A 92,602-nucleotide genomic window follows, 5' to 3' on the forward strand; every position below is an offset into this window, starting at 1 on the left:
ATCGCGCGCGCGACGATCGCGCACATGGTCGACGCCTTGGTCAGTGGGAGTCTCGGCAAGACAAAGTCGGTGGACCGATAATCTTGACGTCTACTTCGTCAGGAAGCATTGAGACGGGAAACGACTCCCACATCGACCATTTTGCGGGCCTAAAGGTGTGGGAGTAAAACTTTCCAAATACTTGAAGCTATTGAAAATCACAAAAATTCAAAATCCCCCGCCTTCACGGACATGCGAGTTCGAGTCTCGGCTTGGACACCAACCGCTTAAAGTGTTTTCTTCATGTAATGCGTGAACTGCGTGCCGCCGCCGTATCCGTTCGCGGATCGGCGCTCCGGTAAGATTCGGCGCGCTTTATTCGCCGTGGTCGGATCACCTGTCCATGACAAGCACGGTTCCATAGTTCGGCGCGCGCGCGATCGGGGCAGGCACCGCCCAGATCACCGGGTAGGGCGGGTTCGGAGGCACTGGCGCATCGAGATCTGTCAGCAGGATCAGAAGGGACGGCGCACAATCGCGGGCTGCTTCGAACACACACGCAAAATCTGTGCCGCCGCCCGTGCGCAGGTCGAGCCGTTTCAGCGCGTCGGGGTGATCCAGCACCGTGCGGCTGTGGATTTCCGTGTCGAAGCCTAGAAGCACAAGCTCGGCATCGCTGCGGCGCTGGATGCCGAGGACTTCGGCGGCGAAAAGCTCGAGCTGCATTTCTGTGACCGAACTGGACGTGTCGAGCGCGATCAGGATGCGGGGGCGTTTCCGGTCGCGCGCCATGCCGGGCTGAAAAGCGGCGTGCCGCGTCCCGGCCTGCCGCGCCAGCGCGTCCTGCGCGATCCAGCGCGCGGCGGGACGCTTGTGCGACAGGCGCGGTACGTCACTCACCGCCCGCAGCAGCAGACGGCGCAGGTGGCGTTCCCAAGGCAGGGTCGATTGCGGTAGATCTCCGAAGCGCAACAGGGCAGGTCCGATTCCAATCCCGGCAGAGCGGCCGAGGTCCAGAGCCTGATCGACGCGGTTCGACCAGAGATCGGCCTGGGTTTCGAACTGGCCTTGGCTGGTCACGTCGGGCGCGAAGCGGCGTTTGAGCATGTAGTCCTCGATCGCCGGGTTGACCTGCGACGGGTCGCCCTCCAGCGGCGCGGCGAGCGCGTGGTAGAGCCGGTCTGTGTCCCAATCGGACAAGATGTTGGGGGCCACGGTGTCGAGACCGGGCAGCAAGTCGATCAGCTCTTTCGCGCGCACAGCAGGGCGCGGCAAGGCGTGACCGCCCGCCAGAAGCGCCTCGTTGACAATGGCGTCGGCGGCCAGCGTGTAGAGCTTTGGCTTGAAGCTTCGCCCCAGACGTGTGGCCATCTCGGCCTGCCGGGCGCTGTGGCGCAGGGCCACGTGCAGCACGTGATGAGCGGTGAGACCGATCTGCTCGGCGGATGAAAGACGCGCGAAGGATGGCCCGTAAAGGATTGTATCGCCGTTGGTTTCCGTCTCTCCATCATGATCGCGATGGCTGCACCAGAGCGCCAAAGCCGCGATTGCCGGATCGACATCCGTCATCTGGGCAAGGGCGGCGCGCGCCCTGCGGCTGTGCTGACCCGACATTGGTTAAAGCGCCCCGGCCTCGGCCCGGGACTGTGCGTAGTCGGCATAGGCGGATGAGCTGCGAAACGCCTCTTGCAGGTCCTTGGCCAGCGCCTTGCGGATCAGCAATTCGAAGCCGAAGCTGGTCAATTCGCCCAGCGGCAGCGCCTGAACCTCGGGCGATTTCAGGCTGCGCAGGTCGGCCATCACCTCGATCACGTCGGTGATCGTATCCGCGTTGGTCTGGGCCACCAGCCCGTAGATCAGCCCGACCAGCCCATTGAGGGTCTCGGGGTAAAGATCGACCCGTTGCCCACGCGGGGTGGCCAGCATGTCCTCCACCGTGACCATTGCATCCAATTCGTCTGCCACCCGTGCGAAGTCGGCGGCGGGGGCCACGCCCACGGTGCCCGCGACCATCGTGTCGCGGATGCGCCGGTCGGACACGGCGTGCATGATCTGGCTGACCCGTTCCCAGGACCGCGGTGTGCAGGCGATCATGTCGCCTCGCCGCAGGCTGTCCTCGGTCGTGTCCAGCAGGTCGGGGCGCGCGCGCAGGAAGGCGGTGACGGCAGGGTGCAGCGCCTGATCGACCGCATAGCGTTCCAGCCAGTCCTTCGCGTTCGCGGTGACATGCAGATGCACCAGCCGGTCGGACAGCGCCGTGCCCATTTCGTAGGCCACCGCGCCATCTTCGACCGTGTTGCCGGCCGCCACGACAAACACGCTGTCGGGGAGGGAGTGCCGCCCGACGCGGCGTTCCTGCAAAAGGCCGTAGACCGTGGGTTGCAGATAGGGCGACGCGGCGGTGAGTTCGTCGAGAAACAGAACCGCGGGCGTGTCGGGACGATCCGGCAAATCCTCGGGGCGATACCACAGTGTTTTCTGGGTTTCGTGGTCGTAATAGGGCAGGCCGCGCAGGTCCTGCGGTTCGATGGTGGTCAGGCGGATGTCATAAAGCTCGGCCCCGATCTGGGTGGCAAGCGTTTGAACCAATTGGGTTTTGCCGACACCGGGTTTGCCGTGCAGCATCCAGGAGGTGGTCAGCGCGCCGCGCGATTGTGCGTCCCACGCCGCGCGCAGCACCTCGAGCGCGTCGCCTGCGGACACGGTCCGGGCGTTCACGCTCATGCCGGGGCCTCTTGTGGGGCGGGCGCGTCCAGCAGCGCCGCGAGCCGCGCATGGCCCGAGACGCCGCGCGCGTCGAAGGTGACGGCGCGCAGGTACACGTCCTCGCGCAGGTTGGCCGTGTGTAGCTGGCGTTCGGTAAAATCGGCGTCGAAAAGCTCGGCCTCGATCAAAGCCCGCTCATCGGCGGCAAGCGGCAGGATGCGAGGCTTTCCTTCGCTCGTCTGCACCGAGACCAGCGTCAACGGCGTGACATGGGCCAGCTCGGACTGTTCGACCACCAGCATCAGGTCGCCGCTGGTCTGACCGCGTTGCGCCGCAAGCCGGGTCAACACCCGGCGGGCGCGGTAGCTCAGCGTGTCGAGCACGCGCGCGGCGTCGTCCTCGGACATCAGCTTTTGCCGCTTTTCGGGCGATATCCGCAGCACTTTCATCTCGAAAAACCCGATGACGATGATCATTGCCACCGGCGCCTGCGAGATCGGCAGCGCCAGGTCGGTCCAGATGAACATGGCGGCGACGAACGGCGAGAGCGCGATGAAGTAGCGCAGCGGTTCGTTTTCCATGATCACCCGCGCGACGAGGCCAGCCCCGCCGCCTTTGGGAAGCAGCGCGATGCGGTGCAGCACCTTGCGCGGGACCGATCCGGTCTCGAGCGCCTTGGGGTTCCAGACCGTATCGGGCGACAGGATGAACACACTCATGATCGCCGAGGTAGCACCCGCGCGGCGCTCGGCAAAGCGCCGGGGTGCTTTTTGCGCAACCGGGCTTTCCATTGCCGCGCGGCGTGATAGCTCAGGGCCATGGTGTTGACTGTTCAAGACGTGACCAAGGCCTTTTCGGGCGCGGATGGCGATGTGCCGGTGCTGCGGGGTGTCTCTCTGTCGCTCGAGCGGGGTGAAACGCTGGCGCTGACCGGGGAGTCCGGGTCGGGCAAGAGCACGTTGCTGCATCTGATCGGTGGGCTCGACACAGTGGACAGTGGCGCGATCCAGGTGGCCGGGCGCGAGATCACCACCATGACGGATTCCGAACGTGCGGCGCTGCGGCGGTCGGATGTCGGGGTGATCTTTCAGCAATTCAACCTGATCCCGTCGCTGACGGTGGAGGCCAATATCGCGTTTCAGGCGCGGCTTGCGGGGACGTATGATTCAGATCACGCCACGCGTCTGGCTGGGGCCTTGGGGCTGACCGAGCATCTGTCGAAATATCCCGAAGCTTTGTCCGGCGGGCAACAGCAGCGCGTCGCCATCGCCCGAACCCTGACCGCGCAACCGAAGCTGGTTCTGGCGGACGAGCCGACGGGCAATCTCGATGAGGCGACCGCGTCCGAGGTGCTGAGCCAGATGCTGCGGCTGGTGCGTGATACCGGGGCGGCGCTGCTCATGGTGACGCACTCGCAGACCGTTGCCCGGCGGATGGAGAGGCATGTGCATCTGAGCCAGGGACACGTGGTGTGATCTGGACGATCCTGACAGCGCTTCTGTCGCACTGGCGGCGCAACGGGTTGCAGTTCTTCGCGCTCATCAGTGGTCTGGCGCTGGCCACTGCGCTGTGGTCCGGCGTGCAGGCCATCAACGCCGAGGCGCGGGCGAGCTATGACGCGGCGGCCGCCACGCTGGGCGAAGGACAGTTCGACCAATTGCTTCCCCGCGCGGGCGAGGTCATCGACCAGTCCGTCTATATCGCGTTGCGTCGCGCCGGGTGGCAGGTGTCGCCGGTGCTGGAAGGGCGGTTCGAGACCGAGACAGGCCGGGTGCGGATCGTCGGGCTTGATCCCTTGACCGCACCGGGCAGCATCGCGCCCGTGGGAATGCAGGAGGACGCGACGCTCGACGATTTCCTGACGCGCGGCGTGCTCTTTGCCGGACCCGACATGGCGGCGCGGTTGGACGGCGCGGTGACGCAACGAGTGGTGGTGGACCCATCGGTCGCGCCGGGGGTTGCGCTCACCGATATCGGCGTGGCCCAGACCCTGTTGGACGCGGAGGGACAGCTGAGCCGGTTGATCGTCGCGCCCCTGCAGCCGATGGGGATCCAACCTCTGGCGACCACTGCGCCCGATCTCGTACGGCAGGTGGCGCAGGATGCCGGGGCGGACCGTCTGACCGACAGTTTCCACCTGAACCTGACCGCTTTCGGCTTGCTCAGCTTCGCGGTGGGGATCTTCATCGTGCATGGCACCATCAGCCTCGCCTTCGAACAACGGCGGGGCATGGTGCGGACGATGCGGGCGCTCGGCGTGCCGCTGTCCAGCTTGATCTGGCTGATGATTGCGGAACTGGTGCTCTTCGCGCTGGTCGCGGGCGCAATCGGGGTCGCCCTGGGCTACGTGATCGCGGCGGTGCTGTTGCCGAATGTCGCGGCAACGCTGCAAGGGCTTTACGGCGCATCGGTGGCAGGCACGTTGCAGTTGCGCGCCGAGTGGTGGCTGTCGGGGATCGCGATAGCTGTCCTGGGCACCGGGCTGGCCGCATCGGGCGCGTTGTGGAAAATCGCCAAGATGCCTTTGCTTTCCAGCGCGCGGCCCCGTGCCTGGGCGGTGGCCTCTGGTGTCACCGCGTTGCGACTGGGGGCTGTCGCGGGCGTTTTGTTCGTGCTCGGATTGGGGATCGCGCTCTTCGGTGAGGGGCTGACCCTTGGCTTCGTGCTGCTGGCCTGTCTGCTGATCGGGGCGGCGCTAATCCTGCCGCTGCTCTTGCGCGGGGCCGTGACCTTGGCGGACCGTCAGGCCCACAGCGCGATGTGGCAATGGTTCTGGGCCGATACGCGCCAGCAAGTGCCGGGGATGAGCCTCGCGCTCATGGCGCTGTTGCTGGCGACGGCGACGAATGTGGGCGTGTCGACGATGGTGTCGAGCTTTCGTGTGACCTTTGTCGATTTCCTCGACCAGCGTCTTGCACCCGAGCTGTTCATCCGCATCGAGGACGCAGGCGAAAGCCCTGACCTTGAAGCCTTCCTCATCGCAAACGCGCGCGAGGTGCTGCCACTGTTGTCCGTGGAGACCGAGATCGCGGGCGTGCCGACCGACCTCTTCGGCGTTCGCGTCGGGCCGACCTACCGCGAGAACTGGCTGTTCCTCGCGGACACGCCGGATGTCTGGGATCGGGTAGAGGAGGGTGAGGCCACGGTGGTGAGCGAACAGCTTGCCCGCCGGGCGGGGCTGTGGACCGGTGATCCGGTGGTCATCGCACCCGACCTGACCCTGCCGATTGCCGCCATCGTCGCCGATTACGGCAACCCGCTGGGACAGGCGCTGATTTCGGAAGAGCTGTTTCGCGGCCTCTATCCCGATGTCGTGCCTCTGTCCTTTGGCGTGCGGACCAACGATCCTGCCCAGGTGCGAGCGCGGCTGACCGACGACTACGGTCTGCCCGAGGCCGCCATCACAGACCAGTCGCGGATCAAGGCGTTTTCGCTCGAGGTGTTCGAGCGCACCTTCACCGTGACCGGCGCGCTGAACGTGCTGACGCTGGCGGTCGCTGCCTTTGCCATCCTGATGAGCCTGCTGACGCTGGCGTCGATCCGCGTGCCGCAGCTTGCGCCCGCCTGGGCGCTTGGCCTGACGCGGCGTTCCCTTGGGCGGCTCGAGTTGCTGCGCGCTGTGGTTCTGGCGATGGTGACGACGGTGCTGGCGATCCCGCTGGGGCTGCTGCTGGCCTGGGTGCTTTTGTCCTACGTCAACGTGGAGGCGTTCGGGTGGAAGCTGCCCATGTACCTCTTCCCCGGCCACTACGCGCTGCTGACGCTTTTTGCGCTGATGGCGGCGGCACTGGCGGCGCTGTGGCCCGCGATCCGGCTGTCGCGCACGCCGCCATCCGAATTGCTCAAGGTGTTCGCCAATGATCGTTAGGGTTTTGCTGTTGATACTGTGGTTGCCGGTTCAGGCGACCGCACAGGGCTTTGCCGGGTTGGGAACCGAGGCTGAGGGCTTTTCCGTGCCCGCACCGGGCTACGCTTTCGACTTCCCGCAGGATCACGGCGCGCACCCGGATTTCCGCATCGAATGGTGGTATCTCACCGCGAACCTGACGGGACCGGACGGAACGCCCTACGGCGTGCAATGGACGCTCTTCCGGTCCGCGCTGGCCCCGGAGACGCGCGACGGCTGGTCTGATCCGCAGGTCTGGTTCGCCCACGCCGCCCTGACCACACCCGACCGGCATCTTGTAGCCGAACGCATCGCGCGCGGCGGGATCGGACAGGCGGGTGTGACCGTGACCCCGTTCGAGGCGTGGATCGACGATTGGCGTATGGCCGGGCCGTCCTTCGATAACCTGTCGCTGACGGCACGCGGCACGGGCTTTGCCTATGACCTCGACCTGCGTGCGACCGGGCCGCTGGTGTTTCACGGGCAGGACGGGTTCTCGGTCAAATCGGCGCAGGGGCAGGCCAGCTACTACTATTCGCAGCCCTTTTACGAGGTGGCAGGCACGCTGACCCTGCCGGAGGGCGACATCCCCGTGACCGGATCGGCCTGGCTTGACCGGGAATGGTCATCGCAGCCGCTGGCCGACACGCAATCGGGGTGGGACTGGTTTTCCCTGTCTTTCGACACGGGCGACAAGCTGATGGGGTTCCGCCTGCGCGAGGACGATGGTGGGGCCTTCACCTCGGCCACATGGATTGCGCCGGATGGCACCACCACGGCGTACCCGGACGGGGCCTTCGCGGCCCAGCCGGTGGATACGCATGAGGTCGCCGGGCGGAGCGTTCCGACAGAATGGGCGGTCCAACTGCCCGACAAGGGGATCGACGTGACCGTGCGGGCGCTAAACCCCGATGCGTGGATGTTGGTGTCGATCCCGTATTGGGAAGGGCCGGTCACGGTGACGGGCTCGCATGGCGGGCGGGGTTATCTGGAGATGACGGGATATGAGTGATCCGAACGACCTTGCCGCTTTCCTCGACCTTGGCTGGCAGTGCCTTACGCGCGGCGTGGCCGACCGACGTGCGGCGGCGCGGCACCCGAGTTTTGCAACCGTGTCGCCCGAGGGCCGACCAGAGGCGCGCACAGTCGTTCTGCGCGGGGCCAGTCGCAGCGCGGGTACGGTCGAAGTTCACACCGATGGCGGGTCCGACAAGATGGCGTCACTGCGCGCCAACCCCTTTGCGCAACTCATGATCTGGGACGAAAAAGCCAAACTCCAGATCCGGTTGTCCACATCCGTGGAAATCGCCCAGGGGGCCGAGGTGGCCGACAAGTGGCAAAAGGTGCCGGACGGCTCGCGGATGGCCTACGGCGCGTCGCCGACGCCCGGAACGCCAATCCCGCAGGCCCACGCCTATGACAAGCTTGCCCACCGTGACTGGTTCACGGTTCTGACCTGCCGAATCGAATCAGTGGAGCTGATGCAGCTGCTCGATTCGCACCGACGCGCTGTATTTCGGGCGGAAGATGGGTGGCTTGGACAGTGGGTGGTGCCGTAAGGGAAGCGAAAACCCGATTCGGTATACTTCTGTTCACAAAAATGCCGTTTTTTGACTTGTTTTGACGCCTGTCTTGAGTATTGTCACCGCTACCGACGAAAGTCGTAGCAGAAATACAGCCGATTGCGCCCGAATGAGGCAGCGATCGCACGAAATGGGACGGTTGGGGAGAGCCGTCCCATTTTTTTATCCGCAGTTTTATCCACAGATCATCGGGTCGGGTTGTTCGCCCGCCAGAGCGTCCAGGCGTCGGGTGTGTCGAGATCCGTCAGCGCGTGATCGCCCGGAAGGGCGACGCGGATCAGACGGGCCCGGTTTGCCTTCACGATCGACCGCGCACCTTCGTCCCCGGTCAGCGTCGCGAAATCCGGGATCAGGTCGGCGGGAAAGATCACAGGATGCCCGGGCGAGCCATCCGCGCCAGTGGCCTGAACCAGAAATTCGCCTGAGGCGTCGGTGAAGGCCTGCACCACGCTTTGCAGGTCGTCAGCGGTCAGGTCCGGCATATCCGCGGGCAGGATCAACAGACCGCCCGTACCGCCGGGTACGCCCTCCGCCGCGCGGCGCAGTGACGCGGACATGCCATTCGCTGCATCGAGGACCGGGATCAGCCGAAGCTCCAGTCCCTCCAATACCTGTGCGCGGGGATGGTCGAGAGCGGGCAGAGTGACGATCACGGTGTCACTGACCGCCAAGGCCCGCTCCGCCACGCCACGCAGCATCGCTTGGCCGTCCACCACCTCCAGCAGCTTGTCACGGTCGCCCATCCGGCGACTGGCTCCGGCGGCGGGAATCACGATGGTTAACTGCGTCATGCGACCAGTCTAGCCGCGCATCTGCGCCCCGTCAGCGTCGTAAAGCGGCTGCGTGATGAGCACGGCATCGCACATCTCGCCAAGGATCTCGATCTGCGCGGCCTGACCCTCAGAGGCATGGCTGCGCGGGATCAGGCCAAGCGCGATGGACTTGCCCGCATGGTGCGAATAGCCGCCCGAGGTGCAGAAGCCCTGCACGGTGCCGTCGATCCAGATCGGCTCGTAGCCGTGTACATCGGCGTCCTTGGCCGCCACCTCGAAGGCGCAAAGTACCCGGTCGGGCGGTGTCGCGCGTTCCGCCTCGGCGGCGGCGCGGCCGATGAAATCCACGTTCTTCGACCAGGCGATGAAGCGATCCATGCCCGTCTCTGCCGGGGTGTAATCGGGCGAAAACTCGTTGAGCCACGACCCGAAGAACTTGTCGAGCCTGAGCGACATCATCGCCCGCATCCCGAAGGGCCGCATCCCGTGATCCTGCCCGGCGGTCCAGAGCGTCTGCCAAAGCTGCCGCTGCGCGACGGGTTCGCAGTAGATCTCGTAGCCCAGACCACCCGTGTAGCTGACCCGCTGCACAAGGCAGGGCGTCATGCCGATGGTCATGGGACGCACGTCCATGAACTTCAGATCGGTCGCATCCCGCGTCACCGCGTCCAGGACCGCACGGGCGTTCGGCCCGGCGATCTGGAACCCGGTCAGCGCGTCCGACAGGTTGCGCACGGTCACGCCTTCGGCCGCGTTCCGTTCGAACCAGCGCATGTGATAGGCCTGCGCGCCGTAGCTCGCCGTCATGTGGAAATGTGTGTCCGACAGGCAAGAAAGGGTGAAATCCCCGATCAGACGTCCCCGTGGGGACAGCATCGGAGTCAAGGACATACGCCCCGGTTTCGGCACCCGGCCCGCCATGATCCGATCCAGCCAATCCCGCGCGTTCGGTCCCGTAACCTCGTACTTGCCGAAATTGTGGATCTCGTTGATGCCAACGGCCTCGCGCACGGACTTCACCTCGCGCGCGGTGGCGTCCCACGCATTCGAGCGGCGGAAGGAGGGCGTCTCGTATCGGGCCTCATCGCCCTCAGCAAAGTAGTTGACCACCTCAAGACCGTATTGCGCGCCCCAGACCGCGCCCATTCCGTCGAAGATGTCATACATCGGCGTCGTGCGGTTGGGCCGTGCGGCGGGCAATTCCTCGTTCGGGTAGCTGACGGAAAAGCGTTTCTGGTAGTTCTCGATCACCTTGGGCAGCGTGTAGCCGGGACTGATCCAGTCTCCGAAGCGCGCCACATCCATCGCCGACACGTCGCGTTCGCATTCCCCCTCGACCATCCACTGTGCGAGCATGAGGCCCACGCCGCCACCCTGGCTGAACCCCGCCATCACACCGCAGGCTGACCAATAGTTGCGCAAGCCCGGCACCGGCCCGACCAACGGATTGCCGTCTGGGGCAAAGGTGAACGGTCCGTGAATGACCGACTTGACTCCCGCCCGTTCCAGAACGGGGAAGCGTTTGTAGGCAAAGGCGATGCTGTCCTCGATCTTGTCGAAATCGTCAGGCAGAAGCTCATGGCCAAAGGTCCAGGGCGTGCCATTCACGGCCCAGGGCCGACAGGGCTGTTCGTAGAACCCGATGCAAAGCCCGCGCCCTTCCTGCCGCAGATAACTTTCCCCCGCTGGGTCCATCACATGCGGATGCTCGGTCGCGCGTTCGTAGATCTCGGGCGTCTCGTCTGTGACGATATACTGATGCTCCATCGGGTGCAGCGGCAGGTAGACGCCCGCCATCGCGCCCACCTCGCGCGCCCAGAGACCGCCTGCGTTGACCACGTGTTCGGCATGGATCGTGCCCTTGTCCGTCACGACGTTCCACGTGCCGTCCGGGCGCTGTGTGGTTTCCCGCACCATGACATGGGTCTCGATCGTGGCCCCGCCCATCCGCGCCGCCTTGGCATAGGCGTGGGTCGTGCCTGACGGGTCAAGGTGCCCGTCCAGAGGATCGTACAAAGCGCCCAGAATGCCGTCCAGATTGGTGATCGGCGCGATCCTGGCGATCTCTTCGGGTCCGACGATCTCGGTCTCCAGACCCATGTAGCGATGCTTGGCCCGCTCGGCGAGCAGCATGTCGAACCGGTCGCGGTTGTCGGCAAGGGTAATTCCGCCCACATGGTGCAGCCCGCAGGACATGCCCGTGATCTCTTCCAACTCCTTGTACAGCCGGATCGTATAGCCCTGTAGGGCGGCCATGTTGGTGTCGCCGTTGAGCGTGTGAAACCCGCCCGCCGCGTGCCAGGTGCTGCCAGAGGTCAGTTCCGACCTCTCCACCAGCATCACGTCCGACCAGCCCAGCTTGGTCAGGTGATAGAGCACCGACACGCCGACGACGCCGCCGCCGATGACACAGACCCGGGTGGTGGTTTTCATGGATGATCCCTCGCGTTTCTGGTTCGACAATGTGCAGGGCGGGTTTCAAGCGTCCTGCCCGAAAACGACACGGTGTGTCGGCCAAGGGCAACCCTGTTGCGGTGGCCCCGCGAAGGGTGGGGGAAGACCATCGGAGTGACTCGCATGAAAACCCACGCCCAGGCCGTCGTGATCGGCGGCGGTGTCATCGGCTGTTCGATTCTATACCATTTGGTAAAATTGGGCTGGGCCGACGTTGTCCTGCTGGAACGGGATGAACTTACCTCTGGAAGCACGTGGCACGCAGCGGCGAATATCCACGGCTTGCATGACAGCACCAATATCAGCCGATTGCAGCACTACACGATGGGTCTTTATAAAGAGTTGGAGGCCGAAACCGGTCAAAGCTGCGGCGTGTTCCAGCCCGGCTCGCTATACCTCGCCCAGACCGAAGCACGCGAACACCAGTTGCGCCTGCAAGCGGCCAAGGCGAAGCTGTATGGCATGAACTTCCACGAGGTTTCGCGCTCCGAAGCCGAGGCCCTGCACCCGCTGGTCAATTTCGACGGCATCCGCTGCATCATGTACGAACCGGACGGCGGCAACGTGGACCCTTCCGGCGTGACGGCGGCCTATGCTGCGGGTGCACGGACGCGGGGGGCGGAAATCCACCGCTTCACGCCGGTGACGGCGACCGAACAGCAGCCCGACGGCACCTGGATCGTGCGCACGCCCAAGGGCGACATCCGCACCGAGTGGGTGGTCAACGCCGCCGGTCTCTGGGGCCGCGAAGTCGCCGCGCTGGCGGGGATCACACTTCCGCTCCTGCCGACCGAACACCAGTATTTCGTGACCGAAACCATCCCCGAGATCGCCGCTCTGGACCGTCGCCTGCCGTCTGTCGCGGATCGGGACGGCGAATATTACCTGCGGCAAGAGGGCAAGGGCCTGCTGGTGGGCGCCTACGAGAAAGACGTCCGTTTCTGGGCCGAGGACGGCACGCCGCAGGGCTTCGGCCACGAGCTCTTCGCCGACGATCTGGAACGGATCGAGGACAACATGATGCGTGCCATCGACCGGGTGCCCGCCGTGGGCACCGCCGGGATCAAGCGGGTCATCAACGGCCCGATGATCTGGTCGCCCGACAGCAACGTGCTGCTGGGTCCGATCCCCGAAAAGCCCGGTTATTTCTGTTGCAATGGTATCATTCCGGGGTTCAGCCAGTCGGGCGGCATGGGCCTCATGGTGGCGCAATGGATCATCGACGGCGAGATGCAATACGACATGTTCGCCTGGGACGTGGCGCGGTTCGGCGATTGGGCAGATGCCAAATTCACCAAGGCACGGGTGGGCGACCAATACGCGCATCGCTTCAAGATCCACTTCCCCGGCGAGGAACGCGCCGCAGGTCGGCCCGTGCGCACGCGACCCATCTTTGAGCAGCAAAAGGACATGGGCGCGGTCTTCGGCCTGAACTACGGCTGGGAACACCCGCTTTACTTCTCCAAGGACGTGCCCGACAGCACGGGCTTCACGCGCCAGCCGTGGTGGGATGTGGTGGGCCAAGAGGCCCGCACCCTGCGCGACCGGGCAGGGATCATCGACATCTCGAACTTCGCCAAATACCGTGTCACGGGGCCGGGGGCCGAGGACTGGTTGAACGCTGTCTTCGCCAACCGGATGCCGCGCGAGGTGGGGCGGTCCTGCCTGACACCGCTGATCGGTAAACGCGGTGGGATCGCGGGCGATGCGACGGTGACACGGCTGGCCAAGGAAGACTTCTGGATCATCAGCTCCGGCATGGCGGAACGCTACCAGAAACGGTTCTATGACGCGGTGCCTTTGCCAGACGGCACGACATTCCAGTCGCTGACCACCTCGTGGTGTGGCTTCAATGTCGCTGGCCCGCAAAGCCGCGCGCTGTTGCAACGGCTGACCAACTCCTCGCTCGACACCGCCAACTGGCCCTTCATGCGCTCCGCGATGATCGACATTGCGGGCGTGCAGGCGATGGCGCTGCGGGTGTCGTTCACAGGTGATCTGGGCTGGGAACTGCACTGCCGGGACGAGGATCAGTCAAAGCTCTACACCGCGCTCGTCGAGGCAGGCAAAGAAGTCGGAGCGCTGCCCGTCGGAAGCCGCGCCCTGATGAGTCTGCGGCTCGAAAAAGGCTACGGGTCCTGGGGGCGCGAATACAGCCCCGAATACTGGCCGCAGGAATGCGGGCTCGACCGGCTGTGCCGCGGCGACAAGGACTACCTCAACCGCGATGCGGCACTGGCCAACATGGCGAAACCGCCGCGGGAGCGGATGGTTCTCCTGGCTTTGAATGCCGAGGACACCGACGCCTCCAACGCCGACGCGACCGGGGGTGAGCCGGTGTTCAGGGACGGCAAGGGCATCGGACGCGTCAGCTCGGGCGCCTATGGCTACCACGTGGAGCAATCGCTGGCGCTGGCGTTCCTCAAGGACGCAGCACCGGGCGATACGGTCGAGGTGATGGTGCTGGGCCGCCCGCACCGCGCGACGGTCCTTGACCGGCCACCCTTCGATCCAGACGGGACGCGCCTCCGCGCTTGAGGCTTCTTTGGGCGAAAAATATCTCGGGGTCCGGGGCAGCGCCCCGGGGGTTCCGTCAACGGAACCGCCAAAATGCGTCAACGCATTTTGGCTCGCCCGGGATCACTCGGGCGCCAGCGGCCGGATCTTGAGCGCGGTGATGCGGTTGTTGTCGCGGGCGACGACCTCGAAACGGAACCCGTGGAAGCTGAAGCACTGGCCGATAGTCGGGATCATCTGCGCCTCGTGAATGACCAGCCCCGCAACGGTGTTGGCTTCCTCGTCCGGCAGCGTCCAGTCGAGTTCGCGGTTGACGTCGCGGATCGTCATGGCTCCGTCGATCCAGTAATTGCCGTCTTCGTCCGCCTTGATCGGGTGATCTCCGTCGGGGTCGAATTCGTCGGTGATCTCGCCCACGATCTCTTCGAGGATATCCTCGAGCGTGATCAGTCCCTGAAGCGCGCCGTATTCATCCACCACCAGCGCGAAATGCGTGCGGCGGCGCAGGAACTGGCGCATCTGGTCGTCGAGCGATGTGCTTTCCGGGATGAAATACGGCTTCATCGCAACGTCGGCGAATTTGAAGCTGCTCATCGCGTCGGCCGGTTTGTCGCTTTCCTGCATGAACTGGTACATCGCGCGGAACAGGTCTTTCGCGTGGACCACGCCGATGATGTTCTCCGGATCGCCGCGGAAGACGGGCAGGCGGGTATGGTTCGATTCAAGGCATTGCTTGAGGATGTCCTGCGGATCGTTGTCGGCGTCGATCATCTCGATCCCGGAACGGTGCAGCATGATCTCTTCGACCGTGCGTTCGCTCAGGTCGAGCGCGCCGAGGATGCGGTCCCGGTCTTCCTTTTCGACCACGCCTTCGGAATGGCCCAGTTGCAGTGCGCCCGCGATTTCTTCGCGCACGGCAAGGATGTGGCTGTCGGGGTCGGTCTTGACACCGAAGACGCTGAGCACACCGCGCACCAGCATTCGCACCGCGCCCACGACGGGCGAGAATACCGTGATGACCAGTTGGATCACAGGCGACACCCGGCTGGCGGCGGTTTCGGCGTTGGTGATGGCGTAGGTCTTGGGCAGCACCTCGGCGAAGACGAGAACGAGCACCGTCATCACCAAGGTCGCCAAAGCCACACCGGATTCCCCGAAGGCCCGGGTGAAAAGCGCGGTGGCCAGCGATGTGGCCAGGATGTTGACGAGGTTGTTGCCCAGAAGGACCGACCCGATCAGGCGTTCGTTGTCCTCGGTAATCAAAAGCGCCCGGTCCGCGCCTTTCGATCCCCGGTCCGCCATCGAGCGCAGCTTGCCGCGCGAAGCCGCCGTGAGCGCGGTTTCCGATCCGCTGAAGAAGGCGGACAGAACCAGCAATCCGAGAATGGCGGCTGAGGTGATCCAGAAAGCGGCATCCGCCGCGGTCGATGCGGTGTCCATGAGGTCCAACGTTTTGAAATTCTGTGAGGGTTATGGGGTCATGGCCCCGCACGTTCAAGGGCCGTGGCTCAGTCCCGCGCCATCGGGTGGTGATCCAGCACCAGCTCTTTCAGGCGCTCTTCGAGAACATGGGTGTAAATTTCCGTGGTGGACACGTCGGCGTGCCCCAGAAAGGTCTGGATCGCGCGCAGGTCGGCGCCATTGGCCAGAAGATGCGTCGCGAAGGCGTGCCGCAACGTGTGGGGTGTCACCTTGGAGGGCGACACGCCGCCTTCGACCGCCAGATCCTTGATCAGCACATAGAAGGCGTGGCGGGTCAGATGGCCCGATTTGCCGCGCGACGGAAAGAGGAACGTCGATGCCGGTTTTCCGTCCGCGCGGGCCGCGTCTTCCATCGCCTCGCGCGTCTTGAGCCAGACCCGAAGGGCCGCGCGCGCCGGTGGGGATAGGGGCACCATCCGTTCCTTGCCGCCTTTGCCGCGGATCAGCAACATGCGCGGATCGCCCTTGGCCGACGACAACGGCAGCGAGACCAGTTCGCTCACCCGCATGCCCGTGGCGTAGAGCAATTGCATGAGGCAGGTGTTGCGTTCCTTGTCGGCCTGCGTGCGTCCATGCGCGGTCGCGGCATCGAGCAGGCGGTCCACCTCTTCGGTCGACAGGGTCTTGGGCAGGCGCTTGTCGCGTCCCGGGCCGCTGATCTGAACCGCCGGATTGTCGGCGCGGAAGCCTTCTTCGAAGCAGAACCTGTACAATTGCTTGATCGCCGACAACCGCCGCGCACGGGTGGATTTCGCCAGCCCCTGCGCGTCGCAATGGATCAGGTATGCTTCGACATCCGCTTTCTGCGCATCAGGGAGTGACGCGCCTTTGTCCGCAAGCCAATCGGTGAAATCGGCAAGATCACGGGCATAGGCCAGTTGCGTATTCGTCGCGGCCCCGCGTTCGGCGGCCTGCGCATCCAGAAAGGCGGCGATCCAGTGTCGGTCGCTCATCTGCGCGCGCCTTCCATGTCGAGGATCGCCAACTGCAACGCGGCGCGGCGGGCGGTGTCTTCGAGGCCGAAGGCCCGCAGCGCATGCAACGCCGCCGTCACGTCCCCGTCATTGCCGTTGGACCCGGATTCAAACCGCTGGATCGCCTGCAAAAGCGCCTCACCCAAGCGGTTTTGTCCCGGCAGACCGGCAAGATCCTCGGGTGCGCTGGCCGGGCCCGCCCATGCGGCGGCCAGAGCCTCGGAATGGGGCAGGTCCGGAGCGGGCCTGGTCGGACGTTGCCCAAGTGCTATGGCCGCGAGGAATGTCATTTCAGGATCGGTGCTTTCGGCCAAAGCGCGGGCCGCGTCTTCGTAGCTATCCGACAGCAGCCCGGCGATATCGGCGATTTCCTGTGCGCGGTCGGACAGGGGAAGGCCGCGCAGTTGCGCCGCGAAGAGATTGGAGAACGGCACCAACAGACCCGCACTGCGCATCTGCGGCCAGACCGTTTGCAGGGACGAGGAAATCGCCCCCGGATCACCCGTCGTCAGCGCGGTTTCGAACCGCTGCAAGGCTTCGACCCGATCCCAGATCCCACCCGAGGCGGCGCGCGTCTGTTCGGTATAGACGCCCAGAAGCTGGTTGCCGTCGAGCGCCCCGGCGCGGGCCAGACGTTCAGCGGCCTGCAATTGCGCGCGCCAGCCGGAATCGCCGGTCAGCTCCACCACGGCAAAGGGCAAGGGCAGAGGGGCGGTCGGCAAGGCTTCCCCGATGGCTTCGAACAGGCGGAATTGCAGCGGCGTCGGGCGAACCGGTGGGCGCAGCGGGGAGGTTGTCTCGGTGTATTCCGGATCGAGAAACCGCAGCAGGAGTTCGGTGTCGAGATCCGACAATTGCCCCAGCGTCGTGCCTGTCTGATAAACAGTCATGGCTCGCGGGAAATCTCCGCTGCGCGTCGCACACCAGATGCGGGTCGCCAGATCGGTGCTCAGGTTGGGGCGCGCGTCCAGCACCTGGCACAGCGCCTCGTCAGAGCCGGTCAGAAGCGCAAGATCGAAGGCCAACGCGAAAAGCTCGGGCGTCAGGTCTCCGGCCCGTTCCAGCAGCGCTTCGGCCGGGGCAACGAGACCGTGGTGATACAGAACCTCGATCCGTTTGGTCAGGAACGCTTCGCCCTGGTTGAGCGACGGTGTCTCGGCCTCGGCCAGGAGCAGCGTGTGCAGAAGCGAATCCAGCGCTGGCACCGACGGCCCGCGCAGCGCCATCTCGTCGAGCATGCCGATCAGGTCCGCCGTGCGGCTTCCCGTCCAGAGGGTCGCGGGCAGTCCGGTGATCGAACCTGGCAACAGGCCGACCCCGCCGACGGTCGGTGCATCCAGCGGCTGCACTTCTACGTTCGGCACCGTCGCGCTTTCGGCAACCGGGGTGTCCGGCGTGGGCACGGGCGTGCTGATGACCGGCGGCGCGTTGCGCTGAACGGCCAGCCAATCGATGGCGGACAGGGGTTGTTCCTGCGCCGCAAGCGGCAGCGCCATACAGGCGGAGATCAGGACGAACGGTTTAATCTGCATCCAGCGTCACAGGTTGTCTGACTTCCGTTTGCGGTGGCGAGAAATCAGCGCCGAAAAACGGCCCGACATAGGCATAGGCGATCAGCGCCAAAGCGCCGATGATAACCAGATAGATCAGCCATTTTACGATGCGCCCCATGAAGACCCTTGCCCTGCCTCGGTGATTTTTTCCAAGTTATAACTGGCCTTTTGCACAAGATCACGTCATTCAACCACCGTTGTCAAAAAATTGGCGGCACTTGGCCGAGATACAAGGGCTATGTCGAGGACAATGCAGGCAAGATTGAAAAAAACGGTGGTTCTGATCGGCATGATGGGCGCCGGGAAAACCGCTGTGGGCAAGGCCCTAGCCGCGATGTTGCACGCGCCGTTTCTTGATTCGGACGCCGAGATCGAAAAAGCCGCGAACATGACCATCCCCGAGATTTTCGAACGCGACGGAGAGCCGTTTTTCCGCGTGAAGGAACGCCAGGTGATCTCGCGCCTGCTCGAAAAAGAGCGCGGCGTGCTGTCCACTGGAGGCGGGGCCTACATGGCGCCCGAGAACCGCGAGATTATCTCGAAACACGGTGTTGCGGTCTGGCTGAATGCCGATCTCGGCCTGCTGTGGAGCCGTGTGAAACACAAGGACACGCGTCCGCTGCTGCGGGTGCCCGATCCGCTGGGCGCGTTGCGGCGGCTCTATGAAGAGCGCGTGCCGGTCTATGCCAAGGCGGATCTGAGCGTGAAGTCCGAACCCGGCCTGTCCATCGACGATATGGCATTGCGGGTGGTCGATGTTCTCAAGACACGGCCAGATGTGCTGGAGGTGCAGGAATGATCGAAACCGTCCACGTTCCCCTGGAGGGACGGGCCTACGATGTGCGTATCGGACCAGACCTTCTGACCCGCGCCGGGGCCGAGATCGCGCCGTTGCTGGCGCGCCCGCGGGTGGCGATCGTGACGGACGCGCATGTCGCCGGTCTTCACTTGCCCGCGTTGGAATCCGCGCTGGCGGCCGAAGGGATTTCGTCTGTCAGCCTGACCCTGCCGGCCGGGGAAGCGACCAAAGGCTGGCCGCAATTCGAGCGCACGGTGGAATGGCTGCTGGAGCAGAAGATCGAGCGCCGTGATGTCGTCATCGCCCTTGGCGGCGGTGTGATCGGAGACCTTGTGGGCTTCGCCGCCGCCGTGTTGCGGCGCGGTGTCCGCTTCGTTCAGATCCCGACCTCGCTTCTGGCGCAGGTGGACAGTTCGGTGGGCGGCAAGACCGGCATCAACGCACCGCAGGGCAAGAACCTGATTGGTGCGTTCCACCAACCCGCATTGGTTCTGGCGGATATTTCGGTTCTGAACTCCTTGCCGGTTCGCGATTTTCTCGCGGGCTACGGAGAGGTGGTCAAATACGGGCTGTTGGGCGATGCCGCCTTCTTTGACTGGCAGGACCAGAACGCCGACCGGATCACCGCTCGCGACCCCGACGCCTTGGCCCATGCCGTCAAACGCTCGGTCGAGATGAAAGCCGAGATCGTCGTGCGTGACGAGACCGAACAAGGCGACCGTGCGCTTCTGAACCTTGGTCACACCTTCTGTCACGCGCTCGAGGCGGCCACCGGGTATTCCGACCGGTTGCTGCACGGCGAAGGGGTGGCGATCGGCTGTGCCCTGGCGTTCGAGCTGTCGGCGCGGCTTGGCCTGTGTTCGCAGGAAGTCCCCAGCCGCGTGCGCGAGATGCTCAACCGCATGGGCATGAAGGTCACGCTCGCAGATATCGATGGAGACCTGCCCGATGCGCAGCGACTTCTGGACCTGATGGGGCAGGACAAAAAGGTCGTGGATGGGCAGTTGCGGTTCATCCTCGCGCGTGGGATCGGTGAGGCGTTCGTCACCTCTGACGTTCCCGTGGATGTCGTTCACGCTCTACTTCAGGATCAGCTTGCAGGGCGTTGATTTGACGCAATAATCTGCTACAGGTTAAAGCACGTTATCGCCGCCCACGTAGGATCATCACCTCTCCGATATTCTCGCGCGTGATATATCCCAGCACACGCCCGCCCGAATCCGTTGCCGCAACCGCCGGGGCGTCGGCCAAGGCGTCCAAGGCTTGCTCCAGCGGCGCCGATAGCGGAAGGCTCGGGATATCGGTGTCCATCGCCTCGGACACCGGTTTGGTGTTGTGCCCCTCGGCCATTGCCTTGAACAGTGCTTGCCGGGTCAGGAAGCCTTGGAGCCTGCCATCCGCGTCCAGCACCGGAAATTCGTGTTGCGTGGTGCGGATCAGGCTCTGGCCCGCGACATGCATCGGATCGGATGGCGTCAGGCTTTCGAACGACGTGATCACCGCATCGCGTACGACGAGGTCCTGCGCAGTGTCCCGCGTGGCGACATCGGTGGATTCGGCCTGCGCGGCCAAAAAGACGAACACCGCGATCAGCAGAAGGATCAGGTTTCCCGATGCAAGACCGGCGAAACCGAACAGAAACGCCGCGATCTGGCCCGCTGTCGCCGCGATCCGCGTGGCCCGGACACGGGGCAGATAAGCCGACAAGGCCGCGCGCAGGACACGGCCTCCATCCATCGGGAAGGCCGGGATCAGGTTGAACAGCGCGAGAAACAGATTGACCGCCGCAAGCCGACCAAGGAAGTCTGCCGTACTGCCCGGTTCGGCCAATGCGCCCATTTCGGTGGAGGCTCCGAACGCGATCAGCACGCCCCAGATCACCACGTTCACCGCCGGACCAGCCAGCGCCACGGCGATCTCTTGCGCAGGCTTTTCGGGCATCCGTTCCATCCGGGCCATGCCGCCGATGGGCAAAAGGGTGATATCCGGCGTGGGAATGCCATAGCGGCGCGCCATCAGCGCGTGACCGTATTCATGCGCGATCACGCAGGCGAACAGCGCGAGAATGAAGAGTGTGTTCGTCAACGCCGCCTGCGCGCCGCCCTCCGCATAGGCCGCCGCCGCCACCCAGGCCAGCAGCAGAAAAAAGGTGGCGTGAACGCGTAGTTCGGAGCCGAAGAGACGGCCCAGCGGAAATGACCAGGTCATGTGACCTCCATCCAGTCGCAAGTGGTTGCTGTATAGATAAGCAAAGTTGCGCGCGGTGCCACGGGTCCGCGACGATCAGCGCAATCGCACTGTTTCTTGCGCATTCTGGAATGGGCACGATACCGGTCCAAGGAGCCCGGCCCGAAACACGAAAACGGCGTCGCGAAGGACGCCGCAGAGGTCTCGAAACAGACGACCCTCAGAACGGGATTTCGTCGTCGATATCCCGGGCGGGCGCACGCGCCGGGCCACCACCGCCACCGCTGGAACCGCCGTAGTCGTTGCCGCCGCCGTAATCGCCACCGTAGTCGGTGCCGCTGCTGCCACCACCGCCATAGCCGCTGCCACCGCCGCCATCACGGCTGTCGAGCAGGGTCAGCTCTCCTTTGTAGGGGCGCAGCACGACCTCGGTCGAATACCGGTCCTGACCGGATTGGTCCTGCCACTTGCGCGTCTCGAGCTGGCCTTCGATATAAACCTTCGAGCCCTTTTTCAGATACTGTTCGGCAATTCTTGCCAGTGGTTCCGAAAAGATGGCCACGCTGTGCCATTCCGTCCGCTCCTTGCGTTCGCCTGTATTGCGGTCTTTCCAGTTCTCGGATGTGGCGATCCGCAAATTGCAGACCTTCCCGCCGTTCTGAAATGTCCGCACTTCCGGATCGCGGCCCAGATTGCCGACGATGATGACCTTGTTGACTGAACCGGCCATGGTTCCCCCGTTCTTTTTTCGAATCCCTGACGTGAAACGCCGTTTCGGTGACACTACACCAGTGCTTTGCCGGATTGCCAACGGCTAATGCCCAAGGGTGCTGAGGCGCATTCCATCAGCTTGTGGTTAACAATTCGTAGTCACCCAAGGCTGGTGTGACAGGAAAAACCGGACTATAACCTCTGAAAATCTCAACATGAGGTGTGAGCGTTCATGCGAACAACAGGTCGGAGATTTGTCGCGGTTCTGGGTGTCGTTGCCGCGATGAGTGCAGGGTCAGTGAGTGCCGAGGTGCTGTCCTCGAAAAGCCGCGTGGCGCTTTTTTCCAGCAAAACCAAGGTTCTGGATTCGCGAGCGGCGCAACAATACAAAAGCTCCGTACGATTGCAGCCGCCAAAGGTCGTTACCCCGACCAAGTGGGGCGATGCCGGCGCCGACGGCCCGGTTCCGAAATATCGCGGGCGCTACACGGGCGAATATGCCGGCATGGCGCGGGATGCGGCGCGCAGGCATGGAATTCCCGAAGACCTGTTCCTGCGGCTTGTCCAACAGGAATCGAATTTCAACCCGAACGCCCGCTCGCACAAGGGCGCAATCGGCTTGGCCCAGTTGATGCCCGGCACCGCGCAATACCTGCGGGTCAATCCAAACGATCCGGCACAGAACCTCGATGGTGGCGCGCGTTATCTCAAGGAACAGTTCCACAAATTCGGCCAGTGGCCCCTGGCGCTTGCCGCATATAATGCAGGGCCGGGCGCAGTGGAAAAGCACAAGGGCATCCCGCCGTTCCACGAAACCCGCAATTACGTCAAAAAGATCTGGGGTCGCTGAAGCGACCGTCTCCGCATAGGCGCGAGACTCTGTGGGGGCACGGTCGCGGTGCCTCGCGGCTTGCCTTTCGTCGTTGCCATATTTTTCGCAAGATTGAAGCGAACTTCGCTCGGATTTTGTCAAATCCGCGCCCAATTTTCCCCTCACGTGGTCCCATGAAATTGGGGAAGTGTACCGAGATCGTGCCGATGGGGCCCGCTATACGGGGCATGTCGACCGGTGTCAGGAGAATGGAGAGTAACATGTTTGATTTCATCAATCGCTTTCGCGGGGACGAAGACGGCGCAGTCACGGTCGACTGGGTGGTCCTTACCGCAGCGATCGTCGGTATGGCCGTACTGACTTATGGAGCGATGGCCGACAGCAATGAAGCCGTGGTGAACGCAACCGCAGAAACAGTTCTGACGGCGCGGGATTTTCTGACGAATTGATGGGAGACTGATCAGTGGGTTGAGGTCGGCGGATCTGCCGGTCTCACTTATCTATTCCCCAGCCAGTGTGAATTGTGCGCGCAATGACGCGCCTTGCATCCAGCGCCCCTTACTCCGCCGCAATCTGAATCACGGGCTCCATTGTCGCAAGCTGTTCATCTGTCAGGTGGCATTTGATTTGATGCCCCCCCGCCACGTCGCGCATCGGCGGAACCTCGGTTTCGCAGAGGTTGCCGGGCACTTCCGATTTCCAACGGCACCGCGTCTGGAACGGGCAGCCGGGTGGCGGGTTCATCGCCGACGGGATATCTCCTTCAAGAACGATACTCTTCTTCTTCACGCGCGTGTCCGCTATTGGCACCGCCGACAACAGCGCTTCGGTATAGGGGTGGTACGGCGGTGCAAAGACCTCTTCGGTCGTGCCCAACTCGACCACGTGGCCCAGATACATGACCATGACCCGATCCGAGAGATAGCGCACGATGCTCAGGTCATGGCTGATGAACAGAAGTGTGGTTTTCTGCTCGCGCTGGATCTCCATCAGCAGGTCGGTCACAGCCGCCTGCACCGACACGTCCAGTGCCGAGACAGGTTCATCCGCCACCACGATCCGGGCATTGCCCGCGAAGGCCCGCGCGATGCCGACGCGCTGTTTCTGCCCACCTGACAATTGTCGCGGCATCCGACCGGCGAATTCACGCGGCAGCTTCACCAAATCGAGCAGTTGCAGCATCCGTTCGCGCCGTTCGCTATCGCTGTTCCCGATGCCGAACACCTCGAGCGCACGGATGATCTGCCGACCCACGGTCATCGACGGGTTGAGCGTGTCGAACGGGTTCTGGAACACCATCTGGATATCCGCGATGGTCTGGGTGTCGCGCGCCTCAATCGGGGTGGCTTCGATATTGCGGTTGTCCAGCAGGATTTGACCGTCCGTCGCGGTCTCCAGCCCCATCAGAACCTTGGCGAAGGTGGATTTGCCGCAGCCGGATTCGCCCACGATGGCAAGCGTCTCGCTCTCGCGCGCCTCGAAACTCAGCGTTTCATTGGCCTTGACCACCTTGGTGTCGCCGCGCTTGCCGAAGAGCGCGTTGGCCGCCACCTCGTAGTATTTCTTGAGGTTCTCCATCTTGAGAACAACGCGCCCGGGCTCGGGCTTGTCGGTGGTCATGCCGCCTTCCATCGGGGCCTGCCAGTCGATCTCCTGAAACCGCAGGCAGCGCGTCGCGTGCCGTTCGTTGCCGGGCACGTCCTGCATGTAAATGTGGCCCGCATCGCAGCGCCCGGGCTGGAAGTAATCGCAGCGCGGCCCGAAATTGCAGCCCTGGGGGCGTTCGTGTGGCAACGGAAAGTTGCCCGGAATGGCGCGCAGGGGACGCGCGTTCTTGTCTGCGCCGGGCAGGGGGATCGACCGGAACAGCGCTTGTGTATAGGGGTGCTGCATCTCGTCGAACACGTCCTCGATCGACCCACGCTCCACCGCCTCGCCGGAATACATGACGCAAATCCGGTCGCAGGTCTCGAGCACGAGGCCGAGGTTGTGGCTGATGAACAGCATGGAGGTGCCGTATTTCTCACCCAGTTCCTTGACCAGTTCGACGACCGCCGCTTCCACCGTGACGTCCAATGCCGTGGTCGGCTCATCCAGAATGAGCAGCGACGGCTCTGCCATCAGGGCCATCGCGATGACGATGCGTTGCTGCTGGCCGCCCGAAAGCTGGTGTGGGTAGGCATCCAGAATACGCGCGGGATCGGGGAGCTTCACATCGGTGACGACCTGAAGCGCGCGCGCATAAGCCTCTTTCTCGGACGACCCGCGATGGATCATCGGCACTTCCATCAATTGCTTGCCGATCTTCATCGCCGGGTTCAAAGACGCCATCGGCTCCTGATAGATCATGGCGATCTCGGAGCCGCGAATCTTGCGCAGCTCTTCCTGGCTCATCTCGCCCAGATCGCGCCCCTTGAACTTGATCGACCCGCCGACGATGCGGCCGTTCTTGCCCAGATCCTGCATTACCCCCAACGCAACGGTGGACTTGCCACAGCCCGACTCGCCCACCAATCCGACAGCCTCTCCCGGCATCACCTTGACCGAGAAATCCATCACCGCCGGGATCTCCCGCAGCCGCGTGAAGAACGAGATCGAAAGCGTGTCGATCTCGAGGATCGGTCCGTCGTAGCTGTCTTTCATCCTGTCTCTCCCTGTCGGAGTTGGGGACGGATGTCCCTCTTCATCTTGCCAAACAAACTCCGGGGGTCCGGGGGCTGGCCCCCGGTCCCGCATGTCATCAATCGCGCAACGATTCCTCGCGCAGACCATCGGCCAGCAGGTTCAGCCCCAAGACCATGCTCAGAAGCGCGAAGGCCGGAACGATGGCGGGGTGTAGGTAGATCTGCAACAACCGGCGACCGTCATTGATCGTGGTGCCCCAGTCCGGGCTTTCCGGCGGCAGGCCAAGGCCGAAGAAGCCTAATGTGCCCAGGAGGATCGTCGTATACCCGATGCGCAGGCAGAAATCGACGATCAGCGGCCCGCGCGCGTTGGGCAGGATCTCCCACAGCATGATGTACCACGGTCGCTCGCCCCGCGTCTGCGCGGCGGCCACATAGTCGCGGGTCTTGATGTCCATCGCCAGCCCGCGCACGATCCGGAACACCGTCGGCGAATTGACGAAGACCACGGATACGAAGACAACGAGGATCCCGCCTTGCAGGTTGAACAGATCCACTCCGTCAGGCAGCACCGTGATCGCCGTTCCCGGCTGCGACACGAGCGACAGGTAAAGCCATCCCATGACCCCCAACACGATGATCAGCATCGGCGTGCGCACCTTCGGTTGGGTCCGGTAGCGCGAATTGAGCAGCACCGCGACGAAGATGATCGGGAAGATGAAGAGCACCATCGCCATGTAATTCGGAATACCCGTGTCCACGATTTCCGGCGTGACCAGCAGGTAGAAGAGCAGGATCACCGGGAAGGCGAGGATGAGATTGGCCAGAAAGCTCAGGAAGGTGTCCAGCTTGCCGCCGTAATATCCCGCAGGCAGGCCCAGCGTGATGCCGACCATGAAGGCAAACAGCGTGGCCAGGGGCGCGATCTGAACCACCACCCAGGCGCCCTTGACCATACGGCTGAACACGTCGCGGGCGAGGTTGTCTCCGCCGAAGAGATAATACGGATATTGACCGTCCTCCGCGCCCAGGATCGGCGTGCCCGGCGGCTTGTTCTTCATGCTCGACACCTGCGCCAGCGGGTCATGGGTGACGATCAGGTCGAAAGCTCCGAAGATGCCTGTGAAGACCCAGAACATGACAAGCGCGAAGCCCACCATGCCGATGGTCGAGTCGAACAGCTTGCCATACAGCCCCAGCCGCCGCTTGTAGACGACGGACACCGAGAACAGGATGACCAGTGCAATCCAGACAGGTGTGAACTGGATCAGAACGCGGGTGATGATGTCAAACCAGCTGAGCGGTTCCATGATGCTTATCCTTTCCGCTCAGGACACGCTGATGCGTGGGTTGAGGTAGACATACCCGATGTCGGATATGAGCTGCGTCACCAGCACGACGAAGACGGAGACGACCGACACACCCAGCAGAAGCTCGATGTCGTTGTTCCCTGCGGCCTGCACCAGCGTCCAGCCGAAGCCCTTGTAGTTGAAGAGCGTCTCGACGATCACGACCCCGTTCAAGAGCCACGGGAATTGCAGCATGATCACAGTGAAGGGCGCGATCAGGGCGTTGCGCAGGGCGTGTTTCATGACGATGTTTGGGAAACTCACGCCCTTGAGCCGGGCGGTGCGGATGTATTGCGCGGTCATGACCTCGGCCATCGACGCGCGGGTCATGCGGGCGATATAGCCCATGCCGTAAAGCGCGATGGTGATGACCGGCAGGGTGAAGTTTTCAAACGTGGCGTCCTCCATCGCGCTGGTGGCTGACCCGTTGAACCAGCGCAGTCCGAACGCGGTCGAGGCGAAAACGGCGATGAAGACCACGCCCGACACGTATTCCGGCGTCGCGGTCGTGATGATCGACACGGTGGAGAGCGACCGATCCGTGCGGCTTCCCTCGCGCATCCCGGCCAGGACGCCGATGATCAGCGCGCCGGGCACCATGACCATCATGACCCAGAACATCAGCTTGCCGGTCAGCCCAAGCCGCGTCGCGATGATGGAGCCGACATTGTCCTGAAACACCGTCGATTGACCCCAGTCGCCCTGAAGTACGCCGCAAAAGCTTCGCCCGTCCTCGGGAATGGTGCCATCTTCAAGAACTCCGTTGCAGCGCGACCGGGTGGTGCCGTCCCGCCCTTCGATCACCCAACCGGGGGCGACGCCCAGCCATTGGGCATATTTCAGGGGCAGGGGCTGCGAATAGCCGCGGTCTTGCAGAAAGCTCGCCACCTGTTCGTCCGTCATCCGGACGTTGCCCTGGTTCTTGGCCAGTTTTTCAAGGTTGGGCGACAGGTTCGTCAGCCAGAAGACGATGAATGTCAGGCACAGCGCGGTGAGAAGCATCGTCCCGATACGCCGGAGCAGGAACAGAGCCATGTCGGGTGGGTCTCCCTCGTCATGTCCGCGCAAGGGCGCGCAGAGCGTGGAGTCGCGTCAGGCCTCCGCCCCCGTGCAAATACAGGGGGCGGAGCCGCTTTCGCAAATCAGGCCGCGAAGCCGAACTTGTAGAGATGGAACTCGTGCGACGGGTGTTTCTCTGCGTTCACCACGTTGCCGTTGTGGTGATTGTAGAGCGACCGCCAGAACGGTTGGATCATCACGCCATCGTCGCGCAGGGTCTGTTCCACCTTGGCCATCACCTCGCGCCGGGCATCGGCATCGGCGATGGACAGCGCGTCGGCCATCAGTGCGTCGAACTCGGGGTTCGCATAGGCGCTTTCGTTCCAGGCCTCGCCCGACCGATAGGCCAGCGACAGAACCTGCACCTCGAGCGGGCGGTGGTTCCACGTGGTCGCGCTGAACGGGAACTTGGTCCAGTCGTTCCAGAAGGTCGATCCGGGCAGAACCGTGTGCTTGATGTTGACACCCGCATCCGCGATCTGCGCGCGGACCGATGCGCCGGTGTTGCGTTCCCAATCGTCGTCCAGCGTGATCAGCTCGTGCTCGTAATCCGCGAACTCGGTCTCGTCGAGCATCGCCTTGCCGGCCGCCGGATCGAAGGGGGCCGGGCCGATATCGGCATAGGCCGGGTGGATCGGACAGACATGGTGGTTCTCGGCCACCTGGCCGCGCCCGTTATAGCCCAGCTCGAGGCAGACATTGTTGTCGACCATCATCGCCAGCGCCTTGCGCACGTTACGGTCGGCATAGGGCACGCGGCCATCGACTTCGGTCTGCTGGTTGAAACGGTGCACCAGCGTCGCCGCCGTGACGGTTTCGGTCTTGGCCCAGCCGATCGCATCCAGGATGTCGATGAAGTCACCGACCGATTCATAGAGCAGGTCGACCTCACCCGACTCAGCCGCTGCCAGCCAAGAAGCCGGGTCGGTGCCGTAGTCGATGAATTCGATCCGGTCGAGATACGGCCCGCCGAACACCTCGGTGCCCCACCACGTGTGGTCGGTCGCGCGTTCGATCACCGCCTTGACGCCGACTTCGATGGACACGGGGCGGAACGGGCCAGTGCCGATGCCGTGCTCGTACACATCGCCGCCGTCATAGCTGGAATGCACGATCGCCGCCGGGTAGTCCGACATATTCGCGATGATCGCGATGTCGGGGGCCGACAGGTTCAGACGCACGGTCAGATCGTCCACCACCTCGATGGCACCGTCGCGAACCTGTCCGGTGTTGGTGTCGATCAGGCCACCCATGCGGGCGGACATCGAATTGCCCTCCATCGCGGAATCGCACCAGCCGGTGATGTTGCGCGCCACGTCCTCGGCGGTGAAGGCGTCGCCATTGTTCCAGGTCACACCGGGACGCACGTTGAGCGTGTAGGTCTTGGCGTCGTCGCTGACCTCCCAGCTTTCCAGCAGCATGCCGCGGAACGATCCGTCGCGCTGGTATTCGACGAGGTATTCAAGAAAGCCGCGCGACTGGTTTCCGATTTCCGACCAGTCATACGCGCGAGGGTCTTTCATCGCCTTCACAAGCGTTTGAATGCGAAGCGTGCCGCCATCCTGGATGTTGGCCGTCTGCGCCAAAGCGGGTTGGGGCAGGCCGATCATGCCATAGGCGGCAGCGGCCGTCAGACCCAGTCCGGTGGTCCGTGTCAGGAATTCGCGACGGTCCATGAGACCGGCTTTGTATTCCTCGGCATAGAGCGTGGCCGCCGGATGCTGTCTGGGTTGCGGAGTGGTGTGCGTCATCTGTTTCTCCCTGTGACACGTTTGTATTCGCGCTTTTTATGCGGTCGCCGAATGTCGATCGCGGGGCGCGTATTGTTCTTGATCGTATAGCGCCTGATCGCCGCGCTACCGTCAATCGTCAGACTAGACCTTTTGAGGTCAGATTGCGACACTTACCATGTCTCAAAGCGACACTGACATGCAACCGCTTGAAGATGATCGCTTGTGATTTTCACAGTGCCCTTGCGTCAAGCTGTGTCCAGCGTCGCATCCGCGCCCGAAACCAGGTGCGCTGGCGTTTGGCGAATTGCCGTGTCAGGATCACCGCGCGCGTCCGTGCTTGGTCGAGCGTCATCGTCCCGTCGAGCACCGCCATCAACTCCGCCGCCCCGATGGCCTTGGCCGAAGGCAGGTTGGGCGACCAGCCGTCGCGATTGGCACGGGCTTCGTCCAACGCACCCAACTCCAGCATCTTGTCGAACCGTGTTTCGATCCGAGGGGTCAGCCAGTCCTTGTCCGCGTTGATGACAAAGGCCGCCGTTCGAGACAGCGGCAGGAGCGGCGGATCGGTGTCGTCCTGCCAAAGAGCAAGCCCTTTGCCGGTGGTCTGAAGCACCTCCCACGCGCGTTGCACCCGCATCGGGTTCGCGGTGTCGATGCGCTCGCGCGTTGCGGCATCGAGTTCCGCAGTCAGGGCGTCATGCCCGTCTTCCGCGATCCGCGCCATCGCGATTTGGCGAATGGCGTCCGGCGTTGCAGGAATATCGGCGAGCCCTTCCGTGAGCGCCGTGAAATACAGCCCCGTTCCACCGACAATGATCGGCCGCGTATCGCCCGTCAGCAGAGGAGACACATCGCGCAGCCAATCGCCCACCGAATAGGGCACGTGCCCCGCGACATGCCCGTAGAGCGCGTGGGGCGCGCGCGCTTCGTCTTCTTGCGATGAACGGGCGGTCAAAACGCGCCAATCCGAATAGACCTGGATCGCATCGGCATTGATCACCACACCGCCTTGCGTCTCAGCAATGCGCAGCGCCAGTTCGGATTTGCCACTGGCCGTAGGCCCCGCGATCAGAACGGGCGTTTGCGGATCGAGCGTTGCGATCTGATCTGAAATGCCGCCTGCCACGCCTGATCTGTCCTCATCCCTGCCGTCATATGTTTCGGCATGTTTTGTGTGGGGCGTGACTTCGCCTTGCCCCGGTGACGGTTTTCCTACACTTTGCGCGCAACTTTAGACCCTCGTTCGAACGGAGCGCAATATGGCGGACAGCAATACCCCCCATCCGAAATACAAACGCGTGATGCTCAAGATATCGGGCGAGGCGCTGATGGGCGATCAAGGGTTCGGTCTGCACCCGCCAACCGTGCAGCGCATCGCGCAGGAGGTTCGTTCGGTGCATGACCTCGGCGTCGAGATTTGCATGGTCATCGGTGGCGGCAACGTGTTTCGCGGCCTCCAAGGCAGCGCGCAGGGGATGGAACGGACAACCGCCGATTACATGGGGATGCTCGCCACGGTGATGAACGCGCTGGCCATGCAATCCGCGCTGGAAGAGCAGGGGGTTTTCACCCGCGTGATCTCGGCCATCCGCATGGACGAGGTGGCCGAGCCCTATATACGCCGTCGCGCTGTTCGCCACCTCGAGAAAAAGCGCGTCTGCGTCTTTGCGGGTGGCACCGGCAACCCCTATTTCACCACCGACACCGCCGCAGCCCTTCGCGCCAATGAAATGAACTGTGAAGCGATTTTCATGGGCAAAAATGGCGTCGACGGGATTTACGACAAGGATCCCAAGACCAATCCCGACGCCAAGCGCTACGATGCCGTTACCTATGACGAGGTGCTGCAAAAGAACCTCAAGGTCATGGACGCCTCGGCCATCGCGCTAGCGCGCGACAACAACCTGCCGATCATCGTCTTCCCGCTGGACGAACCGGGTGGGTTCCGCGGCATCCTCGCTGGCAAAGGCACCTACACCAAGGTGCATGGCAACAGCGCAAAGTCAGGGTCGGGCGAGGCCGCCTGACCAATCCGTCACAGAACGCTGACCGCAGGTGCAGTTGTGGCGCAAGACGCTATACTTTCGCCCAACTGTCGCCTAGAAACGCAATTAAATCAGAAAAAATCGCTCTTGAGGGCCACATGGCAGACGACTTCATTCTCGACACCGATGATCTTACGCGCCGCATGGACGGCGCCATGGCGAACCTGCGAACGGAATTCGCGTCCCTGCGCACCGGACGGGCCAGCGCCTCGATGCTGGAGCCGGTGATGGTGGACGCCTACGGAAGCCTGACCCCGATCAACCAGGTCGGCACCGTCAACGTACCCGAGCCGCGCATGGTCACCGTCAACGTCTGGGACAAGGGGCTTGTGGGGAAGGTCGAGAAGGCCATCCGCGAAAGCGGTCTGGGCATCAATCCGCAGCTCAACGGCACCATCATTATGCTTCCCATTCCGGAGCTGAACGAGGAACGCCGCCGCGAGCTGGGCAAGGTCGCCGGACAATATGCCGAACACGCCCGCGTGTCGGTGCGCAACATCCGCCGCGACGGCATGGATCAGATCAAGAAAGCCAAGGCCGACGGCCTGTCCGAAGACGACCAGAAGTTCTGGGAGAACGAGGTTCAGGAACTGACGGACGGTTACATCAAGAAAATCGACGCCGCTTTGGAGACGAAGCAGGAAGAGATCATGCAGGTCTGACGACCCAGCAGGAAGGACGCCGTCACAATGGCCAAACCACAGCCCAAAGCGAAAGACGATGGACCGCGCCATGTCGCCATCATCATGGATGGCAATGGCCGCTGGGCCACGCAGCGTGGGCGGCCCCGCCTGTTCGGACACCAGGCCGGTGCGCGCCGCGTGCGCGAAATTGTCGAGGCCTGCCCGGATCTGGGTGTGGACTACCTGACGGTGTTTGCCTTCTCGACCGAGAATTGGAAGCGGACCCAGTCCGAAGTGGCGGGTCTCATGAACCTCTTTCGGCGCTACATTACCCGCGAGGCCAAGGCGCTCAAGGTGAATGACGTCTGCGTCCGCTTCATCGGGGATCGCGTCAGGCTCGACAAGAAGCTCGTGTCGATGATGGACGAACTTGAGGCGCTGACGGCGCATTGCCAGACCGTCAACCTGACCATCGCGATCAATTATGGTGGCCGGGACGAGGTCGCGCGCGCGACCAAGCGCTTGGCGCGGGACGTGGCCGCGGGCAAGCTTGATCCTGAGGCGGTGGATGAAGAAACGCTGCCAAAGTATTTGGATACATGCGTTTTACCTGATCCTGATCTTGTGATACGGACCAGCGGGGAAGCCCGCATCTCGAACTTCCTGCTGTGGCAATCGGCCTACGCGGAGTACGAGTTCATCGACACGCTCTGGCCGGATTTCACCGCTGCGGAGTTCCGCGATGTGGTTGGGGGCTTTGGCACCCGTGACCGCCGGTTCGGAGCCGTGATGGCATGACCTCCGGTAGGTGGGACGACCTTGCTCCGCGGCTGTCTTCAGCCGTGGCCATGGTGGGCATCGGCGCGCTGGGTGTCTGGCTCGGCGGGCTGTGGTTTCACGGGCTGATCGCCATCATCGTCGGGCTCATGGTGTGGGAACTGGTGACCATGCTCGACACGGATCGGTCGAAATCGCCCCTGATCCTGGGCGCGGTGGCGGCGATTGTCTCCATGGTCGCTGTCGAAATTCCCGCCTCTTTCGCCCTGCCGCTGTTGATGACGCCCTCGATGCTGGGTCTGAGCCGGATGGAGCGCGGCGGCGTGACCTATGCGGTCTTCACCGCGCTGATCCTGATGGCCGGTTACGGTCTCATGACATTGCGCGACGATTTCGGCCTGACTTGGATGGTCTGGCTCTTGCTGGTGGTGGTCGTCACCGACATCGCCGGGTATTTCGCAGGCCGTCTGATCGGCGGACCCAAACTTTGGCCGCGCGTGAGCCCCAAGAAGACATGGTCGGGCACGGTCGCCGGGTGGGCCGCTTCGGCGGTGGTGGCGATCCTTTTTGCGGGCTCGACCCGCGCGGGCTTCGGCCTGATCGGGGTCAGCATCGCCGTCAGCATGGCCAGCCAGATCGGGGATATCGCCGAAAGCGCGATCAAGCGGCGGGCAGGGGTGAAAGACAGCTCGCGGCTGATCCCGGGGCATGGCGGGCTTCTCGACCGCTTTGACGGCATGCTTGGCGCGGCGCTCTTCATCGTCATCGCAGGGCAACTCGTCGGATTTCCACCGGGGACGCAATGAGGCGCATTTCGGTTTTCGGTGCCACCGGGTCCATCGGCCAGAACACGCTCGACCTGATCGGCCGCAACCCCGACGCCTACAAGGTGGTGGCGCTCACCGGCGAGCGGAACATCCAGAAATTGGCCGCCGATGCCATCCGCTTCAACGCCGAGATCGCGGTCACGGCCGACCCGACACGGCTGGAAGAGCTGCGCGCGGCCCTGGGAAACAGCGGGATCGAGGCCGCCGCCGGGGCAGAGGCCCTGGTCGAAGCCGCAAGCCGACCTGCCGATTGGGTCATGTCCGCAATCGTCGGCTCAGCCGGTCTGGCGCCCGGTTTGAAAGCGCTGGAACAGGGCGCGAGCCTTGCTCTTGCGAACAAGGAAAGCATGGTCTGCGCCGGGCCGCTGATGCTGTCCACAGCCAAAGCCCACGGTGCGCAGATCCTGCCTGTGGACAGCGAACACTCGGCCGTGTTTCAGGCCCTGATCGGCGAAGACCTGAGCGCGGTGGAGCGTGTGATAATCACCGCATCGGGCGGCGCGTTTCGCGATTGGCCGCTCGAGGATCTGGTAAGGGCAACGCCCGAGCAGGCCGCGCAGCATCCCAATTGGGACATGGGTCAACGCATCACGATCGACAGTGCCTCAATGTTTAACAAGGCACTTGAGCTCATTGAAACCAAAGAGTTTTTCGGATTGTCAGCTGACAAAATCGAGGCCGTGGTCCATCCCGAGTCGATGATTCATGCTCTCGTGGGCTTTAGCGACGGTGCCCTGATGGCGCATGTGGGTCCGGCGGATATGCGGCATGCCATCGGTTTTGCCCTGCATTATCCCGACCGCAAGGCGCTGCCGGTCGAACGGCTCGATTTGGTCAAGCTGGGGCAGCTCACGTTCCGACACGCCGACGAAACCCGCTGGCCCGCACTGCGATTGGCGCGCGAGGTCATGGCCCTGGGTGGATTGTCGGGGGCCGTGTTCAATGCCGCAAAGGAACGCGCGCTGGACGGGTTCATCGCGAAACGCATTGGCTTTCAACAGCTTGCCGTCGTTGTCGAAGAGGCGCTGTCCAGAGTTTCGGCCCAACCGGGTCATATTGATGCCGCCATTACCCTTGATAACGTGATGAATGCAGACCATCTGGCACGCATACGGGCCGACGAAATCATAACCGAAATAGAGGGTTGAGCTTTGGATATTGCAGCGTTGCTGCCGCAGTTTGGTAGTGTGATTTGGACCCTTCTCGCCTTTGTTATCGCCTTGTCGATCATCGTGGCGATCCATGAATACGGCCATTACATCGTCGGGCGCTGGTCCGGGATCGACGCGGATGTGTTCTCGCTCGGCTTCGGTCCGGTGCTGTTCTCGCGCGTCGACAAGCGCGGGACCAAATGGCAATTCGCGCTTCTGCCGCTGGGCGGCTACGTCAAGTTCAAGGGCGACAGCAACGCGTCCGGTGGCAAGGACGAAGAGGCGATGTCAACCCTGTCCGAAAGCGAACGACGGCGCACGATGAACGGCGCGCCGCTTTGGGCGCGCGCGGCCACGGTCGCTGCGGGTCCGATCTTCAACTTCGCCCTGTCCATCCTGATCTTCACCGGCGTCTTCATGCTGCGCGGCGAGGTCACGGAACCGGTCAAGGTCGGTGAATTGCGGGCCGTTCCTGCACAGAACGAGCTTCAGGTCGGAGACGTTCTCATCGCTATCGAAGGCACCGATCTTCCCCCGTTCAGCGAATCCGACAGCTTCCAGTCGTTCCTCGACGATCTTCCCGAGCAAGAGCATCTTGACTACACCGTTCTGCGGGACGGGCAGGAAGTGGTGGTGCAGGGTCCATACGTCTATCCCCCGGTTGCCACGCAGATCATCCCGCGTTCCGCCGCGGATGACGCGGGCTTCCGCGCGGGCGACATCATCACCACCGTGAATGGCACGACGATCTACGCCTTCGACCAATTGCGTGAGGCGGTCGAAGGATCGGAAGGGGCGACTCTGGGCTTTCAGGTCTGGCGGGACGGCGAGATTCGCGATCTCGAAATGACCCCCCGTCGCACGGACGAGCCGCAGCCTGACGGCACGTTCCAGACGAATTACCGGATCGGGCTCGTCGGAGGCATGTTCTTCGAACCCGCGACCGAAACGACCGGCCCGATCAGCGCCTTCGTGTCCGGTATCCAGCAAACCGGACGCATCATCGACGGGTCGCTGTCCGGCTTGTGGTACATGATCACCGGGGCCATCAGCACGTGCAATCTGTCTGGCCCAATCGGGATTGCCGAGACCTCGGGGTCGATGGCATCGCAAGGCACGGCAAGCTTCATCTGGTTCATCGCTGTCCTGAGCACCGCCGTCGGTCTGCTCAACCTCTTCCCGATCCCGGTGCTGGATGGCGGACACCTGGTGTTCCACGCCTACGAGGCGGTGACGGGCAAGCCGCCCAGCGACAAGGCGCTGCGGGTTCTCATGGCCGTGGGTCTGACAATGCTTCTGTCGTTGATGCTGTTCGCGCTGTCGAACGACCTCTTCTGCCCGTAAGCGGCCCGCGAAAATGGGGTCGATTTCACAGAATCGTCCCATTTCCCGCCCGATTGCTGACACATTTCCCCGCCATTTCCTCGGTTGGAACAATGTATCCGAGGTGTGACATGCAAACGATTCAAGACGGCTACAAGTCGTTCAGCCTGCTGATCTCCATCAACTGGGATCGGTTTCTTTACGTGTTTGCGATCATTGCCTCTCTGTTTCTCGGGGCCTTTCTCGGCACGCTCATGATTGAGGCGATGACACACCCCGTCGGCTATTGAGCATTTGCGCGTCTGCGCTTTTGACAAGCCAAGGCAATCTGGGTACTCACGTCCGTAAAAGGATGACTGAGTAGGTTGCCAACAATGACACATAAAACAGGCGGGCAGGTGACGCGACGAGCAGCGCGGACACCCTCATTTCGTCCACTTCTTATTGCTGCTTCCGTTGCCCTGAGTGTCGGCTTCGTCGTATCGCCCGATATGGCGGAGGCGCAGGACTTCCGCTTCAACGCGATTTCCGTCGAAGGAAACCAGCGCATCGAGGCTGGCACAATCGCCAGTTTCCTTGGCGTGGCGCGCGGTGAAACCGTCTCGGCGGCCGAACTGAACGATGGTTATCAGCGGGTTCTCGCCTCCGGTCTGTTCGAAAGTGTTGAGATCGAACCACGCGGCAACACGCTCGTGGTGCGCGTCGTGGAATACCCGACGATCAACCGCATCACTTTCGAGGGCAATTCCCGCGTCGATGACGACCTGCTCAGCTCGATCGTGCAATCGGAATCGCGCCGCGTGTTCAGCCCGTCGACCGCAGAAGCGGACGCGGCCCGCATCACCGAAGCCTATTCCCAGCAGGGCCGCATCGCTGCCCGCGTTCAACCCAAGGTCATCCGCCGCTCCGACAACCGCGTTGATCTGGTGTTCGAGGTGTTCGAAGGCGGCGTGTCGGAAGTGGAACGCATCGGCTTTGCCGGCAACCAGGTGTTCAGCGACAGCCGTCTGCGCCGCGTTCTCGAAACCAAGCAGGCGGGTATCTTCCGGGCGCTGGTCCAGTCGGACACGTTCATTGAGGATCGCATCGAATTCGACCGGCAGGTCCTGCGCGATTTCTACCAGTCGCGCGGCTATGTCGATTTCCGCACCACCGGCGTCAATGCCGAGCTGAGCGAGGAACGCGACGCCTATTTCATCACCTTCAATGTAGAAGAGGGGCAGCAGTTCACCTTCGGCGAAGTGACGGCGACCTCCGATCTGGCCGAGGTGGATCCGGATGTGTTCCAGAGAGCCATCCGTCTGCGCCCAGGACGCGTTTACTCGCCGACCGCCGTTGAAACGGAAATCGCCCGGCTGGAGCGTCTGGCGATCCGCGAGGGTCTCAACTTCGTTCGCGTCGAGCCGCGTGTCACCCGCAACGACCGCAATCTGACGCTGGACGTGGAATTCCTGCTGACCAGAGGCGAGCGCATTTTCGTCGAACGCATCGACATCGAGGGCAACACCACCACACTTGATCGGGTTGTCCGCCGTCAATTCCGCGTGGTCGAAGGCGATCCGTTCAACCCCCGCGAAATCCGCGAAAGCGCCGAACGCGTGCGCGCGCTTGGCTTCTTCGGCGATGCGCAGGTCGAAGCGCGCGAGGGATCGACCCCGCAGCAGGTCATCATCGATGTCGATGTCGAGGAACAGCCCACCGGCTCTCTCAGCTTCGGCGGGTCGTATTCGACCAGCAGCGGCTTCGGCGCGGCGATCACGTTCCGCGAACGCAACTTCCTCGGTCGCGGTCAGCAACTTGCACTTGGCGTGACCAGTGGCACGGATTCGGCGAATTACAATTTCAGCTTCACCGAACCGGCGTTCCTCGGACGGGATGTCGCCTTCAATTTCAGCCTGAATTATCTTGAGACCGATAATGACAACGCGGAATACGACACCGCGATCGGCAACTTCTCGACCGGGTTCACCTTCCCGGTTTCCGAGAACGGGCGACTCGCGCTGCGCTACGGTGCGCGGTACTCCGAAATCACCGATCTCGCCGAAGAGGTCGGATCGCTCATCACCGCCGAAGCGGCCCGCGGAGAGATCTGGGACAGCTTTGTCGGCTATCGCTACAGCTACGACACGCGGCGCACGGGGCTGAACCCCAACGCCGGTGTTCTGTTCGAATTCGGCCAGGATTTCGGCGGACTGGGTGGCGACAGCACCTATATCGAAAGCACGCTGCGCGCGGTGGCGCAGACCAAGGTTTATAATGACGAGGTGACACTGCGCGCCACGCTTCAGGCCGGTGCCTTGAGCTATTCGGAAGGCGCGTCGCGCGTGACGGATCGCTTTGCGCTTGGCTCCAATCTGATGCGCGGCTTCGAAGGCGGTGGCATCGGTCCGCGTGAAGTGGGGCCGGGCGACGTCAACGACGCGTTGGGCGGCAACTACTTTGCCGTTGCGCGCTTCGAGGCGGAATTCCCGCTGCCCTTGCCCGAGGAATACGGCATCTCGGGTGGCGTATTCTACGACGTCGGCAGCCTCTGGGGGTTGGAAGAGACCAACGACAACGTGCTCTACGAAGACTTCTCGGCCCGTCAGGTGGTGGGTGTCTCGGTCTTTTGGACAACGCCCCTCGGACCGCTGCGCTTCAACTTCAGCGAAGCCCTGAGCAAGGAAGAGTTCGACGAAGAACAGACCTTCGATCTGACCATCTCCACGCAGTTCTAAATGGTTTCAGTCTTCCGCACATGGACAGGAGCGCTCTTCGGAGCGCTTCTTTGCGTCTCACCGGTCTCGGCCCAGCAGGATGGCGGCCTGTCAAATGTCGGCGTCGTGCAAAGCCTGATCCTGACGGTCGCGCCCGAAGCGCTTTATGCCCAAAGCGATTTCGGCCAGCGGATCGCGCGCGAGATCGAGGAAGAGAGCCTTGAGATCGCCGCAGAGAACCGCCGGATCGAGGCGGAGCTGACCGACGAGGAACGCGAACTGACCGAATTGCGCGACACGCTTGACCCGACGGAGTTCCGTGCCCGCGCCGAGGCGTTCGACGAGAAGGTTCAGCGCCTGCGTCGCGAGCAGGACGAAAAGGCCCGTGCTGTGGGACAACGTAATGAAGAGGCGCGGCGTGCCTTGCTCACCGCAGCTCAGCCGATCCTGTTGCAACTCATGGAAGAAAGCGGCGCCGTCGCGGTTCTGGACCGCCGGGTGGTTCTTCTGAGCGTCGATTCCGTCGACATCACCGAACAGGCGATCGGTCGGGTCAACGCGGAATTCGGCGAAGGGGCAGCGATCCTGCCCTTGCGCCCCTGAAACCTTGCCCCCCGGCATCGGGATTGCTACTCACAGCGCACCAAATTCAAAAGGACGCCCCATGAGCGACACGCTTCTTCGCGCCGATATTCAGCTGATTCAGCGCATCCTGCCGCACCGCTATCCGTTTCTTCTTGTGGACCGGGTCGAAGAGATCGACGGCACGCAATCCGCGCTTGGCATCAAGAACGTCACGATGAACGAGCCGCATTTTCAGGGGCATTTCCCGGGCACGCCGATCATGCCGGGCGTCACCATCATCGAAGCGATGGCACAGACGGCGGCGGTGATGGTGGGCACTGCGCTGGACCTCGCGGACAAGGACATGCTGATCTATTTCATGGCCATCGACAAATGCAAATTCCGTCGCAAGGTGATCCCCGGCGACCAGCTCGAGATGCGGCTGACGACGCTGCGCGGCAAGCCGGGCGGCAAGGTCTGGAAATTCGGCGGCGTCGCCACGGTCGATGGCGAGATGGCGGCAGAGTGCGAATTCTCGGCCATGATGGACCTGCCCGCGTGACGGCACGGATCCATCCCAGCGCGGTCATCGAGGACGGCGCGCAGATCGGCGCGGGTTGCGAGATCGGACCGTTTTGCCATGTCGGCCCCGAAGTGGTGCTGGCCGACAATGTGGTTCTGAAAAGCCATGTGGTCGTGACCGGCCAGACCTCCATCGGCGCAGGAACCGAGGTGTTTCCCTTCGCCGTGATCGGAGAAATCCCGCAGGACCTCAAGTTCGACGGCGAAAAGACCAGCCTCATCATCGGCGCCCGCAACCGCATCCGCGAACACGTCACGATGAACACCGGCACAGCAGGCGGGGGCGGTGTGACGCGCGTGGGGGACGACAACCTGTTCATGGCGGGCTGTCACGTCGCGCATGACGTGCAGATCGGCAACCGGGTGATCGTGGTCAACAGCGCGGCGCTTGCGGGCCATTGTGTTCTCGAAGACGACGTGATCGTCGGCGGGCTTTCGGGCGTGCATCAATTCGTGCGGATCGGACGGGGCGCCATCATCGGCGCGGTCACGATGGTGACGAATGACGTCATTCCTTACGGCCTCGTGCAGGCAGATCGCGGGCGACTGGATGGGCTGAACCTCGTCGGTCTCAAGCGCAAGGGTGTCAGCCGCGCAGACATCACCGCCCTGCGCGCCGCGTTCCAGATGTTGGCACAGGGCGAAGGGGCGTTTCAGGATCGCGCGCGGCGGCTCGGTGAGGAGACCGACAGCGACTACGTGCACCACATCGTCGACTTCATTCTGGGGGACACCGACCGGTCCTTCCTGACACCGGGCTGAGCGATGACGCTCGCGCTGATCTGCGGTCAGGGCCGGTTGCCACGCATCGTGGCCAAAGCCCAGGACCAACGACCACTGGTTTGCGTGTTGAATGGCTTTGAGCCCGACGGCTTGGCCGCCGACCTGACCTTTCACCTCGAAACGCTCGGCACGTTGATGGACACGCTGAAGGCGCGCGGGGTGACGCAGGTCTGTCTGTGCGGCGCGATCCGGCGTCCGCCGATTGACCCGGCCCGTCTGGACGCGAAGACCGCGCCGATGGTGCCCCGGCTGCAAACCGCGCTGACCTCGGGCGACGACGGCGCGTTGCGCATCGTGATGGATCTTTTCGAGGAAGCGGGCCTTCGCATCGCCGCCGTAGATGATCTGGTGCCGGACCTGTTGCCCGCCGAAGGTGTGCTGACGCTCAAATCCTACATACCGCAGAACACGGTCGAAGCGCGGCTTGGCGAACGCACTGTTGCAGCGATGGGCGCGCGGGATGCGGGGCAGGCCTGCGTCGTGCGCGGTGACACGGTTCTGGCGCGCGAAGACGCGGCGGGCACGGACGCGATGCTGACCCGGCTGGCACGGGACCGCACCGCTGGCGGGGGTGATTTCCTGAGCAATCCGATCAACACGGCCAGCGATATGTTCGGTGGTCTCTTGGGCGACGCGACGGACTGGCTGACCGGTGGGTCCTCCGTGTCGGATGGGGGCATCCTCTTTAAAGCGCCCAAACCCGGCCAGGACCGGCGCGCAGACCTTCCGGTGATCGGGGCCGGCACACCGGATGCGGTTGCGGCGGCGGGGTTGTCGGGCATCGTGATCGAAGCGGGCGGTGTGATGGTTCTCGACCGGGCGAAAACCGTTGCGCGTTGCGACACGCTGGGCCTGTTCCTCTGGGTTCGGGAAAAGGGCGCCTGATGCGGGTTTTTGTTGTCGCGGGAGAGGCATCGGGCGACAAGCTGGGCGCGGCGCTGATGGCGGGGTTGCGCAAGCATGCGCCGGAGGTGACGTTCGAGGGCATTGGCGGCGACCGAATGCTCTCTGAAGGTCTCAACAGCCTGTTCCCGATGGACGAAATCTCGATCATGGGGATCACCGAGATCCTGTCGCAATACCGATCCCTCAAGGCGCGCATTCGCCAGACCGCCGACGCCGTGATCGCGGCGGAACCGGATGTGCTCGTCACCATCGACCTGCCGGAATTTGGCCTGCGGGTGGCCAAGCTGGTCAAGGAACGCAGCGACGTCCGAACGGTGCATTACGTGGCCCCGACGGTTTGGGCCTGGCGACCGGGGCGCGCGAAGAGGATGGCGCGGCACATCGATCAGGTGCTGGCCCTGCTGCCGTTCGAGCCGCCCTATATGGAAGCCGCAGGCATGCGCTGCGATTTCGTCGGGCACCCGGTCGTGACAGACCCGGTCGCGACCGAGGCCGAGACCGCGCAGTTCCGTCAGTCCATGGGGATCGGCGCCGCGCCGCTGGCCTTGATCCTGCCGGGATCGCGCCGCAGTGAGGTGTCGCGCCTGTTGCCGATCTTCGCGGACGTGATGTCCCGCCTGCACGCGGCCCGGCCCGATCTGGCCTTCGTCCTGCCCGCCGCGCCCAACGTGGCCGGGATAGTGGCAGAGGCGATAGAAACCTGGCCGGTCAAACCGCATGTGATTAACCCGGTCAGTGATGGCATGAGCGTCAAACAGGAGGCTTTCGCTGCGGCCGATGTCGCGGTGGCGGCGTCGGGCACGGTGTCACTGGAACTGGCGGCAGCGCAGACGCCGATGGTGATCGCCTATGACATGAACTGGCTCTCGCGTCAGATCATCGGGCGGATGCTGCGGGTGGACACGGTCACGCTGGTCAACCTCGTGTCCGACACCCGCGTAGTGCCGGAATTTATCGGGGCGAAGTGCCAACCTGGCCCGATTGCCGACGCGGTGCTGGCGATCTTGAAGTCCCCCGACGCGCAACGCGCGGCGATGGCGCTGACGATGGACCGGCTGGGGCAGGGCGGGTTGCCCCCCGGAGAACGCGCGGCGCTGGCGGTGCTCGACGGCCTCAATCAAAACGGGGGCTGAGTCCCGCGACCCAGCCCCCGTATCATCAATCCGTGTAACTTCGCGTTACTGTTGCGGCTGTTCCAGCGCCGTGATCTCGTCATAGGCTGCGGTGAAACCCGACAGCGACATCGTCACGGTGACGCGCTGATCCGGCGCCAGGGCCGGAACGATCGTCACATTGGCCGCGGCACCGCGCCGGAACGCAGCCACGTCTTCGGCGGTAAAGCCGACGCGGGCATAACAGCCAACGGCGGTGCAGAAGGAAAAGTCATAGCGCTTGGCTTGACCGGAATCGACACGTACGTTCAGCTTTTCGGTGAGCAGCGTCTCGAGCGGAACAACGAAGGTACCACCCGCCGCGACCTGTCCACCATTGTTGAGGCGGAAGATGCTGACCTCGGCCACGTTGCCGCCGTTCTGGTCTTTCAACAGTTGGTACATCTGGCAAGGCTCGGGGCCTTCCTCGACGCGCAGACACTGAACCGCCCAGTCACCGTGGGTTGCCTTGACATAGGTGTTGTCATTGGAGGCCGCATCGTTCACCGGCTCGCCGGTATCGAGAACCGACAGGTCCTCGCTGCTCGACGGTGCGTCTTCGGCGGGGGTCTCCGCCGCGGGGGCCTCCTCGGCAGGGGCATTCGCTGCCGGAGCCTCTTCGTTGGTGGTATTCTCTTGCGCCATCGAAAAGCCTGCCAGGGTGAGGCTTGCGATCGTGGTCAGAAGAAAGAGCGGTTTGGTCATAAAGTCTACTCCGAAGCATCGGTCACGTTTGAGCGTGCGTTATCATGGAGAGCGCAGAGTGTCAGGCCCAATCGCAAAGAGGTGACTGCCCGTACGGCGGATTCTTGCAGCTTAAACCGACGGGTGTTTCAACCTCGAAAGTTCGCGTGATGCGTGAATGCCATCTTGCATGTGCCTGAAAGTAAAAGGGAAGCCGCAGTGGTGCGTCTTCCCTTTCGTGCTCCCTGTCGGACCGGCCGACTATTATTGCGGTGACGCTACGAAATGAAATCCACAGCGTCAACAGGCAAAATTCAAACGTGAATTCACAAAAAAGGGCCGCGCCTCGCAGCGCGGCCAGTCCAACAGGGAGGATTGCCCGAACTGCAAGAGGATCAAAACGGTTCGGGCAAAAAACATACTGGCGGCAAAAGGTTAAGATTGTATGTTCGGAGCCTGAATGCAGGGTTGAGGGGATGCTCATGGAAAATGGTGTTTTTGTCGGCGGCGGAGGCGAGGGCTACGGCACCAAACAGTGGTTGCGCCTGGATTACGCCAACCGGCACGGTCTTGTCGCCGGCGCCACCGGTACCGGGAAAACCGTGACACTCCAGATCCTCGCCGAAGGGTTTTCGGCCCACGGTGTTCCGGTCTTCATGGCTGATGTGAAAGGCGATCTGTCCGGGCTGTCGAAACCCGGCAGCGCCGACTTCAAACTGCATCAGCCCTTCACCGACCGCGCCGCCACCATCGGGTTCGACGATTACACCTATTCCGCCTTTCCGGTGACGTTCTGGGATCTCTTCGGCGATCAAGGGCATCCGATCCGCACCACGGTCGCGGAAATGGGTCCGCTTCTCATCTCGCGCCTGCTCGAGCTTTCAGAGGCGCAGGAAGGCATCCTGAACATCGCGTTCCGCGTGGCGGACGAAGAAGGTCTTCCGCTTCTGGACCTCAAGGACCTGCAATCCATGCTGGTCTGGCTGGGGGAAAACCGGGACAGCGTATCGCTCCGCTACGGCAATATCGCGGTGCAATCCGTGGGCGCGATCCAGCGGCGGTTGCTGGTACTGGAAAACCAGGGCGGCGCCGATTTCTTCGGTGAGCCTGCGCTGGAGCTGCGGGATTTGATGCGCACCGACGCGAACGGGCAGGGCCAGATCAACATCCTGGCCGCCGACAAGCTGATGGGGTCGCCACGGCTTTACGCGACCTTCCTGCTGTGGCTTCTGTCCGAGCTGTTCGAGGAACTGCCGGAGGTGGGGGATCCGGACAAGCCCAAGCTGGTCTTCTTCTTCGATGAGGCGCACCTGCTTTTCGACGACGCGCCCAAGGCGCTGGTGGACAAGGTCGAACAGGTGGCGCGCCTCATCCGGTCAAAGGGTGTCGGCGTCTACTTCATCACCCAGAACCCAGATGACATTCCCGAGGACATCCTCGGCCAGCAGGGCAACCGCGTGCAGCATGCGCTGCGCGCCTTCACCGCTCGCGACCGCAAGGCGCTGCGCATGGCGGCCGAGACGTACCGCGAGAACCCGGCCTTCGACACCGAACAAGCGATCCGGGAAGTGGGTGTGGGTGAGGCCGTGACCTCGCTGCTCGAACGCAAGGGGATCCCCGGCATGGTTGAACGCACCCTGATCCGGCCCCCGTCCTCGCAGCTTGGCCCCATTACCCCCGCCGAACGCGGCGGCATCATGGGCGCGAGCGATCTGGGCGACAAATACGCGACCAAGCTCGACCGGAAATCGGCGTTCGAGATCCTGGCCCACCGCACGCAAGAGGCCGCCGAAGCCGCGGAACAGGCCGAGCGCAAGGAAGCCGATCTCGACGCGGCGATGCGCGAATACATCGCCGGGCGACGCTACACCGGCACGCGCGTCGGACGGTCCACGTCGCAACCGACCCGGAGCCGCCGAAGCAGCCGTAAGGACGAAAGTTTCGGCGAGGCGATTGCCAATGTCGTCGTGAAGGAACTCAAGGGCACGACGGGGCGGCGCATCGTGCGTGGCATTCTGGGCGGGCTCTTCAAAGCCCGCTAGCACTGGTTCTTTGCCGGACCCCGGGCTAAGTGAAAGGCGCACGTCAAGACGAAGGCCAATCCATGCCCACCGATACCAGAACCGATGCCGACATCGCCGCGGACGAACGCCGTTCGGGCCTGCGCACCATCCGTAAGGTCGGGCCGTATCTCTGGCCGGCCGACAAGCCGTGGGTCAAACGGCGCGTGGTTATCGCGCTGGTCTGTCTCGTCACCGCGAAAATCGTCAACGTGCTTGCGCCGCTTCTGTTCGGCCGTGCGGTCGATGCGCTGAGCGGTGAAGTGTCCGATCTCATGCTGGGCGGCATCGGCTTGACGCTGGCCTATGGCATGGCGCGCCTGATGAATGTCGGGTTTCAGCAATTGCGCGATGGCGTCTTTGCCAAGGTCGGGCAACGCGCGCTGCGCACGCTGGCGCTCGAGACCTTCACACATATCCACCGCCTGTCGATGCGCTACCACATCACGCGCAAGACCGGCGGGCTGAGCCGGATCATCGAACGCGGGGTGAAAGGCGTCGACTTCCTGTTGCGCTTCATGCTGTTCAGCGTCGGGCCGCTGATCCTCGAACTGGCGCTGGTGATGGGCTTCCTGTGGTTCCTCCTCGATGTGCGCTACATGGGTGTCGTCATGGTGACCATCGTGATCTACGTCTGGTTCACTTTCAAGGTCACCGAATGGCGGGTCCGCCTGCGGCGCGAGATGAACGCACAGGACACGGACGCGAACCAGAAGGCGATCGACAGCCTGCTCAACTTCGAAACCGTCAAGTATTTCGGCGCCGAGACCCGCGAGGCGGATCGCTACGACACCTCCATGCGCGCCTACGAAGGGGCTGCGGTCAAGACCGCGACCTCGCTTGCTTTTCTCAACTTTGGCCAAAGCCTCATCATCACCGCCGGGCTGGTCACGGTCATGGTTATGGCGGCGCTTGGGGTGCAGAACGGCACCCTGACCGTGGGCGATTTCGTCATGGTCAACGCCTACATGATCCAGATCACCATGCCGCTCAACTTCCTCGGTACGGTCTATCGCGAGATCCGCCAGGCGCTTGTCGATATGGGCGAGATGTTTGATCTGCTGGAACAGCCGCAGGAGGTGTCGGACAAGCCCAATGCGCCTGACTTACATGTCACGCAAGGCGCGGTGCGGTTCGACGATGTGAAATTCGGGTACGATCCGAAACGGCCCATTCTGAAGGGCGTGTCACTCGAAGTGGGGGCGGGGCAGAACGTGGCGCTTGTCGGGCCCTCGGGATCGGGGAAGTCCACCATCGGGCGTTTGCTCTTCCGGTTCTACGATGTCAGCGGCGGGTCGGTGAAGATTGACGGTCAGGACGTGCGCGACGTCACGCAGGACAGCCTGCACGACGCGATCGGCGTGGTGCCGCAGGACACCGTCCTGTTCAACGACACCATCCGCTACAACATCGCCTATGGGCGCGCCGATGCCAGCGAGGACGAGATCATCGCCGCAGCGCGGGCCGCCCAGATCCACGACTTCATCTTGTCGCTACCCGAAGGTTATGACACGATGGTGGGCGAACGCGGTCTGAAGCTGTCGGGCGGTGAGAAACAGCGCGTCGGCATCGCGCGGACACTTCTCAAGAACCCGCCGATCCTCATTCTCGACGAGGCGACCTCGGCGCTGGACTCCGAAACCGAGTCCTCCATTCAAGGGGCGCTGAAGCTCGCTGGTGAAGGCCGCACGGTCATTACCATCGCGCACCGGCTGTCGACCATCGCCGATGCCGACCGGATCGTCGTGCTGGAAAACGGGCGGGTCGTCGAAGAGGGCACGCATGACAGTCTGCTGGCGCGGCAGGGCCGTTACGCGGCCCTCTGGAACCGGCAGATGCAGGAAGAGGAAGCCGCCTGATCCGCGTCACCCGAGGGGGTTATTCGGCAGCCTGTATCGGGGGATTGGGGTCGTTGGCCCGACTTTGCCGAAGACGCAAGATGTTCTTCAGGTCTTCCAGCTTAGGTGCGCTGGAGAGACCGTCTTCGTACTCGGTATTCGGCACATCCTCATCGTCCCAAAGGATCGTCGGCGATTTGATTTTCTTCGCCGCGCGCTGCAATGCCCAATCACGGCCCGCACGGCTGGCCTTGCCGCCCCCCAGGCGCGCAAGCAACCGGAAGAACCACAGCGCGTAGGTGGTGAACCAGACCCGTGCGGCCAGCATCGACGGTGTGAAGACCAGCGTCAGCACCGTCGCGATGCCCAGCCCGAAGACCACCGCGGTCGCCAGTTGCTTCCACCAGAGCGCGGTCGGGCTGTCGATGGAATACCCCCCGCCGTAGAAGTCGAGGCTAAGCCCGAACATCATCGGCGCAAGGCCCGCCATGGTGGTGATCGTGGTCAGCAGGACCGGGCGGATGCGATCCTCGGCGGTGCGCACGATGGCTTCGATCCGCGGCATGTAGCGCGCGTATTCCTGGTAGGTGTCGATCAGAACGATGTTGTTGTTCACGACGATCCCCGCCAGGGCGACGATCCCCGTTCCCGTCATGATGATGCTGAAGGTCTGATCCATGACCAGCATCCCGATCAGCACGCCGGTCGTGGAAAGAACCACCGCCAGAAGCACGAGAACCGCGTTGTAGAAGCTGTTGAACTGCGCCAGCAGGATGATGAACATCAGCCCGAGCGCGGCCATGAAGGCGCTGCTCAGGAAGGCTTGGCTTTCAGCCTGTTCTTCCTGATCCCCGGTCCATTCCCAGTCCACACCGGGAAGCGGATCGGTCTCAAGCCATGTTGTGAGTTCGGCGATACGTTCGTTGGCATTGACCGGAACGATCCGCGCGCCGTCCTCAAGCGCTTGGGTGACACTGGCTTCTGTCGAAGCGCTAGGATCAAGGAGATCATAACGCGTCCCATTCGGGCCTTCGATGGCACCGCCGTCGCGCTCTTTCAGGACTGTTAGGGTTGCCGGGCCGCCACCCCCGTCCACAACCACCTTCGACAGTCCGGGCAGCACATCCGCCTTCACGTCGAAATAGCGTTTCTGATCGACGCGGTTGATCTCGGCCAGTTTCGCCACCGGCGTGCGGGTGATGAAGTTGGAGAGCGGCACCAGCCCGTCCTCGGTTCGCACCCGCAGCGTGTCGAGCGTGGACAGGAACCGTTCCTCTTCGGGCAGACGCACACGGATCTCGATCTCTTCGTCCGAACTGTCCACCCGCATCGTGTCAAGGAGGATGCCGCGCGTGACAAGCTGCACCATTGCGCCGACCACAGCGACATTGGCGCCGTAGCGGCCGGCTTTTTCGACATCAACGTCGATTTGCCAGTCGATGCCGGGCAGGGGCAACGTGTCCTCGATCAGGGTTAGACCGGGTGTCGATTCAAACTTTTCGCGGGCCTGCATGGTGGAGGCTACCAGCGTGTCCCAATCCTCGGCCTTGAGCCTCAGATGCACGGGCTTGCCATTCGCCGGGCCCATATTCTGGGACAGGATCTCGATTTGGACACCGGGAATGGCCTGAAGCTGTTCCGTCAATTCTTCGAGCACGATATCGCCATCGAGATCGGGACGATCCGCGCGGTCTTCCCACGGAATGGTCTCGAGCTGGACCTGGCCGATGGTGTCTTTTGGCACGGCAGACCCACTCGAATCGGTATTCAGGCCGCCTTCGCCCGCAAAGGAAAACGCATTTTTGATGCCGGGATGGGCCAGAACGATCTGTTCGGCGCGCCGCACCAGCGCGTCTTTCTCCTCTAGGCTGAGATTGCCGCGGGCGCGCACGTAGACGATGGCCTGTTCGGGCTCGGATTCGACAAAGAATTCCACGCCATTGTTGTTCTGGCCGAAATAGGTGAACACGCTGAATACGAACGCCAGCACCGCGATCCCGGCAACGATCGGCATGATGGGGTTGCCGGCGATAAACTTGATGAAATGGCCGAACACCGTCCGGCGGCGACGCCCTTCGATCTTGGTGCGTTTCCACTTGATCGACGCGGCATCCAGCACGATGGAGGCCAGCACCGATCCGATGAGAAACAGAACCACGCCCGGAAGATGCGCGAGAGCGCCGTCTGAGATTGGCGGAAACAGGAATCCGGGATCGAGCAGCATCAGCGCCCCAAGGAACAGCATGCCCAGAACCACCGGCACCATCACTGCGCGCACGATCCATGACGTACGGGCGCGCAATCCCTGCGAGGCGCGGTCCAGCATGCGCGAAAAGCGCCCGGTCACTCCGCCCATGACCGGCAGGTAGATCAGCGCCACCACGAGGGATGCCGACAACACGAAGATCAGCGTGACCGGCAACATCCCCATGAATTCCCCCGGCACACCGGGCCAGAAGAGCATCGGAAGGAAGGCGCAAAGTGTCGTTGCGGTAGAGCTGACCACCGGCCAGAACATCCGCTTGGCTGCCTCGACATAGGCGTGCATCGGGCCTGAGCCTTCGCTGATCCGCTTGTCGGCGTATTCGACCACGACGATGGCGCCGTCGACCAGCATCCCCACCGCGAGGATGAGACCGAACATCACGATGTTCGAGATGCTCACCCCCATGATCGTGAGAAACACGAAGCAAAGCAGGAACGAGGTCGGGATCGCGAACCCCACAAGCAGCGCCGCCCGCAGGCCAAGCGCGGCAAGTACCACGATCATCACTAGTGCCACCGCCGTCAGAACAGAGCCCTCGAGCTGCCGCACCATGCTGTTCACGATACGGGATTGGTCGTTGGACGTGCCCACCGTGACCGCCGCCTGCAATTCCGGCGGCCAGTTTGCTTCGGCGGCGGCGACCTCGGCCTTCACGGCATCCGCCGTGTCGATCAGGTTGAAGCCCTTGCGCTTGACCACCTGCAAGGCCAGCGTTTTCTCGCCATTGAACCGCGCCGTGCCTTCGCGATCCTCGAAGGTCAGGTTGATCGTCGCCAGATCGCCCAGCGTGACAACGCGGTCGCCGTTCACCTTGACGGGCAGGTCATAGACATCGCGCTGGTCGTCGAAACTCGACGGGATCTTGACCGCGAAACTTCCCTGATCGCTACGCACTTCGCCCGCCGCGATCAGCTGGTTGTTGTTCTGGACCACATTGATCAACTCGCTTGCCGTGACGTTGTAGCTTTCGAGCTTGAGTGGATCGATCACCACCTCCAGCATTTCGTCGCGATTTCCCGCAATCCCGGCCTCAAGAACGGAATCAAGACCCTCCAGCCGGTCCTGCAAATCCTTCGCCACCCGCGCCATGGTGCGTTCGGGCACCGGGCCGGTCAGGTTCACGATGACGATGGGAAATTCGGAGAAGTTGATCTCGTTAATCGAATACTGCTCGGCCCCGTCGGGAAACTTGGCCTGCGCCTTGTTCATCGCGTCGCGCACATCGGCCATGACCCGCGTTTTGTCCCAGCCAAACTCGAACTCCAGCGCGACACCCGCATACCCCTCGGCCGCGGTGCCCGATATGGTCTTGAGCCCGTCAAGATCGGCAAGCTCGGTCTCCATCGGCTTGACCAGAAGCGTCTCGCTGTCCGCCGCCGAGATGCCGGGAAACACGGTCGAAACGAAGAGTGCCGGGATTTCGATGTCCGGCTCGCCTTCCTTGGGCAGTTGATCGTAGGCGAAGTAACCGATGGTCAGGGACAGCGCGATGAAGGCCAACACCATGCGCGCACGTTCGGCGGCCCAATCGACGATCCCGGTCATTGGATGACCTCTTCAAAACTGGGGGCAACGGTCACGCCATCGGTGACGAATTCCTGCCCGACGGTGATCACGTCGACCTGATCGGGCAGGCCGGTGACATAAACGCCCTCGGGCGCATCGCGCAAAACCTCGACCGGCATGAAGAGGGCGGCGCTGTTCTCGTCGATCGTCCGCACGCCCAAGGTACCTTCGTCGTTCAGCGTCAGCGAGGATGCGGCCAGCACATGCGCCATGACGCCCCGGGACTGGATCAGGATCTCGGCTGTTTGCCCATCGCGAATGGCGAGGTCCGGATTCGGCACGGTCAGTTCCACCCGGAAGGTTCGGGTCGTCGGATCGGCGGACCGGGACAGAAAGCTCACACGCGCCTGAAGGTCCGGGCCTTCGTTCAACCGCGCCCCGGCCATCGCGCCGACCTCGACACGGCTGACCGCATTTTCGGGCACGAAGCCCACCACCTTGATCGGATCGAGCTGGATCACCGTGGCGCAGAGACCACCCGGTTGCAAAAGACTGCCCAGTTCGGCGGTGTCGGTCTCAAGAACGCCCGAGAAAGGCGCCGTGATCTGCAAGCGGTCGAGTTCGGTCTGGGCGCGGATGACGGCGGCCTCGGCGGATTCGATGCTGGCCTGCAAGCCATCCAAACCCGCCTCTGCCGCCTTGACCCCGGCTTCTGCCGTGCTGATCGCGGCCTGCGCGCTTTGCACCGCGGCTTCGGTATTTGCGACCCGCGTCTGGCTGGCAAAGCCACCTTGGCTCAGCCGATCGGCGGCGACAGCATTGATGCGCGCCTCCTCCAGCTGCGCCCGCGCCTCGGCCAATCGCGCCTCTGCCTCGGGGATACGCGCCTCAACCTCTGGCTGGCGTGCACGGGCCTCGGCCAGACGGGCCTGCGCCTCGGCCAGGCTGGATTGGCGTGTGCCCGGATCGATGGAACACAAAAGCTGACCTTCCTGAACGAACGCCCCCTTGCGCAAAGGCGGCGAGATGATCTTGCCGCTGACCTCGGCGACAACGGATACGTCCCGCGCCGCTTCGGTTTCGCCGCGCAGTCGCACCTGGGTGTCGATCTCGGTCGCCACCGACCGTTTCGCCATGACGCGCACGACGCCATCGGCGACGGCCTGCTCCGCCTCAACAGGTTCGGCCTCGGGGGCGGCGGCGACGGGCTCAGAGACGTCCTCGCGCGGGCTCAGGTCATAGACCAGCGCAAAAAAGCGCTCGCGTTCGATGACCAGGCCGAAAAGGACAGCCGCAACCAGACTGGCCGTGATCAGGGGGACTATACGCATCGGACGGACCTTGTGCCTGCTTTTTATCGTTCTGCGGGTACTGACCGCGTGGCGTGGTGGTGCGTTATTCGATCTCGCCACACGTCAAAAGACATATTAAAATTACCCTTTCCAGATTAGAGTTGACGTGCAGTCTTTTCAAGTTGAACGGAACAGTTCACCTGTCCGACAGAAATTGGTGTGACGTTGCTCGCACAGTATTTCAGCATCCGTGTTGCACGATGCGGGTAACGTTTTTGATTTCACACGCTCAAAACCCCGGCTTGGCACCTGCGCCGCAGCGCGGTATGAGGGGCGAAATTCACGCGCGTTCGGCAAGAAACGCACGTCAAAGGGGGCCTACCGGTGAGCGACACAGACAGTTTCATCAACGAAGTGACCGAAGAGGTCCGTCGCGACCGGCTTTTCGGGTTGATGCGCCGCTATGGCTGGATTGCGGTTCTGTTGGTGCTTTTGCTCGTGGGCGGCACCGCCTATCGCGAATACAGCCGCGCGACCGAAGCAGCGCGCGCGCAAGCCTTCGGCGACGCGATCCTTGCCGCGCTTGAAAACGACGCAGCGGCCGACCGCGTGGCGGCACTCGACCAGATCGACGCACCTACCGCCGAAGGTGCCGCAGTGCTCGACATGCTGATCGCTGCCGAAGAGGCGCTTGACGGCAACGGCGAAGCCGCGTCGCAACGTCTGAACGCGACGGCGACCAACGGCGATCTGCCCGAGATTTACCGCCAGATCGCGAGCTTCAAAGCGCTCACGCGCCCCGAAACACCACTGAGCGCGGATGAACGCCGTGTCGCGTTCGAAGCGATGGCCAGCCCGGGCGCGCCGTTGCGCCTTCTGGCGGAAGAGCAACTGGCGCTTCTGGACATCGAGGCCGGAAACACCGAGGCCGCATTGACGCGGCTCACCGCACTTCTGGCGGACTCTGAACTGACAGCAGGCTTGCGCCGACGCGCTTCTCAGTTGATTGTGGCGCTGGGGGGCGAGATCGAGGCGTCCTGATCGGTAGGCTCATAAGAGCCGCGACGCGACAAAAAGACGAGGGCAGGGCAGTGCAAGCAAAGTTTATCCTGGCAAGCGTGGTGGCAACCGGCCTTCTGGCGGCCTGCACGGAACGCGAGGTCATCCTGCCGGGCGAACGGCTCGGCGTGCGGGAAATCCTGCAAGAGAACGACGCGGGTACCTCCGCGGTCTCTGCCAACGTCACCGCGCCGGCAAACCTTCCCGCGACGGTCAATAACGCCTCCTGGGCGCAAAGCCATGTCAGCCCATCCTCCCGCGTTGCCAATGCCGCGCTGTCCGCGAACCTGACGCCGATCTGGTCCACGTCGATCGGGCAGGGCGACCGGCGCCGCGCGCGGATCATCACCGATCCGGTCGTGGCCGACGGGCGCATTTTCACCATCGACAGCGCCGGACGGGTCTCTGCCACCTCCACGAATGGGGCCGCGCTTTGGTCCTATAGCTTGGTGCCGCTGCGCGATGACGCGTCGCAAGCGCTGGCGGGTGGTCTGGCCTATGACAACGGGCGGCTTTACGTGACCTCCGGCTTTGGCACGCTGTCGGCCATCGACGCGGCAACCGGTCGGGAAATCTGGACGCAAAAACTTCAGGCCACCGCAACGGGCGCGCCCACCGTTTATGGCGGGCTGGTCTATGTCGTCGCCGGGGACAGCACCGCCTGGGCGATCGAGGCGTACGACGGCCGTGTTCGCTGGCAGTCCGACGGGCTGGGCGACATCGGCAACGTCGCCGGCGCCGCGCCTCCCGCCGTGGATGACACCCATGTGGTGTTCTCGTTCGGCAGTGGCGCCGTGCAAGGCGCGTTCCGCCAGGGTGGTCTGCGGCTCTGGAGCGTGGACATCGTGGGCGCGCGCAAGGGATTTGCCATCGCATTGGTCGATGACATCACCGGTTACCCGGTGATCGCGGGCAACACGGTCTATGCGGGCAATCATTCAGGACGCGTCGTGGCGCTCAACATCAATTCCGGCGAACGCCTCTGGACGGCACAGCACGGCGCGCTCGACCCGGTCTGGCCGGCGGGCAACTCGGTCTATTTCGTCTCCGACCTCAACGAACTGATCCGTCTCGACGCCACCGATGGCTCGCAAATCTGGGCGGTGGACCTGCCGGGCTACGAACCCGTACGCCGTCCGCAGCGACGCCGCGATTCGGCCTACACCAATCACGGGCCGATCCTCGCGGGCGGGCGTCTGATCGTGGCGTCCTCGGACGGGCTGATCCGGTCCTTCGATCCGGCCTCTGGCGACCTGATCGGCCAGACCGAGATCCGGGGCGGTGCCACAACGCGCCCGGTGGTGGCGAATGGCACGCTCTATGTCGTGTCGACCAACGGTGTGCTGCACGCCTATCGCTGACCCCTTTCACAGGCGCGGGAAATAGGCTAGGCGGGCGGCTCGAATTCAATCGAAGCCCAAACCGGAGCCCTGCGCGCCCATGTCCTTCACCCTTGCCATCGTCGGTCGACCCAATGTCGGCAAGTCGACCCTGTTCAACCGACTGGTCGGCAAACGGCTTGCCTTGGTCGATGACCAGCCGGGCGTGACGCGCGACCTGCGCGAAGGCGCGGCCAAGCTGGGCGATCTGCGCTTCACCGTGATCGACACCGCCGGTCTGGAAGAGGCAACCGACGAAAGCCTGCCGGGCCGGATGCGCAAGCTGACCGAACGCGCGGTGGACATGGCCGACATCTGTCTTTTCCTGATCGACGCGCGCGTGGGTGTCACCCCCGCCGACGAGGTGCTGGCCGAGATCCTGCGAAAACGCTCCGCCCACGTGATCCTTGGTGCCAACAAGGCCGAAGGCAACGCAGCCGAGGCCGGTGTGCTCGAAGCTTACGGGCTTGGTCTTGGCGAACCGCTGCGCATCTCCGCCGAACATGGCGAAGGGATGCCGGATCTCTATGGCGTGCTTCAACCGCTCGCCGATGCGTTCAAGGAACGCGCCGACGCGGACGCACCCGAGACCGAGGTCGATGTGGGCGAAGACGATCCCGACGCACCGCGCGCGATCACCAAGGCCAAGCCGCTGCAAATCGCCGTGGTGGGGCGGCCCAACGCGGGCAAGTCCACCCTGATCAACAAGATCCTCGGCGAGGACCGTCTACTGACCGGGCCAGAAGCGGGGATCACCCGTGACGCCATCTCTGTCCAGACGGAATGGGACGGCGTGCATATGCGCATCTTCGACACGGCGGGGATGCGCAAGAAGGCTAAGGTGCAGGAAAAGCTGGAAAAGCTGTCTGTATCCGATGGCCTGCGCGCGGTGAAATTCGCCGAGGTGGTCGTTGTCCTGCTCGACGCTGCCATTCCGTTCGAAAGTCAGGATTTGCGCATCGCGGATCTGGCCGAACGCGAGGGCCGTGCAGTTGTGATCGCGGTCAACAAGTGGGACATGGAAGACGACAAGCAGGACAAGTTGAAGATGCTGAAAGAGGAGTTCGAACGCCTCTTGCCGCAGCTTCGCGGTGCGCCGCTTGTCACCGTATCCGCCAAGACCGGACGCGGGCTGGACCGCCTGCAAGCGGCTATCGTCAAGGCGCATGACGTCTGGAATCGTCGCGTGACCACGGCGCAGTTGAACCGCTGGCTGGGTGGCATGGTCGAACAACACCCGCCCCCCGCGCCGCAGGGCAAGCGGATCAAGCTGCGCTATATGACCCAAGCGAAAACCCGCCCGCCGGGCTTTGTCGTCATGTGCTCGCATCCCGACAAGATGCCCGAAAGCTACAAGCGCTATCTCGTGAACGGCTTGCGGGACGATTTCGACATGCCCGGAACGCCGATCCGCCTGACGCTGCGCGGGCAGGGTGACAAGAACCCCTACAAGGGACGCCGCGAACGCAACGCGGGCGCGCTTAAAAAGCACCTCGGCAAGAACCGCGGCTGAGCGTCGTTTGGCCCGCCCTGCGTTTTTCGCGTGACAATCCGGGCCGCGCCTTGCTTAACTCCCGACCCCAAGCGGAGGTCGGGATATGTGCTGGAGTGAAACAGCCTCGGTCGGAATGGTGGCCATCGGCGGGGCGGCCACGGCGATCACCTATATGCGCGGCGATCCCAAGGCGATCTGGCTCACGATGGGCTATTTCACCGTCATGGAAGGGCTACAGGCGCTTGGCTACAGTTTTGTGGATCAATGCGGGTTGCCCGAGAACCGCGTCATCACGCAACTCTCTTATCTGCACATCGCGTTTCAGCCGCTGTTCATCAACGCCTTTGCGATGGCCATCGCGCCCGAGCCCGTATCCGTTCGCACGCAGCGATGGGTCTACGGGCTGAGCGCGCTGGCAACGGCCATCATGCTTTTCCGTCTCGTGCCGATCGAGGCGCTTGGCGCGTGCCGGCCCGGCGATATCCTGTGCGGCGCGGCGTGGTGCCTGGTTTCCGGCGAGTGGCATATCGGGTGGCAGGTGCCGCTGAACGATCTGTGGCGGAGCCTCGGGCTGCCGGTGCAATTCCCGCCCTACATGCTGACTGTTTTTGTCCTGCCCTTGGTCTACGGCGCATGGCGCTTCGTGGCGTTTCACGCGGTGGCGGGACCGCTGGTCGCCCGGTGGCTCACCGACAATCCCAACGAAATGCCCGCCATCTGGTGCCTGTTCTCCATCGGGATCCTGCTCATCGCGCTGAGCCCGTTTGTCCGGGTCAGACTATTCAAAGCGCATCAACCGGTCACGGCCTGACCCGACCCCACTCAAAAGCACCGCACCGCAGAGCCGTTCTGTGCCCGCCCGGATGTGCCGCGTTCAAGAGGGGCGGCGGAGATGGATGGATGACGCCGGGAAAAATTCCCCAGTAGCATCCGCCGCGCCGCTTGGACCGTCAGAAAAGGACGTGCGGCGGGGCCGTTCAGCGAGCCGTCATCGCGCCGACATGCGAAAACCTCGTGCAGATCGGATCGCTCTTCCGGGGTCAACGACTGAACGACCATCGGCCCAAGGTAAAGCGACTCCGATCGCAGACCGTTGGCGCGGATCACGTGGTGCCGATCCAGCGCGAAATGGACCCATGTGATCGCCCGCTTGCCCCGCATCTGCCGGATGCCCGGCAACCCCGTCAGCGCCTTGGCCGGAACGAAACATTCACGGTCGAACCGGGTTTCGAGTTGACCATGCCCGCCGACAAGGATGCGGTGCTGGGGCGACACGATCAGATCCCGCCCGGGCAACCCGGGGCCAAGCGCGTCGGTTCCGATCAGAATGGGTTTGTTTGCAGTCGCGACCCCATCCAGCGCGTGATGGCTGGATCTGATCCACCTGATGGCACAGGGGCCCGCATCCTGCGTGTCGACCAGATCGCCAATGGTCAGATCGGCGACCCGGGATGGCCCCGATGGCGTGTCTATTCTCGTGTCCGGCGCGTAGCAAACGAACTGGGTCTGCTCGATATTTTTGGCAGTATGTGCGTTGTCTTGAGCGTAAAGCGTGTCATACCCGCTTCCGCCGTCGAGGTTGTTCACCGACGGGCGGACGCCCAGTCTGATCGTGTCATTGCCATCGCTTGTCTTGACCGCATTGGCGACCAGATCATCCCCGAACGTGACGCTGTCATTCCCTGCCTTGGTGTCCATGTCGTGGAGTTTGGCGCGATCTCCGAAGACGATCGTGTCGTTGCCCGCACCCGCGTCGATATTCTTGAAGGTCGCGTCATCGCCGACCGTGACCGTGTCGGCGCTACCGCCCAGCTTCCAGTCCTTGTCGGTAAAGAACCCGTCGCCCAAAGTGATGGTGTTCGGACCATTCGTCGATCCGTCCATCTGCCCGAAGGAGACGTTGTCGCCCGCAGTCAGGGTCAGCGCATCGCTTGCTGTCGCATCGAGCTTGATGCCGGACAGATCAGCGTTGTCCGCAATGCCGACGTGCGCCGTCAGATCGGCTCCGACCTTGATGTCGAAAGTGTTGCTGTTCGAACCTGCGACCTGGATGTCGAACGTCGTAGGACCGGGACCTGCAGAGGCGAAGGTGATGTTGGCGTCTGCGGATGGATCGATGATGAAGATATCGCCATCATTTACCGTGATCGATTGGCCCGCGTGCAGTTCGTTCGGGCCGAGAGGAACCTGATCCTTCGAAACGATGATGTAGGTCGTCATTGTTGGCCCGATGTCTACCTGATTGCCCGGTGACATTATCGGGGGCGGGTTAATCAGCTGTGATCAGACAAACGGATTTTCCGGACACTTTTACTGGTCCACTCCAGTTCACGTTGGAAGCTCAGGCTGTCGGCGACGGCTCCGTAATATCGTCACCGCGCCCGGACAAAAAGATCCCCAAACCGTTCAAGCCCTCGACCTTTTCGGAAAACGCTCGGACCACGATGAGGATCGGAACCGCGATGAACATGCCCACCGCCGACCACGCCCATCCCCAAAACGCGACGGCCACGAAGACTGCAACGGGGTTCAGTTTCAGGCTGCGTCCGACGGCAAAGGGTGTCACGAATTGCGCTTCTATGCTGGTCAGGCTGAAATACACGAGTGCAGGAACAACGGCCGCACCGACGGTATCGAAGGTGACGATACCGATCGCGAACGAGATCAGAACACCGGCAATGGCGCCCAAAAAAGGGATGAAGTTCAAGGCAAATGCCATGGCGCCGAAAAGCACAGGATTGGGCATTCCCAGGACCCAGAACGCAAGACCCACTGCGAGGCCGAGACCGGCATTGATGGTTGTGATCGTCAGGAAATAACGGCTGATCTTGCGCTCTATATCGTACACGATTCCGATTGCGCGCCGTTTGTCACGGAACGTCGGATTCACGGCCACGATCTTCTCGTAGAACATATCGCCCGACGCGATCAGGAAGAACAACATCACCAGTGTCAGCAGAAGTTGCGCGATCACGTATGGCACGGTGATCGCAGCCTGGGTCAGAAGCCCCGGTCCAGTATCGACCTTGAGCTGTGGGGTCTGATCGCCAGCGTCCGCCAATTCTTCGACCTTGTCGCTGGCCTCGGACACCTGATTTACCAGATCGCTGATTCCGCGAAGCTTGACCTCCACGTCGCGCATGATGCTGGGCGCGTTTTCCGCGTAGTTCTGCAACGGTCCGGAAAGACCGCCGATGGCCGCACCGCACACCGCAAGAAGGCCGATGACGATGACGGCGGCGGAAACTCCGTCCGGCACACGCCGCCGCTCACACCAGCGACGCACCGGTGAGAATGTCAGCGACAGCAGAAACGCCAAAACGAGCGGCATCAGGAAGCTTCGGGCGAGAACGATGATTACGCCCACCGCAATGACGAACAGGCCTTTCGTGCTCCAATGCGGACCTTTGGGTGCGATTTCGGACATTTCGGACATATGGCGTTCCTATTTATTGTAACGCGTCGGTGTTCAGACACATTCAGGTACGCATCGAAATACGATGTCTACCAGAAGCGTAACGCTGCCCGAGCCGTTCTGGACCCATTCGGTGCAAAATTTCCGGGCGTCTATTGACGCAACGCGTGGCCAGAACGAAAAACGGCGCACCCGAAGGCGCGCCGCTGTCTTTGACTGTCTGGCTGTATCAGTTCGCCGCCAGTTCCTTGGGCAGACGGAAGGTCCAGAGTGTCCCGCCTTGGTTCAGGTAGTTGACCTTCTTGGCCACTTCACCACCCCAGAGCGGAACCGCACCGCCCCAGCCAGAGATGACCGAGACATATTGCTCGCCGTCCTGGTCCCAGGTGATCGGCTGTCCAACGATGCCCGAGCCGGTCTGGAAGGACCAGAGCACTTCACCGGTCTCATCGTCGAGGGCCAGGAACTTGCCTTCGGGCGTGCCGAAGAACACCAGCCCGCCGGCTGTTGTCATGACACCGGACCAAAGCGGGGCTTCGTTCTTGTATTCCCACTTCCATTCACCGGTATCCGGATCGATCGCCTTGAGCGAGCCGATATGGTCCTCGTAGTTCGGCTTGATGGTGAAGCCGGACCCCAGATAAGCCGCGCCTTTCTTGTAGGTGATCGGCTCGTTCCAGATGTCCATGCCCCATTCGTTGGAGGGCACGTAGAAGTTGCCGGTCCGCTGCGAGAACGCCATCGGCATCCAGTTCTTGCCCCCGAGGAAGCCGGGGGAGGAGAACACGACCTCGCCCTTCTTGCCGTCGGCCGAGGCCGTAGGATCGCCGGGGCGGTTGTCCTCGACAAAGATCGGGCGGCCATCATCGCCGATATCGCTGGCCCAGGAGATGTCCTTGACGAACGGGTAGGCGTCGACAAACGCACCGTCCTCGCGGTTCAGGACGTAGAAGAACCCGTTCCGGTCGGCGGTGGCATAACGCATGTTGCCTTCACGGTCGGTATAGGCGACGACCTCGTTCACACCATCATAGTCCCAGCCTTCACGCGGCGTGGTCTGGTAATGCCACTTGATCTCGCCCGTCGCCGGGTCGATGCCCAGACGGCTGGCGGCATAGAGGTTGTCGCCGGTATTGCCGTCGGTCGGCTCTCCCGCGCCGCGCAGGTGGCTGTTCCACGGGGCAGGGTTGCCCGTTCCGAAGACGAGCGTATCGGTATCGGCGTCGTAGGACCCGCCCAGCCACGTCGCACCGCCGCCGGTCTTCCACATATCGCCCGGCCAGGTCGCGTTCAGCGTGCCGGTCATGGTGCTCTCTTCGCCATTGAGCATGCCCATATGGCCTTCGATCACCGGACGCTCCCAGACCAGATCGCCGTTTTCGACATTGCGCGCCTGCACCGATCCGACGATGCCGAATTCGCCACCCGAATTGCCGGTGATGACCAGATCGCCGACAACCAGCGGTGCCGCCGTGTAGGAGTATCCGGCCTTGTAATCGTTGATCTGATCCCGCCAGACCACGTCGCCGGTCTTGGCATCGAGCGCCACGATCCGCGCGTCCAGAGTGCCGAAGATCACCTTGTCACCGGCAAGAGCCGCGCCACGGTTGATCACGTCACAGCAGGGCAGGATACCTTCGGGCAGACGCGCGTCGTACTGCCAAAGCTCTTCGCCGGTGTTCACGTCGATCGCATAAAGGCGCGAGTAGGAGCCGGTGATGTACATGATGCCATCGTAAACCAGCGGCTGCGTTTCCTGCCCACGCTGCTTTTCGCCACCAAGGCTGAACGCCCAGGCCGGGACAAGGTTCTTGACGTTGTCCTTGTTCAGCGCGTCGAGCGGCGAATACCGCTGCAAATGCCGACCCATCCCGTTGGTGACGACCTGGTTGGTCATCGTCTGGTCATTGGCCAGCATTTCCTCGGTCACACCCTGCGCGAATGCGCCGGTGGCGGCGAGCATGCTGGCTGTGACGGCGGCAACAAATCTGTTCATCCGTATTCCTCCCGTGAACTTCAGTTGCAAAAATCCAGATGCACACCGGCGCAAATGGACGATTGTCGGGCAGTATAGGGATTATGAAAAGCTGTTGTACGCGACTTGGGTCGTAAGACCTTTGCAAGGTTGACAGGTGGTTGCAGCCGTCGTTTTGCAGCGTGATTCGGAAGAAAGGAAGTCGCACGAATTCACCATCGGACAATCTCTGCTGGCTTGCCCGGAAGGTCCGGCGTTCGCCTGAAATGGACCCGCTGCGATGGGTAGATTGGAAAAAAGAATCAGCTTGGAGAAGGAATCTTTTCGCCAATTGCGCTGCCTCACACCAGAAAAATTAGGGCTTGGGGATAGTCGACGATCAGCGATGCAATCTAAGATAGACGTTCAGCAATCAAAGATTGTATTGTGGCGCAAATTTGACTTTTTCCTTTGAAAATAGGCCGCTGAGGGAGTATTTGTAGTTGAAATACCCAAAGTTTTGGCATGGCTGGGTAGTATTTTTGTTTTTATGTGTCTGCGAACATCGCAGGAGGGGATTAACCATGAAGTCATCAATTCAGAGTTTTGCAGTTGCCACCTTTTTATCTGTTTTCGGTGGTTTTGGCGCCAACGCAGCAACGATTACCTTAAATATTGTAGACATCCCCGAGACGACTCTGTTCGGACAACTAAGCTATACGGGGAACATTGGTGACATACTTGGGTTCTATTCCGATGGTCTCACGGTTCCGCCGGCATCCGCGCCTTTGAGCACGTCCAAGGCGGAAAGATATGACACGCCGCCGGGGTCTGGCAATGCAGGTATGGAAACTTTAGTCCAGTCGCTTACGGGTTTGGCCGTGGTCAATTTGGGCGGTACGGAATTGCCAATATCGAACAGCAGCGCGACTGTGGCCGCCAACACGTACTTCACGACTAAATTCGGACAATCTGTGGCAGTTTTCTGGAACACCAGTGATTTGGACATTCTGGTAACCTTTGACGATTCAAATAACACTTGCTCCGGTCAGAAGGGCAATTCCAACCAATGTGGTACCATCAGCCACTTTAAAGCCATTTCTGATGGCACCGGCGGCGGCGGCGGCGGCACCGGGCCGATGCTACCGGTTCCTCTTCCGGCGGGTCTGCCTCTGATCCTGTCCGGTTTGGGTGTGTTCGGGTTCTTGAGACTGCGGTCCCGCAAATCCGCTTGATCCCGCTTTGCGGCCTCCCCTTAATTTAAATTGAAATGTGGCGCGTCTGACGAAGGCGCGCCACAAAACTGCTCTATTCCATACGTAATGATCTCCGCGAACCGTGGAAAATTACGCGCTGGAGATGAGCAATGGGCAACCGAAATCCGCTACCCGGACGTTCCAAGAATAAAGTAGTCGAGGTGTTGCCCGAAGGGTTTGATCTTGCCTATGTTGAAGAGTTTTTTGCGACCGGAAAACCGTCGAAACTCGCGCGAGAGATGGTGCTGCCGAACGCGTCCCAAGATGAAGAACCTGCCGCGCCGGTCCACGCGCAACGTGGCGAAGACGGACTGAACCACGCAAACGCGATGACCGACGTCGATCTGAATTTGCATGCCCAACCGCTAAGGGCGCAAAGCGATCCGGAAGAAACACTACCTGATATCGGCGGAGCCGGTGCCAAGCCTGTGGGGACCGGCAAAAAAACCACCGACGACGCAGACGGTTCAGGTGCAAAGCCCGCGGGTCGCGGCAAAACAAGTACCGATGGTGGTGATAGCGGGGGACCCGGGAAAGGTGGCGGTCGCAACAAGACGAAAACCGAACCTGTAGATGAAACCGATACCACCGGTGGCGATGCAACCAACACCGATGGCGGTTCGAATACGGGAGGAACGGATACTGGCGGCTCGGCCGACACCGGAGACTCGTCAGATACACCCGACCCGCAGCCGTCGCCGGTTCTGGCCGACTTTGTCAGCGGTCTGGATACTCCTGACGGTTTCAATGTCTCGGTCTCCTTTGACGGAGCATGGACCGACAGCATGATTCAACAGTTCGTTCAGGGCGTGGAGATGATCAGCGACATCATCATTGGCGATTTGCCCGACGTCAACGGCATCGACGATATCCACATCACGGCATCTCTGACGTCGATCGACGGTTCGGGCGGATACTGGGGCTGGGGCGGTACGACGGCAAGCCGAGCCGAGTCATTGCTGCCGTCCTCGGGCTACATCAAGCTGGATGAAGCCGATATCGGAGCAATGGAAAGCTACGACCTTATTGATGATTTCGTCTTCCACGAAATCTTACACGCTCTAGGTTTCGGCACATCCTGGAACGCTATGGGGCTTGTCGACACGATCGACGGAAGCCTCCGTTTCATCGGAGAAAACGCGATCAAAGCCTATAATGATGTCTATTCCGCTATTGCTTCCAACGATCCGCTGTCTGCCTACGGCGTACCGGTGGAGATGGACGGTGGAAGCGGGACCGCAGGTGTTCATTGGGACGACGCGACGTTTGGCAAGGAAGTTATGACCGGGCAGTTGGATTTTTCCAACAACGTCTCAGACATGACAATCGCGGCGCTTCAGGACATGGGTTACGAGACCGTCTACAGCGACTACTATACGTTAGTGTAACTTGTGGGCTGAAATTCTGCGGGAAACATGAGCAGGTGTCGCCCACAGACCAGCTCGAAACCTGTCCGTTTGCTGTCTTGCGCGCCCGAAACGCCAAGGTTTGATCATACAGACCATTATCTTCGACCCAGCACACGAACGGACTCCCCCATCGGCAGGGTGAACACCCGTGTAACGAAGGCACAATCGCTGCATGAAAGGAACCCGGGGCGTTGCCGATGCGTTGACTCGTCGCGTTTACCCGACCGAATGAATAGGAGCCCCGTGACGACCGTTCAGATCATCGCAGCCGCAATTCTTTTGCCCTTCACGTTTGCCTTCATCTACGCAGGCATCCACGAATACCGCCGGTACAAATCCGAAGGTCGCGCGAGCTATGGGCTCGTTTACAACGAAGAGACCGGAACCACCCATGTCACCGGGATCGGCGACGATGAGGATCCCTACGATCCGGACGACTTCGACCCGAGCGATTATAACTCAGCGACAAGCGAAGATGACGAGAACGACGACAAGAAATGACGGCGGAGTGTTCGCCAGGTCAATGCTATTGAAGTGTGTCCCGCCACTTTGCGTCACCGGCTGACCGTCGGTGTCGCTCGCTCGACGCGTTCGACCCATACCGCTCGAACGCGCCCGCTGTCTTGATCAGTCCGAAATCGCCGAATTGTCCTGCGTGGTGATTGACACGAGATAGGCGAGGATGAAATCCTGCACAGTCCGGTCCTCGATACCCACATGGCGCATCTTGGTGCCGGGCATGAAGCCGTCATTGTCCTCCATCCAGGCCCGCAGCGCCGCGGGCGTCCAGACAATGCCCGACGCCTCCAAAGCAATCGAATAGTCGTAATCCGGATAGGTCCCGGCACCGCGCCCGACGATGTTCTCGAGCGGCGGTCCGTATGACGCATCCGTCGGTTCAACCGCGTGGCAGCGGCGGCACTCGGCCTCGAACAGCGCCTTTCCCGCGTCGATCTTGATCTGCTCGAAGGTGGTCTCGCTGGCAATGGCGGGCAGGGCGCAAAGGCTGGTGGCGGCAATCAGGGCAAGGCGGTGCATGGGGTGGTCTCCTTCAAAGGTTGTCGACACCGTAAAAACCCGCAGACCCTGCCAGTATGATCCACATCAAGCTATTCGACCTTGGCCCACATCCTTTGGTCGTATTTCCGCACGAAACGCCGCTGTTACTGTGTGTGCAATCATTCTGGGAGGACATGATGAGCTTTTTCTCCACACTCCGTGCGACCTCTGCGGCATTTGTGCTTTGCGCAGGTGCGGCCCTCGCCGAAACACCCGTTCTCAAGGCTGCCGTTCTCGAATTCGGCACCGTGAACTGGGAACTCGACAGCATCAAGCACAATGGCTTCGACACCGCCAACGGGTTCGAGCTTGAGGTGCAGGGCGTCGCCGGAAGCTCTGCCGCGCAGGTCGCGTTTCAGGGCGGCGAAACCGACGTGATCGTGTCCGACTGGCTCTGGGTCGCGCGCCAGCGCGCCGAGGGCAAGGATTACATTTTCATCCCCTATTCCAAGGCCGTGGGCGCGCTTCTGGTCCCCGAGGGCAGCACCGCCACATCGCTGGCCGACCTTAGGGGCGGCAAGATCGGCATTGCGGGCGGGCCGCTCGACAAAAGCTGGCTGATCCTGCGGGCCTACGCCGAAAAGATGCACGGCTTGGATCTCGTGACCGAGACCGAACAGGTCTTTGGCGCGCCGCCGCTGATCTTCAAGACCGGCCTTCAGGGCGAGTTGGACGGTGCCATCAACTTCTGGCATTTCCTCGCCAAGATGGAGGCGGGCGGCATGACACCCCTCATCACCGTGGACGAAGCCGCGCGCGAGTTGGGTCTGGACCCTGAAACGCCGCTTCTCGGGTACGTCCTGCGCGGAGACATGCTGCGCGACCATCCGGAACTGGTCGAAGGTTTGGCCGACGCCAGCCGCGCCGCGAAAGATCTGCTGGCCAGCGACGACGCCGAATGGGACCGCCTGCGCCCGCGCATGAACGCCAACACCGACGCCGAATTTGAGGCACTCAAGGCCGGGTATCGCGCGGGCATTCCCGCAGACGCCCCAGTGAACGAAGAGGCCGCGGCCCGCATGTTGGCTCTGATGGCCGAGCTGGGCGGAGAGAAGCTCATCGGTGCGGCGACCACCTTGCCCGAAGGCGTCTTCGTCCAACCCGGAAGCTGATGCGGTGTCCGCTGCTCCGACCCTCAAACTGGTGAGCAATCGCGACACCGTCAAACCGGCGGAGGCCCCTCCGCCGGTCCTCAGCGTCACGCTCACCGGCATGTCCTTCGGCGACAAACCCGTGCTCGGCCCCATCGACCTTGCCTTGGCCCCACGCGAGACCGTGGCGATCACCGGCCCGTCCGGTGTGGGCAAGACAACGCTCATGCGCATCATCGCCGGGCTTGAGCCGCGCTACGACGGCCATATCCGCCGCCCCGAGAAGCTGGCGATGGTGTTTCAGGAACCCACGCTCATGCGCTGGCGCACCGTCGCCGACAACCTCGCGATCACGCTGGGCCTGACGCCAGCCCAGATCGACATCGCGCTGGAAGAGGTCGGCCTCGCCGGTCGCGGCGACGCCTTCCCGGATCAACTGTCCCTCGGCCAACAACGCCGCCTGTCGCTGGCCCGCGCCTTCGCCGGTAAACCGGATATGCTGCTGATGGACGAACCCTTCGTCAGCCTCGACGCGGAGTTGTCGGACGAAATGATGACCCTCTTCGAACGCCTGCGCGACACCCACGGCGTCGCCACGCTCCTCGTCACCCACGCGATCCCCGAGGCGGAACGGCTGGCCACGCGTATCCTGCACCTATCAGGAACGCCTGCGCAGTTGCAGCCGCGCGGCTCCTAGAACAGCGGCGCATACTTCCAATTGTCCGCATCCGGCGTGACCTCGTCGAGATTATAACCCGCACCCTGCAACCGCTTGGCCACCGGCAAGCCGTCGGCCGCCGCCTCATCCACGAATTGTCGTCCCAACGCCTCGTCCTGGGCGATGCCATGCCCGCGCATCAGGTTCAGACCGTGGTTGAACTTGCCCACCGGATCGCCCAGCTCCGCCGCCTGCCGATCCCACCCCGCGCTGGCCTCGGGGTCGTACTCTCCGCCCAGCCCATTGTTGTCCAAATGGCTCATCCAGGTCATCGCGCCGGTATAGCCAGCCTCGGCGCAGTTCTTGAACAGTGCCCGCGCCGCCGCGTGATCGCCCGACTTGGTCAGCATGTAGCCCGTGGAACAGAGCACCATGTCCGTCTCGCCCTCGGCCGCGCGGTCCAGCATGGATTGCCACGTCATCTCGTCGGGATTCAGGGTGCCGCCCGGATCGTCGTCAGGTTCGGCCCACAGGCCGGAGGTCGTCAGCGCCAGCGCGCAACTCAGCGGGGTCAGGATCTGTCTCATGCCCCATACCTAGCGCAAAACCGGCGCGAGGTCTCCCGGGCTATGGTCGTAGATCACCCCTTGCGCGTCATCATCCCGCGCGCGGGGTCATAGCCCCAGACCGCCAGCGCCATGAACACCGCCGTGGCCAGCGCTGTCCACACAAGCGCCATCGCGTTCATCTCCACGTAAAGCGCGAACCGGATCAACTCGACCGAATGTGTGAACGGATTGACGGCGCAGATGTCGTGCAACAGCTCGGAACTTTCCGCCATTTTCCACAGCGGGTAGAGCGCCGAGGACAGGAAAAACATCGGGAAGATCACGAAATTCATCACCCCCGCGAAGTTCTCCAACTGCTTGATGAAACTCGACAGCGCCAACCCCAACGCCCCCAGCATCAACCCGGCCAGCAAAAGCGCGGGCAGGGCGGCCAGATACCCCCAGCCGGGCAAGGTGATGTCGAAGAGCCACGCCACCAGCAGGAAGGTGTAGACCTGCAAGATCGAGATGATCGTGCTGCCCAGAAGCTTGCTGAACAAGAGCCACGCCCGCGACAGGGGCGCGGTCAGCAAAAGCCGCATCGACCCCATCTCGCGGTCGTAGACAAGGCTCAGGGACGACTGCATCCCGTTGAACAGCAGGATCATCCCGCACAGCCCCGGCACGATATAGGTCTCGTAGGTGATATAGGTCTGGTAGGGCGGGCTGATCGACAGGCCAAGCGCCGCGCGGAACCCGGCGGCGAAGACCAGCAGCCAGACCAGTGGTCGGACCAGCGCCGCGATGAACCGCTCGCGCTGATGCACGAAACGCAACGCCTCGCGGATCACGATGGCCCGCATGGCGACCAAGGCATGCCGCGTGCCGCTCATGCCTCCGCCCCGGTCATCTGCGCGAAATACGCGGGCAGGGGGGAATCTCCCCGCAACGCGCCGCACAGCCCATCCGCCAGAACGCGCCCCCGGTGCAGCAGGATCACCTGGTCACCGTCCCCCACCTCGTCGGTCAGATGCGTCGCCCAAAGCACCGTCACCCCGGTGTCGCTGCACAGATCGTGGATATGTCGTGTCAAACCCGCCCGCGTGGTCGCATCCAGACCCACCGTGGGCTCGTCCAGCAAAAGCACCTTGGGATCGTGCAACAGCGCCCGCGCGATCTCGGTCCGCCTTCGGTGCCCGCCGTTCAGACCGCGCGCCTTTTCCCCGGCACGCTCGGCCATCCCCAAACGGTCGAGCGCCGCGTCGATCCGCCAGTCGGCATCGCGCCGCGCGAGCCCGTGCAGCGCCGCGAAATAGCGCAGGTTCTGCCGCACCGTCAGATCAAGATCGAGCGTCAACTGTTGAAACACGACACCCAGATCCGCCATCGCCGCCAAGGGTGCTGTGCGCAAATCATGCCCCGCAATGGTGATCGACCCACCCTGCGTCACGAAGAGCCGCGTGAGCAGGGAAAAGAGTGTCGATTTTCCCGCCCCGTTCGGCCCCAGAAGCGCCGCGAACTGCCCGCGCCCCACCGTGAAGGACACGTCCTCGAGCGCGGTCTTGGCACCATAGGAAAAACCGAGCTGTTTCACCGAAAGGCTCATGCGCACCAGACCCCGGCTTCTTTGGGCGAAAAATACCTCGGGGGAGCGCCGCAGGCGCGGGGGCAGAGCCCCCGATTTTGCGTCGCCGCAAAATCCACGATGCGTCGACGCATCGTGCCCCCGTCACGTACCACGGCGCGTCATTCGATGGTGATCTCCAACCGCTGCGTTTCACCGGTCGATCCCGGCACCCGCAGGAAATAGCTGCCCGGCTTGATCGCCACGAAGCCGATCTCCATCACGCCCGCATCGTCGAACTCGATGGAATTCAACCCCAGAGGCCTGATTTCGAGGTCGTTCACAATGATCTCGTCGATCCAGATGGCGCGAAAGAATTCTGAGCCTTCCAGCGCAAGCTCTGCCGATCCGTCGCCTTCGATCTCGAATTCGTAATAGGTGCCCGAGGTCAAAACCCAAGGGGCTTCCGACAGCGGCATCCCCGAACTCAGCGTAATCGGTGGCAGATCGGCCTTGTTGGCCGAGGACAGGATGCCCGCGCGGCCCCAATCCTCGCGTGGGGCGCCGTCTGCCAAGGCAAGCGCGGGAAGAAGCGTGGCCGCGGCGAACGCCAGCAATGCTGGTTTCATGGTCGTCTCCTTGCTGTCAGTGGACTCAGTCAGTGGGTCGGAACGCCGCGCCCCAGGGGAAGCGGCCGACCTTGATGCTCTTGATCGGCTTGCGGCTGGCCACGTCGATCACGGTCACGTCGCCCGACACCCCGTTGGTGGTGAAAAGCTGCGTCCGGTCGCGGTTGAAATCCATGTGCCAGACCCGGCGGCCGACCAGGATGTACTCCTCGACCTCGTAGGTTTCGGCATTGACCACGGCCACGTGGTTCGATGGCCCCAAAGCGACAAAGGCGTGGGTGTAACCGGTGGTGAATTCGAACCCCACGGGCTGCACCCGGTCGGGGTGGATATTGGCGACCTCGAAGTCGATCTTGGCTTTCTCGGTCTGGGTCGCCACGTCGAACACCGTGATCGTGCCCCCGATCTCGGAACTCACCCAAAGCTCGGTGCCGTCCTTGACGAATTCCGCGTGACGGGGGCGCGAATCGACCAGCGTGTTGGCGAACAGTTCCTGTGTTTCGGTGTCGATCCAATGCGCCATGCTCGTGGTTTCCGACGTGGTGATGGCGATCTTGCCGTCGGGGCTGACCGCCATGCCTTCGGGTTCGATGCCGACGTCGATCTGCGCCACGACAGTGCGCGTTTCGGTGTCCACCACGGTGGTGATCGCATCGTCCTCGTTGGCGATGTAGAGATGCCGGTTGTCGGGATGCAGCACGAATTGCTCGGGGTCTTCGCCCGAGGGCAGATCGTGCAGGATCTCGCCCGTGTCGGGATCCATCACCTGCACCGCGTCGCTGTCCGACGCGCAGATATAGACGACAGAGAAATCCTTGGAAAATGTGATCCCGCGCGGACGTTCGCCGGTGTCGATGGTGCGCACGACCTCGAGCGTTTCGATGTCGATCACGCTGATCGTGTCGTCCTTTTCGTTTGTCACCCAGATCTCGTCCGCCCATGCGGCAGAGCACATCAGCGCGGCGGTCAGCGTGGTGAGGATCGGCAGTTTCATCGGTGTCGGTCCTTTTGGTTGGTGTCGGATCGGGGGCCAGCCCCCGAACCCCCGGAGTTTATCCGGCAAGATGAAGGGGCAGGTCAGTTCTCGAAGGCGGTGCAATCGCTTTCGGGTTGATCGAGACCAAGCGTGTCCAGTTCGGTGCGCTGGTGCAGGAAACCTTCGAGCGGGGCTTGCGCCACGAGCGCGCGTTCGTGGACCAGCGGGATCGGTTGACGCAACTGGCCGTTCCAGCTGCGGAAGGTCAGGGGGCGGCCCTTGAAGCCTGCCAGTTCGAACGCGTCCGACAGCATGTAGTCGCGCAGTGTCTCGGCATCCGCGGCGCCGGTGCGTGTGACCGCTTCTCCGATCGCGCGCACGGCCGCCCAGGCGGCGTAATCGCGGTCCTGCATCGGACGGTTTGCCAGCTCCTCGAAGCGGGATTGCAGTTGCGCGGCGCCCCAGGCCTCGACCACGCGGTGCCATGTGACGGGGCGCAAGCCTTCGGATCCCGCCACCGGGCGCGGGCGCCAGGTGTTAAACGAGATGTAGCGCGCGAAGTCGTCGGCGGCATCGGCCACCAGAAGCACGTCGTAATCGCCGAGGTCCTGTGTGAACAGCGGCACCTCTTGCGACGCGTTGCGGCGCATGTCGGCGTCGAAGGCCCAGGTCTTGCGCGCGCCGAAATCCAAACCGAACTTGCGCGCCGACGTCTCGAGCGTGTTGGCCCAGGCCTGATCCTCGGGCCGGTCGCCCGCGATCAGCGCGATCTCGTCCCAGCGGCGGGTCACGAAGAACTGCATGAGCGCATCCGCCTTCATTGCGTAGGAGGGCAGGGTGTGCAGCACACGGGCGCGGCATTGCGCGCTGCGCAAGGCCATATCGGCGGCACCCGCATTGAAGAGAAGCGCCTCCGCCGCCTCGGGAAGATCGGCGGCGGCCAGCACCTGCGCCAAGGGCGCGTCCAGCACCAGCAAGCCGGTCTCGGCCAAGGCGGCGCGCGTGACTTCCGCGAAATCCTGATCCTCGGCCACCTCGGTGACGGTCAGGCTGTAGCTTTGCCCCAGAAAGCGCCCGGTCGTGATGTTGTCCTCGAGCCCCAACTCGGCGCCCCTGAGGCCCAGATCCTCGGGGATCGGATCGAGATTGGACAGGGTCGGGGGCGCCGGCACGATCTGCTTGAGGTAGTGGATATTCACCGCCACCTCGGCCCCCGCGCCGGACGCGGACCCCAAGACAAGGGCGCAGAACATGACCCGCACAAGGCGCAGCAATCGCAGCATCTGAAATCCTCCCTCAGCGACAGTAGACCGGCGGTAAAATCCGCCGAAATACGACCATTGTCTCGGGGCCGATCGCCCGGAATCGCCCCATCGCGCCACGAAAGTCCAATACCCGCCCCGCCACCGCGCCGGTACACATCCACCAAAGACACAGGATTGTGCCTGAGGAGGACCCCATGACCGCTACACCGTTCAAATCCGCCTGTGCCGCTTTGGCACTGACCGCCGCCGCCACGCTTGTGCAGGCCCATGGTGATGTCGCCCCGCAAGCCGTCGACACCGCCGGGCTGCCGGAAACCGGCGACGAGTGGCTCACGGAAAACCCCTACCGCGCGGAAGAGGTAGGTGAAGAGGTCTGGGCGCTGGCCGTCACTGTCGGCGCGTCGGGATACAACCAAAACTGCGCGCGCTGCCACGGTCTCGAGGTTATCTCGGGCGGGCTCGCCCCGGATCTGCGCTTTCTCGAGGCCGAGGAATACGGCGACGAATGGTATGTCGAGCGCTTCCGCGACGGCTATACCCAGAACGGCATCACCAAGATGCCCGCTTTCGGCGAATTGCTGGGCCAGGACGCCGCCTGGGCGATCCGCACCTATATCGAAACCCGACCCGACGACGCGTCGATGGAAGAAGCGTCCGACGAGTTGAAGACGCTGCGCGACGAGATCGCGGGCTATGCCGAGGACCCGTCCAACGCCGATGCCGACGCGCTCAAGACCCGCCTGTCCGAAATCGCGGCGGGGATCGAAACGCTGTCCGGGGCGCCCGTGGCCGACAGTGCCGCCTACCGCGCCGCCATCCTGATCGACGGCACGCAGGAGGCCTATGCCCGCGCCGCCGAAGCCTTGACGATCGGTCTGTCTGCGGCACACTGACGGCATGACACCGATGGTGCGCGCAACTTTCACCGCGATTTTGCTGGCCGTGGCCTCTCCGGCTCTGGCCAGCGATCCCTGCGCCGATTGGGTGCCGCAGCCCAAGCCGCAGAACGCCGACCGCGACATTGTCGGCCAGGACATCGACCAGATCATCGACCGGGGCTACATCACCTTCGCGGTCTACGAAGATTATCCGCCCTATAGCTGGGAAGAGGCCGGTCAGCCGCGCGGCATCGACATCGACATCGGCCACATCATCGCCGAGGATCTTGGCGTGGAGCCGCGTTTCAATTTCGTCACCGCCGGTGAAAACCTCGATGCCGATCTGCGCAACAATGTCTGGAAGGGCCCGATCATCGGCGGCGCAGTGTCGAACGTCATGCTGCGCGTGCCCTATGACAGTGCGTTCAACTGCCGGGTCGAACAGGTGGTCTTTACAGGCCAGTACATGACCGAAAGCATCGCGATCGCCTATGCGCAGGACGCCTATCCCGACGGCGGCCCGGTCCCGGCCTATTTCCGCTTCGACACTGTGGCGGTGGAGAATGACTCGATCGCCGATTTCTACCTGACCAGCTTTGCCGGGGGGCAGCTTTCGCAAGGGATCCGCCGCTATCCATCGATGCAGGACGCGATGGAGGCCCTGTCCAAGGGCGAGGTGATGGCCGCGATGGGACCGCTGGCGCAGCTGGAATTCGGCGCGGGCGAGGGCATCGCGATCCACCAGCCGCCGCTGCCCGGTTTTGCCAAATCGAAATGGACGCTCGGCACGGGCAGCCATTTCGCCTATCGTGGGCTGAGCTACTCGGTAGACGATGCCATTTTCGCCGCCCTGTCCGACGGACGGATCACGGCGATCTTCGAAAGCTATGGGCTGACCCATCAGCCCCCGGAAAGATAGCTTTCGCACCCATGTTAAGCCATTGGTCTTATATGCCCCCGGGGTTCGACCCCCTAGGCTGACCACCAAGGAAGGATCACACCGATGCACATGACCGATTCCCGCACGATTGCCGCCAGCCCTGAGGAGGTCTGGAACGCGATCCTCGATCCCGAAGTGCTCAAGCAATGCGTGCCCGGCTGCACCGAGATGAGCGGCAATGCCGAGGACGGCTTTGAAGCCACCGTGGTGCAGAAGGTCGGCCCGGTGAAGGCGACCTTCAAGGGCACCGTCGTTCTGTCGGACATGGTTCCGGGGCAATCGCTGACCCTGACCGGCGAAGGCAAGGGCGGCGCCGCGGGCTTTGCCAAGGGCGGCGCGGATGTGAAACTCAACGCCGTCGAGGGCGGGACCGAGCTTCACTACGATGTTGACGCCAAGGTCGGCGGCAAGCTGGCGCAGCTGGGCAGCCGCATCATCGACGGCTTCGCCAAGAAGATGGCCGACCAGTTCTTCAGCAATTTCCAGTCCGCTGTCGAAGGGCCGCAGGACGCGGACGCAGACACCGCTGACACCGCCGCTGATCCGGCCGAGGCAGACGCGGAAGGTGGGGAAAAGAAAAAGGGCTGGTTCAAGAAACTCGTTTCTTGATCGCCGCAAGTTTCTGAAACACAAAAGATATCGAATATCGACGGGAGGAGTTTGATGACAAAGGTTACAATGACGGTGAACGGGAAATCCGTCTCCGGAGAGGTAAAGGGCAACACGCTCTTGACCGATTTCTTGCGCACCGACCTGCGCCTCACGGGAACCCATGTCGGCTGCGATACGTCGCAATGCGGCGCCTGCGTCGTGCATGTGAACGGCGAGGCGGTCAAAGCCTGCACCATGTTTGCCGCCGAAGCCGACGGAACCGAGGTCACGACCATCGAAGGCATGGCCAATGCGGACGGGTCGCTCAACGTAATCCAGCAGGCGTTCCAGGAATATCACGGGCTTCAGTGCGGCTTCTGCACACCGGGCATGGTGATGTCGGCGGCAGCCTTGCTCAAGGAAAACCCCAAACCGTCCGAAGCGGAAGTTCGGGATTACCTCGAAGGCAACATCTGCCGCTGCACCGGCTACCACAACATCGTGCGCGCCATTCTGGCGGCATCCGGTCAGGATGTCCCCGCGGTCGCGGCTGAATAAGACAGAAACGTAGGGTGTGTGCGCGCACACACCGCTCTTAGGGAGGAATTCGACTATGCCGAAGGATCATGGCATTGGCGCAAGCCCGAAGCGGCGTGAAGACGTCCGCTTTCTGACAGGCGCCGGCAATTATACCGACGACATCAACGTACACGGTCAGGCTTATGTGCACTTCCTGCGTTCGGACGTGGCGCATGGCAAGATCAACAAGATCGACACCAGCACCGCCGAAGGCATGCCGGGTGTCGTGCGCATCTTCACCGGGGCCGATTTCGAAGGTGTCGGCGGTCTGCCCTGCGGTTGGCAGGTGACGGACAAGAACGGCGAAGTCATGAAGGAACCGGCCCACCCGGTTCTGGCTCAGGGCAAGGTGCGCCATGTCGGCGATCCGATCGCCGCCGTTGTCGCCGACAGTCTCGAAGAGGCCCGCACCGCCGCCGAAGCCATCGAGCTTGATATCGAAGAACTGCCCGCCGTCGTGGATATGGGCAAAGCGCTCGAAGCGGGCGCCACCAAGGTCCACGACGACCTGTCCGACAACCTCTGCTATGACTGGCAATTCGGCACGGACACCGAAACCACCGACGCCGCCTTCGCCAAGGCCGCGCATGTGACGACGCTGGAACTGGTCAACAACCGTCTCGTTGCTAACCCGATGGAGCCACGCGTCGCCGTGGGGGATTACTCCCGTGCAGGGGACGACTACACGCTCTACACCACGAGCCAGAACCCACACGTCATCCGCCTCTTGATGGGCGCGTTCGTGCTGGGTATCCCCGAACACAAACTGCGCGTCGTGGCGCCCGATGTGGGCGGCGGCTTCGGCACCAAGATCTTCCACTACGCGGAAGAGGCGTTCTGCACCTTCGCCGCCAAGGCCTGCAATCGCCCGGTCAAGTGGACCTCCACCCGTTCCGAGGCGTTCATGTCCGACGCGCATGGCCGTGACCACGTGACCAAGATCGAACTCGCTCTGGACAAGGACAACAACTTCCTCGCGGTCCGCACCGACACCAAGGCGAATATGGGCGCGTATCTCAGCACCTTCTCGTCCTCGGTGCCGACTTGGCTGCACGGCACGCTGATGGCGGGCAACTACAAGACGCCCGCGGTCCAGGTGAACGTGAAGGCCGTCTTCACCAACACCGTTCCGGTGGACGCATACCGTGGCGCAGGCCGCCCCGAAGCGACGTTCCAGCTTGAACGCGTGATCGACAAGGCCGCGCGTGAACTGGGTGTCGACCCGATCGCGCTGCGCCGCCAGAACTTCATCACGCAATTCCCCTACGCCACGCCCGTCGCCGTCGAATACGACACCGGCGATTACGAAGCGACGATGGCCAAGATGGAAGAGCTGATGGACATTCCCGGCTTCGCCGCCCGTCGCGCCGAGTCCGAGAAGAACGGCAAGCTGCGCGGTCTCGGCGTCAACTGCTTCATCGAAGCCTGCGGCATTGCGCCCTCGAACCTCGTCGGCCAACTCGGCGCGCGCGCAGGTCTCTATGACGCCGCCACCGTCCGGGTAAACGCCACCGGCTCCATCTCGGTGATGGTCGGCGCGCACAGCCACGGGCAGGGGCACGAAACCGTGTTCCCGCAGGTCGTGGCCGAAATGCTCGGCATCGACGAGAGCATGATCGACATCGTCCACGGCGACACGTCGAAGATCCCCTTCGGTATGGGCACCTACGGCTCGCGCTCCTTGGCGGTCTGCGGATCGGCAATGGTCCGCGCGACCGAGAAGATCATCAACAAAGCCAAGAAGATCGCCGGCCACCTTCTCGAAGCGTCCGACAGCGATATCGAGCTCAAGGACGGCCAGTTCACCGTCGCAGGCACCGACAAATCGGTCGCCTGGGGCGATGTCACACTGGCCGCCTATGTGCCGCACAACTACCCGCTCGAAGACATCGAACCGGGACTTGAGGAAACCGCCTTCTACGATCCGGCGAACTTCACCTACCCGGCAGGCGCCTATGCCTGCGAGGTCGAACTGGACCCCGAAACCGGCAAGGTCACGATCGAAAAATTCGTGAGCGCGGACGATTTCGGCAACGTGGTCAACCCGATGATCGTGGAAGGCCAGGTGCATGGCGGCATCGCCCAGGGCATCGGCCAGGCGCTTCTCGAAAACTGCGCCTATGACGAAAACGGCCAGCTGCTGAGCGCGTCCTACATGGATTACGCCATGCCGCGCGCCGACGACCTGCCGCACATGGCGAACTACGTGGTGGACCATTCCTGCCAGACCCCGTGCACGCACAACCCGTTGGGCGTGAAAGGCTGCGGCGAGGCCGGGGCCATCGGCTCACCGCCCACGGTGGTGAACGCGGTGATCGACGCGCTGCACTCTGGCGGTCACACCCACGTCTCCCATATCGACATGCCCGTCACGCCGTCGCGCGTCTGGGCTGCCATGAACAGCCAATAAGGAGGGCTGAATATGTATAGCTTTGACATTCAACGGCCCACATCCGTGGCGGACGCGGTCGCGGCATTGGGAACGGACGAGGCACTGCCCCTGGGCGGCGGCCAGACCCTGATCCCGACGCTCAAGCAACGTCTCTCGGCACCCTCGGTGCTGGTCAGCTTGTCCGGCATCGCCGAGATCAAGGGCGTCTGCACCGGCGATGACGGCGCGCTCTGCATCGGCGGCGGCACCACCCATGCCACCGTGGCGCGCGAGGCGACAGGCTACCCGGCACTGGCCGAACTTGCGGGCAATATCGGCGATCCGGCGGTCCGCAATCGCGGCACCATCGGCGGCAGCCTGGCCAACAACGATCCGTCGGCCTGTTACCCGGCCGCGGCGCTGGCTTCGGGCGCGACCATCGTGACCAACACGCGTGAGATCGCAGCGGATGACTACTTCCAGGGCATGTTCGAAACCGCTCTGAACGAGGGAGAGATCATCACCGAGGTCCGCTTCCCGGTGCCCGAAAAGGGCGCCTACATGAAGTTCGAACAGCCCGCTTCGCGCTTCGCTCTGGTCGGCGTGTTTGTTGCCAAATACGCCGATGGCGTGCGGGTGGCCGTCACCGGTGCGTCGGAAGAGGGCGTGTTCCGCTGGACCGAGGCTGAAAAGGCGCTGTCGTCGAACTTCGCACCCGAGGCCGTGGACGGCCTGTCGGTGTCGGGCGACGGCATGATCTCGGACCTGCACGGCTCGGGCGCCTACCGCGCGCATCTCGTGGGCGTGATGACCAAACGCGCGGTAGCCGCCGCGCACTGAGCGTCGTTTACTGAAAAACCAAAGCCCCGGTCCCTAGACCGGGGCTTTTGCGATCCGGCGCACGATGCGTCACCACTTCGTCCTCGACGCGTCACCGCGTCCCGAAGTTTCCGTCAACGGAAACTCTTGCCGCTCTGCCCAATATCCCGAGATTTTTGAAACCGAAGACGATCAGATCGTCTGGATATCCCCATCCGCATCCACGACCGTGATGCGGCGCAACCCGGCGCGGACCTTCATCTGCTTAAGCGCTTTGTGATCCATGAACACCGCCGCGGTCGACAGGGCATCCGCCATCGTGGCTGACGCCGCCTCGACACTCACGGTCGACCAAAGCGGTGTCTGCCCACCGGGGCCCAGGATATGCGCCTTGTCGCCCAGCATCAGCGCGGTCGGGCTGGACGTGGCGATGGCCATGTCGCGAAGCTGACGCGTGCCCAGATGACCGTGGGCGGGGTCCTCAAGCCCCAGCGTAAACGGACCGCCAAGCGCGCCCTGTTCGCCGATATCGACCAGCGCGGTCTCCACCCCGTGCCGCCGCAGCAAAAGCCGCATCACATCTGTGGCGAAGCCCTGCGCGATGCCGTTGAAGGTCAGCGCCTGACCGCTCTGCAATTCGATCATCCGATCCGAATATCGGACGCGCTCCCACCCGACGGTGGCGCGCGCGGCGTCGATATCGCGTCCGCGCGCCATCGCCTCCCACACCGGTTGGATCGTCGGATCGAACAGGCCGTCGCTCATCTGATGCGCGTCATCCGCACGGACCATCAGGCTGCGCATCAGCACTTTCGGGTCGCGCAGCCGCCCCATCATGTTCAGCCGCGCCAGCTCGGATGTCGGGCGGAACAGGCTGAACGCCTCTTCGACATTCACCAAAAGCCGCGGCACATCGGCCAACGCGCGCTGGGTGACCTCGCGCGGCCCGTGCAACGTGACCGAAACATCCGCTCCCAGCGCGCGGCCCGACCAGGTGTCCGCCTGCGCAAGGGCAGGGGTGCAGGCAAAGGCGGCGGCAAGGGTGATGAAGCGACGTCGTTTCATTCGGCAGGCACCGTGTTCGGATGGCCCAGATCGCGGGGCGCCCTGCGGCCCGCACGTTCCTTGAGGATCAGCGGCACGCATTGGTCCGCGTCGTCATGGATCGTGACGCAGTCAAGGCATTGGAAACATTCGGAGTACTGAATTTTCCCGGTTTTTGAGATTGCTCCATACTCACACTTTACCCGGCACAATTGACATGGCGACCCGCATTCAAGGCGTCGCGGAATCCAGTTGCGCAGGCGCAACAGCCCACCGATGGCCATGAGAGCGCCCAACGGGCAGAGGTACCGGCAGAACCCCTTGAACACGACCATGCCCAGCACCAGCCACAGCGCGGCATAGGCGACATAGTACCATTCGCGCACGAAATAGACGGTAATCGCGGTCTTGAACGGTTCGATCTCGGCCGCCTTGTCCATGTAGGACGGGGCAAAGATCGTGACGGCCACCAACCCGGCAAGCGCCACGTATTTCAGCGATTTCAGCCGCGCGTCCCAGCGCGCGCTCGGTTCGATCCTGGGCAGGCGCAGCAGGCGCCCCAAGTGATGCGCGAATTCCTGCAACGCGCCGAACGGGCACAGCCAGCCGCAAAAGAGACCACGCCCCCAAAGCACGAAGCCCAGGATCACCACCGCCCAGATCAGCAACGAAAACGGATCGTAGAGCAGGAACGCAAACGAGCCTCCCGCCATCGCCGTCTGAAGCGCCGCCAGAGGTGTCACGATGGACAACTGCCCCTGTCCCCACCAGCCGATAAAGCCCAGCACCACCGCGAGGACGCCCAACCGCACCGGCGTAAACGCGGCCAGACCCGCCAATCGGCTTTGCGCGCCCAAAAGCACCGCCACCAGCACCGTCAGGAACACCGCCAGCACGATCAGGTCCGTCTGTCGGTTCAGGATCGCCTCTTTCCACGGCGGCAGCTTTTCCACCACCGCCGGGCGGGCAAAGAACCTCTCATCCGTCACATGCGTCGCGGCCAGCTGCACCGATCCGATCTCGGGCTGGAACATCCCGTGTTCGCGCACCGCCTCCACGGTCATGGTCCACTCCCGCGTCGGATCGAAGCCCAGCCGCCGGTCGGTGCGCAGGATCATCGCGACCCCGTCATGCAGCGCGTCCGGCACCGCGTCCGACAGCTCCACGAAAAGATCCGCATCCCGCAGCGCCACCGGAAACCCGTCCTGTTCCGCGCCGATCCAGTCGGGCGAGGTGTTGCGCACGAACTCCTCCGACACCAACCCATGCCGCGCCGTTTCGATCACAAGAATCGGCTCGTCAAAGGTCGAGATCGACATGAACCGGTCCAACTCCTCCAGCGTGTCCGCGTCCAGCAGCACCCGTGCAATCGACTTCGGCCCCACATCCGCGATCCACAGGTCAAGGAACACGCCCTCGGGGTCGTCCAGCGCCTCGGGGTCGTCATCGTCCCACACCGTCCCCTCGAACAGCGCCTGCACCTCGGCATTGCTCGCCACCCGACGCGTCACCAACCCCTGCGTCACCAGATCGTCCCAGGTCAGCACCTCGACATACTCGGGGTCCGGATAGGCCGGCGGCCCCGACGCGATGCCCTGCATCTTCTCGCGCGCCACCTGCAACGCCGCCGCCAGCACCGACTCGTGCGCGATCCGCACCGAGGCCGTGGCCTTCGTCACCCCGTCCAGATAGACCAATCCGCCACCCCCGGACGATCCGCCATAAGGCGTGCCCACCACCAGCGAGTCGCTGATCGAATGGCCGCGATACTGCTCGAAGAACGCGTGGAACGGCGCCTGTCCCAACCCGCTGACAAAGATCGGCTCGTTGTGGTTCAGCAGCTGCACATCCAGGAACCGCCCGTCGAGATCCAAGACAACAAGCACATTGACCGGCGCGCCGGAAAAGCCGGGCAGGGGGGCCATCGGCTCGGTCTGGAACACGTAGCCCGCATGCGCCCCGCCCGAATTCAAGAGCTCGTACACCCCGTTATCCGAGATCAACGTCCCAAGGCTCATCGGCGCATAGATCCGCGCCGCGATCTCCTCTTCGGACAAGACCTCCGCCTGCGCGAACAGCGCACTCAGACACCACAGCAACGCGGCGAATATCGCTCGAAGGCCTCCCATGGGCGCGACCATAAAACCGCGCCCCGCGCCGCTATATTGGACCTTCGTCCAAGAGCCATCCCGCCATGCCGTCCCCTATGCTGCCGCCATGCGCGCACCTGTCCACGTCACCCTGATCTCGCTGGCCCTGCTGGTCCTCGCCTGGACACTGGGGGCCTGGGCGATGCAGGACCCCGACATCCTGCCCACGCCCCTCGCGGTCTGGCAGGTGATCGCGGCGGAATCGGCCAGCGGAGACCTCTGGTACCACATGGCCAACACCCTGCGCCGCGTCGCCCTTGCCTTTGCGCTCGCCATGAGCGTCGGCTGCGCGCTCGGCCTCGCCATGGGCCGGTCCGAGCGACTCAACATGTGGCTCGACCCGTGGGTGACGGTGTTCCTGAACCTGCCCGCGCTGGTGATCATTGTGCTCTGCTACCTCTGGATCGGCCTGAACGAGGTCGCCGCCATCATCGCCGTCGCCCTCAACAAGACCGCCATGGTCACCGTCACGATCCGAGAGGGCGTCCGCACGCTCGACCGCGGCGTCGCCGACATGGCGCAGGTCTACCGGCTGAGCCCCATGACCCGCCTGCGCCACGTCATCTGGCCCCAGCTTGGGCCTTTTGTGGCCACCAGCACCCGCAACGGGCTGGCCGTGATCTGGAAAATCGTGCTGGTGGTCGAGTTCCTCGGCCGCTCCAACGGCGTCGGCTTCCAGATCCATTTGTATTTTCAGCTCTTCGACACCGCCACCGTCATGGCCTACGCGCTGGCCTTCACGGGCGTGATGCTGAGCATCGAGTACGGTCTGGTACAGCGGTGGGAGAGGGGGGCGACTGCGTGGCGTCGGGTATGATATGGGCGGTGCGTTAAATCATGCACCGTACAACCGAATAACACCGTAGGGTGCGTGCTCGCACGCACCAATACCAAATCAAATTTCTCGGAAGAGCGAGTTATCCGAAGTGACGTTCACGGTACTCCTTGCACACACCGTCAATGCCGGGGAACAACGATCCGTATGAAATCCCCATCAATCCAAGTTGCTTTAAGGCCTTCGGTTTGTCGGATGGATCCAAGTCGAAAACACGAAGATATCGCGTTCCTCGTTCATTTTCTCGAAATTTGATGTAAGTTTCAATGTCATCCAAGTTTGTGATTGTTCCGATCGACTGCTGTGGCAGGGCGCGAGGATTGCCGATTGCATAGGGTTCAAGGATAGAGAAGTGAGGGCGGCAGAAGATGATGTTATTGAGTTGGTTGTAGTTGTGCCTCCAGCTTTTTGCGTCGAACATGAAAATCCTTACTGGTCCTCTTTCTCGGCCTTGGTCGCTTAGCGATGAATAAGCAAAAAATGCCGCTATGTATGGTGAGTAGGACCAATCCAGCAGCGGTGTCGGGTAACCATGGTGCTGGAGCAAATGCATGAAAGCGCCGTTGTGCTCAGGAACCTGAGGATCGAAAAGTTGGTTAGTAGCACCAACACTCGCGTGTCGCACCCTCGGAACATCTTCATCCCAATATCGGAAAAGGTCCTTACGACGAGTTCTGTGGAAAGACGTTCGGAGTCGCCAAGGTTTCGATTGCCCACGAAAAATGTAACGGTACGGAGCAAGGGATAGATCACTTACCAAATTTTGAAATTCAGTCCACCCAAGAGTGCCTTCATCAGGCAAGTACTCAGATTTTGAGTTGGCTCGGCTTTTTTGAAGCAAGAGGTTTCCGCTTGTTTCAATGTCCGTTTCCCAAGATCCAACCAGCGATGATGCCTCGACTTTTAGGCGCAGATCCAGTTTTTGGGGAAATTCGCCCTCAACCTCCGTTAACGACATGACCTGTGGATAGCGTGGATTGATGGGCACGGGACGAAGGTTCAAATTCACTGAATTGGCGTTTGGTGTGAAATCAACCTGAGCGGCACAGCTTGGAATGCTGTCATCATTGTCAAACGCGTAGGCTGATCCCAAGAGATGATCGTCTTCGAGGTCCAAATCGAGAAGCGCCAGACCGGAATTTGTTCCACTGTATTGACCGAGCCATTGACCTTCGAACCGCTTAACAAACTCTTTTGACATGAAGAGGCCCTCATATATTGGAACATTTTGAGCAAGCTAATCTACTTGGCACCACATACGGTAGGAGGCGTCGGTGCGTCTATCAACTTGTTTCCTAGGAGTTGGAGTTGCGAAAACTCGAAAACGCCCAATCCTCCGCCCTGTCCACCAGACCGTGCTTCACTGGATTGAGCCAACAATACCGAACATGCGCGGCAAAGTCCGCCTCATCACGAATGTGATGTTCCCAATATCGACGTTGCCATACGCCGCGTTCTTGCCGTTTGACATGACTCCCGCGAACCTGTCCCAGCGGAACCTCGCGCGAGAATCTGGACTTGATGAGCCGCCATCGTGTTGAATAGTCAGTATCGCCTTGGGGCAACCGCCATATACAATGCATGTGATCGGGCAAGACGACCCACGCGCCTATCTCGAAAGGCCTTTCGGCCCTTGTGACGCGAACCGCTTGCCGCAAGAGATCGATCTCTCGAACAAGCAAATCGCTGCGCCGATCAGCCAGAGCAACGGTGAAAAAGATCGGGACGCCGGAAAGTTTGGGGCGACGATAGCTGGACATGCCGCACAGTCGGCGGGATTGGTTAAAATGCCGTGAAAATGGTGCGTGAAATCACGCACCCTACGTCGCTGCACCATCCCCCCATGACCTCCCCCCAAACCCATGCTACACCGCCCTCCAAACCACCACCAAAGGGCACTCCCATGGCCAAGACCCCAACCGGCAAGACCCCAGACGGCAAGAACACCTCCGGGCGCGGGCAGCGTGACCTCAAGGTCAAGGTCAAGTCCGCCCGGGGCCGCAAGCTGTCCTCGACCCGTTGGCTCCAGCGGCAGTTGAACGACCCGTACGTCAAGCGCGCCCATGCCGAAGGCTACCGGGGCCGCGCCGCCTACAAGATTCTCGAGCTTGACGAAAAATACCGCTTCCTCGTCCCCGGCGCCCGCGTTGTCGATCTTGGCTGCGCACCCGGCGGCTGGTGCCAGGTCGCCGTCAAGCGGGTGAACGCCCTGGCCGAGCGACCCGGCAAAAAGGTGGGCACCGTGTTGGGCATCGACCTGCAAGAGGTCGAACCCATCGCAGGCGCCGAGATTTACCAGCTCGATTTTCTGGAGGATGATGCCGACGAAAAGGTAAAGGAATGGTTGGGCGGCCGCGCGGATGTGGTGATGTCGGACATGGCGGCCGCCAGTTCCGGCCACAAACAGACCGACCACCTGCGCATCATCCACCTCTGCGAGACCGCCGCCTATTTCGCCTTCGACGTTCTCGAAGAGGGCGGCACCTTCGTCGCCAAGGTCCTCGCCGGCGGGGCAGAGGGCGAGTTGCAGAAGCTCCTCAAGCAGCGCTTCACCAAGGTCGTGAACGTCAAACCCCCGGCCTCCAGATCCGACAGTTCCGAGAAATTCGTCGTCGCGACCGGCTTCAAGGGCTGACCGTACGGAGCAACCGTACGATTGGGGGTCTACCGTACGGATGACTTGTAAGGTTGGGCCGTACGAAGCGAACGGATCGCTCGTTCCCGCAGCGCCATCGCCACATCCGCCCGCAGCGTGTCCGCCACCTCTCCGGCGTCCTTCAACAACGCCTGCACGTCGCTTTGCCGATGCAATTCGAACAACCGATGCAGGCGCGCAGGCCCCGCCCCAAGATCAGGATAATGTCGCATAAAGCCTCCCCAGGCGGTCTGACACAAAAGCCTTTTATCCCAGTAATACGGCCGTTTTATGCCCGTCAGAGGGCGTTTTCCCCGTGTCCGGAAACGTCGCCAAGGGTCGCAAAAGTCATTGCACTCAAACCGTTTGGCACCCAGTCTGCTGGAAAACGCAGGGGGACAAACATGCCACTCACCATGACCCAGGAGGTCTTCATCACCTGCGCCGTAACCGGCTCGGGCGGAACCCAGGACCGAAGCCCCCACGTCCCCAGATCCCCCAAGGAGATCGCCGACAGCGCCATCGCCACCGCCAAGGCAGGCGCGGCCATCGTGCATTGCCACGTGCGGGACCCGGAGACAGGCGCGCCGTCGCGAAAAATCGAATATTATCGGGAGGTTACGGACAGAATCCGCGACGCCGAAGTGGACGTGGTTCTGAACCTGACCGCAGGCATGGGCGGCGATATCACCTTCGGATCGCCCGAAAAACCGCTGCCCGTGAACCCCGAAGGCACCGATATGGTCGGTGCTCAGGAACGGGTGGCCCACATCGCCGAATGCCTGCCCGAGATCTGCACGCTCGACTGCGGCACGATGAACTTCGCCGAAGCCGATTACGTCATGACCAACACCCCCGGCATGCTCCGCGCCATGGGCCGGATGATGACCGACCTCGGCGTGAAGCCCGAGATCGAGGCTTTCGACACCGGCCACCTCTGGTTCGCCAAGGAGTTGGTGAAAGAGGGCATTCTCGACGATCCCGCTTTGGTGCAGCTCTGCATGGGCGTCCCCTGGGGCGCGCCAAACGATCTCAATACCTTCATGGCCATGGTGAACAACGTGCCCGACCACTGGACCTTCAGCGCGTTCTCACTCGGCCGCAACCAGATGGCCTACGCCGCCGCCGCCGTGCTGGCAGGCGGTCACGTGCGGGTTGGCCTCGAGGACAATCTCTGGCTCGAGAAAGGCGTTCTGGCCACCAACGCGCAGCTGGTCGAACGGGCGGTCGGCATTGTGGAACGCATGGGGGCCAGCGTGATGGGGCCGCAGGCGGTGCGCGACAAGCTTGGCCTGACCAAGCGCGCGCCGAGGGGCTGAGACATGGCGGTGATCCTTTGCTACGGAGACAGCAACACCCACGGCACCAAACCCCTCACGCAATTGGGCGCGTTCGAGCGGCATGATCCCGGCGATCGCTGGCCCGATGTCATGGCGGCGGCGTTGGGGCCGGACCACATTGTCCTTTCGGAAGGCTTGCCGGGACGAACGACCGTTCATGACGATCCGGTCGAAGGCGGGATGCGCAACGGCCTGACCGTGCTGCCCGCGATCCTGCACAGCCACGCGCCGATCGACCTGATGATCCTGATGCTCGGGACCAATGACCTCAAGAACCGGTTTTCGGTGACGGCGTTCGAGATTGCCCGGTCGCTGGAGCGGTTGATCCTTGCCACGCGGGCCGAGGGCGTTGTGCCGGACATCCTGTTGGTCGCACCGGTCCCGGTCCGGGAGGCGGGGGTTCTGGCGGACGTCTTCGCGGGCGCAGAGACGCGTCAGGAAGGGCTGTCAGAGCAAATCGCTGCGGCGGCCGCGCGGCAGGGCTGTGGCTTTGCAAATGCCGGCGCGGTGGTCGAGGTCTCTGACGTGGACGGTGTCCATTGGGAGGCGGCGGCGCATCACGCGTTCGGATCGGTTCTGGCCCGTGCGGTGCAGGAGCGTTTGGCATGACCGGGACTGCGGCGATCGTTGGCGGCGGCGTGATCGGCGGCGGCTGGGCCGCGCGGTTTGCACTTATGGGGTGGGAGGTAAGTGTCTTCGACCCGGACCCCGAGGCCGAACGCAAGATCGGCGAAGTGATGTCCAACGCGGCGCGGGTCCTGCCGATGCTTTACGAGGCCCCGATGCACGCGCGCGGCGCGATCACCCTCGTCGGATCGTTGGACGAGGCCGTGACCGGGGCAGACTGGGTGCAGGAAAGCGTGCCGGAACGGCTCGACGTCAAGCACAAGGTGATCGCGCAAATCCAGGCGGCCTGTCCCGAACGCGCGGTGTTGGCTTCGTCCACCTCGGGGTTCAAGCCGTCCGAATTGCAGCAGGGCGCCGCGCGCCCCGGCCAGATCGTCGTCGCGCATCCGTTCAACCCGGTTTACCTTCTTCCCTTGGTAGAACTGGTGCCAAGTGCCGCGACAGACGACTCAATTATCACGCGCGCCAAGGAGATCCTGACCGCCATCGGCATGTACCCCCTGCATGTCCGCGCCGAGATCGACGCCCATATCGCCGACCGCTTCCTTGAGGCCGTCTGGCGCGAGGCGCTCTGGCTGGTCAAGGATGGCATCGCCACCACCGAGGAGATCGACAATGCCATCCGCTATGGCTTTGGCCTGCGCTGGGCGCAGATGGGCCTCTTCGAGACCTATCGCGTGGCGGGCGGTGAAGCTGGGATGCGGCATTTCATGGCGCAGTTCGGGCCGTGCCTGCAATGGCCATGGACCAAGTTGACCGATGTGCCGGAGTTCACGGATGAGTTGGTGGACCTGATCGCGGGCCAGTCCGACGCGCAGTCCGGCCATATGGGCATCCGCGATCTGGAACGGCTGCGCGACGACAACCTTGTCGCCATCCTGCGCGCGCTGAAACAACAGGGCGCGGCGGCGGGCAAGCTGATCCTCGACCATGACTCCAGCTTGCGTGGGCCGTTGGGGGACGGGGTGCCCTTGGTGACGGTGCGGCGTGTGGTGCCGGTGGATTGGACCGATGTGAACAGACACATGAACGAAGGCCGCTACGGGCAGCTTTTCTCGGACGCGTCCGAAGAACTGATGACCCATGTCGGGGCCGACCGGGACTATATCGCGGCGGGCAACAGCTATTTCACCGCAGAGACATCGGTGAAGTACCTCAACGAAACACACGCGGGGGAGGACATCTACGTAACCACGCGTGTGACGCTTGGCGAGGGCAAGAAGCTGCGGCTTTGGCACGAGATGCATCGCGCGTCGGACGACGCGCTGTTGGCAACCTGCGACCAGTTCCTGCTGCATGTGTCGCTGGAGACGCGTCGGTCCTGTCCGCCGTTGCCACAGGTCGCAGAAGTGGTGGAAAAGCTTGCGGCGGTCCATGCGGAGGGCACGCGATGAATTTCGGATTGAATGATGAGCAGGAGATGATCGTCTCGACTGTGCGCAACTTCGTCGAACGCGAGATCTATCCCCACGAGATACAGGTGGAACGCACCGGCGAGGTGCCGCACGAAGTGGCGCAGGAAATCAAGCGCAAGGTGATCGACCTGGGCTTCTATGCCTGTAATTTCCCCGAAGAGGTCGGCGGTGCGGGGCTAAGCCATCTCGATTTCGCGCTGGTCGAACGGGAGTTGGGGCGCGGGTCAATGGCGCTCACGCATTTCTTCGGACGGCCGCAGTACATCCTGATGGCCTGCGAAGGCGATCAACGCGACCGTTACCTGCTGCCCGCCGTGCGCGGAGAGCGGATGGATGCGCTGGCCATGACCGAACCCGAGGCCGGATCGGACGTGCGTGGCATGTCCTGCACCGCGCGTCGCGAAGGCGGCGATTGGGTGGTGAACGGCACCAAGCATTTCATCTCGGGTGCCGATCACGCGGATTTCTTCATCGTCTTCGTGGCGACAGGCGTCGATGAGACCCCGAAAGGGCCGAAGAAGCGCATCACCTGTTTTCTGGTGGATCGCGGGCATCCGGGCTTCATCGTGCGCGACGGATACAGGTCGGTGAGCCACCGCGGCTACAAGAACTGCATCCTGGAATTCGACGACTGCCTCTTGCCTGACGCGCAGGTGCTGGGCGCAGTCGATGGTGGCTTCGAGGTGATGAACACATGGCTCTACGCCACGAGGATCACTGTCGCGACCATGAGCGTCGGTCGAGCGCGGCGGGTGTTCGATCACGCGTTGACCTACGCCGCCGAGCGCAAGCAATTCGGCCAGCAGATCGGCAAGTTTCAGGGCGTGAGCTTCCAGATCGCCGACATGATCACCGAAATCGACGCGGCGGATTGGCTGACCCTGTCAGCCGCGTGGCGGCTGGATCAGGGCCTGCCCGCAAACCGCGAGATTGCCAGCGCCAAGCTTTACGCGACCGAGATGCTGGCGCGGGTCTGCGATGCGACGCTGCAAATCCACGGTGGGATGGGGCTGATGGACGATTATCCCATCGAACGCTTCTGGCGTGATGCGCGGGTGGAACGGATCTGGGACGGCACATCCGAGATCCAGCGCCATATCATCAGCCGCGATCTGCTGCGTCCATTAGGGGCCTGACCTGTGCTTCTTCGGGCTTCAAATACCTTGTTGCGCCGATGGGCGTCCCGCGCAATGATCAGGATGCCGCGTTCGGGCCGAGCCGGGCATTTTTCGTTGGCGGAAAATCAACGATGCGTCGACGCATCGTGACGCGCAACCTGGCACGGTTGTTCACCCCGGGCTCCATCGCGGTGATCGGTGGCGGGGCATGGTGCCGGTCAGTCATGGTATCGCTCTCGAAAATCGGCTTTGACGGCCCGGTCTGGCATGTCCATCCGACAGCCAATCACGCCATACGCTCGATCTCGGACCTGCCGGATGCGCCCGATGCCTGCTTTATCGGCGTCAACCGCGCTTCGACCATCGACGCCCTGCGCGCATTGAACGCCAAGGGCGCGGGCGGTGCGGTCTGCTTCGCCAGCGGCTTTGCCGAAACCGGGGACGGGGCAGACCTCAATGCGGCATTGCTGGCGGCGGCGGGCGACATGGCGATTGTTGGCCCGAATTGCTATGGCTTCGTGAACGCATTGGACCGCGTGGCGCTGTGGCCGGATGTGCATGGGTTGATCCCGGTCGAACGTGGCGTGGCGATCCTGACGCAAAGCTCCAACATCGCGCTGAACCTGTCGATGCAGACGCGCGGCCTGCCCATCGCGTTTTTGGGAACGGCGGGCAATCAGGCCCAGATCGGGTTGACCGAGATTGCCCGCCACCTTCTGGGCGATCCGCGCATCACGGCGCTGGGGCTGCATATCGAAGGGGTGGGGGACCTCCATGCGTTTCGGGCTCTCATGCAGGAGGCGCATCGTCTCGGCAAGCCGGTGATCGCATTGAAGTCCGGACGATCCGAGGCGGCGCAAGTCGCGGCGATCTCTCATACCGCGTCACTCGCCGGGTCCGATGCCGGCGCAAGCGCGCTTTTCGACAGGTTGGGTGTGCTCAGGGTCAGGTCGCTTGATGCCTTGATCGAAGCGCTGAAGCACGCGCATCTTTTTGGGTCAGTCGAGCCGGGTCCGATCGCATCGCTATCTTGCTCGGGTGGAGAGGCCAGCCTGATGGCTGACGGCGGCGAGGTGAGGGGTTTGACCTTTGCTCCGTTGACCGAGAAACAGGACAGCGCCTTGGCCAAGGTGCTTGGGCCGATGGTCGCCCGGTCCAATCCGCTCGACTACCACACTTTCATTTGGAACGACGCTGACCGCATGGCCCAGGTCTATGCGATCATGGCGGACGGAGCCGCTGCGCTGACGGTGGTCGTGGTGGACATGCCCAGAGCGGATCGCTGCGACACGGATGCCTGGGACTGCGTCGAGATCGCGGCGCGCTGCGCGCGAGAGCGCATCGGCAAGCCCATCGCGCTGCTGTCGTCGTTGGCGGAAACCTTGCCGGAAGAGATGACGACACGGCTCATGTCTGACGGGATTCTGCCCGTGAACGGGATGGAGGCGGGATTGGACGCGCTTGCGACGATTTACGGTCGCGCCACTACACATGATGCGGACCGCCGCTTGGTCTTACCGCGCATCGTCGGCGACGTCCGGTTCCGCGATGAAGCAGACGCCAAAACTGAGCTGGCCGCATTCGGGCTGGATGTCCCGCGCCATGCGCTTGCAGCCTCACCGGATGACGCAGGGCGCCAGGCGATCCCTCTGCTGCCGGTCGTTCTGAAAGCGCGCGGGCTGGCGCATAAGTCCGAGAGCGGTGGCGTCATTCTCGACTTGCGCAGCGAACATGATGTGGTCACAGCCGCGAAAACGCTTGGCTGCGACCAGTTCTATCTGGAAGAAATGGTGACGGACGGGATCGTCGAGCTGCTGGTCGGGGTTCTTGCCGACCCGGCGCATGGCTACGTCCTGACCCTTGGGGCCGGGGGAGTGCTGACCGAGCTGTGGCAGGACACCCAGCATCTTCTGCTGCCCGCAACCGCCGAAGAGATCGACGCCGCTATGAATTGTCTACGCACCGCGCCGCTCCTCCGGGGCTATCGCGGCAAGGACGCGGTTCCGCGCGAGACGGTGATTGCAGCGATCCTGAAGGTGCAGGACTACGTGATTGCGAAGGGCGGGCGCATCGTCGAAGTTGAAATCAATCCGTTGATTGTGACACCCACGCGTGCGGTCGTCGCGGACGCCTTTATTCGGGAGGGAGCCTGATGGACTCACCACTGCATGTCGAAACCCAAGGCCATGTCTTGGTGGTGACGCTGAACCGACCGAAGGCCAACGCCATCGACCTTCTCACAAGCCGCGCGATGGGCGAGGTGTTCGCGGCGTTCCGCGATGACGAGACTCTGCGTGTCGCGATCATAACGGGGGCAGGGGACAAGTTCTTCTGCCCGGGCTGGGATCTCAAGGCTGCGGCCGACGGTGACGCGGTCGATGGCGATTATGGAGTCGGTGGCTTTGGCGGTTTGCAGCAATTGCCGAACCTCAACAAACCGGTGATCGCGGCGGTGAATGGCATTTGTTGCGGCGGGGGGCTCGAACTCGCGTTGAGCGCAGACATTATCCTCGCGGCTGATCACGCTACCTTCGCGCTTCCCGAAATCCGGTCCGGCACGGTCGCCGACGCGGCGAGCGTCAAGCTGCCGAAACGCATTCCCTACCACATCGCGATGGAGATGCTTCTGACGGGGCGATGGCTCGACGCGGAAGAAGCCGCGCGCTGGGGCTTCGTGAATCATGTCTATCCCGCAGGCGATCTGGCATCCGAAGCGATGAAACTTGCAGAGACCCTCGCGTCAGGTCCGCCGCTTGTCTACGCGGCCATCAAGGAAATCTTGCGAGAGGCGGAGGACACGGCCTTTCAGGAGATGATGACCCGTATCACAACCCGTCAGCTGAAGACTGTCGATGTGCTCTACGACTCGGAAGACCAGATCGAAGGCGCAAAAGCCTTCGCCGAAAAACGCGATCCGGTGTGGAAGGGGCGGTGACTCGCGTTGAGTCTCGCGGTTTACCCAGGGGCATATGTGGGTAAGCTTGTGGATAAGCGGCTAGGAGCGTCACAGGACATAGATGGGCGGAGGGCAGGGCGCGGGGAATTCGAGAAAATACTCTGGAAAAATGTTTTTGAACAATGGGTTACAAGAAAATTCCAGATTTCTGCGATTTTCCTGAAATTTCTGCTTGCGGTCCTGCGGCCCCGACTCTAAATACCCCTTCACCGGCGGCGCTGAGGCGACACGGCGGGACATCAGACGGTGCGCGTGACGCAGACGAGGTGGAT

The 92,602-nt window shown here is 62.7% G+C and carries 82 protein-coding genes (1 of these 82 only partly in view); 48 read left to right on the forward strand and 34 right to left on the reverse strand.

Going from position 1 to position 92,602, the window contains the following annotated elements:
• Positions 1 to 81: the final stretch of a hypothetical protein gene (locus tag Q1B16_RS06755; RefSeq protein ID WP_299785781.1), read on the forward strand. 189 nt of this gene lie to the left of the window's left edge; the window shows 81 of its 270 coding nt (coding positions 190-270); the start codon falls outside the window, past its left edge; it ends in the stop codon at positions 79 to 81.
• Between the two features lie 291 nt (positions 82 to 372).
• Here the strand turns inward: Q1B16_RS06755 and Q1B16_RS06760 are convergent, their stop codons facing one another.
• Genes Q1B16_RS06760 through Q1B16_RS06770 form a run of 3 tightly spaced genes read right to left on the reverse strand, consistent with a single transcriptional unit; the run spans position 373 to position 3,476 of the window.
• Positions 373 to 1,593 (reverse strand): VWA-like domain-containing protein, encoded by a 1,221-nt coding sequence (locus Q1B16_RS06760; protein WP_299785783.1) that lies wholly within the window; start codon positions 1,591 to 1,593, stop codon positions 373 to 375.
• A 3-nt stretch (positions 1,594 to 1,596) separates the two neighbouring features.
• The gene (locus Q1B16_RS06765) at positions 1,597 to 2,703 is read right to left on the reverse strand and encodes a MoxR family ATPase (protein WP_299785785.1); all 1,107 of its coding nucleotides are present in this window, start codon (positions 2,701 to 2,703) and stop codon (positions 1,597 to 1,599) included.
• Complete coding sequence (locus Q1B16_RS06770; RefSeq protein ID WP_299785787.1) at positions 2,700 to 3,476, reverse strand: hypothetical protein; 777 nt, start codon at positions 3,474 to 3,476, stop codon at positions 2,700 to 2,702. The genes Q1B16_RS06765 and Q1B16_RS06770 overlap by 4 nt, the downstream gene beginning before the upstream one ends.
• Before the next feature lie 27 nt (positions 3,477 to 3,503).
• On the opposite strand from Q1B16_RS06770, the gene Q1B16_RS06775 reads away from it, so the two are divergent.
• The 4 genes from Q1B16_RS06775 to Q1B16_RS06790 are packed head-to-tail and all read left to right on the forward strand — an operon-like array spanning position 3,504 to position 8,130.
• Positions 3,504 to 4,160, forward strand: coding sequence for an ABC transporter ATP-binding protein (locus Q1B16_RS06775; RefSeq protein ID WP_299785789.1), 657 nt, complete (start codon positions 3,504 to 3,506; stop codon positions 4,158 to 4,160).
• Positions 4,157 to 6,553: an ABC transporter permease gene (locus tag Q1B16_RS06780; RefSeq protein WP_299785791.1), complete on the forward strand. Its 2,397-nt coding sequence runs from the start codon at positions 4,157 to 4,159 to the stop codon at positions 6,551 to 6,553. The genes Q1B16_RS06775 and Q1B16_RS06780 overlap by 4 nt, the downstream gene beginning before the upstream one ends.
• Positions 6,543 to 7,583 (forward strand): lipocalin-like domain-containing protein, encoded by a 1,041-nt coding sequence (locus Q1B16_RS06785; RefSeq protein ID WP_299785793.1) that lies wholly within the window; start codon positions 6,543 to 6,545, stop codon positions 7,581 to 7,583. The genes Q1B16_RS06780 and Q1B16_RS06785 overlap by 11 nt, the downstream gene beginning before the upstream one ends.
• Entirely contained in the window at positions 7,576 to 8,130 is a 555-nt protein-coding gene (locus Q1B16_RS06790) for a pyridoxamine 5'-phosphate oxidase family protein (protein ID WP_299785795.1), read from the forward strand. Before Q1B16_RS06785 ends, Q1B16_RS06790 begins: the two co-directional genes overlap by 8 nt.
• A 209-nt stretch (positions 8,131 to 8,339) precedes the next feature.
• Here Q1B16_RS06790 and Q1B16_RS06795 read toward each other — a convergent pair whose 3' ends face one another.
• Complete coding sequence (locus Q1B16_RS06795) at positions 8,340 to 8,945, reverse strand: nucleotidyltransferase family protein (RefSeq protein WP_299785797.1); 606 nt, start codon at positions 8,943 to 8,945, stop codon at positions 8,340 to 8,342.
• A gap of 9 nt (positions 8,946 to 8,954) precedes the next feature.
• On the reverse strand, positions 8,955 to 11,360 hold the full coding sequence (locus Q1B16_RS06800) for an FAD-dependent oxidoreductase (protein WP_299785800.1): 2,406 nt from the start codon (positions 11,358 to 11,360) through the stop codon (positions 8,955 to 8,957).
• Between the two features lie 144 nt (positions 11,361 to 11,504).
• Here Q1B16_RS06800 and Q1B16_RS06805 point away from each other — a divergent pair, with 144 nt between their 5' ends.
• Complete coding sequence (locus Q1B16_RS06805; RefSeq protein ID WP_299785802.1) at positions 11,505 to 13,919, forward strand: FAD-dependent oxidoreductase; 2,415 nt, start codon at positions 11,505 to 11,507, stop codon at positions 13,917 to 13,919.
• A 102-nt stretch (positions 13,920 to 14,021) separates the two neighbouring features.
• On the opposite strand, the gene Q1B16_RS06810 is transcribed toward Q1B16_RS06805, so the two are convergent.
• The 4 genes from Q1B16_RS06810 to Q1B16_RS06825 form a co-directional block, all read right to left on the reverse strand.
• Positions 14,022 to 15,338 carry an HlyC/CorC family transporter gene (locus Q1B16_RS06810; RefSeq protein WP_299785804.1) on the reverse strand — a complete coding sequence of 439 codons (1,317 nt, stop codon included), beginning with the start codon at positions 15,336 to 15,338 and terminating at the stop codon, positions 14,022 to 14,024.
• 68 nt (positions 15,339 to 15,406) lie between these two features.
• A complete protein-coding gene (locus Q1B16_RS06815; RefSeq protein ID WP_299785806.1) occupies positions 15,407 to 16,333 on the reverse strand; it encodes a site-specific tyrosine recombinase XerD in 927 nt (308 codons plus the stop codon).
• Positions 16,330 to 17,886, reverse strand: a complete 1,557-nt coding sequence (locus Q1B16_RS06820) for a hypothetical protein (RefSeq protein ID WP_299785808.1) — start codon at positions 17,884 to 17,886, stop codon at positions 16,330 to 16,332. The genes Q1B16_RS06815 and Q1B16_RS06820 overlap by 4 nt, the downstream gene beginning before the upstream one ends.
• Complete coding sequence (locus tag Q1B16_RS06825; RefSeq protein ID WP_299785810.1) at positions 17,876 to 18,025, reverse strand: hypothetical protein; 150 nt, start codon at positions 18,023 to 18,025, stop codon at positions 17,876 to 17,878. Before Q1B16_RS06825 ends, Q1B16_RS06820 begins: the two co-directional genes overlap by 11 nt.
• 120 nt (positions 18,026 to 18,145) lie before the next feature.
• Between Q1B16_RS06825 and Q1B16_RS06830 the strand changes: the two genes are divergently transcribed.
• Positions 18,146 to 18,706, forward strand: a complete 561-nt coding sequence (locus tag Q1B16_RS06830) for a shikimate kinase (RefSeq protein ID WP_299785812.1) — start codon at positions 18,146 to 18,148, stop codon at positions 18,704 to 18,706.
• Positions 18,703 to 19,815, forward strand: coding sequence for a 3-dehydroquinate synthase (aroB, locus tag Q1B16_RS06835; protein ID WP_299785813.1), 1,113 nt, complete (start codon positions 18,703 to 18,705; stop codon positions 19,813 to 19,815). Before Q1B16_RS06830 ends, aroB begins: the two co-directional genes overlap by 4 nt.
• Positions 19,816 to 19,849: 34 nt before the next feature.
• Here the strand turns inward: aroB and Q1B16_RS06840 are convergent, their stop codons facing one another.
• Together Q1B16_RS06840 and ssb are read right to left on the reverse strand one after the other, a co-directional pair.
• A complete protein-coding gene (locus Q1B16_RS06840) occupies positions 19,850 to 20,914 on the reverse strand; it encodes a site-2 protease family protein (protein ID WP_299785815.1) in 1,065 nt (354 codons plus the stop codon).
• Positions 20,915 to 21,113: 199 nt separating this feature from the next.
• Positions 21,114 to 21,623: a single-stranded DNA-binding protein gene (ssb, locus tag Q1B16_RS06845; RefSeq protein WP_299785817.1), complete on the reverse strand. Its 510-nt coding sequence runs from the start codon at positions 21,621 to 21,623 to the stop codon at positions 21,114 to 21,116.
• Positions 21,624 to 21,887: 264 nt separating this feature from the next.
• Here ssb and Q1B16_RS06850 point away from each other — a divergent pair, with 264 nt between their 5' ends.
• Together Q1B16_RS06850 and Q1B16_RS06855 are read left to right on the forward strand one after the other, a co-directional pair.
• Positions 21,888 to 22,454, forward strand: coding sequence for a lytic transglycosylase domain-containing protein (locus Q1B16_RS06850; protein WP_299786034.1), 567 nt, complete (start codon positions 21,888 to 21,890; stop codon positions 22,452 to 22,454).
• A gap of 242 nt (positions 22,455 to 22,696) precedes the next feature.
• A complete protein-coding gene (locus tag Q1B16_RS06855) occupies positions 22,697 to 22,885 on the forward strand; it encodes a hypothetical protein (protein ID WP_299785819.1) in 189 nt (62 codons plus the stop codon).
• A gap of 109 nt (positions 22,886 to 22,994) precedes the next feature.
• On the opposite strand, the gene Q1B16_RS06860 is transcribed toward Q1B16_RS06855, so the two are convergent.
• From Q1B16_RS06860 to miaA, 5 genes are all read right to left on the reverse strand, one after another.
• The gene (locus Q1B16_RS06860; RefSeq protein WP_299785821.1) at positions 22,995 to 25,079 is read right to left on the reverse strand and encodes an ABC transporter ATP-binding protein; all 2,085 of its coding nucleotides are present in this window, start codon (positions 25,077 to 25,079) and stop codon (positions 22,995 to 22,997) included.
• Between the two features lie 97 nt (positions 25,080 to 25,176).
• Positions 25,177 to 26,370: an ABC transporter permease gene (locus Q1B16_RS06865; protein ID WP_299785823.1), complete on the reverse strand. Its 1,194-nt coding sequence runs from the start codon at positions 26,368 to 26,370 to the stop codon at positions 25,177 to 25,179.
• A gap of 18 nt (positions 26,371 to 26,388) precedes the next feature.
• Entirely contained in the window at positions 26,389 to 27,444 is a 1,056-nt protein-coding gene (locus tag Q1B16_RS06870) for an ABC transporter permease (protein WP_299785825.1), read from the reverse strand.
• Between the two features lie 107 nt (positions 27,445 to 27,551).
• Positions 27,552 to 29,219, reverse strand: coding sequence for an ABC transporter substrate-binding protein (locus Q1B16_RS06875; RefSeq protein WP_299785827.1), 1,668 nt, complete (start codon positions 29,217 to 29,219; stop codon positions 27,552 to 27,554).
• 211 nt (positions 29,220 to 29,430) lie between these two features.
• Positions 29,431 to 30,327: a tRNA (adenosine(37)-N6)-dimethylallyltransferase MiaA gene (gene miaA / locus Q1B16_RS06880; RefSeq protein ID WP_299785829.1), complete on the reverse strand. Its 897-nt coding sequence runs from the start codon at positions 30,325 to 30,327 to the stop codon at positions 29,431 to 29,433.
• Positions 30,328 to 30,460: 133 nt separating this feature from the next.
• Here miaA and pyrH point away from each other — a divergent pair, with 133 nt between their 5' ends.
• From pyrH to lpxB, 13 genes are all read left to right on the forward strand, one after another.
• Positions 30,461 to 31,228 (forward strand): UMP kinase, encoded by a 768-nt coding sequence (gene pyrH, locus Q1B16_RS06885; protein WP_299785831.1) that lies wholly within the window; start codon positions 30,461 to 30,463, stop codon positions 31,226 to 31,228.
• Positions 31,229 to 31,344: 116 nt separating this feature from the next.
• Positions 31,345 to 31,908 (forward strand): ribosome recycling factor, encoded by a 564-nt coding sequence (gene frr / locus Q1B16_RS06890; RefSeq protein ID WP_299785833.1) that lies wholly within the window; start codon positions 31,345 to 31,347, stop codon positions 31,906 to 31,908.
• Between the two features lie 27 nt (positions 31,909 to 31,935).
• Positions 31,936 to 32,667 carry a polyprenyl diphosphate synthase gene (gene uppS, locus Q1B16_RS06895; RefSeq protein WP_299785835.1) on the forward strand — a complete coding sequence of 244 codons (732 nt, stop codon included), beginning with the start codon at positions 31,936 to 31,938 and terminating at the stop codon, positions 32,665 to 32,667.
• Positions 32,664 to 33,452: a phosphatidate cytidylyltransferase gene (locus Q1B16_RS06900; RefSeq protein WP_299785837.1), complete on the forward strand. Its 789-nt coding sequence runs from the start codon at positions 32,664 to 32,666 to the stop codon at positions 33,450 to 33,452. Before uppS ends, Q1B16_RS06900 begins: the two co-directional genes overlap by 4 nt.
• On the forward strand, positions 33,449 to 34,621 hold the full coding sequence (dxr, locus tag Q1B16_RS06905) for a 1-deoxy-D-xylulose-5-phosphate reductoisomerase (RefSeq protein WP_299785839.1): 1,173 nt from the start codon (positions 33,449 to 33,451) through the stop codon (positions 34,619 to 34,621). The genes Q1B16_RS06900 and dxr overlap by 4 nt, the downstream gene beginning before the upstream one ends.
• 3 nt (positions 34,622 to 34,624) lie before the next feature.
• Complete coding sequence (gene rseP, locus Q1B16_RS06910; RefSeq protein ID WP_299785841.1) at positions 34,625 to 35,968, forward strand: RIP metalloprotease RseP; 1,344 nt, start codon at positions 34,625 to 34,627, stop codon at positions 35,966 to 35,968.
• A gap of 110 nt (positions 35,969 to 36,078) precedes the next feature.
• Complete coding sequence (locus Q1B16_RS06915) at positions 36,079 to 36,237, forward strand: hypothetical protein (RefSeq protein ID WP_299785843.1); 159 nt, start codon at positions 36,079 to 36,081, stop codon at positions 36,235 to 36,237.
• A gap of 201 nt (positions 36,238 to 36,438) precedes the next feature.
• Entirely contained in the window at positions 36,439 to 38,664 is a 2,226-nt protein-coding gene (gene bamA / locus Q1B16_RS06920) for an outer membrane protein assembly factor BamA (RefSeq protein ID WP_299786036.1), read from the forward strand.
• Complete coding sequence (locus Q1B16_RS06925; RefSeq protein ID WP_299785845.1) at positions 38,665 to 39,246, forward strand: OmpH family outer membrane protein; 582 nt, start codon at positions 38,665 to 38,667, stop codon at positions 39,244 to 39,246.
• Between the two features lie 61 nt (positions 39,247 to 39,307).
• A complete protein-coding gene (gene fabZ, locus Q1B16_RS06930) occupies positions 39,308 to 39,769 on the forward strand; it encodes a 3-hydroxyacyl-ACP dehydratase FabZ (RefSeq protein WP_292066995.1) in 462 nt (153 codons plus the stop codon).
• Positions 39,766 to 40,551: an acyl-ACP--UDP-N-acetylglucosamine O-acyltransferase gene (lpxA, locus tag Q1B16_RS06935; RefSeq protein WP_299785848.1), complete on the forward strand. Its 786-nt coding sequence runs from the start codon at positions 39,766 to 39,768 to the stop codon at positions 40,549 to 40,551. Before fabZ ends, lpxA begins: the two co-directional genes overlap by 4 nt.
• A gap of 3 nt (positions 40,552 to 40,554) precedes the next feature.
• On the forward strand, positions 40,555 to 41,457 hold the full coding sequence (gene lpxI / locus Q1B16_RS06940) for a UDP-2,3-diacylglucosamine diphosphatase LpxI (protein WP_299785850.1): 903 nt from the start codon (positions 40,555 to 40,557) through the stop codon (positions 41,455 to 41,457).
• Complete coding sequence (gene lpxB / locus Q1B16_RS06945) at positions 41,457 to 42,611, forward strand: lipid-A-disaccharide synthase (RefSeq protein WP_299785852.1); 1,155 nt, start codon at positions 41,457 to 41,459, stop codon at positions 42,609 to 42,611. Before lpxI ends, lpxB begins: the two co-directional genes overlap by 1 nt.
• Positions 42,612 to 42,656: 45 nt before the next feature.
• Here the strand turns inward: lpxB and Q1B16_RS06950 are convergent, their stop codons facing one another.
• Positions 42,657 to 43,334 (reverse strand): invasion associated locus B family protein, encoded by a 678-nt coding sequence (locus Q1B16_RS06950; RefSeq protein ID WP_299785854.1) that lies wholly within the window; start codon positions 43,332 to 43,334, stop codon positions 42,657 to 42,659.
• A 461-nt stretch (positions 43,335 to 43,795) separates the two neighbouring features.
• Here Q1B16_RS06950 and Q1B16_RS06955 point away from each other — a divergent pair, with 461 nt between their 5' ends.
• Positions 43,796 to 45,355: a helicase HerA-like domain-containing protein gene (locus Q1B16_RS06955; protein WP_299785856.1), complete on the forward strand. Its 1,560-nt coding sequence runs from the start codon at positions 43,796 to 43,798 to the stop codon at positions 45,353 to 45,355.
• 62 nt (positions 45,356 to 45,417) lie between these two features.
• Positions 45,418 to 47,232: an ABC transporter ATP-binding protein/permease gene (locus Q1B16_RS06960; protein ID WP_299785858.1), complete on the forward strand. Its 1,815-nt coding sequence runs from the start codon at positions 45,418 to 45,420 to the stop codon at positions 47,230 to 47,232.
• 19 nt (positions 47,233 to 47,251) lie between these two features.
• Here the strand turns inward: Q1B16_RS06960 and Q1B16_RS06965 are convergent, their stop codons facing one another.
• Positions 47,252 to 51,022, reverse strand: coding sequence for an efflux RND transporter permease subunit (locus Q1B16_RS06965; protein WP_299785860.1), 3,771 nt, complete (start codon positions 51,020 to 51,022; stop codon positions 47,252 to 47,254).
• Positions 51,019 to 52,314 carry an efflux RND transporter periplasmic adaptor subunit gene (locus tag Q1B16_RS06970; protein ID WP_299785862.1) on the reverse strand — a complete coding sequence of 432 codons (1,296 nt, stop codon included), beginning with the start codon at positions 52,312 to 52,314 and terminating at the stop codon, positions 51,019 to 51,021. The genes Q1B16_RS06965 and Q1B16_RS06970 overlap by 4 nt, the downstream gene beginning before the upstream one ends.
• A gap of 345 nt (positions 52,315 to 52,659) precedes the next feature.
• On the opposite strand from Q1B16_RS06970, the gene Q1B16_RS06975 reads away from it, so the two are divergent.
• The 4 genes from Q1B16_RS06975 to Q1B16_RS06990 all read left to right on the forward strand — a co-directional run bounded on the left by Q1B16_RS06975 (position 52,660) and on the right by Q1B16_RS06990 (position 57,019).
• A complete protein-coding gene (locus tag Q1B16_RS06975) occupies positions 52,660 to 53,316 on the forward strand; it encodes a hypothetical protein (protein WP_299785864.1) in 657 nt (218 codons plus the stop codon).
• A gap of 50 nt (positions 53,317 to 53,366) precedes the next feature.
• Entirely contained in the window at positions 53,367 to 54,695 is a 1,329-nt protein-coding gene (locus tag Q1B16_RS06980) for a PQQ-like beta-propeller repeat protein (protein WP_299785866.1), read from the forward strand.
• Positions 54,696 to 54,774: 79 nt separating this feature from the next.
• Positions 54,775 to 56,226 (forward strand): ribosome biogenesis GTPase Der, encoded by a 1,452-nt coding sequence (gene der, locus Q1B16_RS06985; protein ID WP_299785868.1) that lies wholly within the window; start codon positions 54,775 to 54,777, stop codon positions 56,224 to 56,226.
• Between the two features lie 85 nt (positions 56,227 to 56,311).
• The gene (locus tag Q1B16_RS06990; protein ID WP_299785870.1) at positions 56,312 to 57,019 is read left to right on the forward strand and encodes a DUF5765 domain-containing protein; all 708 of its coding nucleotides are present in this window, start codon (positions 56,312 to 56,314) and stop codon (positions 57,017 to 57,019) included.
• Between the two features lie 11 nt (positions 57,020 to 57,030).
• Here Q1B16_RS06990 and Q1B16_RS06995 read toward each other — a convergent pair whose 3' ends face one another.
• From Q1B16_RS06995 to Q1B16_RS07005, 3 genes are all read right to left on the reverse strand, one after another.
• Positions 57,031 to 58,428 carry a Hint domain-containing protein gene (locus Q1B16_RS06995; RefSeq protein WP_299785872.1) on the reverse strand — a complete coding sequence of 466 codons (1,398 nt, stop codon included), beginning with the start codon at positions 58,426 to 58,428 and terminating at the stop codon, positions 57,031 to 57,033.
• A gap of 121 nt (positions 58,429 to 58,549) precedes the next feature.
• Complete coding sequence (locus tag Q1B16_RS07000) at positions 58,550 to 59,644, reverse strand: AI-2E family transporter (protein ID WP_299785874.1); 1,095 nt, start codon at positions 59,642 to 59,644, stop codon at positions 58,550 to 58,552.
• Between the two features lie 208 nt (positions 59,645 to 59,852).
• Entirely contained in the window at positions 59,853 to 61,619 is a 1,767-nt protein-coding gene (locus tag Q1B16_RS07005; RefSeq protein ID WP_299785876.1) for a PQQ-dependent methanol/ethanol family dehydrogenase, read from the reverse strand.
• Between the two features lie 542 nt (positions 61,620 to 62,161).
• On the opposite strand from Q1B16_RS07005, the gene Q1B16_RS07010 reads away from it, so the two are divergent.
• The 3 genes from Q1B16_RS07010 (at position 62,162) to Q1B16_RS07020 (ending at position 64,743) form a co-directional block, all read left to right on the forward strand.
• Entirely contained in the window at positions 62,162 to 62,812 is a 651-nt protein-coding gene (locus tag Q1B16_RS07010) for a VPLPA-CTERM sorting domain-containing protein (protein WP_299785878.1), read from the forward strand.
• A 131-nt stretch (positions 62,813 to 62,943) separates the two neighbouring features.
• Positions 62,944 to 64,221 carry a leishmanolysin-related zinc metalloendopeptidase gene (locus tag Q1B16_RS07015; RefSeq protein ID WP_299785880.1) on the forward strand — a complete coding sequence of 426 codons (1,278 nt, stop codon included), beginning with the start codon at positions 62,944 to 62,946 and terminating at the stop codon, positions 64,219 to 64,221.
• Positions 64,222 to 64,485: 264 nt separating this feature from the next.
• Positions 64,486 to 64,743, forward strand: a complete 258-nt coding sequence (locus Q1B16_RS07020; protein ID WP_299785882.1) for a hypothetical protein — start codon at positions 64,486 to 64,488, stop codon at positions 64,741 to 64,743.
• A 126-nt stretch (positions 64,744 to 64,869) separates the two neighbouring features.
• On the opposite strand, the gene Q1B16_RS07025 is transcribed toward Q1B16_RS07020, so the two are convergent.
• On the reverse strand, positions 64,870 to 65,280 hold the full coding sequence (locus Q1B16_RS07025) for a c-type cytochrome (RefSeq protein ID WP_299785884.1): 411 nt from the start codon (positions 65,278 to 65,280) through the stop codon (positions 64,870 to 64,872).
• Between the two features lie 155 nt (positions 65,281 to 65,435).
• Here Q1B16_RS07025 and Q1B16_RS07030 point away from each other — a divergent pair, with 155 nt between their 5' ends.
• Together Q1B16_RS07030 and Q1B16_RS07035 are read left to right on the forward strand one after the other, a co-directional pair.
• Positions 65,436 to 66,413, forward strand: a complete 978-nt coding sequence (locus Q1B16_RS07030) for an ABC transporter substrate-binding protein (RefSeq protein ID WP_299785886.1) — start codon at positions 65,436 to 65,438, stop codon at positions 66,411 to 66,413.
• A gap of 4 nt (positions 66,414 to 66,417) precedes the next feature.
• Positions 66,418 to 67,089 carry an ATP-binding cassette domain-containing protein gene (locus tag Q1B16_RS07035; RefSeq protein ID WP_299785888.1) on the forward strand — a complete coding sequence of 224 codons (672 nt, stop codon included), beginning with the start codon at positions 66,418 to 66,420 and terminating at the stop codon, positions 67,087 to 67,089.
• Here Q1B16_RS07035 and Q1B16_RS07040 read toward each other — a convergent pair.
• From Q1B16_RS07040 to Q1B16_RS07065, 6 genes are all read right to left on the reverse strand, one after another.
• Complete coding sequence (locus Q1B16_RS07040; protein WP_299785890.1) at positions 67,086 to 67,637, reverse strand: sel1 repeat family protein; 552 nt, start codon at positions 67,635 to 67,637, stop codon at positions 67,086 to 67,088. The genes Q1B16_RS07035 and Q1B16_RS07040 overlap by 4 nt on opposite strands.
• Before the next feature lie 53 nt (positions 67,638 to 67,690).
• Positions 67,691 to 68,491, reverse strand: a complete 801-nt coding sequence (locus tag Q1B16_RS07045) for an ABC transporter permease (protein ID WP_299785892.1) — start codon at positions 68,489 to 68,491, stop codon at positions 67,691 to 67,693.
• Entirely contained in the window at positions 68,488 to 69,204 is a 717-nt protein-coding gene (locus Q1B16_RS07050; RefSeq protein WP_299785894.1) for an ABC transporter ATP-binding protein, read from the reverse strand. The genes Q1B16_RS07045 and Q1B16_RS07050 overlap by 4 nt, the downstream gene beginning before the upstream one ends.
• A 140-nt stretch (positions 69,205 to 69,344) precedes the next feature.
• On the reverse strand, positions 69,345 to 69,791 hold the full coding sequence (locus tag Q1B16_RS07055) for a hypothetical protein (RefSeq protein WP_299785896.1): 447 nt from the start codon (positions 69,789 to 69,791) through the stop codon (positions 69,345 to 69,347).
• Positions 69,792 to 69,816: 25 nt separating this feature from the next.
• Complete coding sequence (locus tag Q1B16_RS07060) at positions 69,817 to 70,785, reverse strand: YVTN family beta-propeller repeat protein (protein ID WP_299785898.1); 969 nt, start codon at positions 70,783 to 70,785, stop codon at positions 69,817 to 69,819.
• Between the two features lie 83 nt (positions 70,786 to 70,868).
• Positions 70,869 to 72,050, reverse strand: a complete 1,182-nt coding sequence (locus Q1B16_RS07065; RefSeq protein ID WP_299785900.1) for an ABC transporter substrate-binding protein — start codon at positions 72,048 to 72,050, stop codon at positions 70,869 to 70,871.
• 176 nt (positions 72,051 to 72,226) lie between these two features.
• Between Q1B16_RS07065 and pedF the strand changes: the two genes are divergently transcribed.
• From pedF to Q1B16_RS07095, 6 genes are all read left to right on the forward strand, one after another.
• Positions 72,227 to 72,925: a cytochrome c-550 PedF gene (gene pedF / locus Q1B16_RS07070; protein WP_299785902.1), complete on the forward strand. Its 699-nt coding sequence runs from the start codon at positions 72,227 to 72,229 to the stop codon at positions 72,923 to 72,925.
• 13 nt (positions 72,926 to 72,938) lie between these two features.
• Positions 72,939 to 73,829: a transporter substrate-binding domain-containing protein gene (locus Q1B16_RS07075; protein ID WP_299785904.1), complete on the forward strand. Its 891-nt coding sequence runs from the start codon at positions 72,939 to 72,941 to the stop codon at positions 73,827 to 73,829.
• Between the two features lie 84 nt (positions 73,830 to 73,913).
• Complete coding sequence (locus Q1B16_RS07080) at positions 73,914 to 74,459, forward strand: carbon monoxide dehydrogenase subunit G (protein ID WP_299785906.1); 546 nt, start codon at positions 73,914 to 73,916, stop codon at positions 74,457 to 74,459.
• A 54-nt stretch (positions 74,460 to 74,513) separates the two neighbouring features.
• Positions 74,514 to 74,999 (forward strand): (2Fe-2S)-binding protein, encoded by a 486-nt coding sequence (locus tag Q1B16_RS07085; RefSeq protein WP_299785908.1) that lies wholly within the window; start codon positions 74,514 to 74,516, stop codon positions 74,997 to 74,999.
• 55 nt (positions 75,000 to 75,054) lie between these two features.
• Positions 75,055 to 77,430, forward strand: coding sequence for a xanthine dehydrogenase family protein molybdopterin-binding subunit (locus Q1B16_RS07090; protein ID WP_299785910.1), 2,376 nt, complete (start codon positions 75,055 to 75,057; stop codon positions 77,428 to 77,430).
• A gap of 12 nt (positions 77,431 to 77,442) precedes the next feature.
• On the forward strand, positions 77,443 to 78,231 hold the full coding sequence (locus Q1B16_RS07095; protein WP_299785912.1) for a xanthine dehydrogenase family protein subunit M: 789 nt from the start codon (positions 77,443 to 77,445) through the stop codon (positions 78,229 to 78,231).
• A gap of 171 nt (positions 78,232 to 78,402) precedes the next feature.
• On the opposite strand, the gene Q1B16_RS07100 is transcribed toward Q1B16_RS07095, so the two are convergent.
• Together Q1B16_RS07100 and Q1B16_RS07105 are read right to left on the reverse strand one after the other, a co-directional pair.
• The gene (locus Q1B16_RS07100) at positions 78,403 to 79,275 is read right to left on the reverse strand and encodes an FAD:protein FMN transferase (protein WP_299785914.1); all 873 of its coding nucleotides are present in this window, start codon (positions 79,273 to 79,275) and stop codon (positions 78,403 to 78,405) included.
• Entirely contained in the window at positions 79,272 to 81,383 is a 2,112-nt protein-coding gene (locus Q1B16_RS07105; RefSeq protein WP_299785916.1) for a 4Fe-4S binding protein, read from the reverse strand. The genes Q1B16_RS07100 and Q1B16_RS07105 overlap by 4 nt, the downstream gene beginning before the upstream one ends.
• A gap of 88 nt (positions 81,384 to 81,471) precedes the next feature.
• On the opposite strand from Q1B16_RS07105, the gene Q1B16_RS07110 reads away from it, so the two are divergent.
• Positions 81,472 to 82,221 carry an ABC transporter permease gene (locus tag Q1B16_RS07110; RefSeq protein ID WP_299785918.1) on the forward strand — a complete coding sequence of 250 codons (750 nt, stop codon included), beginning with the start codon at positions 81,472 to 81,474 and terminating at the stop codon, positions 82,219 to 82,221.
• Positions 82,222 to 82,321: 100 nt separating this feature from the next.
• Here Q1B16_RS07110 and Q1B16_RS07115 read toward each other — a convergent pair whose 3' ends face one another.
• The gene (locus Q1B16_RS07115) at positions 82,322 to 83,440 is read right to left on the reverse strand and encodes an FRG domain-containing protein (protein WP_299785920.1); all 1,119 of its coding nucleotides are present in this window, start codon (positions 83,438 to 83,440) and stop codon (positions 82,322 to 82,324) included.
• A 702-nt stretch (positions 83,441 to 84,142) separates the two neighbouring features.
• On the opposite strand from Q1B16_RS07115, the gene Q1B16_RS07120 reads away from it, so the two are divergent.
• Positions 84,143 to 84,874 carry an RlmE family RNA methyltransferase gene (locus tag Q1B16_RS07120; protein ID WP_299785922.1) on the forward strand — a complete coding sequence of 244 codons (732 nt, stop codon included), beginning with the start codon at positions 84,143 to 84,145 and terminating at the stop codon, positions 84,872 to 84,874.
• 29 nt (positions 84,875 to 84,903) lie between these two features.
• Here Q1B16_RS07120 and Q1B16_RS07125 read toward each other — a convergent pair whose 3' ends face one another.
• Positions 84,904 to 85,107, reverse strand: a complete 204-nt coding sequence (locus Q1B16_RS07125; protein WP_299785924.1) for a hypothetical protein — start codon at positions 85,105 to 85,107, stop codon at positions 84,904 to 84,906.
• Between the two features lie 171 nt (positions 85,108 to 85,278).
• Here Q1B16_RS07125 and Q1B16_RS07130 point away from each other — a divergent pair, with 171 nt between their 5' ends.
• The 6 genes from Q1B16_RS07130 (at position 85,279) to Q1B16_RS07155 (ending at position 92,309) form a co-directional block, all read left to right on the forward strand.
• Positions 85,279 to 86,193, forward strand: a complete 915-nt coding sequence (locus Q1B16_RS07130) for a 3-keto-5-aminohexanoate cleavage protein (RefSeq protein ID WP_299785926.1) — start codon at positions 85,279 to 85,281, stop codon at positions 86,191 to 86,193.
• A 3-nt stretch (positions 86,194 to 86,196) separates the two neighbouring features.
• On the forward strand, positions 86,197 to 86,823 hold the full coding sequence (locus Q1B16_RS07135) for an SGNH/GDSL hydrolase family protein (RefSeq protein WP_299785928.1): 627 nt from the start codon (positions 86,197 to 86,199) through the stop codon (positions 86,821 to 86,823).
• Positions 86,820 to 88,235, forward strand: coding sequence for a carnitine 3-dehydrogenase (locus tag Q1B16_RS07140; protein WP_299785930.1), 1,416 nt, complete (start codon positions 86,820 to 86,822; stop codon positions 88,233 to 88,235). The genes Q1B16_RS07135 and Q1B16_RS07140 overlap by 4 nt, the downstream gene beginning before the upstream one ends.
• Positions 88,232 to 89,392 (forward strand): acyl-CoA dehydrogenase family protein, encoded by a 1,161-nt coding sequence (locus Q1B16_RS07145; protein ID WP_299785932.1) that lies wholly within the window; start codon positions 88,232 to 88,234, stop codon positions 89,390 to 89,392. The genes Q1B16_RS07140 and Q1B16_RS07145 overlap by 4 nt, the downstream gene beginning before the upstream one ends.
• Positions 89,393 to 89,505: 113 nt before the next feature.
• The gene (locus Q1B16_RS07150; protein ID WP_299785934.1) at positions 89,506 to 91,527 is read left to right on the forward strand and encodes an acetate--CoA ligase family protein; all 2,022 of its coding nucleotides are present in this window, start codon (positions 89,506 to 89,508) and stop codon (positions 91,525 to 91,527) included.
• Positions 91,527 to 92,309 (forward strand): carnitinyl-CoA dehydratase, encoded by a 783-nt coding sequence (locus Q1B16_RS07155; protein ID WP_299785936.1) that lies wholly within the window; start codon positions 91,527 to 91,529, stop codon positions 92,307 to 92,309. The genes Q1B16_RS07150 and Q1B16_RS07155 overlap by 1 nt, the downstream gene beginning before the upstream one ends.
• A gap of 69 nt (positions 92,310 to 92,378) precedes the next feature.
• Here Q1B16_RS07155 and Q1B16_RS07160 read toward each other — a convergent pair.
• Positions 92,379 to 92,602 (reverse strand): hypothetical protein (locus Q1B16_RS07160; RefSeq protein ID WP_299785938.1); only part of this gene is annotated, 224 nt, incomplete at its 5' end.

This window comes from uncultured Marivita sp., from assembly GCF_947488135.1.
Classification (GTDB): Bacteria; Pseudomonadota; Alphaproteobacteria; order Rhodobacterales; family Rhodobacteraceae; genus Marivita.

Coding starts and splice junctions, on each gene's coding strand:
- Q1B16_RS07140 (WP_299785930.1), top strand. CDS start 86,820: ATGACCGGGACTGCGGCGATCGTTGGCGGCGGCGTGATCGGCGGCGGC.
- Q1B16_RS06795 (WP_299785797.1), bottom strand. CDS start 8,945: ATGACGCAGTTAACCATCGTGATTCCCGCCGCCGGAGCCAGTCGCCGG.
- Q1B16_RS06995 (WP_299785872.1), bottom strand. CDS start 58,428: ATGACGACCTACATCATCGTTTCGAAGGATCAGGTTCCTCTCGGCCCG.
- Q1B16_RS07145 (WP_299785932.1), top strand. CDS start 88,232: ATGAATTTCGGATTGAATGATGAGCAGGAGATGATCGTCTCGACTGTG.
- Q1B16_RS06970 (WP_299785862.1), bottom strand. CDS start 52,314: ATGCGTATAGTCCCCCTGATCACGGCCAGTCTGGTTGCGGCTGTCCTT.
- Q1B16_RS07040 (WP_299785890.1), bottom strand. CDS start 67,637: ATGAGACAGATCCTGACCCCGCTGAGTTGCGCGCTGGCGCTGACGACC.
- uppS (WP_299785835.1), top strand. CDS start 31,936: ATGGCCAAACCACAGCCCAAAGCGAAAGACGATGGACCGCGCCATGTC.
- Q1B16_RS06990 (WP_299785870.1), top strand. CDS start 56,312: ATGTGCTGGAGTGAAACAGCCTCGGTCGGAATGGTGGCCATCGGCGGG.
- Q1B16_RS07015 (WP_299785880.1), top strand. CDS start 62,944: ATGGGCAACCGAAATCCGCTACCCGGACGTTCCAAGAATAAAGTAGTC.
- Q1B16_RS07085 (WP_299785908.1), top strand. CDS start 74,514: ATGACAAAGGTTACAATGACGGTGAACGGGAAATCCGTCTCCGGAGAG.
- Q1B16_RS06965 (WP_299785860.1), bottom strand. CDS start 51,022: ATGACCGGGATCGTCGATTGGGCCGCCGAACGTGCGCGCATGGTGTTG.
- dxr (WP_299785839.1), top strand. CDS start 33,449: ATGAGGCGCATTTCGGTTTTCGGTGCCACCGGGTCCATCGGCCAGAAC.
- ssb (WP_299785817.1), bottom strand. CDS start 21,623: ATGGCCGGTTCAGTCAACAAGGTCATCATCGTCGGCAATCTGGGCCGC.
- Q1B16_RS06875 (WP_299785827.1), bottom strand. CDS start 29,219: ATGACGCACACCACTCCGCAACCCAGACAGCATCCGGCGGCCACGCTC.
- Q1B16_RS07010 (WP_299785878.1), top strand. CDS start 62,162: ATGAAGTCATCAATTCAGAGTTTTGCAGTTGCCACCTTTTTATCTGTT.
- Q1B16_RS07155 (WP_299785936.1), top strand. CDS start 91,527: ATGGACTCACCACTGCATGTCGAAACCCAAGGCCATGTCTTGGTGGTG.
- Q1B16_RS06915 (WP_299785843.1), top strand. CDS start 36,079: ATGCAAACGATTCAAGACGGCTACAAGTCGTTCAGCCTGCTGATCTCC.
- Q1B16_RS07135 (WP_299785928.1), top strand. CDS start 86,197: ATGGCGGTGATCCTTTGCTACGGAGACAGCAACACCCACGGCACCAAA.
- Q1B16_RS06760 (WP_299785783.1), bottom strand. CDS start 1,593: ATGTCGGGTCAGCACAGCCGCAGGGCGCGCGCCGCCCTTGCCCAGATG.
- Q1B16_RS07030 (WP_299785886.1), top strand. CDS start 65,436: ATGATGAGCTTTTTCTCCACACTCCGTGCGACCTCTGCGGCATTTGTG.
- Q1B16_RS07060 (WP_299785898.1), bottom strand. CDS start 70,785: ATGAAACTGCCGATCCTCACCACGCTGACCGCCGCGCTGATGTGCTCT.
- Q1B16_RS06955 (WP_299785856.1), top strand. CDS start 43,796: ATGGAAAATGGTGTTTTTGTCGGCGGCGGAGGCGAGGGCTACGGCACC.
- Q1B16_RS06870 (WP_299785825.1), bottom strand. CDS start 27,444: ATGGCTCTGTTCCTGCTCCGGCGTATCGGGACGATGCTTCTCACCGCG.
- Q1B16_RS07080 (WP_299785906.1), top strand. CDS start 73,914: ATGCACATGACCGATTCCCGCACGATTGCCGCCAGCCCTGAGGAGGTC.
- Q1B16_RS06925 (WP_299785845.1), top strand. CDS start 38,665: ATGGTTTCAGTCTTCCGCACATGGACAGGAGCGCTCTTCGGAGCGCTT.
- Q1B16_RS07115 (WP_299785920.1), bottom strand. CDS start 83,440: ATGTCAAAAGAGTTTGTTAAGCGGTTCGAAGGTCAATGGCTCGGTCAA.
- Q1B16_RS06790 (WP_299785795.1), top strand. CDS start 7,576: ATGAGTGATCCGAACGACCTTGCCGCTTTCCTCGACCTTGGCTGGCAG.
- aroB (WP_299785813.1), top strand. CDS start 18,703: ATGATCGAAACCGTCCACGTTCCCCTGGAGGGACGGGCCTACGATGTG.
- Q1B16_RS07050 (WP_299785894.1), bottom strand. CDS start 69,204: ATGAGCCTTTCGGTGAAACAGCTCGGTTTTTCCTATGGTGCCAAGACC.
- Q1B16_RS06815 (WP_299785806.1), bottom strand. CDS start 16,333: ATGAGCGACCGACACTGGATCGCCGCCTTTCTGGATGCGCAGGCCGCC.
- lpxB (WP_299785852.1), top strand. CDS start 41,457: ATGCGGGTTTTTGTTGTCGCGGGAGAGGCATCGGGCGACAAGCTGGGC.
- Q1B16_RS07025 (WP_299785884.1), bottom strand. CDS start 65,280: ATGCACCGCCTTGCCCTGATTGCCGCCACCAGCCTTTGCGCCCTGCCC.
- Q1B16_RS07125 (WP_299785924.1), bottom strand. CDS start 85,107: ATGCGACATTATCCTGATCTTGGGGCGGGGCCTGCGCGCCTGCATCGG.
- Q1B16_RS07110 (WP_299785918.1), top strand. CDS start 81,472: ATGCGCGCACCTGTCCACGTCACCCTGATCTCGCTGGCCCTGCTGGTC.
- Q1B16_RS07150 (WP_299785934.1), top strand. CDS start 89,506: ATGCGTCGACGCATCGTGACGCGCAACCTGGCACGGTTGTTCACCCCG.
- Q1B16_RS07075 (WP_299785904.1), top strand. CDS start 72,939: ATGGTGCGCGCAACTTTCACCGCGATTTTGCTGGCCGTGGCCTCTCCG.
- Q1B16_RS07000 (WP_299785874.1), bottom strand. CDS start 59,644: ATGTCCGAAATGTCCGAAATCGCACCCAAAGGTCCGCATTGGAGCACG.
- Q1B16_RS06820 (WP_299785808.1), bottom strand. CDS start 17,886: ATGCAGATTAAACCGTTCGTCCTGATCTCCGCCTGTATGGCGCTGCCG.
- Q1B16_RS07065 (WP_299785900.1), bottom strand. CDS start 72,050: ATGCTGCGATTGCTGCGCCTTGTGCGGGTCATGTTCTGCGCCCTTGTC.
- Q1B16_RS06860 (WP_299785821.1), bottom strand. CDS start 25,079: ATGAAAGACAGCTACGACGGACCGATCCTCGAGATCGACACGCTTTCG.
- Q1B16_RS06960 (WP_299785858.1), top strand. CDS start 45,418: ATGCCCACCGATACCAGAACCGATGCCGACATCGCCGCGGACGAACGC.
- Q1B16_RS07055 (WP_299785896.1), bottom strand. CDS start 69,791: ATGAAACCAGCATTGCTGGCGTTCGCCGCGGCCACGCTTCTTCCCGCG.
- Q1B16_RS07120 (WP_299785922.1), top strand. CDS start 84,143: ATGGCCAAGACCCCAACCGGCAAGACCCCAGACGGCAAGAACACCTCC.
- Q1B16_RS06805 (WP_299785802.1), top strand. CDS start 11,505: ATGAAAACCCACGCCCAGGCCGTCGTGATCGGCGGCGGTGTCATCGGC.
- Q1B16_RS07100 (WP_299785914.1), bottom strand. CDS start 79,275: ATGAAACGACGTCGCTTCATCACCCTTGCCGCCGCCTTTGCCTGCACC.
- Q1B16_RS06830 (WP_299785812.1), top strand. CDS start 18,146: ATGTCGAGGACAATGCAGGCAAGATTGAAAAAAACGGTGGTTCTGATC.
- Q1B16_RS06850 (WP_299786034.1), top strand. CDS start 21,888: ATGAGTGCAGGGTCAGTGAGTGCCGAGGTGCTGTCCTCGAAAAGCCGC.
- pyrH (WP_299785831.1), top strand. CDS start 30,461: ATGGCGGACAGCAATACCCCCCATCCGAAATACAAACGCGTGATGCTC.
- Q1B16_RS06770 (WP_299785787.1), bottom strand. CDS start 3,476: ATGGAAAGCCCGGTTGCGCAAAAAGCACCCCGGCGCTTTGCCGAGCGC.
- lpxI (WP_299785850.1), top strand. CDS start 40,555: ATGACGCTCGCGCTGATCTGCGGTCAGGGCCGGTTGCCACGCATCGTG.
- der (WP_299785868.1), top strand. CDS start 54,775: ATGTCCTTCACCCTTGCCATCGTCGGTCGACCCAATGTCGGCAAGTCG.
- frr (WP_299785833.1), top strand. CDS start 31,345: ATGGCAGACGACTTCATTCTCGACACCGATGATCTTACGCGCCGCATG.
- Q1B16_RS06950 (WP_299785854.1), bottom strand. CDS start 43,334: ATGACCAAACCGCTCTTTCTTCTGACCACGATCGCAAGCCTCACCCTG.
- Q1B16_RS07095 (WP_299785912.1), top strand. CDS start 77,443: ATGTATAGCTTTGACATTCAACGGCCCACATCCGTGGCGGACGCGGTC.
- pedF (WP_299785902.1), top strand. CDS start 72,227: ATGACCGCTACACCGTTCAAATCCGCCTGTGCCGCTTTGGCACTGACC.
- Q1B16_RS07105 (WP_299785916.1), bottom strand. CDS start 81,383: ATGGGAGGCCTTCGAGCGATATTCGCCGCGTTGCTGTGGTGTCTGAGT.
- Q1B16_RS06900 (WP_299785837.1), top strand. CDS start 32,664: ATGACCTCCGGTAGGTGGGACGACCTTGCTCCGCGGCTGTCTTCAGCC.
- Q1B16_RS06765 (WP_299785785.1), bottom strand. CDS start 2,703: ATGAGCGTGAACGCCCGGACCGTGTCCGCAGGCGACGCGCTCGAGGTG.
- Q1B16_RS07045 (WP_299785892.1), bottom strand. CDS start 68,491: ATGAGCGGCACGCGGCATGCCTTGGTCGCCATGCGGGCCATCGTGATC.
- Q1B16_RS06800 (WP_299785800.1), bottom strand. CDS start 11,360: ATGAAAACCACCACCCGGGTCTGTGTCATCGGCGGCGGCGTCGTCGGC.
- Q1B16_RS07130 (WP_299785926.1), top strand. CDS start 85,279: ATGCCACTCACCATGACCCAGGAGGTCTTCATCACCTGCGCCGTAACC.
- Q1B16_RS06825 (WP_299785810.1), bottom strand. CDS start 18,025: ATGGGGCGCATCGTAAAATGGCTGATCTATCTGGTTATCATCGGCGCT.
- Q1B16_RS06840 (WP_299785815.1), bottom strand. CDS start 20,914: ATGACCTGGTCATTTCCGCTGGGCCGTCTCTTCGGCTCCGAACTACGC.
- bamA (WP_299786036.1), top strand. CDS start 36,439: ATGGCGGAGGCGCAGGACTTCCGCTTCAACGCGATTTCCGTCGAAGGA.
- Q1B16_RS06810 (WP_299785804.1), bottom strand. CDS start 15,338: ATGGACACCGCATCGACCGCGGCGGATGCCGCTTTCTGGATCACCTCA.
- fabZ (WP_292066995.1), top strand. CDS start 39,308: ATGAGCGACACGCTTCTTCGCGCCGATATTCAGCTGATTCAGCGCATC.
- Q1B16_RS06855 (WP_299785819.1), top strand. CDS start 22,697: ATGTTTGATTTCATCAATCGCTTTCGCGGGGACGAAGACGGCGCAGTC.
- Q1B16_RS07090 (WP_299785910.1), top strand. CDS start 75,055: ATGCCGAAGGATCATGGCATTGGCGCAAGCCCGAAGCGGCGTGAAGAC.
- Q1B16_RS06785 (WP_299785793.1), top strand. CDS start 6,543: ATGATCGTTAGGGTTTTGCTGTTGATACTGTGGTTGCCGGTTCAGGCG.
- Q1B16_RS06775 (WP_299785789.1), top strand. CDS start 3,504: ATGGTGTTGACTGTTCAAGACGTGACCAAGGCCTTTTCGGGCGCGGAT.
- Q1B16_RS07005 (WP_299785876.1), bottom strand. CDS start 61,619: ATGAACAGATTTGTTGCCGCCGTCACAGCCAGCATGCTCGCCGCCACC.
- Q1B16_RS06865 (WP_299785823.1), bottom strand. CDS start 26,370: ATGGAACCGCTCAGCTGGTTTGACATCATCACCCGCGTTCTGATCCAG.